The following is a 113,864-nucleotide window of genomic DNA, read 5'->3' as shown; positions in this document are numbered from 1 at the left end:
CCACTCGGGAACTCCTCCATAATTTTAATATAACTAGATTTTCACATTAGCTTACCTGAGCTAATTCCCAATCTTTTACATAAATAAAAATGTCACTAAACTGACAAGACTTAGTATACAATTATATTGATTTTTTTTCAACCCCTTTTTTCAATATTTTTATAAAAATTTTATTGTTTTTTTCTCAATTAATCATAATTTTTTCATTTTAGGCATTTCGTCACTTAAATTTAAATCATTATACTAATTAAAAGCATTAATAATAAACTATTATTTCAATATATTTAATTTATTTCTTACAGGATAATACCTGAAACTCGCATGAACAGAACAACTATTTTTATAGTTCTCTAGGAAACTAGATATCTATTTTCCTAGAGAACTATAAGTATAAGTTTATATTTAAATAGTTATTTATATAATTAATTTCCTTCTACTTTGTCCATATCTATATATTTAGAAAATATTTTCTTTAATTCTTCTATTTGCTCTTCATCTACCTTACGCTCTATTACATTGAGAGTTCTTAATACAGCTAATCGTTCATTATTATAAGTAAGGAATTCGTTTATCTCTGAATAGTCTTCTTCATTCAACGCTTTGCATATACCTATTATCTTTGCCTTCTCTGAAATTGTTAACTCATCTATTAATTCTTCTGGTGGTACCTTCATTACTTTGTTTTTTTCCTTAACTTGCTTATTATATTTGTCAAACTCGATTTCATCAGTTTTAACTATTTCATTATCACTCTTATAAATTTGATTTAGCTGATTTTGCCTTTCTCTATTAGCTTCAATTCTTCTTTTTTTTAATTCTTCATCTGATACACTAGTTTCATTAACCCCATTATTCTTAATTAAATCCTGTGAAGTATTTGCATCCATATTCTCCTTTTCTATACCAGTAGTAATTTCTTTATTATAATTTTCAGCTTTCTCACTGCTTTTAGCTATAACCTTATTTTCCTCTTTGTAATATAAGTTTTCATTACTTATATTAAAGCTCACTAACGCTATTATATTTACTATTGTATATAGAATTATGATTACAGAATATCCCTTTCTATTCATAACATATCCTCCTTAAATAAAAACTATCTAAATTATTCCATATTTTTTAGAATTTATACCGAAGTTGCTTCATATAAATTCATATGGAGGTGTTTCTGTGAGCAAAGTTAAGATTCATTACAAAGATTCATTAGGTTATTATACCTTATCCAACTTTTTAAAAGATGAATTAAATGCAAACACAATTATTGTTTGTATAGGAACTGATAGATGCATTGGAGACTGCTTAGGTCCTCTTATTGGTAGCATGTTAGAAGAAAAATTTTTCCCATTGCCAGTCTATGGAACTATAGCTAATCCTATACACGCATTAAATTTAGATAGTAAACTATCGGATATAAAATTAAAACATCCAGATTCTAAAATTATTGGTATCGATGCTTGTCTTGGTCCTCCTAATAAAATTGGCGAGATACAAGTTCGAGATTACCCCATTAATCCTGGAAAAGGTGTTGGTAAATCTCTTTCTCCCGTAGGTGATATATCAATAATAGGTATTGTCGATTCTAGCGATATTGATGAACCCTTTACAAGTAGAAATATACGATTAAATCTAATTTTGGAAATCTCTAAAGTAATAACTCAAGGACTTGTTCATGGGTATTATCTCAGCTCATTATGTGATTAATGATGAACGATTATTACCTAGATATTATATACAGTACATGGACTTATTTATACTATTAAAATCTTTTTAACAACCATTAATTTCGAAGATATAATTATAGTTTTTATTAACTCTCCCTTTCATAGAAAATGAGTTACTTACACCAACTAGAAATGATACAAAATAAAATATACCTACTATACAAATATTTTTTTGCATAGTAGGTATATTAAATCACATTTTTATATTTATATAACCTTTATTTTTAACTTCTATTGTTGGACATCATATAAATTTATTTACATAATTTAAAATATAGGTTTAATATTCTAACTTGTACATCTTAACTATTTATTGAAACATTATATCCTGTAAACGAATCGTCTAACTTATCTACATAGTCAAGCATTTTTCCTGTTCCAACAGCTACACAAGATACTGAATCTTCTGCTACATATACTGGTACATTAGTAACTTTTTCAATGAGTTTGTCTAATCCATCTAATAAAGCTCCTCCACCAGTCATTATTATACCTTTATCAGCTATATCTGCAGCCAGTTCAGGTGGTGTTTTTTCTAGTACAGAATGTGCACATTCAGCTATGGAAGTAACAGCTTCTTTTAATGCCTCTTCCATCTCACTAGAACAAACTGTGATATTTTTAGGTAGTCCAGTTATAAGATCTCTTCCTCTTATCTCTGCCTTAATGTCCTCATCTTTAGGATATGCGCATCCAATGTTTATTTTAAGTTCTTCTGCTGTTCTTTCTCCAATCATTAATTTATGCTTTTTCCTTATGTAACGAATTATAGCATCATCAAAATCGTCTCCAGCAACTTTAATAGACTCTCTTACAACCATTCCTCCTAGAGAAATTACTGCTATATCGGTGGTACCTCCACCTATGTCAATAACCATATTCCCACTAGCTTTAGTTATGTCTAACCCCGCTCCTATAGCTGCTGCCAAAGGTTCTTCAATTAATAAAACCTTTTTAGCTCCTGCATTTCTTGCCGCATCCTCAACAGCTCTTCTTTCTACTTCAGTAGCCTCACATGGTACGCACATTACAACTCTTGGTGTTGACATCTTTCTCTTACCGCAAGCTTTTTTAATAAAGTGCTCTAACATTTTTTCTGTAACATCATAATCTGATATTACCCCATCTCTAAGTGGACGAATTGCAACAATATTTCCTGGCGTCCTACCTATCATTTTTCTAGCTTCTTCACCTACTGCTAAGACCTTATTGGCACTTTTATCTATTGCTACAACTGAAGGTTCTTTTAGTATTATACCCTTACCCTTTGTGTAAACCAGTACTGTAGCCGTACCTAGGTCTATTCCCATATCTGTTCCTACACCGAAAAAAAACATCTTAAAATTCACTCCTGCTCTCTAGTATTTTCTTCTTATTGAAATACTATACAATATTTACTAAAACAATATACACCTATTATATTACTATTCTACCTAACCTTCAATTGTTTTATATTTCATTTTAGTAGCTTTTCCACCTCTAATGTGTCTTTCAGCTTTATTTAGATCTAAGATGTTTTTTGCTTCCTCTGCTATTTGAGCATTTATTTTAGGTAATCTCTCAGTCATATCCTTATGGATTGTACTTTTACTTACACCAAATACCGATGCTGTTTTTCTTATTGTAGCCTCGGATTCTATTATATATTTTGCTACTTCTAGTACTCTATCTTCAATATAGTCTTTCAAAGCGTTACCTCCTTAACCCTTCTATAATTATAAATATGCTAACTTCCTTATTTAAATTACATTCTTGCTAGCCTTTTACTTTAAAGTTTTAAAGCTAGCAAGAATATTAATTCTATTTTAGTTATTTCTTATAACTAACATATTTAGCTGGGTCTACTTCTTTTCCATCTTGTAATACTTGGAAGTGAAGATAATCTCCATATTCCTCATATGCAAGGTTTGTAGTTTTACCTACAGCTCCTATTTCTTTACCAGCTGTAACTTTATCTCCAGCTTTAACTAGAACCTGTTCTTTAAGGTTTCCATATATTGTAGTTAGTCCATTTTGATGGTCTATTTCTACATAGGTACCTTCTGTATTTGCATCTACTTTTTTAACCACTCCAGCACTTACTGCTACAACTGCTGAACCTTCTGCAGCTTTAACATCCATAGCTAAGTGATTTTTATAACTCTTAGTTGTTGCCCAATATACTGGATCTTCAGAATATGCTCTACCTAAAGTACCCTCTACTGGATTTTTAAAACTAACTTTAGTTTGAGATGAAACTGCTGCAGTATCATTATTCTTAACTGTTGGTACTGGCTCAAGCTCCTCTTTAACTTGTAGTGCATTCTCAGGTTTTTCTGGTTGAGTTACAACTTCTTTTTCTGTTTGTTCTAATGCTACTTTATCTTCTTCAGAATTTTTATTGTTATTTCTTCCAGCTGTTATAGCTGCAACTGTAGCAACAGCACATAGACAAACAAATAAAATTACATAGAAGCCTTCTTTTTTGAAAAATTGCTTCACTTTGTTAAGTTTATTGTTCATAAAAACACCTCCATCAGTATTGTGGACGTTTATTGGGAAATTAATACACTATAAGAAAATTTTTTTCTTATTTATCTCATTTTTTTCATATTTTTTTGCTAAAAACTAAAAAAATAGGGCAAAAGCCCTATTTCTTTCTAATTTTCATTGATTTTTTTTATTTCAATACCTGTATAATAATGTTTTAAAATCTCTTCACAACTCTTGCCTTGACTAGCCATTACATTAGCTCCCCATTGACTCATACCTACTCCATGACCAAAGCCATTACAATTTATAACAACTTGATTATTTAAAAACTCTAAAGAGAAGTTAGCGGAATTCAATCCAAACAACTGTCTAAATTTAACCCCTGTTATAGTAACATTACCAAGGGTTATTTCTTTCACTGACCCACCATCTGTATAATTATTTACTTTAATATGATCTTCTAGATTAGCTGGTGATAAATTTGCATTACTATAACTGCTATTAACCACTTGCGCAAATCTGTTTATGTCTATAGTTTCCGTACTTTTATATCTTGGTGCAATATCTTCACCTAAACTTTCAACACTTCTAAGATAAGGTAGTGCTGTAGAAAATACATCTTCAACATTTTCAGTTTTTCCACTACTTGTAGAGAAATAATACGCCCCCAATACTAATTCATTATTATATGTTAACACTTGTCCTCTAGTCTCATTCACCACATCTTCAACTAGTTTCCATTTATTTTCTCCACCTATACCTAACTGAGCTATTTTTACTTCTTTGGGTGTATATACCTGACAATGAACAGTATCACACAAATCTGCTCCTCTTCCATTGGCACATCCACTTGATACAGCTTTTGTATGAGCTAAGGTATATGTCCTTGCTGCTATAGCTTGTGCCTTCAAAGCCTCTTTATTAAAGTTTAATGGCATCTCACTACATACTACTCCCTTAATATATTCTTCTAAAGGCACCTCTATAATCCTATTTTCCTTTGTCAAATAAACCTTTATTGTATCTACATCTAGCTTAAAGGAAATGCCCTTATTTGATTTCTCACCTTTATTTTTAGATTGCATCACTTCTATAGCCTGTGATGAGTCATTTCCTTTTTTACCTATATTACCTCCTTCACCTAATATCAATTTATAGGATAATATTAGAAATCCTAGTAATACTGCTGAATAAATAGCCACCATCAATATTGGTTTAATAACAACTATAGCTTTATCATAATTAATATTTATTTTAATCCTCCCATAGTACTTCACTTTTCTTCCTCCTAATAAATAAACTTCTCTCCTATACTAGATAGACTTAGTTATATTTATTATTATATTTATGGTAATATGCTTATAATTTTGTAAATATAAAAATGCCCAGCCTTAAATTAAAAGCTGAGCTATATAAAGTATAATTATATTCTAGTTATTTCTGCGCCTAGGGCATTGAGTTTATCCTCTATTGTTACATATCCTCTATCTATATGGTATATGTGATCTACTATAGTCTCACCCTTAGCACATAAACCTGCCAAAACCAGTCCTGCTCCTGCTCGAAGATCTGGTGCTACTACTTCAGCTCCTGTAAGCTCTTTAACACCTTCTATTGTCGCAATTCTTCCGTTAACATTAATATTAGCTCCCATCCTTCTTAACTCTGCCACCTGCATAAACCTATTTTCAAATATAGTTTCTGTCACACTACTTCTTCCATGGGTAATACTTAATAATGTCATCATTTGTGATTGCATATCTGTTGGAAATCCTGGATGAGGCATAGTCATAATATCTGTGGGTTTTAATTCTACATCTCCATCTACAACAATTTTATTTCCGAATACATCAATCTTAACACCCATTTCACGTAATTTAACTATCACTGACTTGAGATGTTCTTCATCCACACCTTCTATTGTAATTTTACTTTTTGTAATGGGTGCTGCTATTATAAATGTTCCTGCTTCAATCCTATCAAATATAGGCGTATACGAAACTCCTTCTAATCTTTTTACTCCTGTTATGCATATCTTACCACTTCCTGCACCTTGAATCTTAGCCCCCATTTTATTTAAAAAATTTGCTAAGTCTACTATCTCAGGTTCCTTAGCTGCATTCTCTATAAAAGTATCTCCTTTAGCAAGAGTTGCAGCCATCATCAAGTTCTCTGTGGCTCCCACAGATGGGAAGTCTAAATAAACTGTATTACCCTCTAATTGTTCTGCAACTACTTCAACATATCCGTGTTCCTCTTTAATTGTTGCTCCTAAAGCTTTTAGTCCCTTCAAATGCAAATCTATAGGTCTAGATCCTATTTTACATCCTCCAGGCAGAGAAATTTTTGCCTTTCCAAATCTAGCTACCATAGCTCCTATAACTAGGAAAGATGCTCTCATTTTTCTTACTAAGTCATTATCTATACCTTCATATTTTAAGTTTTTTGTATTAATATCAATTTTATTATTATCTCTATCTATATTAACCTCTGCTGAAAGAGATCTTAATACCTCACATAGTACAAATACATCTTCTAGCATAGGTGATCCATTGATGGTTGATACACTATCTGTTAGTATAGTGGACACTAGTATTGGTAATACAGCATTCTTGGCTGAACTTATGTTTACACTCCCTTTTAATCTACGGTTTCCATTTATATAAAATTTACTCATGTTAATCCTCCATTTAAAATGCTATTTCTTAGTATGTTATCCTGATTACAGGTGTCCCCATTATTAAATAGCATCCTGAGGAATATCTAACTATAGCACAGTTAAAATCTATCTCCTCACCTAGTATTATTTCTTTATCGTATAAATTTGTATTGCTTATAATACTATATCCATTACTTATTTCTACTTCATCAATATTTTGTGCTTTATTTAAATATAATCGCTTTAAAATCACATCTCTTGTTTCATCTATTGTGCCGTTTAAGATTTTACTTTTTACATATAGCGAGTATTCCACCTTACTACTAATTGGGGATAAAATTTCTTTAATTTTCTTTTCTACAGTTTTTTCTTCATCAATATCTAAATTAGGTTTACAAATAGAAATTCTTAGTACAACATCATATCCTTTACCATAATCAGCTATTGAAATCCTTCCATCATATTCTTCATGGTTATAATCTATTTTAAAACTTAAGTCCTTATTAACTTCTTGGTAAACTTGTCCCATAGCCTTTTCTATATTAGTTATTATAGTTTCATATATATTTTCTTTACTTTCTTGACTATAAAACCTGCCCTCCACTACATATTCCTCAGTAGAAGCATTTACACTATTTAATATTCCACTAAACATATCCTCTTCACTCTTCCCATAAAAGGTTTTATCCCGTATAATTAATATGCTTAATGTGAACATCACCACAATTAATAACTTAATATATAACTTCATACATATCCCACCTTAATATAAGAATAAATCCACTTATATTAAATCATTAACCTTTTTACTTTTTTTATTCATATTTACATATAATGTAATAAGTTATATTTTTATTTATACTAATAATATATAGCAACTTTTAAAATGTGTTCATAAATAAATTACTTTTCAACGTAATGTAGAAAATAAAAAGATAATTTATGAAATCACATAAATTATCTTTCTATTTTCTCCCTCTATGGTACATATTTAAGATAAGGTTGGATTAATCTATATAAAAATATTAACTATACCATATTAAAGTTAAAGTCACCATATAATATCTCTAACTTGTTATACTGGTTTATAAGCCAACTACCATGTTCTTCTGAAAGATATATATCTTTATCTACCTTATGCTCCTTAACTATCTCATCTTTATCATTTTTTATAATCCAATTGAACTTAACATTAAATCTTCTCATATCATCTGACTTTTCTTTTTCCACTATCTCTACATCTTTTATTTCTGATGTGCAATTTTTTTCATAAAGTAGTTTAAATCTATAAAAAAGAGTTCTATTAATTCTATATCCATCAAATCCTTCTTCAGTCATATACTCTGCCATCTCTTTATCTTTTTTGTTTAAATTGTCCCCTATACCAATTCCATTTTTAACATAATCACCACAGGCTTCTAAATCATCTTTATCTGCTACATAGTGCCTTTCTATAAATCCTCTTATGTTTTCTTCTGCATCATCTTTCTTCGGTGTGCAGGCTACTAAAAACATGCCTACCATCATGAATGACATTATTGCTGATATAATCTTTTTTATCATAATTCACACATCCTAATTTTATTTAAATTTAAAAACCTTTTTACTATATACAGTAAAATATAAAATCATATCTAAAAATAACGCTATATAAAAACTTTTTTCTACTCTAAAAACATTGACTACCCCTTTAGAAGCCATAACCCATAACATACTAATAAAAATATTTAAGATATTTATAACAATAGCTTGAATCTTAAACTTAAAGGTTCGACTTGTAAAAATAAAATTCATAAATGTCCATATAAAAAATATGATAGTTCCTATTATGAATACTATAAAACTAAATTTAGACATGATTCTAAGGTTATAATGTGATATATCTATAATGCCTATAATCTTTAGTCGCACAAGCAATTGAATAATTATATATATAATCATACATACATAACTAGATTTAAGGATAAATAAATATTTAGTATTATTAAATATACCTGATATTCCTTCCTCAAAGTCAGAATTATTCCCTATATTATTTTTAGCTATTTCAAAAGCCTTCTCCTCAGATTTACCTGATTCTACTAAATCACTAACTTCAGTTATAATGTAACTTTTTAATTCTTCCTTTAATTCTTTAACTTCTAATGTATCTTCAAAAGCTGAACTAAAGAGCTTTCTTAAGTATCTATTTATTTTCCTCTTTAACTTAATACTTAGATTATTCACCATTAACTGCCCCCTCTCTAAACTTTAAAATAAGCTCTGTTATCTTATTAAAATCTCCATTCAATTTATTAAGTTGAACTTCACCTTCTTTTGTAATTAAATAATGCCTTCTTTTAATTCCATTATCTCCTTCTATTACTTTAGATGTGATAAAATTTTGTTTTTCTAATCTTTTTAAAGCTATATATAAAGTTCCTGTTTGAAGTTCAAAGTTATCTTCAGCAGCTATATTAACTAGTTTCATTATGTTATATCCATAAATATAATCATTACCTTTAATAATAGATAAAATTAAAATGTCTATAAACCCTTTTAATAACTCTTTATCTATTTCCAATAACACCTCTCCTTTTACTTAATATGTATAATATTATTATATGTAGTAATACTATATATAGCATTACTATTCTCAAAATATTTTTATTACTTTGAATTATTGTTGAATTTTATTCCAAGGTAATTTAAAGGAGCACATTAAATGATTTTCATATCATTTAATGTGCTCCTTTTAGTTTGTCCGATGACTACCAGCTCTAATACTCCCATCTTCTTCAAAGTGGCAGTAAAGAGCTGCTACGTCCCTGGATAACGAGTTCTAAGCTTCGAAGAGCTAAGAACTCTGTTTATATAAATATTTGAAATATATGGTACCGAAATTTATTCTACCCATTGTGCTATAGTACAGAGAATACTAACATTATTTTTCCTTACCTTTAGGACTCCGTCAGAAGTATTAACTTTGTACTTCTTTCCATCTACATCTTCAAAGGTTGTTATTGTTGGTACAAGTCCTGCAATTATAGCAGAATGATCTGGAAGAATTCCTAGTCTGCCTTCTGTAGTTTCACAGTTTAAAGAGACTGCATCTCCTTTAAAAAACTCACTCTCTGGAGTAATTATTATAAGCTTAAAGACCTTTTTCATATTTTATCACATCCAAAATAATATTAACCCAAAGTCTTAGCTTTCTCTATAACATCATCTATTGTTCCTGCAAATAAGAATGCTGACTCTGGTAAATGATCATGTTTACCTTCTAATATTTCCTTGAATCCTCTTATTGTTTCTTTTATAGGAACATATCTACCTTTTAAACCAGTGAATTGCTCTCCTACTGTAAAAGGTTGAGATAAAAATCTTTGAACTCTTCTTGCTCTATTAACAAGAATTTTATCTTCATCTGATAATTCATCTACACCTAATATAGCTATAATATCTTGAAGTTCTTTATACCTTTCAAGAATGTACTTTACTTGAGTAGATATTTCATAATGTTCCTCACCAACAATTCTAGGATCTAGTACTCTTGAGCTTGATTCTAATGGATCAACCGCAGGATATATTCCAAGCTCTACTATAGCTCTAGATAGAACTGTAGTTGCATCAAGATGGCTAAATGTTGTTGCTGGTGCTGGGTCAGTAAGGTCATCAGCAGGAACATATACTGCTTGAACAGAAGTAATTGATCCACTGTTAGTAGATGTTATACGTTCTTGTAATGCCCCCATCTCTGTTGCTAGGGTTGGTTGGTATCCTACAGCACTTGGTATTCTACCTAATAATGCAGAAACCTCTGAACCTGCCTGAGTAAATCTAAATATATTATCTATAAATAATAATACATCTTGACCTTTATCTCTGAAGTATTCAGACATAGTAAGTCCTGTAAGTGCAACTCTCATTCTAGCTCCTGGTGACTCATTCATTTGTCCAAATACTAAAGCTGTCTTATTTATAACCCCTGAATCTAGCATCTCATTGTATAAGTCATTTCCTTCTCTTGTACGCTCTCCTACACCAGTGAATACTGATAATCCACCATGTTCTCTAGCTATATTGTTGATTAATTCTTGTATAAGTACAGTTTTACCAACTCCTGCACCACCAAAAAGTCCTATCTTTCCACCCTTTTGATATGGTGCTATTAAATCTATAACCTTTATGCCAGTTTCAAACATTTCTGGTTCCACAGATTGCTCAGCAAAGCTTGGAGCTGGTCTATGAATTGTATAATAATTATTAGTATCAAGAGGACCTTTTCCATCTTTAGTTTGACCTAATACATTGAACAATCTTCCAAGTACCTGTTCTCCTACAGGCACTTCAATAGGTCTTCCTGTATCTATAGCCTTAACTCCACGTTTAAGTCCTTCTGTTGATTCCATAGATATAGTTCTAACTATATCATCACCTATATGTTGTTCAACCTCAGCAACAATAACTCTACCATCCATCTTAATTTGGATTGCATTATAAATGTTAGGCAATGAGTCTGTGTCAAATTTTATATCTATTACTGGTCCAATAATTTGAACTACTTTACCAATACGTTGTGCCATATTAATTCGCTACATCTAACTATATTAATATATAAGTTAAATATAACTCCTCCTATCTATACTTTTTATATAGGTTACTATATAATGGCTTATTAACTTTGTGCTTGAGCTCCACCAATAATTTCTGAAATCTCTTGAGTGATAGCCCCTTGTCTAACCCTATTATATTTTAACCTTAAAGAAGCTATTAATTCATCTGCATTTTGAGTCGCACTATTCATTGTCTCCATTCTATTTCCCTGTTCTGAAGCCTTAGAATTTATCATTGCATTAAGTATCATTGCATTACAATAGGATGGTACTATTGACTCTATAAGCTCTTCTTTGTTTCCTTCTATATCAAATTCATCTTCACCAATATGGTCTTCTTCGCTTTCTTCAAAAGTAAGAGGCAATAATCTACACTCTTTTGGTTCTTTTACTATTGGATTTTTAAACCAAGTATAAAGTATACTTACTTCTCCTACTTTTTCTTCACTAAACATATTGAAGCTATACTCAAAGATACTCTTAGCTTCAGTAGCTGTAGGCACATCAGAGATAGTTTGATTATATTTATCTAATGTCTTAATCCTATGTCTCTTAGCTAAGCTTTTACCTTTTTCACCAATAACTGCTATTAAATAATCCTCTTCATGGCCTTTAGTTATCCCTTTAAGCTTATCTATAACATTATTATTATAGGCACCACACATTCCCATATCTGAAGTTATAACAATGATTAATTTCTTTTTACTTCCATTGGATTGCATATATCTATTTTCTTTTGGCAGTGATGGAATTACTTCATTCATAACTTCTCTATAGCTTTTAAAATACGTGTCATTTGTATATAAGGATACCCTTACCTTTTTTAGTTTAGATGTTGCTACTAAGGCCATAGCCTTAGTAAGCTTTTTTGTATTCTCTATAGATTTTATTCTCTTTTTTAAAATAACTAATCCTGCAACGCCCATATTTTCACCTCCTAAAAATTTAGGTGATATCTCTAAATTTCAGTTAAAAATACTTTTTTAAATTCAGTTATGGCCATATTAAGTCTTTCTTTTATTTCTGAATCTAATTCTTGTTTTTCTTTTATAGAACTTGGGATGTCTCTATAATGAGTACCTATATATTCTAAAAATTCCTTTTCAAAGGCTTTAACCTTATGAACTGGAATATCGCTTAAGAAATCATTCACTCCGCAATATATTATTATTACTTGCTTTTCTACATCCATAGGAGCATATTGTCCTTGCTTTAATATTTCTATAAGTCTTTTACCCTTTTCAAGTCTCTTAACAGTTTCCTTATCTAAATCTGATCCAAATTGAGTAAAGTTCACAAGTTCTCTATATTGAGCAAGTTCTATTCTAAGGGTTGATGATACTTGTTTCATAGCTTTAATTTGCGCATTTCCTCCAACCCTAGATACTGATATACCTGCATTTACCGCTGGTCTTTGACCTGCATGGAACAAGTCAGATTCTAAGAAAATTTGACCATCTGTTATAGATATTACATTTGTAGGAATATATGCTGTAACATCTCCTGCTAAAGTTTCTATTATTGGAAGAGCAGTTAATGATCCTCCTCCTAAGTCATCAGAAAGTTTTGAAGCTCTTTCTAAAAGTCTTGAGTGAAGATAGAATACATCTCCTGGATAAGCTTCTCTTCCTGGTGGTCTACGAAGTAATAATGACATAGTTCTATAAGCAACAGCGTGCTTAGACAAATCATCATATACTATAAGTGCATCTCCACCTTTATACATAAAATATTCAGCCATTGAACATCCTGAGAAAGGTGCTAAATATTGAAGAGATGCAGATTGTGATGCCGTTGCAGCTACAACTATTGTATAGTCCATAGCCCCCTCAGCCTTTAGTGTATTAACTATATTAGCAACAGTTGACTGCTTTTGACCTATAGCTACATAAACACAAGTTACATTTTTACCCCTTTGATTTATGATAGCATCTATTGCTAATGCACTTTTTCCAGTCTGTCTGTCTCCTACAATTAACTCTCTTTGACCTTTTCCAATTGGAATCATAGAGTCTATAGCCTTTATACCTGTTTGCATAGGACTTTTTACTGATTGTCTCTCTATAACTCCCGGAGCTTCTACTTCTACAGCTCTATATTCTGAAGTTACTATCATTCCGTTACCATCGATAGGATTTCCTAGAGAATCTACAACTCTTCCTACAAGAGCTTCACCAACAGGTACTTCTACTACTCTACCCGTTCTTTTTACTATATCGCCTTCTCTGATACCTTCTTCAGAACCTAATAATACGCATCCAACATTGTCTTGCTCTAAGTTAAGGGCAATTCCGTATACGTTATTAGGAAATTCTAATAGCTCTCCTTCTAAACAATTATCTAATCCATATATTCTAGCTATACCATCTCCAATTTGGATTATGGTTCCAGAATCTATAGTGTTAATGTGACTTTCATATCTATCTAATTCTCTTTTTATAATAGATGTTATCTCACCTGGTTTAATATGCATGATTCCACCTCTATTCTCACCACGATTTAAAGCCTGTATTACATGTCATCTCTAACATATCTAAGCTTACTTTTTACTGTTCCATCAGTAATATCATTTCCTATTTTAACTAATACTCCACCAACTATACTCTCATCTATTTCTTCATGGATTACTATTTTTCTACTATAGAACTTCTCAAGTCCTTTAGTTAACTTAATTCTCTCTTCATCAGTTAGTGGAATTACAGTCCTAACTGTGGCATTAAGAATTTTACCTTTTTCATCTAAATCTATAATACACTCTTGAGATTTAGCCTTACCAATCTTACATTTTTCACTATTAACTATCTCATCAATTGTAGCTTTAGTAGTTATATCTTCACCTATAATAACTTTGATATCATCTTTGTAAGACTCATCTACTATATTATTTATGACAATTTCTCTACTATAGAAATCCATTAACCAACCTCTTAATTTTTTTGTTTCTTCTTCATTTAGAGGTTTATTTGTTATAATATCTGCTAATAATTCTTTATTAAGCTCACTAAAGTTATATCTACCTACGTTACCTTCTGATATATTCTTAAGATCCATAAGTTTAGTCTTAATAGTTCCATCTATGGTTTCATCTCCTACAGAGATTAACATTCCACCTAATAGAGATTTATCTATTTCTTCCTCTATTATTACTGTCTTTTCATAACGTTTTTCTAACTTACTTTTAATAGTTTCTCGTTCATTATGATTTAATGGAATTACAGACTTAATTTTAGCTACAACGGTATTATTATTTTTAAGGTATACTAATCTAAACTGATTATACTTTTCCCTCAGATAAAGTATCCTTCCTTTGTCAATAAGTAATAGTAAAAAACTTAAAAGTTCATCCTCTATCTTACCCTTAAATAATTCCTCAAATATTCTCTTTTTATTGTGCTTATTAATTTGAGGATTTCTGATAATCTTTATAAGTCCTTCATTATTATCCATTTCCTCAACTACTTCACCTAGTTCTTCCAAAACAGTTTCTATATTACCTGCTTCTTTACACATTTCATAAAGAGCTAGAGCATACCGCCTATCTAAAAATTCATACATTTTTAAATACCTACCTTAGCTATAAATTTATCAATTAACTCTCTGTGACTTTCTTCATTGATTTCTTTCTCTAAAGTTTTCTCAGCAAGTTTCATGGATAAATCAATAATTTCTTGCTTAATTTCTTTACTAGCTTTTTCTCTTTCTCTTTTTATTTCTTTAGTAGCTCGTTCTTTTATGTTAGCTACTTCTCTTTGTGAGTCTTCAACTATCTCAGCATATACTTTATCAGCTTTTTGCTTATAACTCTCTACTAATTTCAAGCCATCATTTCTATATCTTTTAACATCTTCATCATACTTTTGTTTTAATAACTTCGCTCTTTCTTCTTCATCCCTAGCCTTTTTGAAAGCACTTTCCACTTCTTCTTTTCTAGTATTGATAACTGCTAAAGTCTTATTAAACACAAATTTTCTTAGTATTAAATAAAATATAAAGAAATTGATGGTTGATGGTACTATAATACTCCAATCAATATTCATAAGCTACGTTCCACATCATCCTCTTAATTTAATCACAAATATATACTACACTACCTACTATATCTTCTTCAAAATGTAACTAATTAAGATATGGAACTACACCCTCCTTCTCAATATTTTTACTAAGATATTAACCTTTTACTCCGAATAATATTAATAATAATCCAAGTAAAAATCCATATATAGCTGTTGCCTCTGATAAAGCTCCCCCTACTATTAAAGCACTCATAATTTTACTACTAGCCTCTGGTTGTTTTGCTATACTCTCTACTGCTTTACCAGTAGCATTTCCTGTTCCTAATCCTCCACCAATAACTGCAAGTGCTGCTATACCTGCTCCTAATGCTGACATTCCTGCTATAAAAGCTGCTGAATCCATTTATAATTCCTCCTCAAAAATAAATATTTTTTATATTTATAGTAATTTACTATTAATAATTTTTATTTAGTTAAATTTAGTTTTTAATGTTCTGCTGTAATCTTAATATTAATCATTGTTAACATTACAAAAATAATCATTTGTATGGTTCCATCAAATATATCAAAATAGAAATGGAACGGTATAGGTAATCCTATTGCTGCAATAAAATTTAATCCTGTAAGAGCTCCGTATAGAAGTTCCATAATCATTGTTGCTGCAAAGATATTTCCAAAAAGTCTTAGACTTAATGATATTGGAAGCATAATCCTCTCCATTATATTTATTGGTAACAATAATGGAACAGGAGATGCATATCCTTTAAAGTAACCCCAAAGACCTAACTTTTTAATAGTATGCCCTTGAATTACAAAAAAAGTAGTAAGTGCAATTCCTAAGCTTACACTAAAATCTGATGTAGGAGGCTTTATTCCAAATAACCCTACCATATTTAATAAAAATAAATAAATTCCTAAGGATCCTATGTAAGGAATAAAAGGACTTGAACCTGGTCCCATGTTATCTTTAACTACATTAGATAAAAATTCTATTCCAACTTCTACAATACTTTGTACCTTACCTGGAACTTTTTTAACCTTTCTACTATATAGAATGGATAAAACCAATGCTAATGCAATAAATACCCATTGTATAAAAACACTTGACATAACTTCATATTTATATCCAAAGATATTAATTGCAAACAAAGGTGCCATTTCTTCCATAACATCATACTCCTTTCTGGCTCTTCAAGCTAAAACCATAACATAATATAGCTAATAGCTGAGCCGTATATCCTGCAATAAAAATAAAAAAGCTCACCTCACTTTTCTTAATTATAGCGAGAGATATTCCACAAACAAGCCCTATTCTAACTATATAGGATAAAAGTATTAATAAACCTTTAAATCTCTTATCCTTCATAATAATCATTTCAGTTGTCAGTGAGTTAATAATAAAATTCACAAAACTACAAATTATCCCCAATAAAAAAAACCAGGATATCCAGTTAAAGAATAACATTAAAATTAATGAAACTATAATTCCTATAATAGAATCAAATAAGCCAACAAGCTTAATAACCTCTGAGCACTCTTTATTCATTGGATTGGACCACCTCGCTTTTGCATATATGATATTATACATCTAGGTTCAAATCTTCTAAAACCTAAATTTTCACCAAATTAGGTCAAATTAGTTCTAAAGAAGTAAATAATCAATAATAGTACAAGTTCTCTCTGCTTTGCTACATTTTTTGAGGTTTTACAATAAAAGGATTATTCCAAAAAACTTTTATTCATTTGTCTGTTAAAACTGAAAATTTACAATAAGTAGTCAAAAGAATTTAAAATATCAATTATTTTCTGAATTAAAAGATTTCTTACCAAAATGTTCCCTAATAAACTCTAATAAATCAATTTAAACCTCTACATTACACTTTATATATAAAAAAGTATATAATTGTATATTCATTGTATGCAATTTTTTATGCATTGCATTTATTAGAAAAACGGATGCTCCGTTTAATTTTACTTAATATTGATTAAATATTTACTAACTTATTCAAAATTCTAACTAATGAGGGCTACTCTCCTCTATAGAAACATTGTTTTTTGGCTTATTGCTTTATTTTTATCCCTTTAAGGTTATTTTTATTGTATCATATCGGTGCTATTTCTATACTAAACTAAATTATAAATATTTGAACTTTATATTAAAATACAGAATATTATATAATCTTAACCTTATTAAGTAATATAATAAAGTTATATTATTTTTTTATTACCTAAAAAAATAATAAAAAATAATAATTTTCTCTTGATAATTATTATTTAATAGTATATAATAAGTTCATAAGATAAATACATCGAGAAAATCTAAAAACAAAAATTATTATAATATGAAGATTTAAGGAGGAAATATTTATGAAAAAATTTGTATGTACAGTATGTGGTTATATTCACGAGGGAGATTCAGCTCCAGAGTTTTGTCCAGTATGTAAGGCAGGTGCTGATAAATTTGTAGAAAAATCAGAAGGCAACCTAGCTTGGGCTGATGAGCACAGAATAGGAATTGCAGCAGAAGTTGATCAAGAAGTAATCGAAGGATTAAGAGCTAACTTTACTGGAGAATGTACAGAAGTTGGAATGTACTTAGCAATGAGTCGTCAAGCAGATAGAGAAGGATATCCTGAAGTAGCTGAAGCTTATAAGAGAATAGCATTTGAAGAAGCTGAACACGCAGCTAAATTTGCTGAATTATTAGGAGAAGTAGTTGTAGCAGATACAAAAACTAATTTACAAATGAGAGTTGATGCTGAGCATGGTGCTTGCCAAGGTAAAAAAGACCTTGCTACATTAGCTAAAAAATTAAACCTAGATGCAATTCACGATACAGTTCATGAAATGTGCAAAGATGAAGCTAGACACGGTGCTGCTTTCAACGGTTTATTACAAAGATATTTTGGTAAATAACTCCCATTCCCCCAATTTGATAAAATTTACCTAAATAATATATGGAGCTCTAGTATTAACTAGGGCTCCTTTTTGTATGCAATCTAATATGTTAATATTATTTTTATTAGAAAAATACCCTGATTAGAAATCTAAATCTAATCAGGGCAATATTACAATTGTAATAATATACTACTTAGTTCCGAATAAACGATCTCCAGCATCACCTAATCCTGGAACAATATATCCATGTTCATTTAATTTCTCATCTATTGAAGCTAAATATATATCTACATCTGGATGTGCTTCCATAACAGCTTTTATTCCTTCAGGAGCTCCAACAAGACACATAAGTCTTATATTTTTAGCCCCTCTTTTCTTAAGAGCATTTATTGCATCTATAGCTGAACCTCCAGTTGCAAGCATTGGGTCAGTTACTATAATATCTCTATCTTCTATATCTTGAGGTAACTTACAGAAGTATTCTACTGGCATTAAAGTTTCTTCATCTCTATACATACCTATATGTCCAACTTTAGCTGCAGGTATAAGCTTAAGCATTCCATCAACCATTCCAAGTCCAGCTCTTAATATAGGTACTATTGCCATTTTCTTTCCTGCAAGAACTTTACACTTTGTAATTCCTATAGGAGTTTCAATTTCTACTTCTTCTAGTTGCATATCTCTAGTAACCTCATAAGCCATAAGCATAGCAACCTCTTCTACTAATTCTCTAAAGTCCTTAGACCCCGTATTTATATCTCTCATGAATGCTAATTTATGTAGTATTAATGGATGGTCTATTTGTGTAACTTTACTCATATGTTCTTATCCTCCTAAAATTATTTATTATATTTTTTTTCTATCTCCATTATCTTGTTAACCCTATTCTCGTGTCTTCCACCTTCAAAGGTTGATCCAAGAAATGCATCAACTATATCTAAAGCAAGTCCGGTTCCTACAACTCTTTCTCCCATTGCTAATATATTGGCATTATTATGTTCTCTAGTAGCATGTGCACTAAAAGTATCACTGCATAGCGCCGCTCTTATTCCTGGTATTTTATTAGCTGATATACTTATTCCAATTCCTGTACCGCATATTAAAATTCCATAATCATATTCTTTAGCAACTACTGCTTCAGCCACTTTTTCAGCAAAATCTGGATAGTCACAAGAATCTTCTGTATATGTACCATAATCCCTAACTTCTATGTTCTTTTTTTCTAAATGTTTAATTACTTCTTTTTTTAATCTTAAACCACCATGATCACTACCTATTGCTATTTTCATATTTATCCCTCCAATTATACTTTTAATATGTTAAAGCCAGCACTTTTTTTTAGTCTATTCATTACTGCAGTACCTACTCCACTCTCTTCAAATGCTTCACAAAGAATTATATCAATGTCTATACTATCAAAACTTCTTAAAACTCTAAATAAATTTTTACCTATATCTTCTATATCACATCTTGCTCCAATAGAAATAACAGTTCCTTTATTATATAAAGATTTTGTTTCATCAGTTGCAATAATTCCAACTTTTTTACCTTGTTTAATATAATTTAATACTATTTCATTAATTTTTGCAACAACTTTATCTATATCACCGTCTACTATCTTCACAGGAGCCTTCGGTGCATAATGTCTATATTTCATTCCTGGTGCCTTAGGCTTAAAATCTTCTGTAGGCTTTGATAATACAGATGGATCTATATAAACCTTATTATCTATTTCCCTTAACATCTCTAAGGTTATAGCGCCTGGTCTTAAAATACATATAGGTGAAACTGTACAATCTACTATAGTTGATTCTACACCTACAATACTATTTTCTCCTCCTAATATATAGTCTATCTTTCCCTCTAAATCTTCAACACAACTTTCCATGTCTGTAGGACTAGGTCTACCGGATATATTAGCTGAAGGTGCTGCTATAGGTACTCCAGCGGCTTTTATTAAACCTATAGCGATATTATTTTGTGGCATTCTAATTCCCACAGTAGGCAACTTTGCACTAGTAACCTGTGGAACTAGTTCAGTCTTCTCAAGTATTATGGTTATTGGTCCTGGCCAAAACTTTTTTATTATTTCTCTTGCTACAATTGGTACATTTTTAACATAGGGCTCTATATTATAATCCCCTACATGAATAATCAGAGGATTATCTTGTGGCCTACCCTTTGCCATAAAAATTTTAGATACTGCTTCACTATCTAACGCATTAGCACCTAATCCATATACGGTTTCCGTAGGGAAGGCTACAAGGCCACCATCTTTTATAACTTTTCCTGCTTCTTTTATCACACTTTTATCTGGAGTCTTCTCACTTAACATCACAACTTTTGTTTTCATACCTATTAACACCCACTTCAATAATCCATTAAAATAAATTTATCATTACAAACCCAAATATAATTCCAAATATAATCCACATTGCATTTGTATAACTACTATGCAATTCATTGCTTTCCGGAAGCATTTGCCCAAAAGCTACATAAAGCATAATTCCACTGGCAAAGGCAATACTATAGCCTAAAAATGCAGATGATATAGAATTAATTAACATACCTATCCAGGCTCCTATAACAGTTGGAAATGCTACTAAAAAACTATACCATAAAATTTTAAATGGTTTCTTTCCAGCAGCTATTAACGGTGTTGCCATGGCAATTCCTTCTGGGATATCATGAATTGATATTAATATACTCATCTTTATACCTAATCCCGAACCTTTAACAAATCCAAAACCCATTATAATGCCTTCTGGAAAGTTGTGCATCATTAACCCTAAAGCCATTAATATTGCAACTTTTGTATGATTTATCATATTTGGATTTCTATCATTACTGTGGCTACTTACTTTAATTAAACAATCTATAAAATATATAACTATTACTCCAATAATTATAACTATGAGAGTTCTAATAAAGCCAATCTTATCAATTGATTCTGGTATAAGTTCTAAGAAAATTATTGATATAATTATTCCTGTAGCAACTGCCAATAAAACTCCTAATAACTTGTCAGTAGGATTTTTTAAGGATACTCCAATTAATGCACCAACCATAGTTCCTATTAGAGATACTATAGCAGAAAAAACTCCTATTATAAATATAGTACTATTCATAATTTCTCCTTGAAAATTATTATTAGTAAAATATATTTATAAACTCTATATTTTATTCTGTTTTCTATATTCTTTTATATTAGCTATAGCATCCTCAGTAAATACAGCAGTTACACAATACTTAAAAAGTAAATCTAATAGCATATATTTCTTTACTCCACCTCGTTTTACTACAAAGTAATAATAGTCATCATCCTTAGGCATCTTTACTTTAACATAATATTTCCCTATACCACTGAATCTCTCTAGCACTTTATTCGTAACCAATCTCAATCTTTTATTTCTAAACTTAGACTTTGTTATTATCAATATATCAAAGTACTTTTCTTGAGGTATTGTATGAATAATTGCTACTTTACTATAGTGAATTTTATATTTTATTCTACCACCTAAAATAGATATCAGTATTTTATCTTCATATAATTGAAACTTTAAATATTCTTCATTGTATCTCATTAGTACAGAAAATAATATTAAACTTTCAATAACACAAAGATATATAATAAAAAATATATTTATTTGTTTAGCTATAAGCAACACTATAGGCAATATTATAAAAATAAAGCCCATAGATAGCATAAACCTTTTGTAAGATTTTCTTTGCTTCTTTAGGACTTTATCTATATCCATTAAGTAATCCTCCACCTTACAAAATTTAATACCTAAATACCATTTCCCATTGCCTTCATTTTTTCGGCTTGGTCAGCAGTTATTAACCCATCTAACATCTCATCTATATCTCCATCTAGGAAAGCTTCAAGTTTATAAAGAGTTAATCCTATTCTGTGATCTGAAACCCTTCCTTGAGGATAGTTATAGGTTCTAATTCTTTCACTTCTATCTCCAGTTCCAACTTGACTCTTTCTATCATCTGCAATTCCTTTAGCTCTTTCTGCTTCTGCTGCTTCATATAGTCTAGCTCTTAATATTTTCATAGCCTTTTCCTTGTTTTTAAGCTGGGATTTTTCATCTTGGCATGAAACTACAAGTCCTGTTGGTAAGTGAGTCATTCTTACTGCTGAATCTGTTGTATTAACGCACTGTCCACCATTTCCTGAAGCTCTAAATACGTCTATTTTTATATCATTCATATTTATGTCGATATCTACGTCTTCAACTTCTGGAAGTACTGCAACAGTGGCTGTAGATGTATGGATTCTACCACTTGATTCCGTGTCAGGTACCCTTTGAACTCTATGCACTCCACTTTCATATTTCAGTTTACTATAAGCCTTATCACCTTTAACCATGAATACTACTTCTTTAAATCCACCGATATCAGTTTCATTAGCACTCATTATTTCTACTTTCCATCTGTTACGCTCTGCATATCTTGTATACATTCTAAATAAATTGGCTGCAAATAAAGCTGCTTCATCTCCGCCAGCTCCACCTCTAATTTCTATAAATACGTTTTTATCATCATTAGGGTCTTTAGGTAATAATAATATTCTTATTTCTTCCTTAGACTTCTCGCATTGTTCCGTTAATGCCTTTATATCTTCTTGAATCATCTCTCTCATTTCTCTATCTGATTCTTCATTTAGCATTTCTTTATTTTCAGCTAATGCATTTTCAGCATCTCTGTATTCTCTATACCTTCCTACTATTATCTCTAATTCTGCATGCTCTTTACAAAGTTTTTGCCACTCCTTTTGATTAGCCATAATACTAGGATCACTAATCATATTTGATAATTCATCATATTTGTTTTCTAAAAAACCTAATCTCTCTAACATATATTAACACTCTCCGTAATTTAATCATAAATCTTAATTTTTTACATCATTACATTATATCATAAAAATATTATTTATGGTAACTTTCCTATGACAACTCGATGATTTCCACCCAAATCCCTTAAACTATATATATCACTAAATCCTTCAGTTTTCATGATAGATTTTACTTCCATTTCCTGATCATGTCCTATTTCAAAACATAAATATCCATCAGAGGAAAGTACCTCTTTTCCTTCTTTGCATATCCTTCTATAGAAATCAAGTCCATCTTGACCTCCTGAAAGAGCTAGGTGAGGTTCAAAGTCTTTAACATCTTCCATAAGGGTAGGAATTACTTCCTCCTTAATATATGGTGGATTTGACACTATCATATTAATTTTTAAACCTTCTTTTATAGGTAATTGAAATAAGTCACTTTTATTTACATTGGTCTTTTCTCCTAAATTTAAGTTTGAAATATTTTTTTTAGTTACATTTAATGCTATATCACTTACGTCATATAACCACACTTTGCTATTTTTTACATAATGGCCTATGGAAATTCCAATAGCTCCACTTCCACAGCACATATCACATATTAAACTTATATTATTTTTCTTTATTATAGAAATACACTCTTCTACTAAAATCTCTGTATCTGGTCTTGGTATCAACACTCCCTCTTCTACGAAAAAGTTAATACCCATAAACTCAACTTGCCCTAGAATATATGCCATAGGTTTCTTACAACTTCTTAAATTTATAAGTTTAAAAAACTCTTGCTCTTTATCTAAAGTTAATATTTCTGACCTGTTCATAATTATATACAACTTTTCTACATTTAAAACCCTACATAATAGAAGCTGTGCATCTATTATGTATGATTCAATATCACTGCTTTTTAATATATCATATGCCTTTATTAACGCTTCATTTATATTCATATTGTTCCTCATTCACTATAATTCATTCTAACCCCTCTGCAGCTTTTAATGAAGTTATTGCAACTTCAAGCATAGATTCATCGGGTTCTTGTGTTGTTATCTTTTGCAAAAGTAACCCTGGCCATGCAATAATTTTTGATATTTTACTATCACTCTTTCCTAGCCATTTTATAACCTCATAAGTTACTCCAGATACTACTGGTAGTAATAAAACTCTAGAAATCACTCTCTGACCTATAGATTGCCATCCCGTGAAGGAAAATATAATTATACTAATAACCATAACTAAGAATAAAAAATTAGTTCCACACCTTGGATGGAGTCTTCCAAACTTCTTAGCATTTTCTGGTGTTAAATCTATACCACTTTCATAGCAAAATATAGTTTTATGCTCAGCTCCATGATATTGATATACTCTTTTTATGTCTTCTAGTTTTCCAACAATAAATATATAGCTTATAAATATTATAACTCTTATTATCCCTTCTATAATATTTAAAACTACCACATTAGATGTTATTGTTTTTTTCACCAAACTAGTCAATGCCGTTGGTAAAATAAAAAAGAGTAATATAGAAAAAGCTAGGGAAAGAACTAATGATATACCCATTAGTACACTATTTCCTTTCTCCTTAAAAACTTTATCAAACCATTTATCAAATTTAGATTCTGACTCTTTCTCATCATCCTCAAAGAAAGAAGCTGAATACTCTAAGCTTTTTATGCCTATAATTAAAGATTCTATAAGAGATATAAATCCTCTTATTATAGGAAATCCAAAAAATTTATTTTTCTTAGTCAAGCTTTCACTTGATTCTTTTTTAACTTCAATACTACCATTAGGAAGCCTTACAGCAGTTGCAAGCCCCTTAGTTCCCCTCATCATTACACCCTCTATAACTGCCTGTCCCCCGACTGTTGTCTTCTTTTCCATTTTAACACCTGCCTTCTATTTCTTATTTCTAACTTCATAATATTATCTTAATATAAGCATCCTATTATTTTAGCTATTATCTACTATTTGCCGCTTCCTCTTCATACTTAATATAACATTCTGCACAAAGAGACTCGTACTCTACATTATCTTCATTATCAATGGCAACTTGATTACCTTCAAAAACAAATTTACCATTAATCTTTCTTCCATTTAATATAGCTTTCTTACCACATTTACAAATTGTTTTTAGCTCCTCTAAACTATGAGCTACTAGTAAAAGTCTTTCACTACCTTCAAAGCCCTCCATCTGAAAATCTGTTCTTAAACCATAGCATATTACTGGAATATTTAATTTAACAGCTATCATAAACATTTCATCAACTTGAGCTTTTGTAAAAAACTGAACTTCATCTGCTAGTATGCAGTGAATTTGTCCATTTTTCTTTATATAATCTTCTACAGTAGTAAAAATATTCTCTCCTTTAGAAAAACTTAAATCTACTTCTTTTGTAACTCCAAGCCTAGATACAATTTTATTTCCTCCCTTTGTATCAGTCTTGGGTTTAATTATTATTACTTTCATTCCTCTTTCTTCATAATTATAAGCTACTTGAAGAAGATTTGTAGACTTTCCACAATTCATTGCTCCATATCTAAAATATAGTTTACTCATAGTAATATTCCTCCAAAGTCCATCAATTAATCACATAATATTATTTTAGTAGAAAAAACTCCATTAATCAAATTAATATTATAAGTACATTTTCAAAAATAAATATTTTTATATACACTAATACTATATAATACAATTAATAATCATATTGACCTTATTTTATCTCTATGTTATAATCTAATAGTTGATAATACGGGTATGTATGTTATATCGAAAGAGGTGAAATGAAATGCAAGAAGGAATACATCCAAACTATAACGACGAAGCTGTTGTTAAGTGTGCTTGTGGTAATACTTTTGTAACAGGTTCTGTTAAATCAGAATTAAAAGTTGATATTTGTTCAAAATGTCATCCATTCTTTACTGGTAAGCAAAAGAATGTAGACGTTGGTGGAAGAGTTGACAAGTTTATGAAAAAATTCAACCTTAAAAGCGAATAATCATATATATTTTTATGTAGGAGAAGAATACTTCTCCTATTTTTTTATGTCCAAAAGCCATAGGTATAAACTCTACCTATGGCTTTTCATATAATCTATTTTAATATGTCTTGGTTTTTAGATACAATTTCAAAAAATTCTTCATTATTGTTAGTTTTTGATAAAATTCCTATAAGTTTTTCAGTAACAGCTTGAGGGTTCCCTGTCTTATACATAATCTTTCTTATGTTATAACTAACTTCAAGCTGTGATTTTGTAAGAAGCAAATCCTCTCTACGAGTTCCTGACTTATAAATATCTATAGCTGGGAAGATTCTACGTTCTTGTAGCTGTCTATCAAGGTGTACTTCCATGTTACCAGTACCCTTAAACTCTTCAAAAATCATATCATCCATCCTACTTCCAGTCTCAACCAAAGCTGTAGCAAGAATAGTTAAACTTCCGCCTTCCTCAACATTTCTAGCTGCACCAAAAAACTTTTTAGGCATAAGTAAAGCTCCTGTATCTAATCCACCTGATAGAGTTCTACCCGTTCTAGTTATTGTTAAGTTGTAAGCTCTAGCTAATCTTGTTAAACTATCTAAAAGAATTATTACATCTTGTCCTTGTTCTACCATCCTTTTTGCTCTTTCAAGTACCATATAAGCTACCTTCGCATGATGTTCTGGCTCTTCATCAAAGGTTGAGTAAATTACATCTCCCTTAATAGATCTTTGCATGTCTGTAACCTCTTCTGGTCTTTCGTCGATAAGAAGTACTATAACTTTAACTTCTGGATGATTAACTGCTATACTATGAGCAATTTTCTTTAAGATAGAAGTCTTTCCCGCTTTAGGTGGAGCAACTATTACACCTCTTTGACCTTTCCCTATAGGTGATAATATGTCCATTAATCTAGTTGATAAATCTTTAGAATCCTCAGTTTCTAATTTCAATCTCTCTGTAGGATATATAGGAGTTAGTCTCTCAAAAGATGTCCTCCCAACAGCTCTCTCTGGATTTTCACCATTTATTTTTGTTACTTGTAGAAGAGCTTGATACTTTTCTCCTTCTTTAGAGCTTCTTACTTTACCTTCTACTTCATCACCATTCTTAAGATTAAATCTTCTAACTTGGGATATTGAAACATATATATCGTTATTTCCACTTAAATAGTTATTCATTCTAAGTAATCCAAAATTAGCATTGTCACTTAATTCGAATATTCCTTTTGATGTTTCTGATTCACTTATTAAACTCTTTAATCTTTCACGCTTTTCTTCTATACTATCAACCTTTTCTTCCACTACAGTTTCCTTTGATTCTTCAATGTCCAAACCTTTACTAATAACTTCATCTTTACTATTATCTTCTTCTACATCTTTCTTAGTAAGTTTCTCCTTAAGAATTATACCTTCTTTTTTTATTTGAGCAGGTTGTATTTTTTCATCATCCTTATGGGAATCTTCTTCATTTTTAATCTCAACAGATTTTAAAGATACTCTTTCAATTTCTTCAATTAATTCATTCTTTTTAAACTTAGTAATATTTTTTATTCCTAATTCCTTTGCAATACTCTTTAATTCTATAACACTCATGCTATGTAAATTTTCACTATTCAAAGGATCACCTCCTAATTGTATATTTCATTTAAATGTAACTTTGGAAAATAATATTTATATGATTAATATAATTCGATATTATTTATAAATGATAGAAGTTTGAAGCTTTCTTTTAAAATGTATTAAAATTTTGTATTGTTTATTTTATTTGTTTAATCTATTCATATAATTATATATAACTAAACTTGCTGTAGTATAGATTTTACTATATAAGTATACACTATATTTTCAAAAAATCTATTACCAACTAAAATATTTATTGTTATATCAATAAATATTTTACTTTAAATTGAAAAATCTAAGAACTCTGTTTATTATTTTAACCAAATATTTCTATACATATACAGAACTAAGCTATTTAAATAATCTATAATAATTTAAAACTACTTATCCTTATCTATCAAATCCATTATATTATACTTAGTTATTTTATATTGAAGTGTTTGCCTTGGTATATTAAGAAATTTACTTGCTTTACTTACATTATTACTATGAATAATTAAAGCTTCCTTTATATATTTAATTTCCATATTCACAAGTTTATCTTTAAGGGACAAACTTTCAATAATATTTCCTAATTGCAAATCAGATATTTCAATAATTCCATGCCTTTTATAATTTAAAGCACCTTCGACTATATGTTCTAATTCTCTCACATTTCCATCATAGTCTTTTTTCATTAAAATTTCTAATGCATAACTATCTATTCCATTAACATTAGTACCTAATCTTTTATTATGCTTTTCTATAAACATTGATACAAGTATAGGTATGTCTTCTTTTCTAGAATTTAATTCAGGCATGTTAATTCTTATAACATTAAGTCTATAGTATAAATCTTTTCTTAATTTATTGCTCTTAACTAAAAAATCAGGATTCTCATTTACTGATGCTATTATTCTTATATCTGTTTTTCTAGTGTTAGTCTCACCGATTCTTCTAAATTCTCCTTCTTGAAGAACCCTTAAGAACTTTCCTTGAAACATTATATCCATAGAATTTAACTCATCTAAATACAAAGTACCACCATTGGCTATATCAAATAACCCTTCTGACTCTATAGCTCCAGTAAAACCACCTTTTCCTACTCCAAAAAAAATACTCTCTAATAAATTGTCTGGAATTGCAGCACAGTTCTGTGCTATAAAGGGCTTTTTTCTTCTTATTGAACTATTATGTATAGCTTGTACTATCAATTCTTTGCCTGTGCCAGTATCACCATAAACGAAAATTGGAGATTTTGAATTACATACCTTCATAGCTAATTCTTTAACATTTCTTATTTCTTTACTATTCCCAATTATATCTTCAAAACTATACAAAATTCACAACTCCTTTAATAATAGAAGCTATGCATTATATAATTATGCATAGCTTCTAAGTAAAACATTTTTGTACTATTTAACATTTATGGTAGCTACAAGCTTAGTATTAATAATTTGGTCTTTGGCTATTATTACATCATAGTCAACTTTTACTTTTCCACCAGCTTCATTAATATCTATGTTTACATCATTAGTTTTAATTTTAATAGATAATCCACCATGAGGAGTATTATAAAGAATAGACGAACTACTCCCATTTTTAAACTCCATATTAGTATTTACATCCCCTTCTCTTATAAGATTAAAATAATTTTCACCTATTCTAAAAGTAGTTAACGTATCCCCTAACCCCGAAAGTTCTGTTTCTTCATACGTAGCAACATACTCATCATCTTCTTTGAAAAATGATCCTGGACTAACAATTTCAATGCATTCATCCTCATCATTATTCTGTATACTACTTACTCTAATTATAGCATCCTTATCCATAATATTTACCTCTATTCTTCCTAAGAATCTTATTTAAAATATATTTAAACTCTAAGGCTATTTTATTTACTCTTCTAAAAACTTTTCTATATAAGATAAGAATTTATTTCCTCATCAGTTGCACAAGTCTCTTCTACAATCCTGTGATCCTTACTTCCAAACTCTGAATATCTAACAGTGACCTTTGGTTCATCTTTACCTTTACTATATCTTATAGCAATCTTAGCTGCAATAGATATTACTTCTTCTGTAGCTTCACCTATAATTACTATCATAGAACCATTAAAGTCCTGAACTAATAGTATTGTATCACCTTCCTTAAGAAGACTTTTTATCATTTCTCCTTCTTCTTGAGTTCTTGTAGATATAACCTTAGCCTTAGGTGTAACTCTAAAATGACGACCTATTCTAAGTAATTCAAGCTCTCTTTCCTCTGGATTTTGGTTATGAGATAAAAGTTCTTTTAACCTAACAGAATAATTTGGCTCTGTTAATTTGCATCCTCCTGCTGGTGATGGATATTCCTTTATACCCCACTTATCAGCAAGCTCCATTTGAATCTTTCTTCCTCTACCTTGAATATTTAAAAGTCTTTCCCTATCTACAAGGCCATTCTCTTCCATCTCTGTAGGTTTAAGATTTTTAGCACAAAGAGGACGAAGAATTTTGCTTCCTATTCCACTTTCATTCTTAACTTTATCTAATGCACTTCTATTTTGAGACATAGGTCTTTGATTTAAAACCTCTCCAGTTATAATAAAATCTGCATCTAATTTTTCTAAGAGTTGTCCACAGTACTTCATCATCATAGCATGACAATCAATACAAGGATTCATATTTTTCCCATATCCGTTTTTAGGATTTTTAACCATCTTAAAATGTTCTTCCTTAAAATCTACTACTTCTAAAGGAATATCTATCTGTTTTACCATTCTTCTTGCATTTTCTTCGTTAAAAAAATAAGATTTAAAGCATATTCCAATAACCTCAATTCCTTGATCTTTAATTAACTTTGCTGCAAGAATACTATCTAAACCGCCTGAAACCATAGCTAATGCTCTTGTCATTTTTTTCTTCACCTAACTCTCTTAGTTTCTTTATCTTGTATCTTTTACTCTAATCTATAGTATATTAATCTCTTTATATCATATTAACTTATAGAAATATTAAAAATAACACATATAATAATATTACTATTTTCTTTTATTACTAGCAACTTGAAAGTAATGGTTAGTAAATTTTACTTACTAACCTCTTTCAACTGCCAATTCAATTAATCTATCTATAAGATTACTATAGGATAACCCTGTAGCTTCCCACATTTTAGGGTACATGCTTATACTTGTGAAGCCTGGTATAGTGTTTACTTCATTTAAATATATTTCTCCACTTTCCTTATCTACTAAAAAGTCCACTCTAGCCATGCCTGCACAATCTAATTTCTTATAAATTTTAAGGGATAAACTTCTTATAGTAGCCATCTCTTCATCATTTAAATTAGCTGGAATTAAAAGTTTAGATTCTGCATTAGAATACTTAGCTTCATAATCATAAAATTCCTTAGCTGGAATTATCTCTCCTGGAACTGAAGCTTTAGGGTCATCATTTCCAAGTACAGAAACTTCTATTTCCCTAGCATTTAATCCTTCCTCCACAAGAATCTTTCTATCATGTTTTAAAGCTTCTATTAATCCATTTTCAAGACTTTCTCTATCATGAGCTTTGGTTATTCCTACCGAAGAACCACTGTTAGCTGGTTTTACAAAACAAGGATATCCTAGCTTATGTTCAATTTTATTTATAAATTTCTCACTATCATTTCCATAATCAAAGGCATTTACCACTACATAGTCTGCTTGTTTTATACCTTCATGTTCTAAAAGATATTTCGTATAAACCTTATCCATACATACAGCTGAACTCATAACTGAAGGACCTACACATGGTAATTTCATAAGTTTACATAGCCCTTGAATAGTACCATCCTCACCATACATACCATGAAGTACAGGAAAAACTACGTCTACCTCTTTATTTAGTAATAATTTAATTCCATCTTCAACTTGATTTTTATAGTCTTCTTCCCATTTTCCATTTCCTATATTCTCTATATCACCTTTATAAAGAAACCATTTTCCCTCTTTGGTTATACCTACTGGAAATATACTATATTTTTCTTTATCTATATGATTTAGAACAGATGTTGCCGATACCCTAGACACCTCATGTTCTGTTGATTGTCCTCCAAATAGTATCGCTACCTTCTTCATATTTATCACTCCTAACAATAATTTTATCCTTGGTACAATCTATTCACTGTAAAATTAAATAGTGAACATAAATAAATTATACTCCTTATATTTTATATATGTTCACTACCATATTCAATATTATTTAAACAGATTTTTCAATATATCTTCTATTTTAAATTTTATTACTATATTATCATCTTCCGTATTATCCGCTAAAGCATCACTTACTTCTTTAATCTCTTCTATTTTTTCACTACTAACATTTTCTGAATTAGTGTTATCCACCATATTGAATTCTTCATCATCTAAAACTTTTTTCATTTCCTCTTCAGTCTCTTCATAGGCAACTTCACCTTTTGTTATATCTACAAAACATATAGGAGGAAACATAACACACCACCAATTTTGGCCTTCACCAGTTCCAATTATTATTCTATATGCTTCATATTCTCCTTGAGGCAAAGTAATATTACCATAGGTTTTAACAGGAAAGTTCTCTTTATCTAGGGTAGATTCTACAGAATAGTCATAACCATTTTCTTTTATAACTTCTCTAGCTATCTCAAGAACTTTTTCGTTTTCCCTATTTAAAATCTCTCTTGATTCTTCTATATTCTTACTGTCTTTTAAAAGTGGTTGTACATATTCTAAAACTTTATCTCTAACTTTAAGCTTTAGATTTTGATCTTTCTCACTATCACTATTAGCAATAACGTGAAACCTAATTAACTTTCCTGATATATCATCTATTGAAACATTATTAGACATCTTATTTTCAGAAATAAAATTAGCTGCTTCAACTCCCTGTACCTTAACTAAAAGTATAACTATAAAAAATATGGTAACAACTATAGATATAATTTTTTTCATTGTTTCTTCCTCCTAAAACTTAAAATCATATCTTAATTGTTACCACATGGACAAGTTATATTCACTTTTAATAATATTTTTATTAATATTTTAGAACATCATACTTTTAATATTTAATTTGATAACCCTATATTTCTTATATTATTGTTTACTTCAATAGATATTTCTGCATTTTCAAGAGCCTGTGGCCAGTTATCTTTTACTTCATTCCAAATTCCTTTATGAAACCTTCTTATATCACTTCCAATATCTAATACATCTACCTTTAAATTATTTCTAGTAAAATCTATAAGCTCTTGGAAGTCCTTTTTCATAGACTCATTAAATTGTTGTTCAATCTCCTTTATAACCTCACTATCTAAAGATTCAGCTTTAGAATAATACCCCTTTAAAGTACCTTCTGTATCAATGGTGTACTTAAGCTTTAATTTATTATCTTTATAATCTATATGTAAATCTCTATCTACATTTTTTATATAGTAGTCTATATTATGCCCTTCTTTATTTATAGCCTTTCTACAAGAACCAATATCTCCTCTAAGTATTTGAATATCTGTCATCTGATTATTATCTAAATAATCCTTTATGGTAAAATCTTTTATAACAGCCATACCTGTAAGCTGTATATCTTTTTCATTTTCAAGGGAAAAGACTGGTAACGCACTGGAATTGTAGGATTTAACCATGTCTATATATTTTGTTAAATTTACAGGTGCTACTGTCCCATTTTTACTACTGTTACCCATAAGACTAGTAATATAATTATCAATATTTTCTTCAGTTACAGGCTTAACTTCTACATAATCCTTGGCCTTTCCTTTAACTATAGTCATCATAATTGTTCTATTTAAACTTGGTTCTCTTTCAATATAATCCATTACTTCTTGTAAAACTTCAGGATACTTAAATAAGTCTTCACTTAAAAGTAATAGTTTACTATGTCCAAAGTGAAGAGTTCTACTACTCTTTGCAAGAGCTTTAAAGTATGTATCCGTCATTGAATACCCTTCTACCGTTATAGAAAGTTCTGAAGCAGTACCCTTTTTAGAATCCATATTTCTAATGTCTGGAAATCCATAAGTAACTCTTAATGTATTATTTTTTTCAATACTCTCTTCTGATGTATTCTCCTTAGAATTTATTATTTCACTCCTAGCTTTAATATCTTCACCTACATCTATTGCTATGGTAGATACAAAGGCTTTTCTATCAATCTCTACACTATCCCAACATCCAGTAAGAAGTAAAGATATCATCATTATAGGAATAAGTTTTATTATCTTATTCTTCACTTTGCATCCTCCTTTTCTTTATATAGCTTAATAATAGAGTTATTCCTATCACAACTATAATTGTTGTAATAAAACCAATTCTTAAATAGCCAAACTTAAAATTTCTTACTTCTATAATACTTTTAGGTATCATAGCTGCTAAATATACTATAGGAACATATATCATAGATGACGTTCTAATATCATCTAAATTAAGACTCTCTTTTAATATGGAAGAAGCAAAGTAATATATATTAGCAAAGGATGTAAAATAGAATATTACCCACAAGGACATAACTAAACCATCCCATTTTTCCAAAAATCCACTTCTTGAACTTATAGATTGTAGCATTGTTATGGTTGGGAATATACTTTCAGCAGTTTGTACTGATGATAAAGTAGCAGACACTAAGATAAATATTATCACATAGAACAGACCTACAAAAAGACTACTTCTTCTCAAAATAGGACCAATCTTTCCTTTTTCTCTTACATAGGGTATCAAAATAAAAGCAATAGAAAAGCCATTAAATAGAAATAGCATTTCAAAACTAGATATAAAGTAGTTTTGAATAGGCGAAGCACCTATTGGTAAAAGATTTTTAAAGTTTGCTTCAGGTAAAGTTAACAATAAAATTATTGCTAAAGGTAAAAACATAACCCAGAAGGCTATTTCATTAAAATGTACCACATTAACAAGGCCTCCACGACTTAAATACATTCCTATAAATATAAATGTTATTATTATTACTTCAGTAGGTGTGTTAACTAAAAGATACATGGTTATAACCTCAGAAAATACCCTAAGAGAAAATGCTAAAACAATTATTATCACCAATGAATATATTAAAGATATTATTGTTCCTAAAACCCCTCCATAGGTATCTTTTAATATAGGTGTAATATCCTTATATTTATTTATTTTAACTATTTCATATATACAAAAAAGAATTAAACAAATTGCAATTCCTGCTATTATTGCAGATATCCAACTATCCGCTCCTACATATTTAGCTACAATAGCGGGAGCATAAAAAACACCTACCCCTATCATGGATACTGATAGGCTAGCAAAGAGTGCAAATTCTTCAATAAATCCTTTATTTTTCATATTTCAACCTCCCAGCTATGGTAACACCTTATTTAGTACCACCTTGTCTTTTAGTTTTCTGTCTCACTTCATCTCGTGGCTTTAAGAAATGTGGCCTATCCTTAAAGACTTTAAGCGGCATTCTTACATATAGATCCTTTAAATCACTCCAAATTAAATCTACTGCTGGAGCAAGGTAAGGTATTCCAAAACTTTTTATTCTCGTTAAATGAATTATTAAGAATATAATACCTAGCATTATTCCATACAAACCAAAAACTGCTGCTAGAATAATAATCATTATTCTAAAATAAGTAAAGGCCGAAGTTACTGTATAGTTAGGTATTAAAAATGTTGTTATTGCTGTAAGTCCTAAAACTATAACCATTATAGGACTAACGAGTCCTGCCTCTACAGCTGATTGACCTATTATAAGTCCTCCAACTATACCAATAGTAGAACCAACTGGTTTCGGTAATTTTATAATAGCTTCAACTAAAAAGGCTAAACTAGCTTCCATGAGTAATACCTCTACATAGGCAGCAAAGGGTACTCCCTCTCTAGATGAAGCTATAGTATATGCTAGTTTTGTAGGAATTAAGTCTGTGTGAAATGTGGTTACAGCTACATACAAAGCGGGTAAAACTAAAGATACCAGTATTCCTACAATTCTGATGAACCTTACCATACTTCCACTTATCCAACTTGTATAGTAATCATCTGGTGATTGAAAGAAATCCACTAACACCGCTGGAACAATTAATGCAAAAGGTGAGCCATCTACAATTATTCCTATTCTTCCTTCATATAAAGCAGCAGCTACCACATCTGGTCTTTCAGTACTTTGCACTTGAGGAAATGGAGTTCTATCATTATCTTCAATAAATTGCTCAACATAACCACTATCTAAAATTGCATCAATATCAATTCTATCTAATCTTTCCTTCAATTCTTCTAATACATCAGTATTTACTATGTCATCTATGTATACTATAGCCATATCGGTTTTAGATCTAACACCACATTGTCTTCCCTCAATTTTAAGGCCTACATCCCTAATTCTTCTTCTAAGAAGTGCTGTATTAAACCTAATAGTTTCTGTAAAACCTTCTCTAGATCCACGTATTACAGTTTCTCCTGAGGGTTCACCAACTCCACGATTAGGCCAAGCTCTATTAGCTACCACTAATGCTCCTTGTAGGTTATCTATTAAAACTAAACTTTCACCTGACAATATTGCAGTAATTCCATCACTTAACTTATTAACTTCTCTCATATCAGATATAGCTATAATTCGATCTTTTATCTCCTTAGAATCAGTTACATTTCCACTCATCTTCATCATAGGTTCAAGTAAAAAATCATTTAATAATTCCTTATCTGCCATACCATCTATATATATGACTCCACAAAGAATGTCTCCAAACTTAAATTCCCTAAATACCATGTCGGATGTATCTTTAAATAATTTCTTAAGATAATCCATATTCTCTCTTGTGCTATTAGAAATATGTTCACGAATTTGATCCTTCATATAGATATCTCCTTCCCTTCAGTGCCACAAAATTAAAAATCTAATTTCTTCTGTATCTATTATTTTAGATAACGATTCCTCTCAGAATAAACATTCCAACCACAACTAACATCATAGCTATCCCAATTACTAAACTTTGTTTTTTAGCTTTTTGCTTATCCTCTCTTGAAAAATACCTTACATCGCTACCTACCATCATATACCCAGATACTAATATTAGTATTACTAGGTATATATCAAATCTTTCAATTAAAAGTCTCATCATAAATTATCATCCTTCAAATTTATATTTTAATTTATCAGCTATCTGGAACCTTAACAATTTCCTGCAAACCTAGTTTTACCTTAATATAAAGTTTATATTCATAAACAGAATTCTTTGCATAAACCTTTAACCTTCTTAAAATCTAATTTAACAAAAAAAATAAGAGTGCAATTCTCCTTGAATCACGCTCTTATCTCTAATTATATTATGGCTATTATTTTCTAAAGAAATTCTAGATGGTTCTTGTAACAAAAACCTCTTTATACTGTTCCAGTAACCTATCCGCACACTGATTTGCTTTATTAATGTCATTAAAAAAGCCAAAAACAGTAGGTCCACTTCCACTCATCATTGCTCCTAGTGCGCCTTCTTTGCACATAAAGTCCTTTATATCCTCAATTTCCTTATGATCCTTTATTGTTACAAGCTCTAGTAAATTCATCATATTATCAGCTACATATTTAACATCATCCCTAGCCATAGCTTTTATAACACCTTCCACATTAGGATGAACCTTTACCTCATTAAGCTTAAAACCCTTATAAGTATCCACTGTAGATACCCCAAAGTTGGGCTTAACAACTACCATTAGTTTATCTTTAAAATCCTTAAGGGGAGTTATAACTTCTCCAATCCCTTCACAAAGAGCCGTTCCCCCTTCTATACAATATGGTACATCTGCTCCTAGTTTAACTCCAAGTAATCTAAGCTCTTCATTACTAACATTAGGTTTATATATATCCCTCATAGCTCTTAAAGCTGCTGCTGCATCAGTACTTCCTCCTGCCATGCCAGCTTCTACAGGAATATTCTTTTCAATATGAACTTCCATCTCTCTTTTTATGCCATAGGTATCACAAAATAACTCTATTGCTTTATACACAAGGTTTTTATTATCTGTAGGGACAAACTCCTTATTACTTGTAATATGTATTCCTTCTGCTCCTTTATTAAAAGTTAATTCATCATATATATTAACAGTTTGCATAATCATCCTTAAAAGATGATATCCATCTTCTCTTTTCCCAATAATATCAAGGACTATATTTACTTTACCATAAGCTTTTACCTTCATCTATTCATACACCTCACTACAAATGAGAATAATCCTTTTTACTCTTTACGTCAAGAACTCTGTTTATAAGTGTGATACTCAGCTTATCAAAATAAAATGCCATGAAGTATAGAGCTAATACTACCCTTCATGGCATTTCTACTTAATAAATATTAAATATATCTAATTTAAAATCTTTAAACTGTAGCTCTTCCTGGTATAATTAATTTCTGAGATGGCTTAACTTCTTCCCCTTCAGCTAATTCATTAATATTCATAATTTCATCAACTGTAGTCAAGTATTTCTTAGCTATGCTCCAAAGAGTATCCTCTGGCTGAACTACATATATTATTATACTTGCTTTTTTCTCTGGAACTTCACCATCATTAATTGCCATGTTAACAACAAATTTATTTTTAATATTGTAATATGCCTTACAATGAACTTTAACAATGGCTCTAATAGATACATTTCCAGCTTCTAAACTTCCCTCTATCATCTCTAGAGATATATTAGCATTTGCTTGCATATTTGGATTTGTTCCAGCTATATCAACCTTGCAACTAAAAGGAATCTCATCCTCTACAGTAACTAAATACTGCTCTTCATCCTCAGTTGAATATAGCACATCAACCTTTAATAATCCTTCAATTTCTATCTTATCATTTTTAATATTTTTGTCAGTAATAGATACATTTCCTGTAGTCATTATAACTTTAATTGGTTTTAAATCATCATTCTTTACGTCAATATCTCCTTTAACCAAACTTTCAGTATATCCATGACCTTGTATCACATTAATATTATTTTCTTTAATATCCATGTTTAATAGTTTTGTAGGGCAATATACATCTTGTATAACTTCTACTTCTTCTTTATACATTACATGAGTAATAGCTTTAACTACAAATTCTACATCAATTACTCTGTTTTCACCCATATCATCTTGTCTAACATCATATTCAAAGGATTGAACTTCAAATTCAGTGAAGTATTCCATATTTGGTTTTAACTCATCAACGGTAACTTCTTTATATAAAGGTACACTTTCTGAAACACAGAACAAATCTCTTCCATTCTTGCCTTTATATAATATAGCTACATTAGCCATAGCCTCTATCTTGAGTCCACCATCATATATTCTTACATCCTTCTTACCAATAGTAACGTCATATTTTATAACCTTTAGACACTCATTTTTATCCATATCGATTTTAACTTCTGCTTTTCCAACTAATTCAATTTCTATAGGTTCCATAACCTTATCTACAGTCATAGGATTCTTTAAAAACTGAATATCCTTTCCTTCATGTACATCTTTAACTATCTCAAAGGAATTTATATTATATCCATTGCACTTGCATATAATAAATCCTTGAATAGCTATCTTTCTTTCATTAATAATAACACAATCCATATGTTCAATGTTTAGCTCTATATCGCAATACATATTTGATTGGGCACCAATCATGTCAATAGACTCAAAAATGTTACCATTATATACTACTGAATGAGCTTCAGTAGCTCCTCCATCTTTAGCCATATAAAGGATAGTATACTGAAGTTGCCCCTCTAAATTTACCTTATCAGTTCCAACCTCTTTATTTGTTATCATAGGCTTTACATCTAACATTAGTATATTATCCACATCTGGTAGCGTATCAGGTATAACATATTCTTCCTTTATGAACATCTTTGTGTCATTTTCAGCTATTGATTGCTCATATTCTATATAGTCTTTTATCAAATCCAAATCCATAACTTTCCCTCCTAAAATACCTACTAATAATGTATATATGAGAATGTTATGAAATATAACTACTTATATTAAATTTTCTTAAAAGAATAATTATTTATCCGATGACTACCAGCTCTAATACTCCCATCTTTTTCAAAGCTGGAGTAAAGAGCTGCTATGTCCCTGGATAACGATTTCCCCTAAAGGACAACGAATTCCAAGTATCAAAAATACTGATACTAAGAATTCTGTTAGTAAAGCTTCGAAGAAGCTAAGAACTCTGTTTATACGCAAAATAAAAGAGGCATTCTTAAAAGAACACCTCTTCATTTTACCCTGCAAACACTAGCTGAACAGTTTTTGTTAGTACATCACTATAGCTATAACTAACAGTACGTTGCACATTATTATCAAGTCTAATTGTAAATATACTGTCATATGTTTTTTCCAAAACACCATCATTTACTACTACTTTACGTCTTCCTCCATTTGCCTTCAATGTCACTTTTTCGCCAACATGACTTTCGATATCTTTTTTTATCGTAGTCAATACATTTCCCATCTTCACAGTAGACACCCTCTTTCTAATATTTCCATAAAGGCTTCCAACTTTATTATAGCAGTTACCTCTCCTTATGTCAAGCAAACTAAATATTTTACAACATTTTAATAATACTTGTCAATGTTAAATATTCGTTAAATTTTTATGTATTATTTTGTTTTTTTAATCCTATGTCATTTATTTAGCTATAATGGCCAGAAACCAACTTGACATTATTATGTGTAGAATTTTTTAGAATATTCACATATAACTATATAAATCTATATTTTTAGATAAAAATGTATGGGAGTTTTAAAAAAATCTGTGGTATAAATTAAAACTATGCACTTTGCACTATTAAACCATACTGGATGTACCACAAAGAGCACCTAGAAACTTGATGTGACCCTTATAATTAAGTGTTTTATATTTTATAAATTTGTCCTGTTTTTATCAGCATTTTCTTAAATGTATTTTCATATATACCTATTTAACTTCATAACTATTTGCCTATATAACTAGTTAACTATTTGTTCTATTCATGCGGGTTTGAGAGTTTTCACTCTATACATACTATAGTTAAAATTGTATAAATCACAACTCATTTTCTCATTTCACTTTACATACTGAGACTTAGGATATCCTTCTCTGTATTTACCTCTTGTTTGTAATCCTCCTACCCCTTTAATCCCTGTGATTGTATTTTTAATTACATCTTCAATATTTATACTATATCATCGATATTAGTGTAAGCCACCTTCTCACAAATTAATACTGGATCTAAACAATGGATGAGGACCCTACTGGGGGAAGATGCAAAATTAGCACCTGCACATTATATGAACTGTCTATTATCTATCCTAAAAGTAACTTGAACATCTATAAATATGATATAATTTAAGCAGTGTTATATTTATCTAAAATTTACGTTATATTCTATATTTGAATGGAGGCACCTATGGATACACTATTAAGTTACAAATTACTAACTATGTTATTACTACTTGCAAATTCTGCGATTATTAAAAAAATGACTGATTTAGATAAATCTAAATACAAATCTATTTTTAATAATGTTATTGTTTTAGCTTTTGCATATTTGTGTATTATTTCTTTGATATATAATGATACATTAAATATAGCTATTAGCCCTAAACATATAATTTCAGTATTTATAATAAGTTTAATACTTCCTATTTTTATCTATAAATTATTAGCTATAGATAATTTTTCAAAGTTTACTTATAAACTCTCAATTATTCTAATTAACCATTTTGGAATTACATTTATCATTCCATTAATATGTTTTATAATTGGATTATTTTTAAATTTAAATTTTTTAAAAAATTACTTTCTTACAATTGCAATTTCATTTTTTATTTTAAACTATATTATTGTTGTAATTAGAGAAAAAAGTAGTATTGATTAATACTACTTTTTTCTTTTAATAGTAGTTTTATTTTAATAACTTTTTATTGAAAAATGAGTTAATTTATACTTTTCAAAAGTATATCTAGTCCCTTGTTTAATTCTCATTTATAAACCTAACTTGAAAAGTAGTAATTTTCTTACCCTTATAATTAAGTGTTTTATATTTTATAAATTTGTCCTGTTTTTATCAGCATTTTCATATATAAATATTTATATATGAAAATAGGTATATATAAACCTATATAACTTTATACCTATATACCTATTTAACTTCATAACTATTTGCCTATATGACTATATAAATAGTTAACTATTTGTTCTGTTCATGCGGGTTTCAGAGTTTTCACCCTATACATACTATAGTTAAAATTGTATAAATCACAGCTCATTTTTCATTTCACTTTACATACTGAGATTTAGGATATCCTTCTCTGTATTTACCTCTTGTTTGTAATCCTCCTACCCCTTTAATACCTGTAATTGTATTTTTAATTACATCTTCAATATTTACTATATCTTCGATATTTGTGTAAGCTACCTTCTCACAAATTAATACTGGATCTAAACAATGGATGAGGACCCTACTGGGGGAAGATGCAAAATTAGCACCTGCATCAAGCAATGCTTCGTAGTTTGATTGACAGGCACCTGCAAAAATAACCAAATCATCATAATTTGAATTATAGCTTCTTAATAAAGAAACACATTCTACAAAGTATTTTGAGTTTCTATAGTTTCCAAGATCCATATAATCTGATATATTCTTACTCATTCCATCATGACCCGTAATTACAACTATATCTGGGTTTATTTCCTTTACTAAATCTAGTATCTGGGAGGGCTGATCCTTTTCTGCTATGATTTTACCTACAGCCTCAATGGATAATTGCTTATATGTTTTTAAACAAATATCTAGGTATTGAGGATCACCATCAATATGAAGAATTTTACCTGGTCTTCCAAAGAATAATTCACTATTTTTAAAAGATGTACCTTTCTTTTCTTTTCTGTTTATCTCAGTGTCTATAACTCTTAATGCAGCGGAACTCCCTCTTGTATATGACCTTGATAGTAAAACTTTCTTTAGAGCAGTATTTACTTTTTTATTAAATACTTTATCCTTCTCCCCAACTCCCTCACTGTCAATAACCTCTAAATCATCTTCTATGCTATCTGCCTCAATTCTTATATTTAACCCCTTTAATAAATATTTTTTAACACCCTCATCATCAATTTCTATATCTATTATTTTAAATACTATATCTTTATTATAAGATTTTCTTACTACTCTATCACCTATATTCACCTATATCTCTCCTCATGATTTCCTCTTTATATCATATGAACTTTACTTAATAATTGTGAGATATTAAACCTATGGAACTCGGTAAACAAATATAAAAATACAGTAAAAGATTGATAAAAATTTAACTAAATATGTTGAAATATTATTTTCATGGGTTATAATATAATTAGTTAAATAAATAACAAAGTTTAGGGGGTATATACTAAATGTCTACTGAAAAAATTGATACAAAATCTGTTAAGGAGTCTAAGAATGATTTCATTTCAAACTCTAGCAATTCAGCTGATAAAGCTATATCATCTGTGGATTCTGAAATTAATAACCTTGTTAAAAATGCTCGTGATGCCTACGAGGAATTTTTAACCTTTGATCAAAATTCCATAGATAATATAGTTAAAAAAATGACAATCTCTGCCCTAAGTAAACACCGTGAACTAGCTAAAATGGCTATAGATGAGACAGAAATGGGTGTATATGAAGATAAAATAACTAAAAATATATTTGCCTCTGAGTATGTATACAACAGTATAAAAGATTTAAAAACTGTGGGTATTGTGAATGAAGAAGAAGATTATATGGAAGTTGCAGAACCTATAGGCGTAGTAGCAGGAGTTACTCCAACTACTAATCCTACTTCCACTACAATCTTTAAATCCTTAATAGCTATAAAAACTAAAAATCCTATAATATTTAGCTTTCATCCTAGGGCTCAAAAATGCAGTATATCTACTGCTAAGTTGCTTTTGGATGCAGCTATTAAAGCAGGTGCTCCTAAGAATTGTATTCAATGGATTAGTAGTACTTCCATTGAAGGTTCACAAAAACTTATGCTTCATCCTGGAGTAGATATTATTCTTGCAACCGGTGGTCCTGGTATGGTTAAATCAGCTTACTCTACCGGAAAGCCAGCTCTTGGTGTTGGTGCAGGAAATGTTCCTTGCTATATAGAAAAAACAGCCAATATTAAAAGATCTGTTAATGACTTAGTACTATCAAAATCCTTTGATAATGGTACCATTTGTGCCTCAGAACAGGCAGTTATTATAGATAGAGAAATTAGTGATGAAGTAATTTCTCTCTTAAAAGAACGTAACTGTTACTTTCTTAATAAAGAAGAAATGTTAAAACTTCAAAAGGTTGCTATAGATGAAAAAAGGCAATCTATGAATCCAAACATAGTAGGTCAAGGAGCTACAAAAATCGCAGAAATGGCTGATATTAAAGTTCCAAAGGACACAAAGGTTCTAGTATGTGAACCTGGCGGAATCGGTGCAGATTATCCTCTTTCAAGAGAAAAGCTTAGTCCTATCCTTTCAATGTTTATAGTTGATAGTACTGAAGATGGAATAAAAGCCTCTGAAGATATGATTGCTTTTGGTGGTCTAGGTCACTCTGCTGTTCTTCATTCTACCAATGACCAGGTTATTGAGGAATTCTCTAGAAGAGTTAAGGTTGGTAGAATAATAATAAACTCTCCTTCCTCTCAAGGTGCTATAGGAGATATTTATAATGTAAATATTCCTTCATTAACTTTGGGTTGCGGAACCATGGGTAGAAATTCAACAACTCAAAATGTTAGTGCAAACAACTTAATAAATATTAAACGCGTAGCTAAAAGGAGAGTTAATATGCAATGGTTTAGAGTTCCGGAAAGAATTTTCTTTGAACCTGGGTCTCTTTCATACCTTGAAAAACTTAAGGGTAAAAGAGCCTTCATCGTAGCAGATAAATTCATGGATAGACTTGGATATGTATCTAAAGTAATGGGACATCTTAAGAAAGCTAACTTTGATGTAAATGTGTTTTTAGACGTAGAGCCAGACCCATCTACAGAAACTGTCATGAGGGGAACTGCTCAAATGAATAGCTTTGAACCTGATGTTATAATAGCCCTTGGTGGAGGGTCAGCAATGGATGCTGCTAAAGGTATGTGGCTCTTCTACGAAAATCCTGATATAGACTTTAATGGTCTTAAACTTAGATTTATGGATATAAGAAAAAGAGCTTTTAAGTTTCCTTCTCTAGGTAAAAAGTCTAGATTAGTTGCTATTCCTACAACTTCTGGAACTGGGTCTGAGGTTACAGCCTTTGCTGTTATAACTGATAAAGAGAATAATATAAAATATCCATTAGCAGATTATGAGCTAACCCCTGATATTGCTATAATAGATCCGGAGTTAGTTATGACTGTACCACCATCAGTTACAGCAGATACTGGGTTAGATGTTTTAACTCACGCTATAGAAGCTTATGTATCTGTCATGGCTTCCGATTATACGGATGCCTTAGCTCTTAAAGCTATAGAGATTGTTTTTAAATATCTACCTATTGCATATAAAGATGGAAGTAATGCTCTTGCTAGAGAAAAGATGCACAATGCTTCTTGTATTGCAGGTATGGCATTTACCAATGCATTTTTAGGAGTTAATCATAGTATAGCTCATAAATTAGGTTCAGAATTCCATATACCTCACGGAAGAGCAAATGCTATCATGCTTCCACACGTTATAAACTATAATGGAAGTAATCCAAGTAAGTTAGTAGCCTTCCCTAAATATGAATATTATAAAGCTCCTGAAAAGTTCATGGAAATAGCAAAGTTTTTAGGTTTAGCTCACTCTACCTGTGAAGAAGCTGTAAATAATTTGGTGGAAGCTATCAGAAACCTAATGCTAGAGTTAAATGTTCCAATTACCCTTAGTCAATGTGGTGTTACTAAGGAGCATCTAGATTCTGTACTATATTCATTAGCTGATGAAGCTTTTGAAGATCAATGTACTATCTCAAACCCTAGACTACCTCTAGTTTCTGAAATTGCAGAACTAATTAAGGATGCCTTTTAATAAGGATTTAAATTAAAAATGAAAAGTTGTGGTATATCACATATTCCACAACTTTTTTATCTTCTCAAGGATAATCTCCTTAAATATTATAGAATTCTTTAAATTGTCTCATAAAACTTTCAAATTTTTCTCTTTCTTGTATAAGCTCCTCCATTTTCTTATTAAAAGTGTTTTGTACCCAATTTACTTCATTATAATAATACCTATTACATATTCTCCAATATCTTTGAGGGAACATCAAGAATGCATATAGCACCATATATTCATCATCTTCTATTGGAGATATTTCATTATAATTATCAATTATAAGCTTTGCTAACTCAAAATCCCATTCTCGTCTCTTTAAAACTTTAATCATAAAATTAGATAAATCAAAAGCTCTGACCTCTCTTTTACAGTAATCGAAATCTATTATACTTACTTCATTTTTTTCGTCTACTATTATATTGTGATAAGTAAAGTCATGATGACAAAAACTTTTTTCTTCCTCAGATATCCTACAAATATTATAATAATTAGATTGATTTAGAACCTCTAGGGCCTTTTGCCCTAAAACTTTATAATAATCCATTGATTTTATATAATTTAAATCAAACTCCGTCTTATGATTCCTTTTCTTTCTAACCATTTCTTTCATCTTATCAAAGGATTTTATTCTTTTTTCCATTAAATGAGGCCATCTTCCTAAGTCAGATTTTAATTTACTATTCTCAGATGGTTCATATCCCTTTGACGCTAAATGAAAATTAGCTAGAGCTCTAGATGCCAATATTAAATCATCATCACTATGGAAATCACATTCTCTCCCTTCTATCCATTGAGATAAAGTATAAATATCTTCGTTTACTAGAGCATATGGTTTTTCCTCTGTATTAAGATAATATCTATCTATGTTCTTAAACCCATTATTGTATAGATGTTCTTTAGCTCCATATACAAAGAATAATTTTTGAGTACCATAGCTTATTTTCTTTAAGCACCTGACACCTTTATTAGTTTTTAATTGATATACACCCTTATTAGGTTTAATATTTTCAATTTTAATATCAAATTGACGTTCAATTTCAAACTCTCTCATCATAATTTCGCACCCCCTCTATAATTTATATGTATCAACAGCATAATTTAGAATAGCCATAACATATTTGAGTTTAAGTGAATAGTATGGATTATAATACCTATTGTAAAGGAGCATTTATATGAATATTGGTATAGACATTAGAGCTGCCAAGTGGTACAGGGGTACAGGTATAGGAACTTATTCCTATCAGCTCATAAACGCTATTAATAAAATTGATACCTTAAATGAATACACCCTCTTTAGTGATTGTAATTCTACACCCATAAACTTTAACTCTAATTTTAAAATTTGCTCTACTCCTAATATAAATACTAATAATTTTTGGGAAAGTGTAAGTCTTCCTATAAATTTAAACAATGAAGATTTAAACATATATCATGTACCTCAAAATGGTATTGGCTTACCTTTGGATCATAATCTTCCTTTTGTTATCACTCTCCATGATACAATTCCAGCACATATGCCAGAAACAGTTGGTGATAAATATCTTAGTCTTTTTAACAGTTCCATGGAGAATATAGTAAATAGATGTGATGGTATAATTACTGTTTCTAATTTTTCTAAGGAAGATATATCAAAGGATTTTAATTTCCCAAAAGAAAAAATATATGTTACCTATTTAGCTAGTGAAGATATCTATAAACCCCTTGATAAAATTCTATGCAGTACTATAATAAAAAAATACTATTCTTTACCTAAAAATTATATTTTGTATACAGGTGGTTTCAGTCCTCGAAAGAATATTTCTGGCCTTATAGAAGCTTTTAGTAAAATTCATGGTAAACTACCTAATGAAATGAAATTAGTCATAGCAGGAACTAAGGGTAAATCCTATAGTATTTATAAGAATCTTTGTGAAAAGTTAAAAATTACTGACAAAGTCATATTTCCTGGTTTTATAGCAATGGAACATATGCCTTATCTATACAATAATGCAGCCCTTCTAGTTTATCCTTCCTTTTATGAAGGCTTTGGACTTCCTCCTCTAGAGGCTATGGCATGCGGTATTCCTGTAGTTGCATCCAATGTAACTTCTATACCTGAAATTTTAGGTGATAGTGCACTACTATGCTCTCCCTATTCTATAGAGGAACTGGGAGAAAGTATTTTAAAGACACTACTAGATAATGTATTGAGAAATGATTTAATTAATAAGGGTTTTATGAAAGTAAACTCTCTATCCTGGGAGAGAACCGCAATACAAACTCTAGATAGCTATAAAAAAATAACTTCATCAGATAAAAAGGAAGATACATAGAGTATCTTCCTTTTATGCTACATCCTAGGGGGGGCTAGGGTGTAGCCAATTTGTAAATATTTTTGAATGTTTCTACCATATCTTGTCTTTCCTCTATATCTTGCACTTTTTTTTGTATTTTATACAGGTAACTATTGAATTTCCAAAGTTTTTTTCTATAAAAATAATCTCTAGATATAGAGTAAAATCCTTCTGGGAATAATAACATTCCATAAAGCACTTCGTACTCTTCCTTTGATATAGGTGATATGGAATTATATTCTTTTATAATTTGTTTCAACATATTGAAGTCATAGCAACTATTCTTTGTGGTCTTATTTATAAAATTACATATATCATGAACTCTTAAATCTATTATGGAATAGTCAAAATCTATAAAATATCCTTTATTATCCTTTATTAAAATATTGTGATAAGCTAAATCATGATGACAAAGAATAAAATTATTTTTCACCTTACATAGCTCCATGTAAGGTGACTTTTCTAATACTTCTATACTCTTTTTCATTCTTTCAAGGAAATAATCTACGTGAGTAAGAAATATTTCATGAAACTCATTTTTATTCTTATAACTTAAAGCCATAGTCTTCATATTTTCTAAATCCTGAAGCTTTTCCTTATAACTATTTATAAGTTTAAAACCTTTAAATCTGCTACAATCCTTAGAAAATCCTATATCTCTTGATGCTTCATGCATCTCTGCTAGACTCCTAACTGCTATATTAATATCTAAAGGATTATTGTATTCACACTCTCTGCCTTCTATCAAATCCATAACTACATAGGTACTGTCCTTCCACACTGTGGTGATATGTCCCATATTATTTCGATAAAAATTTATGACTCTATCAAATCCATTGTTTGTTAGATAATCTATACCGTATACTATAAAATATAAATCTTCCTTGGTATAATCTATTTTCTTTAATATTTTATTTCCCTTATCTGTTAACAGAATAAATACCTTTCTTAATGGAATTACATCCGTTACTAAAAAATCATAACTATTAAAAAGTTTTATATCTAAGTTGTATTTACTAAGCCATTCCTTATAAGAAAATCTATTTTCCATAATATTTCAGTCACCTCCTTATATTAAAGACATTTCATCCTCTTTAATACCATTTAATAACCTTCTTATATACTCCTCTTCATTCCAACTTTTTTTATTCTTCTTATATTTCTCATATATCTTAATAAATTCATAGGGATAAGATAACAGTGCTCTAATGAATACTTTACTACTTTCACCCAATCCTTCTAACTTACAAAATTCATCTATACACTTATTAAAATCCACCTTAAATCCCTTTCTCTTAAGCTTTACTAAAAAATAATAGCAATCCATCTCTACCATGTTATATGCTATGTCATCGAAATTTACAATTTCTATGGTTTCACTTTTTCCTAGATTATCAAAATCTACATTAGTTAAACATATCTCTACATTATCCATACTTCTTGCAACTAACTCCATATAGTCATTATTCATTATTGTATCAATAACCTTTTCACCCCTAGCTAAAACTCTGTCTCCTCTTTCTAAAACTATCTCTTCTACTCTATCTATTGGTCCATTTTCTTTAATTTTTTCTAGGCTACGCCTAAATTTTTTAAGCTGAATTTTATCATCTTCAATGAGCTTACAAGTGTGATTATTTATTCTTTTTCTTAAATATCCATTAAAGCCACAAGATAACTTATGGACTTCATTTATAATGTTAATTTGGTTTATTACTTTTTCCTCTAATATGCGTCTACTTAAGGTCTCATTGCTTTTCAGCATAAAATTTACTTTTTTAACACCCTTAGTACATAAATATTGCTGAAAGCTATCATAAAAAAATCTATTCATTTTAACACCTCTACTTACGTTTATTTTTTTCTACTTTATTTATCTTCTTCAGTATTTCTTCTTTCTCCATTTCAAGCTCCATCATCTTCTTTTTTCTTTTTTTTATTTTCTTTAATTCTTTAACGTAAGCTTCCATATCCTCTAATCTTTTATCATAATCCTCTATGGTTTTTAGTTCTTCCAGCTCTTCAATAAATTCATCATAATTTTTGTTTTCATTCTTACTCACATAACCCCCTCCTTAAAGATTATCTAACTTAAATTCTCTAAAGCTATTTATAAATTCCTGTCTTTCTTCTCTGTCATCGTCATAGGCTTTTAATTTTCTTAAAAAGAAATCCTCTCCCCACATTTTTTTCTCCCAATAATATTGAATACCTCGTTGCCAATAATCTTGAGGAAATTCCATAAATGCAGCCATGATTTTAATATCATCTTGTTCTAACCTATGGGTTGATTTATAAGCTTTTAATATAATTTTTACTCTTTCTTCATTCCATCTTCCATACTTCATAGCCCTAATTAAAAGGCTAGATAAGTCATGTAAATGTGTATCTAAAATACAATAGTCAAAATCAATGATATTAACCTTATTATCCTTGCCTATTAATACATTGTGGTTGGCATAATCGTGATGACAAAACCCCCCTAGCCTTATCTCATCAAGGATCTTAATTTCATAATTTGTATCACAAAGATTATTAATTGCTCTGTCACATCTCTGAAGCTCCTCTTTCATCATACTTAAATAGTACAAGTCAACATCTGTCTTTTTGTCTCTTCTATCTATAATATCTTTGAAGCTCAATATTTCTCCCTTTCTTGTCCTATACACTTCTATCCACTTAAACCAACCAACTCTAGGTTTCATATCTCTACTTACTATAAATCCTTCACTACATTTATGAAGCTGTCCTAATTTTTTAGCAGCTATAGAAAGTTCAATGGGATTTTCATAAGAACTCTCCCGCCCATTAAGCCATGGCGTTACATAGGCAAAGTTCTCATGGAATTTTATATAATCCATCCCTCTTGTTGTTCTTATTATGTTTGGTACATACTTAAATCCATTGCTATCTAGATGTTTCATAGCTCCTAATATGAATAAAAAATGTGGAAGTTCATATTTTACTACCTTTAGACAATATATCTGTTTACCTGCCTCTACTCTATAAACGCTTTTTATTTTTTCTATAGAAGTTAGTCCAATGTTATATTCTTTTTTCAATATTTCTGATATCTCTAAATCCTTCAAAAAAACCTCCTCCATAAACCTTCTATAGGTAATATATGATAACTCCAATAAATGTGTGTTTAGTTTTCAAGTATTTGTAACACTTATTTATTCCCTGATTAATATGTAATATATGGTTTTAAAAGGAGTGAAATTTATGAAGTTAGCCATAGATGGTAGAGGCATAAACTGGTATAACGGAAGTGGTATAGGAACATATACAGAAAACCTTTTGAAAAACTTACTTAACATAGATAGAAATAATTTTTATCAAATTTATTGGTCTGGTGAAAACTATGAAAGTTATCAAAAGGAAAATACTAATTTAGTTATGTGCTCAAAAAAATATCAAAGATTCTTTCAGGATAATTTTTTCCCTGAAGACTTAAAAAGAGAAAATATAGATTTATATCATATTCCACAAAATGGTATAGGGTTGACTCCTGAAGTTCATTGCAAAACAGTAGTTACAATTCACGATTTAATTCCCTATATAATGCCTGAAACTGTAGGCAGGGGCTACTTATTAAAATTTTTGAAAGAGATGCCTTATATCGCAGAAGCTAGTAACGGAATTATTACAGTATCAGAATACTCAAAACAAGATATATTAAGATTTTTCCCAATAGATGAGAGTAAAGTATTTGTTACTCCCTTAGCTGCCGATAAAAAATATATGCCCTTAGACAAAGAGCTGTGCAAAAATATAATAAAAGAAAAATATGATATAGATAAACCTTTCATTCTTTATGTTGGGGGTTTTAGTAAAAGAAAAAATGTATATTCCCTTATAAGTACCTTTAGTAAGTTAGTAAACCATATGGATAAAGAATATAATTTAGTAATTGTAGGCTCCTATAGAGATGAATCTCAGGAGCTAGTAAAATTAGTTGATAAACTTAATATGAAACGATATATAAAATTTACAGGTTTTGCACCTGATGAAGATTTGCCTATTTATTACAATGCCTGTGAATGCTTTGCATATCCCTCATTATATGAAGGTTTTGGATTACCACCACTTGAAGCAATGAGTTGCGGTACCCCAGTAATTTCTTCAAATACAACCTCTATCCCAGAAGTAGTTGGACATAGTGGTATTCTAATTGATCCACATAGTGATAAAGCTCTTTTAGATGCCCTGGAGCTTATGCTTGGTAGTGAAACCCTTCGAAATGAATTTAGCAAAATATCACTTTTAAGAGCAAAAGAATTTTCTTGGGAAAATACAGCTAAGAAAACTTTAGATATATATAATGAAATTTATAAGAGAGCCCTGGAAGAAAGGTGATACTCTTCTAGATGACTTTATTTTAAATATATATTTTCTGTTCTCATTGAAACATATAAAACCCTACAGTGTATATTGACTGTAGGGTTTTATATGTTTGAAAAAGTTTAATTATTAAGCTTAGTTTTAGTAAGATATTATTCTCCTCTAAAACTAAGCTTAAATTCATATTACAAGAACTCTTCTAACTCCTTTTCTTCCTTCATTTCATTAATCAGATGCTTTAACTCTTGATCCTTATTTTTATCCATTACTAAAATAACATCCCCTGCATCTACAATAACTAAGTCTTTAATTCCAAAACCTATAATTAGATTTTTCTGTCCAAATACTGCACAGTTCTCACTGGAATTTAAGTATGCAGAACCAACTATCCTATTACCATTGTGTTCATCTAAAAATCTAGTTAAGGATGCAAAACTTCCAATATCATCCCACTGAAATTCACTTTTTATTACATATCCTTTTCTAGTTTTCTGCATTATTCCAAAATCAACTGAGATACCATCGATTATCTTATATTCTCTCTCTATAACTTCTTCTTCATCCTCTTCTCCAACATGTTTATAAATTTCACTTACAGAGCTATACATCTTTGGTAAGTACTTTTGCATTTCTCTTAGAAATACATCCGCTCTCCATACAAACATTCCAGAGTTCCATAGATAGGTACCTTTTAAAATAAAATCCTTAGCCACATCTATATTGGGCTTTTCTGTAAATCTAGCTACCTTATAAGTTTTCATAGAGCTTACCACTGGGTCTCCCATTTCAATATATCCATAACCTGTTTCTGGCCTACTAGGCTCAATGCCTATAGTTATAAGCCCTCTTCTTTTTTCTGCAAGCTCTACTGCATTCCTCAAGGTATCTATAAATTCCTTTTCTCCCTCTATATAATGGTCAGATGGTAACACTACCATAACAGCATCCTTATCTCTCTTTAACAGCTTGGCTGCTGCAAGACCTATGCAAGTAGCAGTTTCTTTATTGCTAGGCTCTATAAATATATTTTCTTTATTTAGTTGAGATAATTCTCCATGAATTTTTTCAATATATTCTTTATTAGTAACTACAAATATATTTTCTTTATTTATTAAAGGTTCTATCCTTTTTACTGTATTAGTCAAAAAGCTATCTTCATTAAAAACTTTTAAAAACTGCTTGGGATTATTAGAGCGAGACAGTGGATACAACCTTGTACCTTTGCCTCCTGCCAAAATTAACGCGTATAACACAAGTATCACCTTTTATATTGCTTATTTTCATAATATGAACTTTAAAAGAAATTTGTGAAGAATAAAAAACTTCTTTTAATATACCATTATAAGAAATTTTATCGTATAATTATAGAATAGTTTATGGAATAAGTTTAATTTTGTAATACTTTTGTAATCTCTATATATACCATAGTTGTTAATATATAATTGACATCTAGTATAAAAAATACTTAGAAAGGGTGGTTTTACATTGGGTGATGATAAGACTTCTATTAATAGAAGAACCACTGTCAATAAAACAGCATCTATAGATGCTAAAAAAAATAGCTTAAAGAAAAAAAGAGCAAAGCAACGTAAACGACGAAGAATTATATCCATTACAATAATCTCATTAATTATATTACTTATTATATTCTTAGTAAGTATAAATTCTACTCTAGGTAGAATGAAGCGTACTACAATCAATGATGACAATTTAGAAATTAGTGATAAATTTAAAGAGGGCAATAATAATTATATTCCATTTGAAGGAATTATAAATATAGCACTATTTGGAATAGATAAAGAAGAAGATAATATTCAGCGTTCTGATGCCATAATGGTAGGTACACTAGATACCACAACTAATAAAATTAAAGTTACTTCATTTATGAGAGATACCTATGTTAATATTCCAGAGTATGGTTATGATAAACTTAATCATGCTTATGCCTATGGTGGACCTGAACTTGCTATATCTACTCTAAATAAAAACTTCGATCTTAATATAACAGATTATGTTACTGTAAACTTTGAAGAATTGCAACAAATTATTGATGCTATCGGTGGTATTGATATGAGTCTTGATGCAAGCGAAATTAAAGTTCTAAATGAATATCTAGATTACTTAAATGACTTCTACAAAAAACCTATCAAAAATGTTTATGTTAGTAAAAATGGGAAAGTTCATTTAACTGGATTTGAAGCACTTGCTTACACTCGCAACAGAAGTACAAATGGTGGTGACTTTGATAGAACTGCTAGACAGAGGCACGTTATGGAGGAAATGTTTAATAAAATCTCTAGTTCCGGTGTAGCAAAATTAACTTCTATGATAAATAAACTTCTACCACTTGTTGAAACTAGCTTATCTAACTCTGAAATTGTAAATCTCAGCACGCAAGTACTAACCCTCGGAAACTATAATATTGAACAAGAAAGATTCCCCAGAAATGGATATTGTGAAGATTCTTATATTAATGGTATTTTTTATCTATGTTATAATGAAAATATAACAAAAGAACAAGTTTACGAATATATTTTCCATGACAATAAAATGTGGGATTCACTTAATAATAATAAAGACGCTAATGATAATAACTAATAGTATTCTGTAAACTGTTTGACATTAAATCCCACCTACCAATATATACGTTTCATGTAATTTTATTTGAATTATTTCGAACTATCTACTTAATTGTTATTTTTTACAGCAATTGAGTGGATGCCAATTTATTTTATTATATATTTAATTTTAATGTTTATATAATTAAATATAAATTCAACTTAGGATGTGATAATTTTGGAAGATTTGAAAAATAAAGAAAGAATGAGAAAAAAAAGAAGAAAAAAGCATTTACTAATAAAGATATTTATCGCTTTGGTAATAGCACTTGTTTTATTATTAGTTACTGGGTGGTTATATGGAAATAATCTACTGTCTAAAATAAAAAGAACTGAAATTAATGAAAATGATCTTGGAATAAAAGATGAAGTTAATGAAAAAATTCAAACTAATAATATTAAAGATATAGTTAATATAGCAATTCTAGGAGTAGATGAATCTGAGAATGATGCAGGTCGTTCTGATGCAACTATGATAGCAACCTTTGACCCTATTCATAAGAAATTAAAGATTACATCCATAATGAGAGACACCTATGCAGATATACCTGGTTATGGAAAAGATAAACTCAATCATGCCTATGCTTACGGTGGTCCTCAGCTTTCAATAAAAACTCTAAATCAAGATTTTGGACTTAATATTAAAGATTATGTGAAAATTAATTTTGAAGAGCTCGAAGGACTTATAGATGCTATCGGCGGTATTGATATGAAAATGGAATATATGGAGATGTACGAAGTTAATAACTATATAGAACGTTACTCTGAAGCCAGAAATATTACAGAGGAAAAACTAGTTAAGGATGAGAAAACCGGGAAATATCATCTAACTGGATTCCAAACTCTGGGTTATTGCAGAATTAGAAGTATTGGTAATGGTGACTTTGATAGAACAGAAAGACATCGTAAGATTATGACTGAAATGTTTAATAAAATCTCTAAAGCCGGCACTGCAGAGCTTGCTTCCATGGCAGCCAAACTATTGCCTTATGTAGAAACCAGTCTATCTAACAAAGAAATAATTAATCTAGCTACAAATGTACTTAACCTAGGAACTAAAAATATAGAACAAGAAAGATTCCCAAGAGATGAATATACTCATAACTCAAAAATTAATGATATATTCTACTTATGCTATGATGAAGATTATACCGAGGAACAAATTCATGAATATATTTTTAATGATAGAAAAATGTGGCTAGAACCTAACCCAAAGGTATATAATCACGATGCTGAACACTCACATGGTAATGAAATATCAGATTATCAGAATACAAATACCGAAACTACAGCTCCTAATACCAATGTGGAAACAGAGGCTTCTACTCCGAGTAACAATGGCAATACTATTGAAAATAACACTAATGATACAGGTAACTCCTCAAATGGTGATGGTTCCAATAATGTTGATAACACTGAAGGTGAAGGGACATCTACAGATACCCCAGTGGACCCACCTACAGAAGGTACTGACCAAACAACTAATCCTTAATGGGAGGAAAATTTATGAATAAAGATAAAAAAATAAAGTCTAAAAAAAAATCTAAAGGATTAACCACTGGCAAAAAGGTACTTATTATAATAGCAACGATCTTAATATTTTCCTTATCAGCTTTAGGTAGCTATTTACTATCTATGGTTGGTAAATTAAACAATGTTGGTTTAGATGATTCAGACTTAGGAATAGAAAAATCTAAGAATACATCCTCTAAAATTAAAAATATAGTTTTATTTGGTATTGACCAAACTGAGGGAGATATTGGACGTTCAGATGCAATAATAATTGCTACTGTTGATTCTCTTCATAAAAAATTAAAGTTAACCTCTATATCAAGAGATAGTTATGTTAATATAGAAGGTCATGGATATGATAAATTAAACCACGCTTACGCTTATGGTCAAGAGGAACTTGCTATAAAAACTATTAATCAAACCTTTGGTTTAGATATTACAGACTATGCAAAAGTTAATTTTAACAACCTTAAAGATATTATAGATACTTTAGGTGGCATAGATATTACTGTAGAAGATTCTGAACTAGGGGATTTAAACGGAGTAATTTCAACTTCTGGTAGACAACATGTAAATGGAACTCAAGCCTTAGCATACTCTAGAATAAGAAAAAATAGTGGTGGCGATGATAGTAGAACTGAAAGACAAAGAATGTTACTTACAGAAATATTTAACAAAGTATCTACTGTAGGCATTCTTAAATTACCTTCGATGGTTAATGATATATTACCTCATGTTCAAACTAGTCTTTCAACTTCTGAAGTTTTAAGTCTGGGAACTAAGGTATTAACCTCTGGAATGACTGATATAGAACAACTAAGATTCCCACTTGCAGAACATAGTAAAGGTGATAAAATAAATAATATATACTATACTACCTTTGATGAAGAAATTACAAAAGAACAAATACAAAAATATATATATGAAGATATAAAGCCAGAAACATCTTCTAATTAATAAGAGCTACATGGATTAAATTCCATATAGCTCTTGCTTTTATTGTGGTAAAAACTCTTTTATACTATTTAAAACAGCATCTTCTAATTTTAATAAATTCCTATCTGAAACTTCATTGTTCTCCCCAGTTACACCTAAGTATATTTTCATCTTAGGTTCTGTTCCTGATGGTCTTACTACAAAATAGCATCCATTGTGGAAGATGAATTTAATAACATTTGACTTTGGTAAATTTATAACTTCTTTACTAGAATCTTCAACATTAATCCTATAACTTAGTTTATAGTCTTCCTTAACAGATATTTTATAATCTCCAAAACTTCTTATATTCTCACTTCTGAAATACTCAATTATATCTTTAATTTTTTCTTGACCATCCTTACCTTTTAGCTCTATGGATATTAACTTTTCTTTATAATATCCATAACTTTCATATAGTTCTATTAATCCTTCATATAAAGTCTTACCTATGGATTTATAATAAAGAGTCATTTCACATATTAAAGCTGCTGCTATAACTGCATCCTTATCTCTAACGAAATCCCCTGCTAAATATCCATAACTTTCTTCAAATCCTAATAAGAATTTATTATTACATGGAGCTTTTTCAAAGTTTCCAATAAGCTCTCCTATATACTTAAACCCTGTTAGAACTTCCTTAATCTGAACGTGAAATTTCTTGCATATAGGTTTTATCATATCTGTGGAAACTATAGTTTTAATTATAGTGCCTTTAGAATCTAAATTTCCTGTTTCTCTTAAGGATGATATTATATAATTAGTTAATAATACTCCTACTTGATTACCCGTAAGAACTCTATACTCTCCGTTATTATCCTTCACCACAGCCCCTATTCTATCACAATCAGGGTCTGTACCAAGAATTATATCAGGATCAAAATCCCTTGCCATTTCTAAAGCTAGCTTAAATACTTTACTATCCTCTGGATTTGGATATGGTGCTGTTGGAAAAGCTCCATCTGGTAGTTCTTGTTCCTTAACTACTGCTACATTCTTATAAGACAGTTCATCTAGTACTCTTCTTACAGGAATATTGCCAGTACCATGGATAGGAGTATATATTATTTTGAGATCCTTACCATGATTTTTTACTAGCTCTTTTCTTATGGTAAGCTCCTTAACTCTTTCTATATATGAAGTATATATTTCTTCCCCTATATAGTTAACTATTTTTTTTTCAACTGCTTCCTTAGTATCCATTACTGTAACCTGAGCAAAGGAATCAATATTATTTACAAAGGTTATAATTTCATTAGCTGATGCATCTGTAACTTGACATCCATCACCACCATAGACTTTATATCCATTATACTCTTTAGGATTATGTGAAGCTGTTAATACTATACCACCTTGACAGTTTAACTCTCTTACAGCATAAGAAAGCATAGGGGTAGGAGTAAGCCTATCATATAAGTATACTTTTATTCCATTACCAGCTAAAACCCTGGCAGCATACTCTGAAAACTCCTTAGACATATGACGAGAATCATACGCTATTGCAACCTTTGGAGAAGTATATTTATCGTTTAAATAATTAGCAAATCCTTGTGTTGCCTTTCCTACAGTATATATATTTAACCTATTACTCCCTGCTCCAATTATTCCTCTTAATCCTCCTGTTCCAAATTCTAGATCTTTATAAAATCTATCTTCTAGTTCAGTTTCATCAATAATGTTTTTTAATTCTGCTCTAGTTTCATCATCAATTTCAGGTGAATTAACCCATAAATTATATTTATCTCTATAATTCAATTATACCCCTCCCTATTATATATTTTACGTTCTTACACTTTTATTTTTTTGTCTTTAAATATCATATCTTTCATACTTTTAATAGTATTTCTATATAAGAATAAAACTATTAATATAACTATAACGCCAATAATTACTGTAATAATAGAAAATTCCATAAAACTTGAATGTAAAGCAAGAATTGATATAGCTAATATAGCTTTTGAGGTTCTCCCTATACTATAATCTACCTTATAAAGTCTTCTAGATATTAAAGTTCTTGCATAATAAAATACTATATATGCAATTCCTGTAGAAATACCAGCCCCCTTAACTCCTAACATTGGTACCAAAATACTATTTCCTATAACGTTAAATAGACAAGCTATTGAAGCTATTATTATGTGATATTTAGGTTTCTTTTTAAAATTTATACCTCCTACTGATACCTCTGACATTGTGTATAATACAGGCATAAATACTAAAAATGGCATTATGTAAGATGCAGATCTATACTTATATCCTAAAAGCAATACAATTACATCTTTAAACAATATTAGACCGATTCCCACTCCAAACATAAAAAAACTAACTATATCATTGATATTTGAAAAAAACTTTGTATCCTCTGGAGCTTTTTCGTACTTTTCAAAAGCCACTGGTATCCAAAAGGTTGCAAATGATGTCTGTAATATGTTTAATATGGCTATTATACTATTAGCTGAGCTATATATTCCAACTTCATAATCACCGTAAAAAGCTTTTATTGCCATCTTATCAGCAGATTGGAATAACCATGTAACCAATACTGTAAAAATTAATGGTATTCCGTATTTTAAGATATCTAATTGGGAATTTTTAAGTTTTTTATCTTTAATGTTCTTAAAGTTCCAACTATCTCTCTCAGTAAATATAGATATACCTGCTACTACAACATTAGAAATCAAGGTTGCATAAGCAAGAGTTAAGAAACTATTATTATATATCATAAAGAACAATGCTATAGACATAAGATAACTAAGTTTTTGCATTACCTGTAGCATAGAATATAGTCTTCCCTTTTGCTTCATTCTTACTGTCAAAAGTGAAAATCTGCTTATAGAAGCTAAAGTTATATTTAATATAAGTAATATTATAAAATTTGGATTATATTCAGATATTATATACTTTGATATAGGAATTTTAAATATAATTATTATAATTGATATTAATATATTTAATAAAAAAGGAATCTTTATACTTTCAAATAATAATTTATTTCTATTTACTTCATCCTCTTCATAAAAAAATCTTACATAAGATTGGTCTAATCCACAGGTTATAATTAACATAAGTATACTAGCATATAAATTGAACATTCCAAACTTACCATATTCCACAGGGTCTATTATCCTAGTTATAATTGGAGATGATATAAGTCCTATGATTAATACTAGCCAATTCCCTACAGAGAAAGATATAAACTTTCCAAGTAAAGAATTCTTTTTTATACCACTTAATTTTAAATTTAAATTACTCATAATTTTTAAACCTACTGATTCTCTAGAAGTTGATCCCCTGGTACATCTCTTAAAACTTTTGCTGGACTTCCAACTACTACTTTTCTAGCTGGTACATCCCTTGTAACTAAAGACCCCGCTGCTGCAAATCCTTCCTCTTCTACAATCTTACCTGGAAGTACTACTGCTCCAGCTCCAAGTCTACCACCATTTTTAATTGTAATACCTTTGAACTTTCCAAATCTCTCCTTTGAACGGGCTGCATAATTATCATTCGAAGTTACAACACAAGGTGCTATAAATACATAATCCTCCACAGTAGAATATGCAGTTAAATATACATTAGTTTGAATCTTACAATTTGATCCCACAACGCAGAAGTTTTCTACAGTTGAGCCTCTTCCTATAACTGTTTTTTCTCCTATAGTTACATTTTCTCTTATAGTTGCCATGTCTGCAATTAATGTTTTATCTCCTATGATTGCTCCTCTATAAATTATAGTAGTAGCACCGATTAAACACCCTTCTCCTATGGTGCAGTTTGGTAACTTCTCTTCATCTTTAAATATACTGTTTATTCCCCTCATCGGAGTTTTACCTATAACAGTATTATCATCTATCCTAACATTATCTTTTATTATAGTATCCTCATGAATAACTACATTATGACCAATAATGCAGTTATCTCCTATAGTAACGTTATCTTCAATAACTGTAAATTTTCCTACCTTAACATTGGTACCAATGGTGGCTTTTTCCGATATATAATTCATAAATTACACTTCCTTTTTTTCTTTTAATTGATTTATATTGTCTTATGAATCATAAGCTTTGATACAAATCCATATATAACCTATTATGCACTCTATTTCTTATTCCTATCTAACAGATATATTATATCCTATTTCACAATTATGTTCTATAAAAATAAAACTCATCTCTATTTATATAAATAGAGAATGCTAAGATATTTTAATATACATTAACATTCTCTACTTATAAAACCTTTATATTTATGTTGATATTTTATATTAAACTCTACTACTTAGAAATGCACTCAAATTATTAGTAGTAGCCATATCTTTTCTTTCTAAATCTGTTGGTTGAAGCTTAATACCAAATACCTCTTCTATTTTTAGTAACACTTCTATAATTCCTAATGAATCTAATAATCCAGCCTCAAATAAATCTAAGTCTAAATCCTCTCTTATTTCATCAGTTCCAGTTACTTCTTCAAATATATCTAATACCTTTTCTTTCATTTAATTTTCCTCCTAAAACTTAATTTATCTAATTTTATTATACATTCTATATATTATATATTTATCAATATTATTAAATTTTTATCTTTATTTATGAGTAAATAAGTACCCTGAGAATAACAATAATCCAAAAGAAGCTACATGGAAATTAATTAAAACCTGAACTCTTTGAAACCATTTCTCTTTTTTATGTTTTTTATAAAACTTAGATTTTCTTTGTAATATATCTGTAAGTACCAAAACACTACCTTGATATATTCCATATATTATATAGAATACTTCTAATCCATGCCAAACTCCCATTATAAGCATAGTTATCATTTGAGCAAAATGAGATGCCCTAAATCTATCTTTAAATCTTTTCTTTCTCATAGAGTTTAAAAGAATTCTAGAGTATAGATAATCTCCAAACCACCTTGAAAGAGATATATGCCATCTTGTCCAAAACTCCTTCATATCCTTACTAAGAAATGGTTTGTCAAAATTCTCTGGTGTTTTAATACCAATAATATAGCTTGTACCCACTGCGAAAGAGCTATATCCCGCAAAATCAAAGAATAAATATAAACTATAAGCATACATATAGTTCAAACTATTTAAGAATGTTATATCCGTTGGAATTTTACTCATCCATAGAGTATTTATAATATACGCTATTACAAACTTATATCCTACTCCCCTAATTATTCTTTTCAATCCTTCAAATAAGTAATTATTTATATAATCCTCTTTCTCTATTTTAGTATTTATATTTTCTTCAAACCTTCTATACCTATCAATGGGACCTGAACTTAATGTTGGGAAAAATATAATAAAATATACTAAAGTAGAAAACTTAATTCCTTTTATAGTCCCATCATATATCTCTATAATTATCTGTATAGCCTTAAAGTTCAAATAAGATAATCCAATAAATCCTATAGGCCCATAGATTGATTTAACTGATACCTTTGTTATTATTATTGGTAACATTGATAAAAATAGTACTAAGTAATATATAAATTTATTATCTGTTCTATCCCGTATCTCTAAGTATGAATTGATTAATATGATTTCTCCTAGTAAAAACATTATAAATAATACAATTCCTACTGACTTTACTCCTATAATCACTCCTACCATAAATATGGATAATAATATACCATAGGGTTTTATATTCTTGCCCTTTATACCCAAGACTATAGCTGGAATAAGTGATAATAATAGTATATACAGATAGAAATAATCTCCATACTGTGTTAACTTTATCATTTTATTTCCTCCATAAGTCTTTTTCTATCTATTTTCCCATTAGTATTTATAGGGAATTGTTTTATTATCTTAATATTTCTCGGAATCATATAAGATGGTATATACTGCTTTAATTCATCTTTTATTAATATAGAGTTTCTAAGATTACTTAATCCGTTATCTTCATTTAATGTAACTGCACCCATTATATGAGATATCTTGTCATCCTTATATATAGGAAATACTGCACAGTTATTAACAATATTTACTCTTCTTAAATTATTTTCTATGTCTTCAAGCTCTATTCTAAATCCATTTAGTTTTATTTGGAAATCCTTTCTTCCGCAATAATAAATCATATTACCATCATAGTAAGCTAAATCTCCAGTTCTATAACCTCTAAGTAGTTTACCTTCTATATCTTCGTTGAAAAATACCTTTTTAGTAATTTCCTCATTCTTAAAATATCCCTTACTTATGCTATTTCCAATAGCTAGTAATTCTCCTTTTTCTCCTTCTGTCACAGTATTACCATTTTCATCTACAATTTTAAGAATAGCACCCTCCATTGGATATCCTATTGGTATTTCTCTACTATCTTCAATCATTTCTTCATTTACATCAACTGCTGATAATAATACTGTTCCCTCAGTTGGACCATATCCATTTATTATCCTAGCTCCAGGAAATCTTAACATAAGTTCTTTTACTAGCTTCTTAGATAATACCTCTCCAGCAAATACGAATGTGTTTAGTTTAGGCATTAATTCCTTATTAAAATTACTGTCTTTAATACATATTTCAGCCAATGCAGGTGTAGAAACCCATATCTTTATGTTTGAAGTCTTTAAAGCATTAAATAATCGTTTAAAGTCCTCTAGTGTATCTTTTGATAAGCTAAATAATGTTTTACCACAAATCAGCCCTAAATAAATTGGTATTACTGATACATCAAATGAATAAGATACTTGATTCATAATCACATCATTCTCTTTATTTATTTTAAGAAATTTTTCAAACCAATTTGTAAAAGAGTCTATATTATTTTTAGTTATCTGCACTCCTTTTGGTAAGCCTGTACTACCTGATGTAAATAATATATAGGCATTCTCATTTTCTTTTAGCCAATTATCCGGAGATACTATAGCTCCCTTATATCTTTTTATTTCTGTTAACATTTCTTCTTTACTAAAAACATTATCATTATCTATAAGACTATTTGTAAAATTTACTATAACTTTAGGATTCACCTCGTTTATTACCTGATTAACTCTTTCTATAGGAAACGTTACATCCAAAGGAACATATGCTCTACCAGATTTCAATGCTCCTACAATTAATACTAGTATAAGATTATCCTTATTACCGTAAATAACAATAGGTGACTTATCATCTCTATACTTTTCTATCATGTATGCTGCAAATTCATCAGAAAGCTTGTCTAGCTCTTCATATGTAAGTTTTTCTTCATCGCAAATAACTGCCATTTTTTTATCTATTGAATACTCCCTTATTTTAAGTAATAAATTCACTTTTGTTACCACCTTTATATTAATCTTTAAAATGATTACTCATTTCTTCTGATACATTTAGCCAGCCTTTCCATCCTAAATGCATTACATCAGTTAAATAATACTTTTCATATTCATGCTTTTGTAAGTTTAATACATCAAAATTATTATCTTTAGCTATACTTTCTAATTTATTATAAAACTGTGTTCTTTCCTCCTCTAAAATTCCTGTATAATCATAATACCAACCATTTACATTCATTAAAATTATATATGGTTTAATGCCTAAATCCTTACATACACTTAGTAGAAACTTAAAATCTTCAAATTCTGCTGAATCTAAAATATCTATATCTTTATATGCATTTTTAAGACTAGACTCTTTATCTTTTAAATATTTATTGTAATATTCATCAGATGCATTAAACATATTATTAGAAACCTTCTCCATACCCTGGCTCTCAGCAATTTTATACTGCTCCTTAAAGTCTATTGATTTTACAGTATTAACATTAGATTTGTCTGGTAGTGATTTCATCTCTTTTAAAAGAGCAATCTTATCTCTAGTTTCAAGTAACTTCTGTTTTGTTTTAAAATAAGGTAGAAGACAATTATATTTTACTTTATCAATGAAAGTTTCTCCTATAAATAATTCTGCATAGACTCTCTCCTCTTGATATATATCAGAGTCTTTTAACAAAGTAGCAACTCTCTTTGCTAAATATGTTTTATTTTCCTTTGATATTTTAGGATTATTTAGAAACTGATAGAATTGCAAATCAGAAAATAATGGAATAAATTTTTCACTACCTATGCCATCCTTATTCCAAAACCATTGTAGCGAAGCTACCAATGCTACCTTAGAATTATTATAATTGTCACCTCCACCTAGCATAATTGCATGTTGAAGATCTTGAACATGTGCACTTCCAAATATACTTATGTCATATTTACTATCATTAAACGGAAATAAGTTAACAGGATTTTGTGGAACAGGATTGTTTAATTCTGATGATCCCAATAGCATTAAATCATTGTTTTCTAAAGATATATCTCTAAATTCAACTCCATTTTTCTTAATATCTCCACCATAAGCATGCTTAATGGTTGCTAAATCTTTACTACTTTTTAATTGTTCAATTTCTCTGTTTACTATTAAATTAAATATAGAAATAAATATTATTGCTACTATTATTGGTATAACTATAATAAATGATTTTTTCATAACTTCCTCCTACTAGAACTGATTATAAATAAATGGTATTTCCTTAGCTTCTTGAAGTACATAAAGTAAATACGCGCTAATTAAGAATAAAGTTAACATAATCATTGCTAAGATCTCACCTTTATTTAATTTATACTTCTTAAAAAATTTCTTCATATTATCTACCACCTAATTTCCTATTTTATATGAATATATAAAATTATATTTTAATCAAGAATTATAAGTAATGTGTTTATCTAATTCCTTAAAACAATTTTACATACTTAGTATTTTACTACAATATATATAATATAATCAATATAATGTATTATTTTATAACTTTTAATAAATAAGATTTATTAACTTTATTAACAATATAAAAATTGACCTAAGACTAACTATCTTAAGCCAATTCTTAACTATATCCCAGATTCATGAATATATGACGGTACTTTTGGATTAGATGTTAATCTTATAAATAATTTACTTACCGATTTATAACCTATCCCTTCTCTTATCATATCTTTATTATCTAATTTATACTCACTACATGCATTAAGAACTTTTTTCTTTTCTTCATTATTATCTGCAACACTTTCTATTAATTGATGTCTTGAAATTCCTGAGATTTTATCCTCTCTAGCTAAAAATCTACAATCTTTTATAAGTCCATTTACATACAAACTGTTAACTGTATTTCCTGTAGCTATGTGTTGCAGATGGGTTTCATATTTATAACTATGGGTAATGTGTGTTACATTTTTAAAGGTATTTTCAAAATACAATACAGTATCTTTTAAAAGTTCGTTATTTATTTTATCTTCTGGTTGATTTAGAAATACTACATTTTCTAATTTTACCCCTAATCTACCTATTGCTGCTTTAAATTCATTGTATCTTAAATTTACCTTCTGCTCATGTGTAAGACCCTTGTATCTTTCGTAATTAAATACGTTAGATCCACTTCCATCTGTAACTAGAACCATATAAACATTGTTACTTCCTACAGACTTTATAGCATCTATTACAGTGCTTCCCCCAAAAATAGTTTCATCATCTTGATGTTGCACATAGAATACCACTTTATCTCCGTATAAATAACTCTTAGCACGACTTATAGCAATATCACTTATATTTCCTAAAACAGTAGCACTGTTAGCACCTGCAATTATACTCTTATCCGAATCATCCGAAACTAAAACTACAGGTTCCTTTAATACTGAAGCTGTTAATGCATCAACTAATACATGGGACTTGCTTAAATTAACATGACTTTTATCGTGGAAAAATTGATTAATAACATTCCTATTAGTATCAAATCTATCTATTCCATCAACTCTAGTAGAAAAACTATTAAAATTAGCGCTCATAACTCCAGTACCACCTATAGAGTAAGCTTGTACATTTTTTCTATACTTAGTTGAATTACCATCTGTTAAGATTACAGGATTCCCTTTCCTTGCTGCTACTGGTGCTATACTCATAGCATCAGCTTCTCCATTAATTCCATTTACATAATATATTTCTTCTATATCATTTATTTCTTCAATTTTATTTGCTATTAAAATAGATGTATCATATCTATCTTTTCCACCAATCCTTATAGCCTTTTTACCCATCTCGGTTATCTTTGACTCTATATTGGAGGAAATTACGCCCTTTCCACCTACAATGTATACAGTACTTGCTTTTTTCAGCCTGTTAAGCGTTACTTCTGGTAGGCTATTGGATTGAGTCAGTAAGATTGGAGAGTTTACTGCACCACTTAACCCACTAGCAGAAAGTCCATCTGCTAATGAATTTCCATTAACTAAAATAACAGAAGAATATTGCATTTTAGATGCAATAATAGATGCTGTTTCATACCTATCTATACCACAAATATAGTCCATATCTATTCCATATGCACTCATTATATTGAATGTTAACAATATAAATAAACAACCTAATATCTTTGTCCAACATCTTATCATATCAACTTCCTCCAAATATCGATAAATTATCAGTATAATACTATTATTATATCATATATTTACAAGTTACATTATAATTTTCCTATATTGACTTGTTTCATTTAAACAAAGAGCAAAACATAATAAATATATTTTGCTCTTTCCTTTATGCTATTTCTTCATTACTATCTTTATTATTCTCTTCAAATCTGAATTGCCCATAAGCAAATCCTTTAAACATATCAAAAGTTAAATCATTAACTTTCTGATCTTCTTCAATCCAATTAGTAAATAATTTAAATGGTTCTTCACTAAAATATTTTGAATTTACTCTTGGGAATCCTTCTAATAGATTAAATCCTTCTTCCATAGCCCTTTTCACTTCTTCTAGATTATATCTAAAGTAGTATCTATGGTCACTATTTAAAATCTCCCCTATTACAAAACTATTGTTCTCTTCACTTTTCCATATAAGATTAATTTTATTACTCATTATAATCTCCTCCTTCTCTCAGTCTTCTTATAGTTAAAATATTTTCTTCATCATAAAATTTTATTATAATCCTTTTAATACCACGTTAAAATATCTTCTTTATTAATTCTATGTTTTTATTATTATATTTATTTCTATTTTAAATATAATAAATTTCATGGGTATAAATACTTAATTTTTTAACCAATAATTAAACCTTTATTAGTATATAACTATGTGACCCTAATTTCAAATATATTTATCATCACTATTATATTTTTACCAAATTTTATTTTTCAATGCTTAACCTATTGCATAAAAATTAAATGATGCTATAATTAGTTTTGGTTAAAAAATTAACAATGTTATGAAATTAGGAGGGATTTTATTGTTTACTTTTGATACATCGTTAAAAAAGATTAAGCATGAGGTTCTAAAACAAATTGTCCTTTTATCTATTAATGATAATCTAAATACCAAAGAAATATTCAATATTCATAAATTTATAGTTGATAAAGATACTCCTGCATATAGATGCTGTATTTTCAAAGAGCGTGCCATAGTAAATCAAAGAGCTAAACTGGCTGCTGGATATATGCCTATAGGGGATGAATATAGTGATCTTATTGATATTAAAAATAACGAACAAATTATGTACGTCATAGAGGCTGCTTGTGATAGATGCCCCATAGACAAATATACAGTTACAGAGGCTTGTAGAGGTTGTATTACTCATAAATGTAAGGAAGTATGTCCTGCTAATGCCATGATGACTGTAGGTGGTAAATCATATATAAATCAAGAGTTATGTAAAGAATGTGGACTTTGTAAGAAAATTTGCCCTTACAATGCTATATCCGAAGTTCGTCGTCCTTGTAAAACTTCATGTCCAACTGGAGCTCTCAAGGTAGATGAAATCACTAGACGTGCTATTATTAATGAAGATGACTGTATTCAATGTGGAGCTTGTATGACAGCTTGTCCTTTTGGTGCTATATCTGATAAAAGTCTTGTAGCTCCTGTATCTAAAAAATTATATCAGAAAAAGCACAACATGATTGCAATCGTTGCCCCATCAATTTCAGGTCAAATGGGCAATAATGTTTCAATAGGTCAAATTAAATCTTCATTGAAAGCTATTGGATTTTCTGATGTGTTTGAAGCATCTTGTGGTGCAGATATGGTAACAATGCACGAAGCTAATGAATTTGTAGAGAGAATGGAAAATGGACAAAATTATATGACTAATTCTTGTTGTCCAGGCTTCTTTAGCTACATTGAGAAAAAGTTTCCTACTGAGGTTTCTCACATCTCCAATACGGTATCTCCAATGATTGCAATGGGACGTGCTATAAAAAATGAAACTCCTGATGCTAAAATAGTATTTATCGGTCCATGTACAGCTAAGAAAGCTGAAGCTAAAAGACCGGATGTAGCTGGAGTTATTGACTACGTGCTAACCTTTGAAGAGCTTTGTGCTATATTAGATGCTTTCAATACCAATCCTGAAAACTGCAGTGAAGAGACCCTTGAAGATGGCTCAACTTTAGGTAGGGGCTTTGGTATGGCTGGTGGACTTACTGCTGCTATAGAAAATTATGTTAGCACAGAAAATATTAATATAGAATTTAAACCAGTAAAAGTTTCAGGTTCTACAGAAATAAAAAAAGCTTTAAACATGGCAAAAATAAATAAACTACAAGGTAATTTTATTGAAGGAATGATGTGTAATGGTGGATGTATAAATGGTGCTGGAGTCTTTTCAGATCCTATGACCACTAAGGGAACCTTTATTAAAGAAGGTAAAAGTTCATCTATAAAAAATGTATCTGATAATAAGGCTAATAAACTTATGGGGAAAGTATCCTTAGATAGATAAACAATAAAAAAGTGGATTTTAAAATCCACTTTTTTATTGTTTAAATTATTTTATATTTAATTCTATTTATTTCTTACAAGAATCTCTTTCAACTATGTTATATGGTAATCTATAATAAGTCTCTTCAACTGGAATTTTATTTACAAGCTTTATAAGAAGTCTCATTCCCACAGAGCCCATATCGTATAGGGGACGAGAAACTGTAGTAAGCTTAGGATAAAATACTCCTGATAATGCTATATTATCAAAGCCTATAACATTTATATCTTCTGGTACCCTAATTCCTTTTTCTCTTAAAGCATTTATAACTCCAAGAGCTGATTGATCACTTCCACATAAAACTGCATCAACCTTATTATCTTTTATAATATGAGTGATTCCTTCAAAGCCGTCCTCATATTTTAAACTTCCAAGATAAACTAGTTTTTCATTGAAACAATTCTCTTCATCCATGGCGTCTTTATAGCCATGATACATCTTTTTATATTCAGTAGCATTTTCTTTAATGTATCCTATATATGCTATGTTTTTATTATTTTTTGAGAATAAATAATTTACAGCATCATAGGCAGCAGTATAACTATCTATACCTACACTAGGAACATCCCCTTCATCATCCATAGCACCTATTGATACTACAGGAGTGCCAACAGATTTTATAGCTGCCTTTATCTCTTTATCTAGACGGTCTCCCATATATATTATACCGTCTACCATCTTCTCTCTTAATATATTAAAACTTTCTTTTTCTCTACTCTTGTCTAGATCAGTATTACATAACATTATATTATAATTATAAATACTTGCTAAGTCCTCTGCCCCTCTTACAATCTCAGGGTAAAGGGAATTTGATATATCTGGTATTATTATACCAATTGTGCTTGACCTTTGAGTCTTTAAGCTTCTTGCTAAAATATTTGGTCTATAATCTAACTTGTCTATTGCATCTAGAACTCTTTGCTTTGTCTCTTGATTAACTACATCTATATCATTTAGTACTCTTGAAACTGTTGCAATAGAAACATTTGCTTCTTTTGCTACATCTTTAATTGACGCTGCCACTATATATCACCTCTCTTATTATTCTGCATATTTTTTAATACATATATACCTTATTTATACTATAAAGTAAAGTATAATTATAAAGTTTAGATGGAGCAATCTATTATCATATTAACTCCATCTAAACTACTTAATATTTTAATTTAACATATTATTACTAAACTCTTTCTACATGTAACAATAACTTTTCACCATTAATTTTAACTTCATTTATAGCCTTATCACTATTATAGGCTACGGTTAATGCTAATGTATCTTTCTTTATTTGATTTTCAAACTTTCTTATTACATTCTCTAAGACTTCATTTCCAGCAAAGTATAAGTTTATCTTGTCTGAAACTTCAAATCCTGTTTCTTTTCTCATGTTTTGTATTTTGCTTAGAACTTCTCTTATGTGACCTTCTTCTCTAAGTTCTTCTGAAATATTTGTATCTAATACTACACCTATTTCACCTTCTCCAGCAAAAGCAAATCCTTCTAAGCCCTGCATTGTTACAAGTAGATTTTCTTTATTTAACTCTATTTCAGTTCCATCTACATTTATTGTAACCACATTACCATTATTTACTCTTTGTGCAAGATCCATTTGATTCATTGAGGCTATACCTTTTCTGATTCCTGGAATCATTTTTCCGTAAGCCTTTCCTAGTACTGGAAGATTAGGTTTTATTTCAAAGTTAACATATTTAGAAAGGTCTGATCCTAGTTCTACTTGTTTAATATTAAGCTCATCCTTAACTATGTCTCCATAATATTCTGGAAGTGAGTCTACAGATACAAGCATTTTTCCAAGTGGCTGTCTATTCTTAATATTAGCCCCATTTCTTGCACTTCTTCCAAGCTTAACTATCTTATACGCCTTATCCATTTCATCTTCTAATACCGCATCTACATCAGCTTTAACGTATTCTGGCCATTTACATAGGTGAACACTCTCTTCTGCATCCTTATCAAAAGCAACAACAAGATTTTGATATAACTCTTCAGTTATAAATGGTATAAACGGTGCAGCTATTTTAGAGAATGATACAAGTACTCTATATAAAGTCATGTAAGCACCTATCTTATCCTCTGTAAGCTCTTCACCCCAGAATCTTGCTCTGTTTCTTCTAACATACCAGTTAGATAATTCATCTACAAAATCTTCTAGTTCTTTAGCTCCTTGAGTTATTCTGTAGTTTTCTAAATGCTCATCTATATTTTTAACTAATGTATTCAGTTTAGACATCATCCATTTATCCATTACATTTTCTGATTTAAAATCTTTATAATCTATTGGATTAAAATTGTCTAATTCTGCATATAGAACATAGAATGAATACACATTCCATAGAGTTCCTATAAATTTTCTTTGAGCTTCTATAACAGCCTCTTCATAGAATCTTGATGGAAGCCATGGTGCACTACCAGTATAGAAATACCATCTTAAAGCATCTGCGCCTTCATTTTCAAGTACTGTAAATGGACTAAGTACATTTCCTTTATGTTTAGACATCTTAAGTCCATCTTTGTCTAAAACGTGTCCTAGTACTATACAATTTTCAAAAGGATTATTCTCAAACACAGTTGTAGAAATAGCAAGAAGTGTATAGAACCATCCTCTTGTTTGGTCTACAGCTTCAGAAATAAACTGTGCTGGGAAGTTTGCTTCAAATAGTTCTTTATTTTCAAAAGGATAGTGATATTGAGCAAATGGCATTGAACCTGAGTCAAACCAACAGTCTATAACTTCTTCAACCCTTGTCATTTCTTTTTGACAGTGTGGACAAGTAACCTTAACCCTATCAATATATGGCTTATGGAGCTCTATACCATCTGGTACACTTACACCTTTTTCCTTAAGTTCTTCAACACTTCCTATTAACTCCCTGTGTCCACATTCACATTCCCAAATTGGAAGTGGAGTACCCCAATATCTATTTCTAGAAATTCCCCAGTCAATTACATTCTCAAGGAATTTACCCATTCTACCTGTTTTTACATTGTCAGGCATCCAATTTATTTTATTATTATTTTGAATAAGTTGATCCCTTACTGAAGACATTCTTACAAACCAACTTTCTCTTGGATAATAAAGAAGTGGCGTATCGCATCTCCAGCAATGTGGATATGAGTGTGTAAACTTCTCACTTTTATAAAGAATATTATTTTCTTTTAAATAAGCTAAAATCTTCTCATCTGCTTTTTTTACAAATATTCCAGCCCAAGGAGTTACTGCTGGAACAAAGTTACCTTCCCCATCTACTAGATTAATCATAGGAAGACCATATTTCTTTCCTAATTGATTATCGTCATCTCCATAAGCAGGTGCTATATGAACTATTCCAGTACCATCTGTTAATGTTACAAAGTCTCCATGAACTATATAAAATGCTTTTTCTTCAGGCACTTCGAACTTAAACATTTGCTCATATTCTTTTCCAAGCAATGTTTCTCCTTTAAATTCAGATACTACTTCATATTCGCCTCGAAGTTTGTTTAAAAGAGTTCTTGAAAGAATTAGATATTCACCTTCATGTAAAACTTCTACATAATCATAAGATTTATTAACAGCAAGAGCAACGTTACTTGGTAATGTCCAAGGAGTTGTTGTCCATACTAATACATATTTGTCCTCATCTTTTAGTTTAAATTTTACATAAGCTGAGCTATCCTTTACATCTTTATATCCCTGTGCTACTTCGTGAGATGATAAGGTAGTTCCACATCTTGGGCAATAAGGCATTACTTTGTGTCCTTTATATAATAAATCCTTATTCCACATTTGCTTTAAAGCCCACCATACTGATTCTATATAATCATTGTGATAAGTTACATATGGATTTTCCATGTCAACCCAGTAACCAAGCCTTTCAGACATTTCTCTCCACATTTCAACGTAAGAGAATACACTATCTTTACATTGAGTAACAAATTCTTCTACTCCATACTTTTCAATCTCAGGTTTTCCTGAAATTCCAAGTTTCTTTTCAATTTCAAGTTCTACTGGAAGACCATGAGTATCCCATCCAGCTTTTCTTAAAACCTTATAACCTTTCATAACTTTATATCTTGGGATTATATCTTTCATAACTCTAGTTATAACGTGACCTATGTGTGGTTTACCATTAGCTGTTGGTGGACCATCATAGAACGTAAAATATTCACCTTCATCATTTAAGTCGAAGTTCTTTTGTATTACGTCTTTTTCTTCCCAAAGCTTTAACATATCTTTCTCAATGTCCATAAAAGACTTTGAGTTATCAATTTTCTTATACATATATTTTTCCTCCTTACATAGTTTATCTGTACCATTTCTGGTTAATCTCATGGAATCATTTAAATATTGTTAAGTAATTATAAGGTAAAATTAATTTAATAGTATCTAGCCTTAATTTTATCCATAGCATTAATTAATTAATCTCATATATCATGGATAAAAATTAAAACTCCGCCCTACTAAGGACGAAGTTACTTCGCTATACCACCTACAGTGTTAATAATTTCGGATACTAACATATCCTATTCCTTAACGCAGAAATACGGAAAAACTTACTAAATTTCAGTTCTCAGCTCCTAGGTGATCTTCCTCTAATTATTCACTATGGGTTTTCACCTACCCCCACTCTCTTTAAGCTACCTTTTAGAGTACTGTCCTATTCTCAGCTTTTATATGTACTATGTTGTAAATTAATTTTACATCTATTATATTATATAAAAATTTTAATGTAAAGGGCTTTATTTCTAATAACATACTAAAATATTATTTAATCTATTACAATTGCATCTACTCTTATTATTGTAGTCATCTTATTATTGTAGTCTTCTTATTAAATTAAAATGTTCTTTTTACATACTAAAGCATAAATTAAGCAAAGCTGTTAATAATTAAAATAGACTAAATAGTTAACTTTACTTAATTAGGAGGTACTAACTATGGTAATTACTTGGTTTGGACATTCTTGCTTTCTACTTGAAAATTCTCATGGAGAAAAGATACTTATGGATCCTTTTAATAAATGTTTAGGTGGAACGCCCTATAAAGGTTCTGTAGATATAGTTACCATCAGTCATGACCATTTTGATCATAACTATACGGATTTAATAAACCCTGGTGCAATTATTATAAACACACCTTGCTCATATGAAAGCTCTTCTATTAAAATTCAAGGCTTTCCATCTTATCATGACAATATAAAGGGAGCTAAACGCGGTGATAATATAATTTATTTAATAGAAACGGATAACTTAAAACTATGTCATTTAGGCGATCTTGGACATATGCTAACAGCTGAAGAATTAGATTTATTAGGTACTGTAGATATACTCTTCATCCCAGTAGGGAGTAATTTTACCATTGCTCCTGAAATTGCTGCCACTCTTTGCAATAAAATCCAAAGTAAATTAGTAATTCCAATGCATTATAAAGTTCCACATATAGATTTTCCTGTTCATGGAATAGAAAATTTCATATCTTTTATGAAAAATGCTGTGAATATAAAATCTCATACATTAACTATAAACCCACCTTTAGAAGGTGTAAATTTAGTTAAAATTTTTGAACTCTAATCTTAAAACTAGATTAGAGTTCTATTCAATTAAAAAAATATAAATGTATTTGATGTTATTTGTTGTTATATATCATTTTTTACCTTATAATTTAAGTAATAATATGAAATATATTCTATGGGGAAATATTATTGAGAAAGGACTGTTAATTAATGAATGATAAAGCATTGAAAGTTTTATGTACACTTGCAACGGGTACAGCCATTGCTACTTCTATGCAAGTTATAGCTATAGCTGATCCAGCTCAAACTTCGAATTCTTCATACAACTCTACAGTTACAGGAACTATAACTGCAGATGTATTAAATATAAGATCAAATCATAATACTAGTAGTAACATTATTGGTAAAATAAATTATAATACTAAAGTATCAATTCTAGAGATAGCAAATGGATGGTATAAAATTAAATATAATAACACTACTGGTTGGATTTCTGGAGAATATGTAAAGCTAGATAGTAATTCTAATACAGTACAAGCATCTAAAACTGGAATTGTTACTGCTACTGCCTTAAATGTTCGTTCTGCAGGTAATACTAGCAGTAGAATTATTGGATCTCTTTCTAAAAATGCCAAAGTGCAAATAATATCTACTAGCAATGGTTGGCATAAAATTAAATATAATAATACTACTGGTTTCGTTAGTGCTGAGTACATTAATACTTCTTCAAGTAATTCAAACTCAGGTAATGGTAATACTAATAATAACAATAGTAACTCTTCTGATAGTACCGTTAAATCTAATGGTATCGTTAATGCAGATGCTCTAAATGTTCGTTCTGGAGCAAGCACTAGTAATAAAATTATTGGTTCCCTTCGTAAAAATGCTACAGTACAAATAATATCTACTAGTAATGGTTGGCACAAAATTAAGTATAATAATGCTATTGGCTTTGTCAGCGCTGAATATATTACCATTTCTTCAAATAATTCTGGTAATAATAACTCAAGTAGCGGAAACAATAATTCCTCTAACAACAATACCGTTATATCTACAGGCATTGTTAAAGCAGATGCTTTAAATGTTCGTTCTGGTGCAAATACTAGCTCTAAGATAGTTGGTACTCTATATAAAAATTCTAAAGTTGAAATATTATCTACTAGTAACGGTTGGCACAAAATTAAATTTAAAAGTGGTACGGCCTTTGTAAGTTCAGAATTTATATCAAACAATAATAATACTGAAACTACTCCTGGTACCGTTACCCCACCTGAGACGACTCCACCTTCTCACACTGTGGAAGGTAAAGTTGCAATTGTTAATGCTGATGCTTTAAATGTTCGTTCTGGTGCTAGTACTAGTTATAGTATAGTTACTACAGTAAGATATGGTAGTAAGCTACCTATAATTTCTTATACTAATGGTTGGTATAATGTTAAGGTAGGTAATACTAATGGATATATTAGCGGTGACTATGTAACCATAGCTGATGAAAATCAATCATCAAATCCCATAGTAAAGGAAACTCCTCTTATACAAAGTAGTTATACTGGAGAAGATATAGTTGCTAAAGCTGAAGAATATCTTGGAGTTCCATACCTTTGGGGTGGATTTACCCCTGTAGGCTTTGATTGTTCTGGTCTTGTTCAATATGTGTACAAGCAACTAGGAATATGCCTAGAAAGATCTACATACTATCAAGTACATCAAGGTATCGTCGTTGATCGTAAGGATTTAAAACCTGGAGATTTAATTTTCTTTACTACTAACGATGATGATCCTAATGATATATCTCACGTAGGAATCTATAAAGGTAATGATTTATTTATCCAAGCTCCTCAACCTGGTGATTGCGTAAGAGTTTCTAATTTAAATTCTGCTTATTATAGTAATAGATATTATGTTGCTAAACGTATAATAAAATAGTATAAAAAGTTTCAAATTGAGAACACTATAGTTAATATCTAAGAAGTTAGATATGGTCAAATATTTTGAAAGGAGATTCCGTGCTTATCTTAATAATATTAAGATTTGATGCCCTCGAGTACACGACCAACAGGAGTAGCACCGCAAAACTGAGTATGTTGAAAAGGGTGCAACTATTTAAGTTGCTTAACGGAGATTATATGGAAGTAGGAACAGTAAAATGGTTTAATAGTGAAAAAGGGTTTGGATTTATATCTATGGAAGGTCATGAAGATGTATTTGTACATTTCTCTGCTGTAACGGGAGATGGCTATAAGGTCCTTGATGAAGGACAAAAAGTTCAATTTGAAATAGTTAGTGGGGATAGAGGCCCTCAAGCAGCAAATGTTACAAAATTATAGATATATATTTTAAAGAAATATGTATTATTCATCATTTTAGAGACACGATTTAAATTCGTGGTCTCTATTTTTATTCGGTTTATATAGGGCTCTATTGAACTATAAAACTATGTATGCTATTATGAAAATATAAAATAATATATTGTGCTAGGGGTGCTCCGGCTGAGAAATGATTTTTCATTACCCTTTACCTGACCTAGATAATGCTAGCGTAGGGAAGCGATTAATAAGCTTAAGTTAATGCTTAGTTATTTAGCCGTGTTCTTACGAACATGGCTTTTTTTCAGAGTATAACTTCTGCTTTAACATTAGTCCTTAGCACTACTTAATTTAAGGAGGACTCTTTATGAATATCTTAGAAAATATGAAAAATATTCTAGCTAGTTGGACAACTCTTGCCACCTTACTTGGTGTCCTAATTCTATTATGTGTGTTTATAAAAGTTAAACACATCAAGTTTACTTCTAGGTTAACAACTCATATAGCTTTAGCAGTTGCCATGTCGGTAATTCTTCAATTTTTCAAATTTTTTGAATTTCCTTTAGGTGGAAGTGCAACTCTTGCTAGTATGCTACCTATAATTATAATATCTTTAATTTATGGACCTACTATAGGAATGTTCACTGGCTTTGTGTATGGTATATTAAACTTCGTTATAGGACCTACATATATTCTTCACCCCATTCAAGTTCTTTTTGACTATACTCTGCCTTTTATGGCAATTGGACTTTCAGGATTTTTTAAGAAAAATAAATATTTAGCTATAATAGTTGCTTTCTTTGCACGATTTACATTCCATTACATAGCTGGAATAATTTTTTGGGGAAGTTATGCTGCTAAATATAACTTAACTCCAGCAGTATATTCACTAGTATATAATGGTACTTATATTCTTATAGATTGTATAATTTGCATAGCTGTATGCTCAGTTATAAATTTAAATAGTCTTACAAAAAGATTAGCTCCTTATACTAATAATTCTATATAAAATAATTTAAAAAGGATATAGCATGACGATCATTCAATCATCATGCTATATCCTTTTAATTACTATATTTATTTTACTTTTAGAAATCTTCCGGTTTTTCATCACTTATGCTAAACTTCCATTCTCCACGATCATAAACGTTACTTATATAATAGCTAGTAGAGGAAGCATTTTTAGTCTTTTCAAATGTAACAATACCTTTATATTTCTTAGATGTATATCCTTCTGTTTTTATATTCATAACTACATTAAAATCATCTCTGGTAACAGAGGTATCCATGAATGTTACTGATTTAAGTTTATTTACTTTCTTCTTAAATTCCTCAATCTCTGTGGATATTTGAAAACGTGCAGCCATATTATCACTAGATACATTAACTCCAACATTACCTGCATCTTTATTAGCGGATACGTACTTATCTATACAACTTAAAATAGAAGTATAATATACATACTCAAAGTCGATAGGTTTTCTTATATTTGCAAAGTTTTTTATGATATCATTATCAAGCCTCTTAGAAACAATATACTTATTATTATCATTATACAGATTTGCCCCATCCTTTTTGTCAAGTCCAGCTACATAATTAAAGGTCTTAAATTCTGTTGGGCTCTCATATATCTCCAGAGTATAGTCTGGGTCTAAAGTTGACTTTTCTTCAACAACACTTGCACTAGAAAGTATACTATATATATCATTTATTACATCTTTGTCAGTAACAGTAAACTTATAACTTTTATCTCTAGTACTCTGAATTGTAACCTTCATAATGTTCCTTTCTTGCATATAGTTAAAATCACTATTTCCCCTTATACCACAAGCGGAAATTAGTAATGATGATATTATTAATAATATAACTATGAAATTACTTTTTACTCTTCTCACCTTTGCCCTCCACTTGAAAAATTCTTAGAATTTTTCATTCTTTATCATATGTTTTATTATAATAGTTGTTATACATTAAATCAAATAACTCTTTTACTTTTCAAAGGAAAAAGTTTTAACTATATTTTCAAATACCACTTGTGTATTCTCTCTAGCTTTTTTATCACTAATTATAAATGTTATTCTAGCCACATAATCATCGTATGGAACATAATATTCATAGGTTCTTTTTACATTTTCTTTACTACTTTTTAAATCATACTTAATATAATCTAATTCTATATTATCTATCTTCACTTTTTCTTTTTTATAGTCTTTTATTCCCATACCCTCTACATCTGCTATGCACTTATCTATTGTTGCTTTAACACCTTCGCTGTTACTTATAAGCTCTATAGAACCATAAGTATTAGCATCATCTGAAACAAATTCATTTAAGTATACAATTTTATCATCTTTATTCTCTTTTATTGTAGTTAACCAGCTACTAGGCAACTTATATTTTATTTTACCATCTAGAATATCATATTGCTTAAATTCAACCATACTATTCTGAGTTAATGTAGCTGTTCTTAGACTTTCTTCAAAATATTTTCCAACTCCTAATATAACTATCATAAGCCCTGCTAGTATTATTGCTAATCCTAATTTTCTCATATTATCATCTACTAATTTCATATGTTACCCTCCCTTTATTAATATACTATGTCCCTTTTTCAAAAAATAGAATAAACTCCGAATAAAATTCGGAGTTTTAAATTCACATATTATCTTACCTCTTAACTGGTACAACCACAGTATTGCCTTTTATATCATAATACATTAACCAATGACCTGTTTTATCATTATCTTCATCTGGCATGAAAGTTACGAAACCAGTCTTTCCTTCATATGGTTGGTCTGCCAAATCTCTTGTGCCTGGTATTGCATATATAATATATTTTAAATTACCTTCATCATCACATTTATATCCAACCATGAAATTTCCATGTCGTGATATATAAGGATAATAGCAAATCATAGGGTAGAACACCACAGAATATTTATTGTAATCATAAACACAATACATATCCTCTAATTTTTTTACATGAGCTTTGTACCAAAAACAATTTTTAATATTCTCATTACTACCAATCTTTTCTAAGCCATAGATAACTTCTTTAAAAAATTTACCCATAGTTCCCATTGGATAATCCTTATCATTCCATTCACTTTTTTTATGTTTCTCAGGTTTGCAATCTTCACATTTTTTATCTATATCGTCATAATCATATGATTTTTTCACCTTACAATCATCATATTTATTCTTCTTTTTAGAGTGTTTTTTTCTATAATCTTTTAACCTTTCTATTTCTTTTTCATATTCTTCAAATATTCTATTCTCATCATCAATATAGTCTTCATCATTACTTTCTAATTGTTCATTTATTAGATCATTCTTTACTAAAGGTTCAATTTCTTCAACATCAATAATATCTACTTCATCACTTATATAATTTTCATCGCTCCTTGTATTAGACATTGGAGTAGGGGTGATTCCAGGTATATTGATATTAGGAATAGGAGTAGAAGTACTTCCAGGTATATTAGGAATAATTCCACCATATGGAGTATTAGTAATGTTTGTATTATCAGTTCCTATATTTTGTGGCATTCCTGTTTGTTGTTGAGTATTATCAGTTCCTGTATTTTGTGGTATTCCTGTTTGTTGCTGTATATTATTGGTGTTGTTTTGTATAATTCCAGCATTACTTTCTTGCTGCCCTAAATTTGTATTTTGAATTTGAGGCACTACTTTATTCATATTTCCATTATCTGATTTTGGAGTTTCTTTTACTGGTGTAGTTGTACTATTATTTTCTTTTACAGTATTACTATCACTCTTAGCTAGAGGATAGTTCTGCCAGTTTTTAAGCTCTTCCCCTCCAATAAACCCTACCATTACAGGCATAACTTTATCTGCACTTATCTTACCAATAGCTGCTCCTTGCACCTTGTTCATACCTATGTTTGTATTTACTAAATTATTGGCATCAAACTCATTGCTAACATCAGCTTTTCCGCCATCATCTATATTGATTCGACCAAGATTTATTAGTTCATTACCATTGTTTCCTTGAACTATTAAAATCATAAAGTATGGGCCCTTTTGCTTTTTAAGATTTTGAGCATAAAATGAGGCTTTTGCTTTATCATTTCTTACCTCTAACTTAGCGTAGCCTGAAGGTGTTTTATTGGAATCTAGTCCATATCCTTTTTGATCTTCTTGTAATATTATAAAAAATCTATTATAGCTTTTTCTAGACGGCATACTCTCTACCTCCATTTTTATTTATACATTATAATATATGACTATTATGTATAAAAAATGAAGGATATTCTTTATTTATTTTTATAAGAAAAAAGATTCGTCTATTTAAGGCGAATCTCGTATATCTTATTTGCTAAAGTAGCAAACTCTTCTATTGTTAGAGTTTCACCTCTTCTAGTTGGATTAATACCCGCATCTTCAAAAGCCTTTTCTTGCAGTTCCTTAGATAATCCTATAGCCTTCATACTATTCCATAGAGTTTTTCTTCTCATATTAAAAGACTGCCTTATTATATTAAAGAAAAGTTTTTCATCCTTCACTTCAACTCTAGGTTTATCTAATTTATCTAATCTAATAACTATAGAATCTACTTTAGGAGATGGTATAAAACAACTTGGAGGTACATTCCTTATAATTTTTGTATCACAATAATACTTTGCAAGTAGAGTAAATGCTCCATATTCTTTAGTACTTGGTTCTCCATTAATTCGTTCTGCAACTTCCTTTTGAATCATAATAGTTATAGATTTTATATCTAATTTATCATTTAAAAGATTTGCTATTATAGGCGTAGTTACATAATATGGTAAATTAGCTACTACCTTTACACTTTTTTCTTCACCTATTAGTTCTCTATAATTTACCTTTAAAGCATCTTTATTTATTAAACTAAAATTCTCATAACTAGATAACTCTGATTCCAAAATAGGTATTAATCTAGAATCTAACTCTATACTAGTAACTCTTTTAGCCCTTTTAAGTAACTCCCTAGTTAAAGTTCCAACACCTGGACCTATCTCTATTACGTAGTCATTCTCAGTTATATTTGCACCTTCTACAATATCCTCAAGCACTGTGTAATCAGTTAAAAAATTTTGTCCTAAACTTTTAGTAAACTTAAAATTATATTTTTCAACTAGTTCTTTTGTATTTAATTTATCCATACTAAATCTCCTTATCTACCTTCTTCATAGCTTCTACAAACTCATCCTTAGATATACCATAATTATTTAATCTAGTTAATAGCTGATTTGTATTACTATACCCTATTCCTAATTCTCTTCCAATAGCATCTCTTCTTTTTTTAGCATCTTTATCTGCTGTTAATCTAAAATAGTGCATATCTTGTATAGTAAACTCATGTCTAGGCTCTTTTAATTCACACTTTGCTCCATTTAAAGCCTTGATAATAGTTTCTGGTGAAGCATTTTCAACTCCTATATTATCACCTTTTCTTCCTTCACTTTGAGTTATATAAGCATGCTTAATATTAGGGACTCTTTTAGCTATAATTCTTCTTATTTTTTCTCCAGCAAAATCAGGGTCTGTTAAAACTATTACCCCTTGTCTCTTATTAGCCTCTTTTATTCTTTCAATAACTTTACTATTTATACCAAATCCACTAACTGATATTACTTCAGCATCAACAGCTCTTTTTACAGCTGTCACATCATCTCGTCCCTCTACCACTATTACTTCCTTAATCATAAAAGCCTCCGTCCTGCATTATGCTATATAAAATATTATGTAACCTTTATATAAAAATTATCCTATGACTACCTGCTCTAACCCCCCCATCTTCTTCAAAGTGGGAGTAAAGAGCAGCTACGTCCCTGGATAACGATTTCTAAAGCTTCGAAGAAGCTAAGAACTCTGTTTATATATTTCTTTGTATTTTAAAATTTCTCAATGTAATTATATCATAGCATATTTAATTTTAGGCATCTGAAATAAAAAAATAGGAGCCTATGCTCCTATTTTAAAATATAAACGTTAACCTGTCTTCTTCCCCAGTTAACAGCTTCATCATAGCTATTAACATACACATCAACCTTATTACCTACTATGGCTCCCCCTGTATCTTCTGCAATGGCAAGTCCATATCCTTCGATATAAAGTTTTGTTCCTAATGGAATTACTCTTGGATCTACAGCTACAGTGCTGTATCCATTTGGATTACGTCTAACAGTTGTACCTGTTGCTGTTATAGTACCTGAATCTCCCCTATCGGAAGTATATGCAGTTGATACACAAGATATCATACTTGAATATGCAAAGTCTTTTGCATTGCCACCACGTGATGGTCTTACAACAGCTAAGGTTCCTATATCTATTATCTTATTTATAGGATTTTTACTAACAACCTCTTTTACAACTCTTCTATTAACCTCTTTACCATTTTCATACACAACCTCTGTTGTGATAGTTCTCTCACCCATAGAGCCTTTTTGAACTTCTTTTTCTACTCCTTGGTTAAGTTCAGAGTTTTTTCTTGTTTCAGTTTCAAAAGCTATTGGTTGAACTTCTTTTAAAAGCTCCTTCTTTACTCTTGTAACCTCAACAGTCATACCTGCTTGTAGATTTTCATCCATAGACGGAACTATCTTGTCCTCTTGACTTATTTTAATATTCTCAGCTTCTAACATATCTTCTACTGTTTTCTCTGCTGATGCTATTGATAAGTTTTTTCCGTCTACCACTACTTCTACATCTACTGCCTTATTAATATAAATTATGTCACCATCATTAACTTCGCTGTCTAGTTCCACAGAAATTTTATCCTTCTGAGCAACTGTTATGCCGTTGTTCTCTAGTATAGTATTTAAATTTTTTGATAATGTAGTTATTTCTACTTTTTGACCATCAACTACTACTTCAACGGTATTCCTTAACCCCCAAATAGTAACTGCGGCACTTAATAGAATTAATACAACAACGAACACCGTCTTTGGCCAAATTGAAAAATTGCTTTTCAATTTATCTTTGAATTTAATCATCATAAAGATTACCTCCCTCAGACAAGAGTACTTTGCTATTATATATTAGATACCATAGTTATGTCAAATTTAGCACTCTAATCATTGAATTGACTGAACTTAATGCATACTATGCATAATAAAATAATAATTAAAATAATAGCTTTTCTGTGTTTTAGTTTCAGTCTTTCCGGGGTGATAAGTACAGGTTTATACTATACATATGCAAAAATAAGTTCATTTATTCTTTATATACATTTGACTTAAAAACTAATGAAATTTATATCTATAATTTAATATATCTAAAACTACACTTTCAAATTTATATTTCAAATTATACCTCACTAATTTAAATTAAACAAGCTTTTTGTGTTAAATATTGTAATTTCTTCAATTTGTTTTCTGCTTGTACCTTTAATGTTAGCTATTTCTTCTATGATAAACTTTATATAATTTGATTGATTTCTCTTTCCTCTATTTGGTGTTGGTGCCATATATGGACAATCAGTTTCTACCAATAACCTATCTAGGGGTAATTCCTTTACCACTTCTTTTATAACCTTAGAATTTTTAAAAGTAACTACTCCAGTAACCCCTATATAATATCCTAATTTTAAACATTCTTTAGAGAATTCTACACTTCCTGAAAAGCAGTGAACTACACCTATTACATCAGGAAATTCCTTTAATATTTCTAGGGTATCTCCATGGGCATCTCTATCATGAATTATAACAGGCAAATTAAATTCTTTAGCTACAGCCATTTGCTCTCTAAAAACTTTCTTTTGTACTTCTCTTGAAGGGTTTTCTTCCCAATAGTAGTCTAATCCTATTTCTCCTATTGCAACTATCTTCTTGTCCTTAGCCAAGCTACGTATTCTCTCTTTAACTTCATTCCTAAATTCATCAGCATTCTCTGGGTGGATTCCTGCAGCGGCATAAATGAAATCATAATCTTCAGCTAACTTTACAGACATTTCAAGACCCTTCAAGCTAGAACCACAATTTATTACGCCTATAACCTCTTTATCTTTTATCTCTTTTAAAATAACATCTCTGTCATCATCAAATTGTTCATCATCATAATGAGCATGTGAATCAAATATCATATTATCCCCGCTTTCATAAGTTAAATTTTTATCAATTCCATCTTTATCATTTAATTTATCATATATGGTAAATTAATCTTTGTCCATAGCTAAAATTCACTAATAAACAGAGTTCTTTACTTCAGAGGGAGTTTTTTACTCCCTTTGAAGGTTACTAACAGAATTCTAAGTATCAATTTATTTGATACTTAGAATTCATTGTCCTTTAGGGGAAATCGTTATCCAGGGACGTAGCAGCTCTTTATTCTCTCTTCAAAAAAGATGAGAGTATTAGAACTGGTAGTCATCGGATAAATATAAAAGCTAGTAAGGTATTTAGATTTTATCCAACATATGTAAACTTATTCATGATACCAAAGGAGTAAATTTCATACTGTGTTATAATTATATAGTAATATTTAAGGGGGTAATCTTATGATTTTTGATAGCCACATACATACTTGTTTTTCTACTGATTCTAACATGACGCTAACTGATGCTATTAATACAGCAGGTAAACACAACATAGGTTTAGTTATTACAGACCATATGGATTTAAATTATCCTAAGGAAGCTGGATTTCGTTTTAATGTAGATGATTATTTTAAAAAATACGGAGAATACAGAAGTAATAATCTATTATTAGGTATAGAAGTTGGAATGTCTCTAGATTATAAAGAAGATAATGAAAAGCTTATAAATTCCTATGGCTTTGATCAGGTTATAGGTTCTCAGCATACAATAAGCAATATTGATATTGGATACTGGGATATTTATGAAGGCTTATCCTATAGAGAAGTTCTAATTAAGTACTTTCAAGAAATTTGTGACTGTATAAAAACTCATCCTTACATAGATACTTTAGGTCATATAGATTATATATCCAGATACGCACCTGTAAGTGATAGTGAGATTTACTATGATAAATATAATGATTTAATAGATAGTGTTATAAAAACTTGTATTGATACTAATACTGCTATGGAAATAAATACTCGTAGAATAAAAAGCAATGTAACCTTTGATAATCTAAAAAAAATCTATAGTAGATATAAAGAATTAGGAGGAAAGTATATAACTATTGGTTCTGATTCCCACAACCCTTCTGCTATTAATAACAATTTTAAAGAAGCTCTTTTATTATGCCATCTATGTAATGTTAAACCAATATATTTCAAAAATAGAAAGCCTGAATTTTTCTAAATACTCAGGCCTTCTATTTTTTTATTCTATAACTTCTCCCTTAACTTTCACCCTTCCTCCATCTGGACATAAAAGCTGAAACATCTTTCTACGTTCATCTCCAAAATCTAAATCTCCTCCATTAAGTAAAGTATATACACTTGGATAAATATTTTGCCACAATTCATGACAAATAGGAGGACAAATATCTTCCACTTCATATATGTCTCCTTTTTTATGATATCCACACCTACACTTACTTTCTAAAACAGTTATTCTTACCTTTCCCATATAATTCCCCCAATGATTTATTTCCCTTTAATTATATAATAAAAAAAGCTACATCCAAAGGATGTAACTTTTTTTATTATCGTACTATTGAACCTGATTCAATGTCACCTGGATCTACTACACATAATTTTGAATCATCATCTGTAGCTGCAGAAAGAATCATACCTTGAGATATTTCACCTCTTAAAGTTACAGGTTTAAGGTTAGCAACTAAGACTACGTTCTTTCCAATTAACTCTTCTGGCTTGCAGTGCATTGCAATACCTGATATAACTTGACGAATCTCTCCACCCATATCTACCTTAAATTTCAAAAGTTTTTTAGCTTTCTTAACTGGCTCACATTCTAAAACTTTAACTACTCTAAGGTCAATTTTTTCAAAATCATCTATAGTTATTTCTTCCTTTATTGGAGTTATTTCTCTTTTTTGTGCAGCTTTTTTAGCTGCTTCAGCGATTTCTTCAAGTTCTTTTATTTTAGCTTCCACATCTATTCTTGGGAATATTACAGCGCCCTTATTAACATTAGTTCCTGCAACAGTACCATCAAAAGAAGTCAAACTTTCCCATGTAAAATTAGAAATATTTAATTGCTCATTTATTTTGGCACTTGTTGTTGGTAAAAATGCTGAAGTTAAAGAAGATATTATTCTTAAACTTTCACATAAGTTATAAAGAACTGTAGCAAGTCTTCCTTTTAAGTTTTCATCCTTACCTAATATCCAAGGAGTTGTCTCATCGATGTACTTATTGGTTCTTCTAATTAATGTCCATATATGATCTAGTGCATCAGAAACTCTTAAATGCTCTATTTCAGCTTCAACCTTCTTAGGTACTTCTAATGCAACGGAAATTAACGCTTCATCGATAGCCTCCTTAACATCTGGAGCTGGAATTACTCCTCCAAAGTATTTCTCTACCATAGTTACAGTTCTTGAAACTAAATTTCCAAGGTCATTAGCTAAATCTGAATTAGTTTTCTTTATGAATATTTCATTATTGAAAAGTCCGTCAGAACCAAAAGGTATTTCATGTAGTAGGTAATATCTTACAGCATCTACTCCAAAGTGATCTACAAGTATCACTGGATCTACTACATTTCCTTTAGATTTAGACATTTTACCACCATCAACTAAAAGCCATCCATGACCAAATATTTGTTTTGGCAACTCTAATCCTAATGCCATTAACATAATTGGCCAATATATAGTATGGAATCTTAATATATCTTTTCCTATTAAGTGTACATCTGCTGGCCAGAACTTCTTATAAAGCTCCGTGTTTTCTTGGTTATAACCTAATGCAGTTATATAGTTTGAAAGAGCATCTATCCAAACATAAATTACATGACCATTATCAAACTCAACCGGTATTCCCCAATCAAAAGATGTTCTTGATACACATAAATCTTGTAATCCTGGTTTTAAGAAGTTATTTACCATTTCATTTTTTCTTGATTCTGGTTGTATAAAGTCTGGATGAGATTCTATATACTCTAAAAGTCTATCTGCATATTTAGACATTTTGAAGAAATATGCTTCTTCTTTTGCCTTTTCTACTGGTCTACCACAATCTGGGCATTTTCCATCTACTGCTTGAGTCTCTGTCCAGAAAGCTTCACAAGGTGTACAATACCAACCTTCATAAGAGCCTTTATATATATCTCCTTGTTCATATAGCTGATTGAATATTTTTTGTACAGAGCTTTTATGATAATCATCAGTAGTTCTAATAAATTTATCATAACTAATGTCCATAAGCTTCCAAAGATCTTTAATTCCAGATACTATTTCATCTATGTATTCTATTGGTTTAACGCCCTTGTCTTCAGCTATTCTTTGAAGCTTTTGACCATGTTCATCTGTTCCTGTTAAAAACATTACTTCATGACCTGTAAATCTTTTAAATCTCGCTATAGCATCAGCTGCCACAGTTGTATAAGTATTTCCTATATGAAGATTAGCTGATGGATAGTATATTGGTGTAGTAATATAAAATGGTTTCTTTGTCATATTTCTTCCTCCTAAAATTATTGTATTTTTATTATATCTTTTGGCTTTAAGTCTAAAAAAAATCTCTATGCAGAAATATTTCTACATAGAGACGTTATATACGTGTTACCACTCTAATTCATATCTACTTCACAGTAGACACCTCAATAAGTAACTTAGCCTTAGCCTTTATTACTTTGTCCTATAAGGGGGACTTCCCTATTTTCCTTGGTGACTACACTTCAGAAAATCTGCTCCAAGACCATGTTCCTAAACTTCTTTTTCGCTAGTTTTCACCTATTCTAGCTCTCTTTAGAAAATTTCATTTAGTACTCTTCTTTTCTTCGCATTAAATATCAATATTAATTAATATGATAATACTATAATTATTTTATGTCAACGGTATAATTAATATATTATGTTTATTAATATATTATTAAATAGTAGCAATATAATTATTCATAACTTCCCTTTAGATATATGTTTAATCACACCTTCAAAGGGTAGAATAGCCCTGAAACACGCATGAGCACAACAAATAGTTAACTATTTAACTAGCCTTATAGTTTTATATACAGTTATTTATATAGGTATATATTTATATAGTAATTTATTCACTTTTATGAATTTTTATACTTTATTTATTTTTATTTGTATTACATCTATTTTTTTTTGGAAATATGAATTATCATTATATATGTGCCATAATTTTCTTACATTATTATTAGGCAATTAAAAGGGTATTTTTTAAAAGGAGGTAGTTATATGGAATTATTAAAAAAGAACCTTTATTTAAATAAATCTACAGTAAAGGATGTACTTAAACTATCCTTACCAGCTGTAATAGAAATGTTATTATATACAATGATATGGACTGTTGATACTATGCTTATAGGTCAATATGGAGGGGATATTGCTGTTAGTACTGTAGGAATGTCTAGTGAAGTTATTTATACCTTTACTAATATTCTAGTTGCTCAAAGCTTATCTGTTGGAATCACTTCAATTGTAGCAAGAAGATACGGTGCTAAAGAATTAGATAAGGCTAATGAATATGCAACCTTAGGATTTTCTTTAGGATTCCTAGTAAGTATGGCTACTACACTATTTATATTCTTATTTAGTAAAAAATTGTTAGTTCTAGCTGGTGCTGAGCCAAGCATAATAGGATTAGGTACAACTTATATAAACATTGTATGTATTGGCTTGCCCTTTAATATGTTATCTAGTATGTTAAATGCTGTTAATAGATCCTATGGAAATACTAAAACTCCAATGATTGTTTCTATTGTTATGCTTGTAGTTAACCTTTCATTAGATACTATATTAATATTTGGTTTACTTGGTTTTCCAGAACTTGGAGTTAAGGGTGCCGCTATTGCTACAACTATAGCTAATATATCAGGATTTATTTATTCAGCTATATATACCTATAAAAAATCCCTAATAAAAATTGAATTTAAGTACTTAAAGAAATTCAGCGGTGCTAGAATAAAAAATATTACTTCTTTATCTGTACCTGCTGGAATGCAAGAAGCTGCCTATAGTTTAGCTAGACTTTTTACAAGTATGATGATTATGCATCTTGGTACCATCGCCTTTGCTGCTAACCAAATCACTTTAACCTTAGAATCTATTTCTTTTATGCCTGGGTGGGGATTTGCCGTTGCTGCTACAACTCTAGTTGGAAATAAAGTTGGTGAAGGCGACTATAAAAAAGCTAGAGAGTATGGTCGTACTGCTATGATTTTAGGAATAGGTGTAATGTGCATATTTACATTACTATTCTTAATATTCCCAGCACAACTTATTAAAATGTTTATAGATAGTAGTAATACAGAAGTTATTTCTCTTGGAGCAGCTTGTTTAATGATAGCTGCTGCAGAACAGCCTGCCATGGCACTATCGATGATTGTAGGTGGAATTTTCAAAGGTTATGGTGATACTAAAACTCCATTTGTTATAGCCTTCGTAACCTCTTGGTTTATAAGACTTCCACTAGTATTTATATTCATTTATTTACTAGGCACATCAATAACTGTGTTCTGGATTATATGTTTTGTTCAATGGTCTGTAGATGGACTTCTTCTTTATATATTCTATGTGAAGAAACTGAAGCCTATCAATAGTCATATAACAAAGCTAGACTAAAATATTGATAGCTATATATTAAAAACTGCCTAATAAAGTATGCTAATGCTCTTTATTAGGCAGTTTCATTTACTATTACTTTCTTAAGTAATCTCTTATATAATTTAATTCCTCTCTAGTGTAAAATTCTTTTTATTGTTGCAACTACAGCTCCTATTATAAAAAACAAGATAAGAAGATAAAAAAAATTCTCCATAAAAACATCCATAACTTTTTCTCCCATCTAGAATCTACTTATATATCATACTTTACAAAATATGTTATATATAGGCAAATTCTATACTTTTAATTAAACTCCTCCCCTGTATTAACAAATTTCTTTATCTCATTAACATTACTGCTAAATTAACTGCTAAGAGTACAGCACATAAATCAACTATTAGAGCTACCCATAAACTGTGTCTTACCTTCTTTATACCAACAGCTCCAAAATACACAGTAATAGTATAAAATATAGTTTCTGTACCACCCATTATTATAGATGATAGAAATCCTAAGAAAGAATCTGGTCCATAGCTTTTTACTATATCTGTGAAAACCCCAATTGCTCCACTACCTGATAGTGGTTTTATAAATATTAACGGAACGATTTCTGGAGGTATACCTACCACGTTAACAGCTGGCTTTATTAAGTTTATAACATAATCCATAGCCCCTGAAGCCCTAAAGCAATTTACTGCTATAAGCATAGCTAAAAGATAAGGGAAAATCCTTACACATACATTTATACCTTCCTTAGATCCTTCTACAAAACATTCATATACTTTTACCTTAGCAATAATGCCATATAGTACTACAGCACCTATAATTATTGGAATTATTCCCTTTAAAAAATAATCAAATATATTTCCCACGGCATTTTCCTCCTTTAAAAGTATCTTTGTAAAAACTTACATAAAATAATTCCAAGTATAGATGCAAAGGTTGTAGTACATAGTGCTGGTAGAATTATTGAACCTGGATTTCCAGAATTAAATGCAGCTCTAATAGAAACAACTGTAGTTGGCACAAATTGAATACAGGCTGCATTTAAAACTAGAAATAGTACCATATCGTTGCTTGCCACATCTTTATGCCCATTTATTCTATCCATTTCCTCCATAGCTCTTATACCAAAAGGAGTTGCTGCATTAGATAATCCAAACATATTAGCTGTAAGATTCATAACTATAGCTCCTAAAGCCTTATCATCTTTTCCTGCTTCTTTAAAGATTATTCTAAGTATAGGTTTTAACAATCTGGCTAATTTGTCTGTAAGGCCACTTCTCTCCGCAATTTTCATCACCCCACACCAAAGACACATCATTCCTAATAGCTCTATAATAAGCTTAACTGTATCTGATGTAGTTGATACTATGGTTTTAGATAAGAGCTCTCCATCTCCTGTAAGTACGCCAAAAGCTATACCTATAAATAAAATTCCGAACCATATTACATTTATCATACAAACTCTCCTATATCTTTAATAAATTAATATATATTTATATGTAATGTATATGTTCTTCCTTTAAACAATATTTAGCTTTTTTATTATATAGAAAATTCTATCCTCTATTTTATCATGCATAAAAACTGTCAATTTAGGAAAAACTATTAAAAATCATACTAGGAGGTATATTATGTTATGGATTTAAACGAAATAATAGAAATGAAAAATCAAAACCCTGGAGCTACTGGTTATTATAACAATAGAGAGTTATTCATTAGAAAAGTTTATGATAATTCTGGTCTTGTAGAAGTTGTTGATTTAGTTAATGGAGAAGTATACTCCCTTCATAGTAGCAAAATTGATAAGTCTTATACTAACTCCTATAATTCATTTCAATAAATTTATAGTTGAATTTAAATCTTCTCAATGATAACATTTAATGTATAGATTAAATAAAACAACTAAAGGAGATTTTTTATGAATGAAACTAATTTAAAGCAAGCGCAAAAAGAGATTGATGAAGCACTTTCTACTATTGAAAAACTAGAAGAAAATATTAAATTTAATTCTGTATCTGAGGATATGATAAAAGAAAACTTTATTTCTCTTGCTAAGAAAGTTCAAGAAATTGAATCTGTTCTTAAAAATGAAGGTATCTTATAATTAAATATTTACATAATGAAAGAGTATAACTTTATAAATTCAAAGTTATACTCTTTTATCATTAAAAAACCTGTGTTTCCACAGGTTTTTTATGTTTATTAATATTTTTTAGCAATTTCATATAATAATCTTGACCCTACTCCTGTTGCACCCTTTGAGAAATATTCTCTATTTGGTATCTGTGATGTGAAAGCTGTAGCTGCAATATCAAGGTGTAACCATGGCTTATCTTCTACAAATTCACCAATAAATAATCCTGCTGTAATTGCTCCTGCACCTACAGGGCCAGTTGAGTTAACTAAGTCTGCATTACCAGTTTTTATTTTTTCTTTATATTCATCAAAGGTTGGGAATCTCCAAACTCTTTCATCACAATGTAAAGAAGCTTCCTCTAAAAGTGAGTAGAATTCATCATCATTAGTTACAACTCCTGTAGCGGCACTTCCTATAGCACCACCTACAGCACCAGTAAGAGTAGCAATATCAACTACCTTAGTTACATTTTCTTTTCTTATTATATAAGTAACTGCATCTACTAAAGTTAATCTGCCTTCAGCATCTGTATTTATAATTTCTATGGTTTTACCATTCATAGTATTAATTATATCTCCAGGTCTATATGCATCTCCTGAAATTAAATTCTCACAAGCAGCCACTACAGCTACAATATTTTTCTTTAATCCCTTTCTTGCTATGGTAGACATGGCACCGATAACAGCACCTGCTCCCCCCATATCACTCTTCATAGTCCACATACTTCCTGCAGTTTTTAGGCAATATCCACCTGCATCAAAGGTTAATCCTTTACCTACAAGACCTAATATATTTTCTTTATTATCAGTATCACCCATGTATCTCATTACAATTAGCTTTGGTTCATTTGAAGAACCTTTGCCAACGGATAAAAATGATTCCATACCAAAGTTTTTAATTTCTTCTTTATTATATACTTCAACTTGGAATCCATGATCAAGACCTAATTGCTGAACTTTTTTAGATAATGCCTCTGGAGTTAAAATATTAGCAGGCTCATTTACAAGCTCTCTTGAAATTAAATTTCCTTCTGCAAGTAGTCTTCCTTCTTCTACAGCTTCATTTAATTTAGCTAAATCTTGGTCCTCATGAAATATAATTCTTACTTCTTCTAATAGCACTTCTTTTTTATCACTTTTATATTTATCAAAATTATAAGTAGTCATTATAATGGATTCAGTAATAGCTTTAACTTTTTCATAATTACAACAACAATCCATAGATTTCACATGTAAATCTAGAGTTTTTATTTTTTGTTTGATTACTTCCTTGATTAACTTAGAAGTATTATTTCTAACATTATCTACTTTACACTTAGCTTTTTCACCAAGACCTACAAGTATAGTTTTTTGTATAGACCCATCTTCTATATTAGTTAGTGTATATAAATCTCCTTTTTTGCCAGTGAACTCTTTACTTTCACTTAAGCAACTAAGGATATTATTTAATTTATCACATGGAAACCCTTGTTGTAGTTCCATATAACTTTCAAATAAAAATATACCTTTGGAATTATTATGTGATTGAACATTTTTTAAGTTCTCCACTTTTATATTCATTTTAATCACCTATCCTTTCAAAACTGAATATACATTCTATACTTAAATAGTTTCTATACTTATTTTCTAAATCCTTCTATAATGTTCTATTTTTCTTCTTTGTATCCATCATACTGTGGCTGAGTAAATCCCCTTCCTACTACTTCTCTTACATCATTTATTATTATAAAAGCTTCAGTGTCTACTTCTTTTACAATTCTTTGAAGCTCAATTAATTCTTCTGTAGAGCATACAATATACAATATATCTTTACTTTTTCCAGTATATACACCCTTACCATTTATGCTTGTTATTCCTCTATTTAAGTGCTTCATTAATTCTTGTGCTATTTCACCAGACTTTTCTGAGATTATATGTACTTCTTTAGAGTAATTTACACCCTCTACTAAGGTATTTACTACTTTAGAAACTATAAATATAGATATCAATGCATACATGGCTTTTTCTACGCCAAAAACAAATAAACCTACTACTATTATCATTCCATCTATGCACATCATTATTTGATTTATAGGTATTTTCTTCAAATAATGCTTTATAATTATTGCAAGTAAATCTGTACCTCCTGTTGATGCAGATGATCTTAATACTAATCCAACTCCAGCTCCTACAAAAAGGCCTCCAAATACACTTGATATTAATAAGTCAGATTGAACCGGCGGGATAAAACTAGTATACCAAAGGGCAACAGATACAAAAGCTGCTCCAAATATAGATTTTTTTGCAAAATCCATCCCTTTTATTTTTATTCCTACTATAAATAATGGTATATTTACAATTACATTAGTTAACCATAGTGGAATGCTAAATACATAATCTAATATAATAGCTAAACCTGATACTCCTCCGGTAACTAAATGTTGTGGTGAATAGTATACGTTTATTCCTATAGCCAGTATTGTTATACCAACCATTATCATTAGATAATTTTTAAGTTCACTTTTGTTAAAAAACTCCTTCATTTTGCCCTCCCGTTTATTTTATGTTATACTATATTATTTATGTTACACTAGTTTTATAGCATAGAATTATACATGTTGCAAACACTAATTTCAATTATACTTTTATTATTATAATAATTATATAGTTTTTATAGTTTTTTATATGTATTTTTTATATGTTATGCTAAAATTTAATTATTATATTATAATAAGGAGTTTTTATGGATAATTATACTGTTTTTTTAAATATTATAAACCTTATATTTGTTGTAAATATTGCTTTTGCTATAATTGTAATTATATTTGAAAAGAGAAATACTAGTAATACTTGGACATGGCTTATGATAATGTTGTTTATACCATTTATTGGTTTTATAATGTATTTATTCTTTGGTCAAAATCTTCGTCGCAAAAAATTCTTTGTTCTAAAAAAGGAAGAAGAATCTGTTCTTATGCAATTCTCTGAAGAGCAAAAGCGCCTTCTCAGCGACAAAGCTATAGTTAATAATAACTCTCTATTAAAAGAATATCATGATGTAATAAATTTAAATCTATATAGTGATAATTTTATTGTTACTAATAACAATAAAGTAGATATTCTTAATAATGGAAATGAAAAATTTCCTATCATGATAGATTGTATAAAGAATGCCAAAAATTTTATTCATATTCAGTACTATATCTTTAATGATGATAATCTAGGCACTGAAATACTTAATCTTTTAGTGAAGAAAGCAAAGGAAGGTATTGAAGTTAAACTTCTTTACGATGGTATGGGTTGCATTCATAATAAAAAGCATTTTTTTGATCCACTGGTAAAAGCCGGTGGAGAAGTGTATTGCTTTTTTCCACCTTTTATACCTTATATAAATGTGAGAATAAACTATAGAAATCATAGGAAAATCTGTGTTGTAGATGGAGAACATGGTTTTGTTGGAGGTTTAAACGTAGGAGATGAATATTTAGGCCTATCTAAGAAATTTGGCTTTTGGAGAGATACTCATCTTCATCTTCAAGGTGACTCTGTAAATTATCTAGAAGTCAGATTTTTGATGGATTGGCGTTTTGCGAGCAAAAAAGACTTTTTCATGGAAGAAAGGTATTTTCCTAGAAAACCATACATAGATAATACAGCTGTTCAAATAATTTCTAGCGGACCTGATTCTGAGTGGTGTAGTATAAGAAATACTTACCTTAAATTAATAAGCAAAGCTGAAAATTCCATTTATATTGAGACTCCATATTTTATTCCAGATGAAAGTATCTTAACAGCTCTTAAAATAGCATGCCTATCTGGTGTAGATGTTAAAATTATAATACCTTGTAAGCCAGATCATCCATTTATTTATTGGGCATCTAAGTCCTATATTTGGGAACTTGTAGAATGTGGTGCTAAATGCTACACCTATGACAATGGATTTATTCATAGCAAAATGGTATCAATAGATGGTAAAATGTGTACTATAGGAACTGCTAATATGGATATACGTAGTTTTAATCTAAATTTTGAAGTTAATGCCATAATATATGGTACAATAACTACTTCTGAGGTTGATAAAGCCTTTGAATCAGATATATTGCAAAGTACTTTACTCACTCCTGAACATTATTCTAATAGATCTCTAATAATTAAATTCAAGGAAGCTATATCTAGACTACTATCTCCTATTCTATAAACAGGATTTTAGCTATTCTATAGATCATTTTATTGAGTATAACAAAAGTACTGTGATTATTAAATAAACCGTCATATCTATAACTATTAGAAGCTTAAAATAGATATGACGGTTTAAATTTTTATATTATTAATGGAGCATATATCATCAAAGTTAATAATGCATCAATTAATAAACTTAAAACAAATTTTGATATAAATATTCCCTCAAATTCACTTGTATAAGTACAGTATCCATAACTATATGTTATAACTGCTATTAATATACATAAGACAATACCAACATAAATAGGGGCTATAGCCGGTGGTAACATATATACATATTTAACATAGAACATTTTTATTATAAAAAAGATCTTTGCACAAGTTGTTAATATAGCTACTATTATATATGCAATCTTCTTTTGCTTATTAGATAGCTTATAGTCTAGGAATGTAACTGCTCCACTTAAAACTAAACCTATTGCTATCCATGGGAATCCAACAATTATTATAGATACAAAGCTATTCATAAGTCCCTCAATAGTATAAGTAAGTGCACTTTTCTTCTCTGACTCTCTTGGTAAATTATTTACAGCCTTAAATCCTTCATCTGTTGATGCTATGACAACATCATATAAATCTTCATCTCTAAAACTTAAGTAACTAATATAATCCTCGTTTACATAAGGATTAATGCATACTCCTCTTGTTCTTGTAACTGGCTCAACTTTATTTATCTTACCATCATTTACAACAAAGGATGCTATTCCTCTTCTTTCCTCTTTCTTCCCATAAGAGTTATCTATTGTAGAAAAGAACTTTCCACCTTCTTCGTCAGAGTAAGTTCCTATAGCATTTATTAGTTCATTTGATTCATTAATTCTTGGTTTACTTTCCTTAACCTCACCTCCAGCTATAGGAAACTCGAATAACCTACAAGAGTGAAGTTCACCTTTAACATATTGCTCAAACATTGTATATCCATTTTCTCTATCTGAAGAACAGGACATATTCTTATAAGTAACTCTATTATTCTTAGCTATTTCTTCCACTAATATAGGTTCTGAAACCCTATCTTCATTAAATGTAATTGCTTTAATATATGAGTTGTCTTCCATGTAACATATTAGAAAACCGTCTTTATTCTTACTGGCTGAAAGCATGTCTGTATTTTTTGCTGGAATAGATATCATTTTATCTTCTACTGTATTTATTATCTCAAGTTTATCTTTGTAAGCAACTACTATATTGTTATTATCTAATTGATAAGTACTATTTATTCCTTTAATATTCTCTCTACTAACCTCATTTAAATCTTTATCTATATATACCTTTAATAAGTATCCCTCACAATCTTCTATAGAGTTAAGCATTAGTATATACCCATCTACACTTTTAGCGAGTAATACATTGTTTATTAATTCTTCATTAACTTCATATTGTTTATTATTCAAAACTTCTCCTACAGTATTGGTTTCAACAATATTAAGATTTTTATTATTATCATATGCTACAAGTATTCTATTCTCTTCTTTCAAAATTACTGGAGCATTTTTCGTTGTTGCAGTTGCTATACTTACTTCCTTACTCCATGTTTTAGATGGTGGTTGTATTTCTAAATTATAGTTATTCTTATAGTTTCCAATAAGTATTAATATACACGTCACAATAATAAGAAAAATTAAAAGCATTTTTTTCTTTTTCATTTATATATCTCCTTAAACTATTTATTATTATGCATATGTTTTATATAACTTTAAGAGATTATTTCAATTAATTATAAGAAATAATCTCTTTTTAAATTCTAATTAAACTTTATTATTATATTATAAGAGGTACAAATATCATTAATGTAAACAATGCATCAATTAACATGAATATACTAAACTTACCTAGAAATATGCTCTCAAAATCATCTGTATAGACCATATATCCATATCCATATACAACTAGTCCAATTAAGGAGTTTATCAATATTCCTACAAAGGATGGAGCTAAAATAGTAGGTAACATATGTGAATATTGCACATAAAAAGCTTTATTTATAGTACATATTTTCATTACTACAACAATAGTAGCTAGTATGATATACATATACCTTTTCTTTTTATCATCAAATTTGTAATCCATAAAAGATACTGCTCCTGCTATAACTAAACCAGGAACTATCCATCTAAATCCTATTATTATAATATAAGATACACTATACATAAAACCTTCTACTACATACCCAAGAGATCTCAATCTCTCATCTCTACGAGGTCCATTATTTGCATCCTTAAACCTCTCATTACTAGATGCTATATTAACACTATATAATCCATCCTTCTCAAAACTAAGAAATGCTATATATTCTTCATCATTATATGGATGAATACATAATTCTCTTAGTCTAGTTATCTTCTCTGAACTTGAAACTTCACCATTTTTTATTTCAAAAGAAACTATAGCTTTTTGAAATTCCTTTTTACCAAAAGGCACTCCCATGGTGGCATAAAATCTTGCACCATTTTCTGAATAGGCTCCTTTAGTATTTATAACGTAACTGGATTTATCAACCGCAAGCTTACTAACCTGGCCCTCTCCTCCACTTATAGGAAACTCCATTACTTCTGTAGCAAAGTATTCATTTCTATCATATTTCTCTACAAGCAAATATCCATTTTCTGCATCTGAAGACAATGACATTGCTCCATAAGTAATTTTGTCAGTTTTAATCATCTCCTTGATAAGAAATGGCTTTGATACCTTTCCACCTTTAACTGTAAATCCTTTAAATAATTTCTCCTTTTCTAAGTAACATATTAAAAGTTCATCTTTACTTTTATTAGCAGTAAGCATACTTAAGTTTTCTACTGGCACTTCTATATTTTCATTTGATACTGTGTTTACTAACTTAATTTTATCTTTATAGGCTAAAACTATATTTTTACTATCAATTTGTTCAGTAAATGTAATTCCTTCTTCTATTTCTCTTTTCACCAAATTTAACTCTTCATCTAAAACTAACTTTTCTAAATAATCTATGCTTAATTTATTAGAATTATAAATCAAAGTATATCCTTTATCAGTTTTGGTAAATATTAAATTCTTAAGTAATTCTTCTTCTACAGCATATTCTTTAGTTTTAATTTCTTTTCCATTTAAATCTGTTTCACATACTTTAATCTTTTTAGTGTCCTCATATGCTACTAATAAACGATTTTCTTCTTTTATGATTACTGGTGTATTCTTTCCTAACCCACTTCCAATTTTTACTTCCTTACTCCATTTTTCCGACGGTGGCTGTTTCAATAAATTGTAGTTGTTTAAATAATTACCAATTGCAATTATTAAAAATCCCATTATTATACTTAATAATAATATCCTTTTTTTATTCATATTAACTCTCCCCCAAGGTCTTAATAATTCTCCTTTTTTATCTATTAGTATAAATTATACTCCCGGTATACTGAATATTCAAACACTTTTTTGCAAATATTAGCTAATATAATATTTTTTTGTAATAAAATATTTTCTTATGATGATGATTACTTTTGCTTTTATATTTTAAAATTGTATTGTAAAATATACTTATGTTGTAAATAAATTTAATTAGTGAAAGGTATTTATATGCGAAAATCTGGTAAAGTAATTAATTTTGATGATGATAAAGTTTATATAGTAACAAATAATAAAGAATTTGTTACATTAGAGAGAAATGATAAAGCTCCTATTAAAGGTAATATTTATGATGGTACTGTATATGTAGATAGGTCAAATCTTATAAAAGTATTTATAATACTAATATCTATTTGTGCATTAGTATTAAGTTGTATTTATTTTATCTTCTTTTCACCTAGAGCTAATATAATCCTCTCTTTAGATTCCAATATCAAAATAGGTATAAATAGAAACAAGATAGTTAAAATTACAGATTCTAGTGGGTCTACTTTAGGATTGGAAAGTTTAAGTTCACTAAAAGGAAACGAACTAAATTTAGGCTTAAATCTTTTATTTGACTCAGCATTAAAAGAGGAATTAATCCCGAAGTGTGATGAATATTCACCTGGCAGTATATATATATATATAACTAAGGATAACAAAAGAGAGCCTCTTAATTTTGATAATTTTAAAAAATATGCTGGAAAATATAATTATAAAGTTATAATTAATAGAAATGATAATGATCTTAATATTGACTAATATATTGATTTTATAATTTTAAAACCCTAGTCAATTTATGACTAGGGTTTTATACTATACTTATTATTTATACACCGGTATTTCAAATTGTGGTTTAACATTAGAATGCTTGTCCATTATTAATTTAATATTAGTTACTTGTTTATATGACCATACAATATCTGTAGCGTATTGATGCCATGGACTACTGTAATTGTGAACATTCCATCTCATTTCATATATAGTATCTTGAGCTGGTCTAGGGTTCTTTGCATTTTTATCTGAATGTATATAATTTTCAGCAATCCATTTAATACCACCTTTAATAGCTGCTTCTGGTGAAGTCCACCCATTTTTATAGGCTGATTCTGCTCCAGAGCTTACTGGTGAATTATCAAAGGCACAAATTCCAAAGAAATTATAAACCTTAACGGTAGTTCCATCTTCTTTTTTATAGTCTACTCCTTTTGCCAAGGTAGATGTACCATTTCCAGTCTCTAATAGTGCATGTGCCACTGCATAGGCTTGATTTACATTATTGGTTTTACAAGCATCGTAAAATGCTTGTCCCATACTAGATAATGTACCTTTACCCACTAATACATTATTTAGCGTACTTACACTTATATCTTGTATGAAGTTTAGTTTCATAAACATATATATACCATTTTTATCATTTTTATATCTGCTTGGTTCTAAATACTGTGCTATATCTGTTTTTCTTGCATCTCCAGAATATAAAGCTCTAAATATTGGTGGTTTCTTATTATATTGGATATTTGCAAAATTATCTACTGTAGTTCCTACTGAATAAGTAGACATTGTACCTAATGTGGATACATTATGGTTTGATGGCACTGTAGAAAATTCCTTTACTGCAGGTAATTCAATATATTTTCCTTCACTATCATATAAGCCAGATTTTACAATTATACTATAGGTAGTGCTTGTACTATATCCTCCAGAAGGCGGTGTTATTTTTATAGCCTTGTTAGTTGCATTGTAGCTTAAACCTACCTTTAATTCACCACCATTAGGTGAAAAAACTTTTACATAAGTACTAAGGTTATTTATTAAGTTTGTATGTAGTCTATTACTAAGCTTTATTGTCCAAGTTTTATTTGTTGGTATATTTATTTGATGGTTTAAATCCTGTATATTTACTGCTGCAAAGGCACTACCAGTTAATGCCAATGGTGTCATACACATTATAATTACTATTAAAATACTAGAAATCTTCTTTACTACTTTATTATTCATATTTCCCCCCATATCCTCTAAAATTTTATTTATATAATATCTATTATATTGTATAATACTAATAACATTGATATTATGCTATAATTATACAATAAATTTAAAGTGAATGTAAGTAATTATATAATAACTAACATTCATTAAGTCTTATGCTAGGTGGTGATATAACTATATGGATAATAAAAACTTACTTAGACTTAATAAGTACATAAGCGAAAGTGGAATTTGTTCCAGAAGAGAAGCAGATAAGATTATTGAATCTGGTAAAGTATATGTAAATGGTATCTTAGCTACCCTTGGAACAAGAGTTAGTCCTACTGATACTGTAGTAGTTGATGGAAAAACTATTAAACCTAAGTCAAATAAAGTATATATAGCCCTTAATAAACCTGTAGGGATTACTTGCACAACAGAAACTCATGTTAAGGGAAATATAATTGACTTTGTTGACTATCACGAGAGAATATTCCCTATAGGACGTCTCGATAAACCCTCTGAGGGATTAATATTTTTAACTAATGATGGAGATATGGTAAATAAAATATTACGTGCAGGAAATAATCATGAAAAAGAATATGTAGTTTCCGTTGATAAACCTATTACAAAAGAATTTATTAATTCAATGGAAAATGGAATTCCTATACTTGGTACTGTGACAAAGCAATGCAAAGTTAGAAAAATTGGCAAATGTACTTTTAATATAATTTTAACCCAAGGTCTAAATAGACAAATTAGAAGAATGTGCGAATACTTAGGATTCAAAGTAACTAGTCTTAAACGTATTAGAATTATGAATGTGTCCTTAAGTAATCTTCCTACGGGGAAATGGCGTTATCTAAGCTCTGAAGAAATGTCCACAATCATTAATCTTACTAAAGATTCAATAGGTACTATTTAAATTGAAACTCAAATATAAGTAAAAAAATAAAAAAGAAGAAGATATTTATTCTATCTCCTTCTTTTTTATTTTTTATTTTAATTAAAATTCACCTTTAAATAATTCTGCAAACTGTTTATGCGCAATTATATCACTATTTTCTTTCACTTCTTTAAAAGTTATTTCAAAATCATCAGATACATCTGAATAAACTTCATATATTTTCTCTGCAGTATTATTATCTCCATAAGTAATTACATATGCAACTTGATCTTTTTTACCGTTTACATTTCTGTAATATTGATATATTTTTGCCTTTGATTTGTCTATTTTTTCATCAGTTAATACTTTATCAAGAGCAGTTTCTGCCTTTTTTACATATGCAGTTTCATCTTCATCAGTAAGTAATTTTAAAGTGTTTGCTTCATTATAATAATATTCTTTGTTAGCAAAACTATTTAATAGTGATTCAAAGCTTTCATAAGTAACCTCTGGTACTTCTGTGCTTTCTTTTTCTTTACTATCTTCAGTAGAAGCTTGCTCAGTAGTTTTAGCTGATGAATCCTCTGAAGTATTAGTTTTTGTTCCACATCCTACTAATGCTAAACCTATTGTTGCTGTTAATACTAATGCAATTATTCTTTTCATTTTAAATCCTCCATATTTCCAAATAAATTTAATACTTAGTAAATGATATACCAAATAGTATATAACCTTTTGTATACATTTACATGGTTGATACAAAATATTAAGAGTATTTCTACTCTTTATAAATCCATATAAAATTATATCATATTTTGTAATATTTTCAATACTAAATTTCTACATATTATTTTATTAACATACATTGTTAATAAAACTTTGTCGATGCTTCATAATATAATTTTATATACTGTTAAATTATCAACTTGTCCATATTATTAACATTATCCACAGGTATCCTGTTTATAACTTAGTGAATTCAATGTTAATACATAGATTTTCATCTTATAATTCTATAATTTCTCTTCTAGACTCCATATACACCTTATAAACACGTGAAATTTTATCAACATTATCCACACTAATGTGAATAACATGTTTATAACTTTTTAATTATACATCTTTACTTGGGAAATTAGATGTTACACACTTAAACTTTTTTATCTTTCTAATAGATACTAATGATTAAACTGTGTTAAACTTAAGTTGATATATTATTTATTATTTATTGGAGGTTTATATATGCGAATTGGTTTAGGATATGATGTACATAAGTTAATTCCTAATAGAGATTTAATTATTGGTGGAGTTAAAATACCACATACACTTGGGCTTTTAGGTCATTCAGATGCTGATGTTCTTATTCATGCAATTATGGATAGTTTATTAGGTGCTGCAGCACTTGGTGATATAGGAAAGCACTTTCCTGATACAGATGCTGAATTTAAAGGCATTTCTAGTATTAAACTTCTTAATGAAGTTAGAGAGTTATTAAGTAAAAATAATTATAAAATAGAAAACATAGATGCAACAATAATTGCACAGCGTCCTAAAATGTCTCCTTATATTACATCCATGAGAGAAAATATTAGTGAAGCATTAAGAATTTCTATAGATCAAATTAATGTAAAGGCTACTACTGAAGAAGGTCTTGGTTTTACTGGTATTGAAGAAGGAATTTCCTCTCAATCTATATGTTTAATAAGTAAAATATAAGATATATAAAAATACAAGTCCAAGGTTATTAAAATTCAACCTTGGACTTTTTAAAATGTTTATTACATATTCTCTATTATCTCTTCTAAATCTTTCTTAAATTCTTCTAATGGCTTATTCTCCTTAAAAGACTTCAACAATTTGGCTATTGACTCATATACATATTCGTCATCACTTATAGCTATGGTTTTGGCATTAGAATAGATGTCCTTAACTTTTTTTTCAACTTCCATTCGTAGTTCCGGAGATATATTATTGTAGTTATCCTTTAACTTTAATGCAACTAATACAGATTCATGGTTTATATAGGTTACTGATGATTGTATTTCTGGAATTTCTTCAATGTCTGCCATAATTCTCTCACAGGTGGATATAGCATTTCTAATTTCTACTTCTTTATCTATAGGCTCATCACTCATATCTTCAACAGTAGGACCGGCTCCCACAGTATCACTTTTTTTACTATTACTATTACATCCCATTAATACCACCGTTACTATAATTAATAATACTACAATAAATAATAATATATCATTTATTTTTCCTTTCATTTTATATCCTCCTATATATAATTATATTAATTTAGTTTCTATAATCTATAGAATTAATAATAAATAACTATATATAGTTTGGCTTATAAGCATAAGTATATTCCTATTCTAAATTATATCTCCACCTTTTACATCATATCTGAATTCTCAAATATATCTTTCGTAACAACAAAATTCCCATTGTTTTCAACTAAGTCAAATTCACTTATACTTGTTATTCTTTCCTCCCTTTCAACATGAAATACATACCCAACTCTTCCATGTTTCTTAAAGAATACTCTTGATGATTTTATAACTCTAAGAGGATTTTTATTTTTATCATATATAATACTAGGAACATCATTAATCATATTTACATTCTCCTTACACCAGTTGTTAATTAATGATATATAATATTATCCTATTATATAATTTATGACTATAATCATTAGTTATAACATAAAATTTATTTGCACCATCTCTTATAAAAAAATTCACCTCCCTATATAAAATCTATAAGTAAGGTGAACTTTATTACAACTTGGTTAATTATTCGATTATTTAATGTTTCTGCTACCCGGTTTTATATAAGGTATATCCTTTTTACATAGTGGGCATTCTTCCTTATCAAAGCTTTCTATTTCCAATTTACATGCACTATAAACCGGAAGAGTTAAAGCACAATTTTCAACTCTCCTATCGACTATACAACATACACCTACAACTTCTGCACCTAAACCTCTTAGCACTTCTACAACTTCCATAGTAGATTTTCCTGTTGTAACTACGTCTTCTGTAATTAAAACTCTTTGTCCTTGCTTAATTTCAAAGCCTCTTGTTAATGTCATTACACCGTCTTTTCTTTCAGTAAATATCCCTGGCTTTCCTAGTTGTCTTGCTAGCTCATAAGCAACTATTATTCCTCCCATAGCAGGACCTACTAACATATCAACATCTAAATCTTTAACCTTGTTTGCAACTACTTCCAATACTTGAGCTGCCTTATCTGGATACTGTAGTAATTTTGCACATTGACAGTATCTATTACTATGTTTACCTGATGATAGCAAGAAATGCCCTTCTAATAATGCCTCACACTGAACTAATATATCTACAATTTTATTTTCCATAATATTTTCCTCCTATACTATTCCTCTAATTTCACTAATATCTTTAATATTTTCTTTTATTAAAAAGTCTTCTATTCCTTTTATAATTTCTAATGGTGCAAAAGGATTTATAAAATTAGCTGTACCTATTTGGATCCCTGTAGCTCCTGACATTATAAACTCTATAGCATCTTCCCAATTTGTAATACCGCCAAGGCCAACTACTGGAACCTTACATGCCTTACACACTTGATGAACCATTCTTAAAGCCATAGGCTTTACTGCTGGTCCCGAGAATCCTGCATAGATATTATCAAATACAGCCTTTCGTTTTTTGTAGTCTATAGACATTCCTTGAAAAGTATTTATTAATGATAGTGCATCAGCTCCCGCTTCTTCACAACTAAGCGCCATCTCTACTATATTTTCTGCATTAGGAGATAACTTCACCATCAATGGTTTTTTACATACCTTCTTCACTTCTTTTACTGCCTCATAGGCAACCTTTGATTTTATTCCTAGAGCCATACCACCATGTTTTACATTGGGGCATGAAATGTTAAGTTCTATGATGTCTACATCAACCTGGTTTAACTTCTCGATTATACTTATATATTCTTCTACTGTAGCTCCACCAACATTAGCTATTATATTAGTGTTATATTCTTTCATCTTTGGAAGTTCATCTTTTATAAAGTTTTCTACTCCTGGGTTTTGAAGCCCTACACTATTAAGCATTCCACCTGTTGTTTCTTTGATTCTTACACCATCATTACCTTGTCTTGGATTTAAGGTTAAGCCCTTACTACAAAATCCTCCAAGTTTTGCTATATCATAAAACTTACTATACTCTTCACCAAAGCCAAAAGTACCTGATGCTGTCATTATTGGATTCTTGAATTCCTTATTACAAATATTTACCTTAAGCATAATTTCTCCTTTAAAACTCTAAATCTAATCCATTAAATACAGGACCATCTTTACATGTTCTTTTATTTCCACTAACTGTTTTACATGTACAACCAAGACAAGCTCCTACTCCACAAGCCATCTTCTTTTCTTCTGATACATATATCTTTGTACCCACTTCCTTGCACATATCAATTACTCTATACATCATAATCTCTGGTCCACAGCATAAAACTAAGTCATAATCTTTAGGATTAAATAGTTCCGTTACATATCCTTTATGTCCAACACTACCATCTTCTGTAGACACCTTTACTGATAAATCTAACTCACTTATTTCTTCTAACCCATAAACTTCATCTCTAAAGCCAGCAAATATATGAACTTCTGAATCCTTTATGTTATCTACCAGGTATCTCATTGGAGCAACCCCAATTCCTCCTGATACTACTGCAACCTTGCCTTTTATCTCTTCTACGTCAAAGCCATTTCCTAATGGACCCATAACCTTAACCTCTTGTCCTTGTATAAGATTACTTAATAATTTTGTTCCTTCTCCAACTAGTTGATATAGGAATTCTATAGAATTTGATGTTATATTATGAATACTAATAGGTCTCCATAATATAGGTTCCTTTTCCCAGGATCTTAGCATATAAAACTGTCCCGGTTCTCCTTGAAACTTACCCTCTATAGATAATTTAAATATTCCTTTAGCAACTTCTTTGTTCTCTATTACTTTACAAACTTTGTATTCATAATTATCTTTTTTCATTCTAATCTCCTAATAATTTATTCTAATATAATGCCATACAATAAAGTTGTATGGCATGAACTGTAGTTATAATTTATTTTTTTAGATTTCCTATAGCTGTTAGAATTTCATTTTTCATTCTAATTGCCTCTTCTTTTGCATACTTAGCAAAGTTTTCTTCACCATCTAGTTTTCCTTTATATGCAAGCATTATACCCCTTGAAGAGTTAACAACTCCTCCATTTCCATCCTTAAGATAAAGGGCTACATCTTCTGCTTTTCCACCTTGAGCACCATATCCTGGTATTAAAAAGAATGTACTGCCTAAGGAATTTCTTATTTCTATACCTTCATCTACATGGGTACATCCTATAACCCCACCTATAGAACTATACCCACACTTACCTATATAATTTTTACCTAAATTATTTATAGTTTCCCCTACTACATTAAATACTTTTCTGCCACCCTTAGTTTCTATATATTGAATATCCTTGCTGCCCTTGTTTGAAGTTCTTATCAGTACAAAAACTCCTTTTTCACTATTTTCAATATAAGGTAAGTATGGCTCTATACTATCTAATCCCATATATGGACTTAGAGTTATAAAATCAGCTTCAAACTCTCCTGCAAAATGTGCTTTAGCATACATTTCAGCCGTTTTAGCAATATCGCCTCTTTTTATATCTCCTATAGATATTGCTCCCTTTTCCCTTATATACTTTAATGTATTAGAATAAGCTCTTAATCCTTCCAATCCATATGCTTCATAATATGCTATTTGTGGCTTATAGCAAGCTACATGGTCTATAGTTTCATCTATTATAGCTTTATTAAATTCGAAAATTGCATCACCTATGTTTTCAAATTTCTTCATAAAGCTTTCTGGTATATATGATATATCTGTATCTAGTCCCACACATACATGTCCTTTTTTTGCAATTATATCGAATAGTCTATCTATAATCATATGATACTCCCTCACTTTTCTATTTTTTATAAACAACTTTACCACCTTTTATGGTAGTTATAACTTCTCCATATACTTTCATACCATTAAATGGAGTATTTTTACCTTTTGATAAAAATTCTTCCTTATGTATCTCATATTCTTTTTCTAAATCTAGTATTACTAAATCTCCATCATAACCTATATCTATTTGACCCTTATTAACTCCTAGTATTTCACTAGGTCTCTTACTCATGATTTCGCTTAGCTTACTTAAATCTATATGACCTGACCTTACAAGCTTTGTATAAGAAACTCCAAAGGCTGTTTCTATTCCTGATATTCCTGGAGCTCCTTTTTTCTTATCCTCTTCAGTATGAGGTGCATGATCTGTAGCAATGCTATCCACATATCCACCTTTTATAGCTTGGATTAAATATTCCATATCTTCCTTTTCTCTAAGAGGTGGATTTACTCTATACTCTACATCATTTGTTAAAGCTATATGATGGGGAGATACTTCACAAGTAACTTTATGACCTTTTTCCTTTGCTTTAATGATATATTCCATAGATTCTTTGGTACTTACATGGGAAAAGTGAACTTTACACCCTGCATGTTTTGCTAAAGTTATATTTCTCCAAGTCATAGTATTTTCTGCCAGTCTCATATCTATATCAGATAAATTATGATTCTCACAATGGCACATAACAGTTATATCCTTCTCTTTAGCCTTAATCATAGCATTTAACATAACTTCGCTGTGCATAACATCTTTTCCATCTTCTGATATTACTTTTATATCACCTTTTTTTAGCTTATCTAAATGGCTTATGTCATCTCCACTAAACTCATTAGTTATAGATATAACTTGATTAATATCTATAAGTCCTACTTCCTTACCCCTATTTATAACATAATTAACTGTATCCATAGTGCTACATACTGGATTTGTATTTGCCATAAGGTTTACCATTACATATCCACCTTTAACTGCAGCACGAGAACCTGATTGTATATCTTCCTTATGTGTAAGTCCCGGATCTCTAAAATGCACATGTAAATCTACAAAACCAGGCATTACTATCTTTCCTGCCGCATCTATAGTTTTACAATCCTTTATGAGATTTCTTCCTAGCTCACAAATTACTCCGTCCTTTATATAGACATCTCCAACAAAGGTTCCACTCCAGTCAACTACTGTACCATTCTTTATGCAAATTTCCATAAGTATTCTCCAATCCTATCTATTAATATAATGAAGTTACCTTTTGTAAATCATCACAGTAATGACATCTATATTCTTTTGTTTCTTCATCTACTAAGTAATGTATATGCATTATGTTAGGTTCTATAGATGTAACGCATCTAGGGTTCTTACATTTAATAACATTTTCAACCTTTTCAGGAAGTGTAAGCTTAATTTTTTCCTTAATTTCTTCATTTTCTATTATATCTATAGTTATATTTGGATCTATTACTCCTAATATTTCAAAATCAATATCTATTCTAGTTTCTATTTTTATTATATCTTTTTTCCCACACTTATCACTATTAGCATTCATTATAAGAGCTACAGTGAAATCAGCTTTATCTAAGTTTAAGAAGTTAAATATTTTTATTCCTTCTCCAGCTTTTATATGATCTATTACTAATCCGTTTTTTATACTATTTATAGTTAACATATTACTTCCTCCTTATATACCTTAGTAAATTCCTAATAGTTTTAGTATTAATGCCATTCTCACATACATTCCATACTTAGCTTGCTTAAAGTACACAGCTCTATTATCACTATCTACTTCATATGCTATCTCATTTACTCTTGGTAATGGGTGAAGTACTATCATATCTTCTTTCGCAAGATTCATTTTTTCATTATCTAATATATAAGTATCTTTAAGTTTTATATAGTCTTCTTCATTAAAAAATCTTTCTCTTTGTACCCTTGTCATATATAAAATATCTATTTCCTTCATAGCTTCTTCCATAGTTCTAACTTGCTTGAACTCTATGTTTTTCTTTTTAAGGACTTCTTTCTTTATATACTCTGGTATTTCTAATTCTTCAGGTGAAATTAGTACGAACTTGTTGTTTTCATATCTACTTAAAGCTTTTATTAACGAATGTACTGTTCTTCCAAATTTTAAATCTCCACAACAACCTATTGTTAAATTATTTAGTCTTCCCTTCAGGGTTCTTATGGTTAGTAAATCAGTTAAGGTTTGAGTTGGATGTTGGTGTCCGCCATCCCCTGCATTTACTACGGGAATATCACTATATTGTGCTGCAACCTGTGGTGCTCCTTCTTTAGGATGTCTCATTACAGCAATGTCTGCATAGCATGCAACAGTTCTTATGGTATCTGCAATACTTTCTCCCTTAGCTACTGAACTAGCATTTGGTTCTGAAAATCCGATTACACTTCCGCCTAATCTATTCATAGCAGCTTCAAAACTAAATCTGGTTCTAGTACTTGGCTCATAAAATAATGTAGTAAGCAAGTAACCATCACAAGCATGTATAAATTTCCTTGGATCTTTTATTATTTCATCTGCTAGGTCAAATATTTCGTCTAATTCTTCTAAAGTAAGGTCCATTGGTTCGATTAAATTTCTTCCTTTTAACATATAAAACACTCCTTTTTAGCCTCTCTGGGATAATTTAAAGGTATTAAGATTTACTTATAAAATTCAATAAAAAAAGCTTTCCTCAACAAGGAAAGCTATAAATATCTGTAAATACAACTTTGTATATGAATATATTATTGTAAATTTTATCATATTACAAATGTATTCATACCAAAATATTATCTTCCCTTGCCGGCATCTCTGTACCGTTTTTAAAAGGATTCTTTATTAAATTTTTACTATTTTCATTTTACTTTAAATAAACTGTAATGTCAATATAGTTTATCATAATACTAAATTTTTTAATTTGGCTTATTTATGTGATTAAATCACATATCTTTCTATATAAATATTGTATTATAAATTATATAAACAGTATAATTTTTACCCTAGTTTATCTTAAGAAGTAAATACCAAGCTTATCAAATATTTATCAGCATAAATGTAAAACCACATGGTATACTAAATAAAAGCAAATTATAAGGAGGATATTAAAATGAAAATAACTTTTGATAATGAAACTAAAGATGCACTTTTAGAAAATTTAAGCAAACAAGGCAAATCTGTTGTTAGACTAGCTATTGCAGGTTTTGGTTGAGGTGGCCCTAACCTAAGCGTTGTTCTGGATGAACAAAAATCAAATGATACTGTAGAAACTGTAAATGGAATAACTTTTGCAGTTGATAAAGATGAAGAATATATTTTTGAAGATTGTATTGTTTCTTACAAAAAAACATTCTTTGGAAAAACCTTTAGAGTAATATCTAAAGCTATAGGTGAAAGCTCTTGTAGCTAAAATATAAAAAAATAATGCACTCTT

The 113,864-nt window shown here is 29.7% G+C and carries 109 protein-coding genes, 1 pseudogene, 1 riboswitch and 2 other annotated features; of the genes and pseudogenes, 23 read left to right on the top strand and 87 right to left on the bottom strand.

Annotated elements, in window-relative coordinates; translation table 11 throughout:
- Positions 1 to 422: 422 nt before the first annotated feature.
- Positions 423 to 1,073 carry a hypothetical protein gene (locus B3Z56_RS00645; protein ID WP_346847011.1) on the bottom strand — a complete coding sequence of 217 codons (651 nt, stop codon included), beginning with the start codon at positions 1,071 to 1,073 and terminating at the stop codon, positions 423 to 425.
- Positions 1,074 to 1,170: 97 nt separating this feature from the next.
- Between B3Z56_RS00645 and yyaC the strand changes: the two genes are divergently transcribed.
- Positions 1,171 to 1,701 carry a spore protease YyaC gene (yyaC, locus tag B3Z56_RS00640; RefSeq protein WP_035135412.1) on the top strand — a complete coding sequence of 177 codons (531 nt, stop codon included), beginning with the start codon at positions 1,171 to 1,173 and terminating at the stop codon, positions 1,699 to 1,701.
- Between the two features lie 322 nt (positions 1,702 to 2,023).
- Here the strand turns inward: yyaC and B3Z56_RS00635 are convergent, their stop codons facing one another.
- From B3Z56_RS00635 to B3Z56_RS00550, 18 genes are all read right to left on the bottom strand, one after another.
- A complete protein-coding gene (locus tag B3Z56_RS00635; protein ID WP_346847010.1) occupies positions 2,024 to 3,058 on the bottom strand; it encodes a rod shape-determining protein in 1,035 nt (344 codons plus the stop codon).
- 96 nt (positions 3,059 to 3,154) lie between these two features.
- A complete protein-coding gene (gene spoIIID, locus B3Z56_RS00630) occupies positions 3,155 to 3,409 on the bottom strand; it encodes a sporulation transcriptional regulator SpoIIID (protein WP_035135408.1) in 255 nt (84 codons plus the stop codon).
- A 121-nt stretch (positions 3,410 to 3,530) separates the two neighbouring features.
- Entirely contained in the window at positions 3,531 to 4,223 is a 693-nt protein-coding gene (locus B3Z56_RS00625) for a M23 family metallopeptidase (protein ID WP_346847009.1), read from the bottom strand.
- Between the two features lie 137 nt (positions 4,224 to 4,360).
- A complete protein-coding gene (spoIID, locus tag B3Z56_RS00620; protein WP_346847008.1) occupies positions 4,361 to 5,470 on the bottom strand; it encodes a stage II sporulation protein D in 1,110 nt (369 codons plus the stop codon).
- A gap of 146 nt (positions 5,471 to 5,616) precedes the next feature.
- Positions 5,617 to 6,870 (bottom strand): UDP-N-acetylglucosamine 1-carboxyvinyltransferase, encoded by a 1,254-nt coding sequence (gene murA, locus B3Z56_RS00615; protein ID WP_346847007.1) that lies wholly within the window; start codon positions 6,868 to 6,870, stop codon positions 5,617 to 5,619.
- Positions 6,871 to 6,898: 28 nt separating this feature from the next.
- Positions 6,899 to 7,603: a hypothetical protein gene (locus tag B3Z56_RS00610; protein ID WP_346878044.1), complete on the bottom strand. Its 705-nt coding sequence runs from the start codon at positions 7,601 to 7,603 to the stop codon at positions 6,899 to 6,901.
- Positions 7,604 to 7,881: 278 nt separating this feature from the next.
- Complete coding sequence (locus B3Z56_RS00605) at positions 7,882 to 8,415, bottom strand: hypothetical protein (protein ID WP_346847005.1); 534 nt, start codon at positions 8,413 to 8,415, stop codon at positions 7,882 to 7,884.
- A gap of 18 nt (positions 8,416 to 8,433) precedes the next feature.
- Positions 8,434 to 9,081: a permease prefix domain 1-containing protein gene (locus B3Z56_RS00600; RefSeq protein WP_346847004.1), complete on the bottom strand. Its 648-nt coding sequence runs from the start codon at positions 9,079 to 9,081 to the stop codon at positions 8,434 to 8,436.
- Positions 9,071 to 9,415, bottom strand: a complete 345-nt coding sequence (locus tag B3Z56_RS00595) for a PadR family transcriptional regulator (RefSeq protein ID WP_346847003.1) — start codon at positions 9,413 to 9,415, stop codon at positions 9,071 to 9,073. Before B3Z56_RS00595 ends, B3Z56_RS00600 begins: the two co-directional genes overlap by 11 nt.
- Positions 9,416 to 9,735: 320 nt before the next feature.
- Complete coding sequence (locus B3Z56_RS00590; RefSeq protein WP_346847002.1) at positions 9,736 to 10,002, bottom strand: hypothetical protein; 267 nt, start codon at positions 10,000 to 10,002, stop codon at positions 9,736 to 9,738.
- Between the two features lie 23 nt (positions 10,003 to 10,025).
- Positions 10,026 to 11,417: a F0F1 ATP synthase subunit beta gene (gene atpD / locus B3Z56_RS00585; RefSeq protein WP_346847001.1), complete on the bottom strand. Its 1,392-nt coding sequence runs from the start codon at positions 11,415 to 11,417 to the stop codon at positions 10,026 to 10,028.
- A 92-nt stretch (positions 11,418 to 11,509) separates the two neighbouring features.
- Positions 11,510 to 12,373: an ATP synthase F1 subunit gamma gene (gene atpG / locus B3Z56_RS00580; protein WP_346847000.1), complete on the bottom strand. Its 864-nt coding sequence runs from the start codon at positions 12,371 to 12,373 to the stop codon at positions 11,510 to 11,512.
- Between the two features lie 32 nt (positions 12,374 to 12,405).
- A complete protein-coding gene (atpA, locus tag B3Z56_RS00575; protein ID WP_346846999.1) occupies positions 12,406 to 13,920 on the bottom strand; it encodes a F0F1 ATP synthase subunit alpha in 1,515 nt (504 codons plus the stop codon).
- Between the two features lie 38 nt (positions 13,921 to 13,958).
- Positions 13,959 to 15,002: a F0F1 ATP synthase subunit delta gene (locus tag B3Z56_RS00570; RefSeq protein WP_346846998.1), complete on the bottom strand. Its 1,044-nt coding sequence runs from the start codon at positions 15,000 to 15,002 to the stop codon at positions 13,959 to 13,961.
- A 2-nt stretch (positions 15,003 to 15,004) separates the two neighbouring features.
- Complete coding sequence (locus tag B3Z56_RS00565) at positions 15,005 to 15,484, bottom strand: F0F1 ATP synthase subunit B (protein WP_035135392.1); 480 nt, start codon at positions 15,482 to 15,484, stop codon at positions 15,005 to 15,007.
- Between the two features lie 130 nt (positions 15,485 to 15,614).
- Positions 15,615 to 15,863 carry an ATP synthase F0 subunit C gene (gene atpE / locus B3Z56_RS00560; RefSeq protein WP_035135390.1) on the bottom strand — a complete coding sequence of 83 codons (249 nt, stop codon included), beginning with the start codon at positions 15,861 to 15,863 and terminating at the stop codon, positions 15,615 to 15,617.
- A gap of 83 nt (positions 15,864 to 15,946) precedes the next feature.
- Entirely contained in the window at positions 15,947 to 16,627 is a 681-nt protein-coding gene (locus B3Z56_RS00555; protein ID WP_035135388.1) for a F0F1 ATP synthase subunit A, read from the bottom strand.
- Positions 16,628 to 16,631: 4 nt separating this feature from the next.
- Positions 16,632 to 17,006: an ATP synthase subunit I gene (locus tag B3Z56_RS00550; protein WP_035135386.1), complete on the bottom strand. Its 375-nt coding sequence runs from the start codon at positions 17,004 to 17,006 to the stop codon at positions 16,632 to 16,634.
- Positions 17,007 to 17,827: 821 nt separating this feature from the next.
- Here B3Z56_RS00550 and B3Z56_RS00545 point away from each other — a divergent pair.
- On the top strand, positions 17,828 to 18,376 hold the full coding sequence (locus B3Z56_RS00545; protein WP_035135384.1) for an NADH peroxidase: 549 nt from the start codon (positions 17,828 to 17,830) through the stop codon (positions 18,374 to 18,376).
- 171 nt (positions 18,377 to 18,547) lie between these two features.
- Here the strand turns inward: B3Z56_RS00545 and upp are convergent, their stop codons facing one another.
- From upp to B3Z56_RS00500, 9 genes are all read right to left on the bottom strand, one after another.
- Entirely contained in the window at positions 18,548 to 19,177 is a 630-nt protein-coding gene (upp, locus tag B3Z56_RS00540; RefSeq protein ID WP_035135383.1) for a uracil phosphoribosyltransferase, read from the bottom strand.
- 20 nt (positions 19,178 to 19,197) lie between these two features.
- Positions 19,198 to 19,647 (bottom strand): ribose 5-phosphate isomerase B, encoded by a 450-nt coding sequence (gene rpiB / locus B3Z56_RS00535; protein WP_150846299.1) that lies wholly within the window; start codon positions 19,645 to 19,647, stop codon positions 19,198 to 19,200.
- A gap of 14 nt (positions 19,648 to 19,661) precedes the next feature.
- The gene (locus B3Z56_RS00530; RefSeq protein ID WP_346878043.1) at positions 19,662 to 20,711 is read right to left on the bottom strand and encodes an L-threonylcarbamoyladenylate synthase; all 1,050 of its coding nucleotides are present in this window, start codon (positions 20,709 to 20,711) and stop codon (positions 19,662 to 19,664) included.
- Positions 20,712 to 20,739: 28 nt separating this feature from the next.
- Positions 20,740 to 21,486, bottom strand: coding sequence for a ZIP family metal transporter (locus B3Z56_RS00525; RefSeq protein ID WP_346846996.1), 747 nt, complete (start codon positions 21,484 to 21,486; stop codon positions 20,740 to 20,742).
- A 45-nt stretch (positions 21,487 to 21,531) separates the two neighbouring features.
- Positions 21,532 to 22,116, bottom strand: a complete 585-nt coding sequence (locus B3Z56_RS00520; RefSeq protein WP_150846296.1) for a hypothetical protein — start codon at positions 22,114 to 22,116, stop codon at positions 21,532 to 21,534.
- A gap of 32 nt (positions 22,117 to 22,148) precedes the next feature.
- Positions 22,149 to 23,225 (bottom strand): peptide chain release factor 1, encoded by a 1,077-nt coding sequence (prfA, locus tag B3Z56_RS00515; protein ID WP_035135375.1) that lies wholly within the window; start codon positions 23,223 to 23,225, stop codon positions 22,149 to 22,151.
- Positions 23,226 to 23,299: 74 nt separating this feature from the next.
- Positions 23,300 to 24,151: a peptide chain release factor N(5)-glutamine methyltransferase gene (prmC, locus tag B3Z56_RS00510; RefSeq protein WP_346878042.1), complete on the bottom strand. Its 852-nt coding sequence runs from the start codon at positions 24,149 to 24,151 to the stop codon at positions 23,300 to 23,302.
- A 22-nt stretch (positions 24,152 to 24,173) separates the two neighbouring features.
- On the bottom strand, positions 24,174 to 25,085 hold the full coding sequence (locus tag B3Z56_RS00505; RefSeq protein ID WP_346878041.1) for a DUF1385 domain-containing protein: 912 nt from the start codon (positions 25,083 to 25,085) through the stop codon (positions 24,174 to 24,176).
- 76 nt (positions 25,086 to 25,161) lie between these two features.
- Positions 25,162 to 25,761 carry a thymidine kinase gene (locus B3Z56_RS00500; protein ID WP_035135373.1) on the bottom strand — a complete coding sequence of 200 codons (600 nt, stop codon included), beginning with the start codon at positions 25,759 to 25,761 and terminating at the stop codon, positions 25,162 to 25,164.
- Between the two features lie 229 nt (positions 25,762 to 25,990).
- On the opposite strand from B3Z56_RS00500, the gene rpmE reads away from it, so the two are divergent.
- A complete protein-coding gene (rpmE, locus tag B3Z56_RS00495; protein WP_035135372.1) occupies positions 25,991 to 26,200 on the top strand; it encodes a 50S ribosomal protein L31 in 210 nt (69 codons plus the stop codon).
- 95 nt (positions 26,201 to 26,295) lie between these two features.
- Here the strand turns inward: rpmE and rho are convergent, their stop codons facing one another.
- The 14 genes and pseudogenes from rho to B3Z56_RS00425 form a co-directional block, all read right to left on the bottom strand.
- A complete protein-coding gene (gene rho, locus B3Z56_RS00490; protein WP_346846993.1) occupies positions 26,296 to 27,801 on the bottom strand; it encodes a transcription termination factor Rho in 1,506 nt (501 codons plus the stop codon).
- 383 nt (positions 27,802 to 28,184) lie between these two features.
- A complete protein-coding gene (locus B3Z56_RS00485) occupies positions 28,185 to 29,123 on the bottom strand; it encodes a sigma-54 interaction domain-containing protein (RefSeq protein WP_346878040.1) in 939 nt (312 codons plus the stop codon).
- Between the two features lie 75 nt (positions 29,124 to 29,198).
- Complete coding sequence (locus B3Z56_RS00480) at positions 29,199 to 29,615, bottom strand: DUF1934 domain-containing protein (protein WP_346846991.1); 417 nt, start codon at positions 29,613 to 29,615, stop codon at positions 29,199 to 29,201.
- Positions 29,616 to 29,701: 86 nt separating this feature from the next.
- On the bottom strand, positions 29,702 to 30,682 hold the full coding sequence (locus B3Z56_RS00475) for a tRNA 4-thiouridine(8) synthase ThiI (RefSeq protein WP_346846990.1): 981 nt from the start codon (positions 30,680 to 30,682) through the stop codon (positions 29,702 to 29,704).
- Positions 30,683 to 30,862: 180 nt separating this feature from the next.
- The gene (locus tag B3Z56_RS00470; protein ID WP_346846989.1) at positions 30,863 to 31,885 is read right to left on the bottom strand and encodes a D-alanine--D-alanine ligase family protein; all 1,023 of its coding nucleotides are present in this window, start codon (positions 31,883 to 31,885) and stop codon (positions 30,863 to 30,865) included.
- A 120-nt stretch (positions 31,886 to 32,005) separates the two neighbouring features.
- Complete coding sequence (gene spoIIR, locus B3Z56_RS00465) at positions 32,006 to 32,737, bottom strand: stage II sporulation protein R (RefSeq protein ID WP_346846988.1); 732 nt, start codon at positions 32,735 to 32,737, stop codon at positions 32,006 to 32,008.
- A gap of 113 nt (positions 32,738 to 32,850) precedes the next feature.
- Entirely contained in the window at positions 32,851 to 34,029 is a 1,179-nt protein-coding gene (locus tag B3Z56_RS00460; protein ID WP_346878039.1) for a Ger(x)C family spore germination protein, read from the bottom strand.
- On the bottom strand, positions 34,019 to 35,119 hold the full coding sequence (locus B3Z56_RS00455) for a GerAB/ArcD/ProY family transporter (protein ID WP_346877566.1): 1,101 nt from the start codon (positions 35,117 to 35,119) through the stop codon (positions 34,019 to 34,021). Before B3Z56_RS00455 ends, B3Z56_RS00460 begins: the two co-directional genes overlap by 11 nt.
- A 28-nt stretch (positions 35,120 to 35,147) precedes the next feature.
- Positions 35,148 to 36,632 carry a spore germination protein gene (locus tag B3Z56_RS00450; RefSeq protein WP_346877565.1) on the bottom strand — a complete coding sequence of 495 codons (1,485 nt, stop codon included), beginning with the start codon at positions 36,630 to 36,632 and terminating at the stop codon, positions 35,148 to 35,150.
- Positions 36,633 to 36,696: 64 nt separating this feature from the next.
- The gene (locus tag B3Z56_RS00445) at positions 36,697 to 36,897 is read right to left on the bottom strand and encodes a CLC_0170 family protein (protein WP_346846984.1); all 201 of its coding nucleotides are present in this window, start codon (positions 36,895 to 36,897) and stop codon (positions 36,697 to 36,699) included.
- A 232-nt stretch (positions 36,898 to 37,129) separates the two neighbouring features.
- The gene (gene ispE, locus B3Z56_RS00440) at positions 37,130 to 37,972 is read right to left on the bottom strand and encodes a 4-(cytidine 5'-diphospho)-2-C-methyl-D-erythritol kinase (RefSeq protein ID WP_346846983.1); all 843 of its coding nucleotides are present in this window, start codon (positions 37,970 to 37,972) and stop codon (positions 37,130 to 37,132) included.
- 176 nt (positions 37,973 to 38,148) lie between these two features.
- Positions 38,149 to 39,711 carry a DUF3794 and LysM peptidoglycan-binding domain-containing protein gene (locus B3Z56_RS00435; protein ID WP_346878038.1) on the bottom strand — a complete coding sequence of 521 codons (1,563 nt, stop codon included), beginning with the start codon at positions 39,709 to 39,711 and terminating at the stop codon, positions 38,149 to 38,151.
- A gap of 310 nt (positions 39,712 to 40,021) precedes the next feature.
- Positions 40,022 to 40,258 (bottom strand): Veg family protein, encoded by a 237-nt coding sequence (locus tag B3Z56_RS00430; RefSeq protein WP_035134339.1) that lies wholly within the window; start codon positions 40,256 to 40,258, stop codon positions 40,022 to 40,024.
- Positions 40,259 to 40,845: 587 nt separating this feature from the next.
- Positions 40,846 to 41,063: pseudogene (locus tag B3Z56_RS00425) on the bottom strand (sporulation peptidase YabG); the annotation flags it as partial.
- Positions 41,064 to 41,189: 126 nt separating this feature from the next.
- Between B3Z56_RS00425 and B3Z56_RS00420 the strand changes: the two are divergent.
- Positions 41,190 to 41,660, top strand: a complete 471-nt coding sequence (locus B3Z56_RS00420; protein WP_346878037.1) for a hypothetical protein — start codon at positions 41,190 to 41,192, stop codon at positions 41,658 to 41,660.
- Between the two features lie 399 nt (positions 41,661 to 42,059).
- Here the strand turns inward: B3Z56_RS00420 and yabG are convergent, their stop codons facing one another.
- Complete coding sequence (gene yabG / locus B3Z56_RS00415) at positions 42,060 to 42,968, bottom strand: sporulation peptidase YabG (protein ID WP_346878036.1); 909 nt, start codon at positions 42,966 to 42,968, stop codon at positions 42,060 to 42,062.
- Positions 42,969 to 43,174: 206 nt separating this feature from the next.
- Between yabG and adhE the strand changes: the two genes are divergently transcribed.
- The gene (gene adhE, locus B3Z56_RS00410) at positions 43,175 to 45,811 is read left to right on the top strand and encodes a bifunctional acetaldehyde-CoA/alcohol dehydrogenase (protein ID WP_346878035.1); all 2,637 of its coding nucleotides are present in this window, start codon (positions 43,175 to 43,177) and stop codon (positions 45,809 to 45,811) included.
- Between the two features lie 79 nt (positions 45,812 to 45,890).
- Here adhE and B3Z56_RS00405 read toward each other — a convergent pair whose 3' ends face one another.
- On the bottom strand, positions 45,891 to 46,892 hold the full coding sequence (locus tag B3Z56_RS00405) for a CotS family spore coat protein (protein ID WP_346846977.1): 1,002 nt from the start codon (positions 46,890 to 46,892) through the stop codon (positions 45,891 to 45,893).
- Positions 46,893 to 47,010: 118 nt separating this feature from the next.
- On the opposite strand from B3Z56_RS00405, the gene B3Z56_RS00400 reads away from it, so the two are divergent.
- Positions 47,011 to 48,150, top strand: a complete 1,140-nt coding sequence (locus B3Z56_RS00400; RefSeq protein ID WP_346846976.1) for a glycosyltransferase family 4 protein — start codon at positions 47,011 to 47,013, stop codon at positions 48,148 to 48,150.
- Positions 48,151 to 48,184: 34 nt separating this feature from the next.
- Here B3Z56_RS00400 and B3Z56_RS00395 read toward each other — a convergent pair whose 3' ends face one another.
- Genes B3Z56_RS00395 through B3Z56_RS00380 form a run of 4 tightly spaced genes read right to left on the bottom strand, consistent with a single transcriptional unit; the run spans position 48,185 to position 51,260 of the window.
- Positions 48,185 to 49,222, bottom strand: coding sequence for a CotS family spore coat protein (locus tag B3Z56_RS00395; RefSeq protein WP_346846975.1), 1,038 nt, complete (start codon positions 49,220 to 49,222; stop codon positions 48,185 to 48,187).
- Between the two features lie 18 nt (positions 49,223 to 49,240).
- Positions 49,241 to 50,005, bottom strand: coding sequence for a hypothetical protein (locus tag B3Z56_RS00390; RefSeq protein WP_346846974.1), 765 nt, complete (start codon positions 50,003 to 50,005; stop codon positions 49,241 to 49,243).
- Positions 50,006 to 50,015: 10 nt separating this feature from the next.
- Positions 50,016 to 50,234, bottom strand: a complete 219-nt coding sequence (locus B3Z56_RS00385; protein ID WP_346846973.1) for a hypothetical protein — start codon at positions 50,232 to 50,234, stop codon at positions 50,016 to 50,018.
- 12 nt (positions 50,235 to 50,246) lie between these two features.
- Positions 50,247 to 51,260 (bottom strand): CotS family spore coat protein, encoded by a 1,014-nt coding sequence (locus B3Z56_RS00380; RefSeq protein ID WP_346878034.1) that lies wholly within the window; start codon positions 51,258 to 51,260, stop codon positions 50,247 to 50,249.
- 136 nt (positions 51,261 to 51,396) lie between these two features.
- Here B3Z56_RS00380 and B3Z56_RS00375 point away from each other — a divergent pair, with 136 nt between their 5' ends.
- On the top strand, positions 51,397 to 52,530 hold the full coding sequence (locus tag B3Z56_RS00375) for a glycosyltransferase family 1 protein (RefSeq protein WP_346878033.1): 1,134 nt from the start codon (positions 51,397 to 51,399) through the stop codon (positions 52,528 to 52,530).
- Between the two features lie 170 nt (positions 52,531 to 52,700).
- On the opposite strand, the gene B3Z56_RS00370 is transcribed toward B3Z56_RS00375, so the two are convergent.
- Positions 52,701 to 53,768 (bottom strand): mannose-1-phosphate guanylyltransferase, encoded by a 1,068-nt coding sequence (locus tag B3Z56_RS00370; RefSeq protein ID WP_346846970.1) that lies wholly within the window; start codon positions 53,766 to 53,768, stop codon positions 52,701 to 52,703.
- Positions 53,769 to 54,000: 232 nt separating this feature from the next.
- Between B3Z56_RS00370 and B3Z56_RS00365 the strand changes: the two genes are divergently transcribed.
- The 3 genes from B3Z56_RS00365 (at position 54,001) to B3Z56_RS00355 (ending at position 57,602) form a co-directional block, all read left to right on the top strand.
- The gene (locus tag B3Z56_RS00365) at positions 54,001 to 55,113 is read left to right on the top strand and encodes an LCP family protein (protein ID WP_346846969.1); all 1,113 of its coding nucleotides are present in this window, start codon (positions 54,001 to 54,003) and stop codon (positions 55,111 to 55,113) included.
- A gap of 198 nt (positions 55,114 to 55,311) precedes the next feature.
- On the top strand, positions 55,312 to 56,625 hold the full coding sequence (locus tag B3Z56_RS00360) for an LCP family protein (RefSeq protein ID WP_346878032.1): 1,314 nt from the start codon (positions 55,312 to 55,314) through the stop codon (positions 56,623 to 56,625).
- A gap of 14 nt (positions 56,626 to 56,639) precedes the next feature.
- Positions 56,640 to 57,602: an LCP family protein gene (locus B3Z56_RS00355; protein WP_346846967.1), complete on the top strand. Its 963-nt coding sequence runs from the start codon at positions 56,640 to 56,642 to the stop codon at positions 57,600 to 57,602.
- A 39-nt stretch (positions 57,603 to 57,641) separates the two neighbouring features.
- Here the strand turns inward: B3Z56_RS00355 and B3Z56_RS00350 are convergent, their stop codons facing one another.
- The 10 genes from B3Z56_RS00350 to B3Z56_RS00305 all read right to left on the bottom strand — a co-directional run bounded on the left by B3Z56_RS00350 (position 57,642) and on the right by B3Z56_RS00305 (position 68,505).
- A complete protein-coding gene (locus B3Z56_RS00350) occupies positions 57,642 to 59,375 on the bottom strand; it encodes a phospho-sugar mutase (protein ID WP_346878031.1) in 1,734 nt (577 codons plus the stop codon).
- A 32-nt stretch (positions 59,376 to 59,407) separates the two neighbouring features.
- Complete coding sequence (locus B3Z56_RS00345; protein WP_346846965.1) at positions 59,408 to 60,874, bottom strand: lipopolysaccharide biosynthesis protein; 1,467 nt, start codon at positions 60,872 to 60,874, stop codon at positions 59,408 to 59,410.
- Positions 60,875 to 60,885: 11 nt separating this feature from the next.
- Positions 60,886 to 61,626 (bottom strand): N-acetyltransferase, encoded by a 741-nt coding sequence (locus B3Z56_RS00340; protein WP_346878030.1) that lies wholly within the window; start codon positions 61,624 to 61,626, stop codon positions 60,886 to 60,888.
- A gap of 258 nt (positions 61,627 to 61,884) precedes the next feature.
- Entirely contained in the window at positions 61,885 to 62,115 is a 231-nt protein-coding gene (gene dltC, locus B3Z56_RS00335) for a D-alanine--poly(phosphoribitol) ligase subunit DltC (RefSeq protein ID WP_346846963.1), read from the bottom strand.
- A gap of 87 nt (positions 62,116 to 62,202) precedes the next feature.
- Complete coding sequence (dltB, locus tag B3Z56_RS00330; protein WP_346878117.1) at positions 62,203 to 63,363, bottom strand: D-alanyl-lipoteichoic acid biosynthesis protein DltB; 1,161 nt, start codon at positions 63,361 to 63,363, stop codon at positions 62,203 to 62,205.
- Entirely contained in the window at positions 63,363 to 64,877 is a 1,515-nt protein-coding gene (gene dltA / locus B3Z56_RS00325) for a D-alanine--poly(phosphoribitol) ligase subunit DltA (protein ID WP_346878029.1), read from the bottom strand. The genes dltB and dltA overlap by 1 nt, the downstream gene beginning before the upstream one ends.
- Before the next feature lie 19 nt (positions 64,878 to 64,896).
- Positions 64,897 to 66,081 (bottom strand): D-alanyl-lipoteichoic acid biosynthesis protein DltD, encoded by a 1,185-nt coding sequence (gene dltD, locus B3Z56_RS00320; protein WP_346846961.1) that lies wholly within the window; start codon positions 66,079 to 66,081, stop codon positions 64,897 to 64,899.
- Between the two features lie 12 nt (positions 66,082 to 66,093).
- A complete protein-coding gene (locus B3Z56_RS00315; RefSeq protein WP_346846960.1) occupies positions 66,094 to 66,237 on the bottom strand; it encodes a hypothetical protein in 144 nt (47 codons plus the stop codon).
- A 242-nt stretch (positions 66,238 to 66,479) separates the two neighbouring features.
- Positions 66,480 to 68,033 carry a cell wall-binding repeat-containing protein gene (locus B3Z56_RS00310; protein ID WP_346846959.1) on the bottom strand — a complete coding sequence of 518 codons (1,554 nt, stop codon included), beginning with the start codon at positions 68,031 to 68,033 and terminating at the stop codon, positions 66,480 to 66,482.
- Positions 68,034 to 68,178: 145 nt separating this feature from the next.
- Positions 68,179 to 68,505 (bottom strand): hypothetical protein, encoded by a 327-nt coding sequence (locus B3Z56_RS00305; protein ID WP_346878028.1) that lies wholly within the window; start codon positions 68,503 to 68,505, stop codon positions 68,179 to 68,181.
- A gap of 367 nt (positions 68,506 to 68,872) precedes the next feature.
- Between B3Z56_RS00305 and B3Z56_RS00300 the strand changes: the two genes are divergently transcribed.
- Entirely contained in the window at positions 68,873 to 70,363 is a 1,491-nt protein-coding gene (locus B3Z56_RS00300) for a 4Fe-4S dicluster domain-containing protein (protein WP_346878027.1), read from the top strand.
- A 66-nt stretch (positions 70,364 to 70,429) separates the two neighbouring features.
- Here B3Z56_RS00300 and B3Z56_RS00295 read toward each other — a convergent pair whose 3' ends face one another.
- Both B3Z56_RS00295 and ileS read right to left on the bottom strand, forming a co-directional pair.
- Positions 70,430 to 71,425 carry a LacI family DNA-binding transcriptional regulator gene (locus tag B3Z56_RS00295; RefSeq protein ID WP_035130868.1) on the bottom strand — a complete coding sequence of 332 codons (996 nt, stop codon included), beginning with the start codon at positions 71,423 to 71,425 and terminating at the stop codon, positions 70,430 to 70,432.
- Positions 71,426 to 71,582: 157 nt separating this feature from the next.
- Complete coding sequence (ileS, locus tag B3Z56_RS00290; RefSeq protein ID WP_346878026.1) at positions 71,583 to 74,684, bottom strand: isoleucine--tRNA ligase; 3,102 nt, start codon at positions 74,682 to 74,684, stop codon at positions 71,583 to 71,585.
- Between the two features lie 178 nt (positions 74,685 to 74,862).
- Positions 74,863 to 75,077: a binding site (T-box leader), on the bottom strand.
- A 263-nt stretch (positions 75,078 to 75,340) separates the two neighbouring features.
- On the opposite strand from ileS, the gene B3Z56_RS00285 reads away from it, so the two are divergent.
- The 4 genes from B3Z56_RS00285 (at position 75,341) to thiT (ending at position 79,230) form a co-directional block, all read left to right on the top strand.
- On the top strand, positions 75,341 to 75,973 hold the full coding sequence (locus B3Z56_RS00285) for an MBL fold metallo-hydrolase (protein ID WP_346877502.1): 633 nt from the start codon (positions 75,341 to 75,343) through the stop codon (positions 75,971 to 75,973).
- A gap of 152 nt (positions 75,974 to 76,125) precedes the next feature.
- Positions 76,126 to 77,841: an SH3 domain-containing protein gene (locus tag B3Z56_RS00280; RefSeq protein ID WP_346846954.1), complete on the top strand. Its 1,716-nt coding sequence runs from the start codon at positions 76,126 to 76,128 to the stop codon at positions 77,839 to 77,841.
- Between the two features lie 200 nt (positions 77,842 to 78,041).
- Positions 78,042 to 78,242 carry a cold-shock protein gene (locus B3Z56_RS00275; RefSeq protein WP_346847425.1) on the top strand — a complete coding sequence of 67 codons (201 nt, stop codon included), beginning with the start codon at positions 78,042 to 78,044 and terminating at the stop codon, positions 78,240 to 78,242.
- 139 nt (positions 78,243 to 78,381) lie between these two features.
- A riboswitch (TPP riboswitch) is annotated at positions 78,382 to 78,477 on the top strand.
- 111 nt (positions 78,478 to 78,588) lie between these two features.
- The gene (thiT, locus tag B3Z56_RS00270) at positions 78,589 to 79,230 is read left to right on the top strand and encodes an energy-coupled thiamine transporter ThiT (protein ID WP_346846953.1); all 642 of its coding nucleotides are present in this window, start codon (positions 78,589 to 78,591) and stop codon (positions 79,228 to 79,230) included.
- A 79-nt stretch (positions 79,231 to 79,309) separates the two neighbouring features.
- Here thiT and B3Z56_RS00265 read toward each other — a convergent pair whose 3' ends face one another.
- The 7 genes from B3Z56_RS00265 to B3Z56_RS00235 form a co-directional block, all read right to left on the bottom strand.
- Entirely contained in the window at positions 79,310 to 80,116 is an 807-nt protein-coding gene (locus tag B3Z56_RS00265; protein WP_346878025.1) for a hypothetical protein, read from the bottom strand.
- Positions 80,117 to 80,209: 93 nt separating this feature from the next.
- Positions 80,210 to 80,794 carry a hypothetical protein gene (locus tag B3Z56_RS00260; protein WP_346846951.1) on the bottom strand — a complete coding sequence of 195 codons (585 nt, stop codon included), beginning with the start codon at positions 80,792 to 80,794 and terminating at the stop codon, positions 80,210 to 80,212.
- A 94-nt stretch (positions 80,795 to 80,888) separates the two neighbouring features.
- The gene (locus B3Z56_RS00255; RefSeq protein WP_346846950.1) at positions 80,889 to 82,427 is read right to left on the bottom strand and encodes a hypothetical protein; all 1,539 of its coding nucleotides are present in this window, start codon (positions 82,425 to 82,427) and stop codon (positions 80,889 to 80,891) included.
- Between the two features lie 101 nt (positions 82,428 to 82,528).
- Entirely contained in the window at positions 82,529 to 83,371 is an 843-nt protein-coding gene (rsmA, locus tag B3Z56_RS00250; protein ID WP_346846949.1) for a 16S rRNA (adenine(1518)-N(6)/adenine(1519)-N(6))-dimethyltransferase RsmA, read from the bottom strand.
- A 1-nt stretch (position 83,372) separates the two neighbouring features.
- The gene (gene rnmV / locus B3Z56_RS00245) at positions 83,373 to 83,915 is read right to left on the bottom strand and encodes a ribonuclease M5 (RefSeq protein WP_035130849.1); all 543 of its coding nucleotides are present in this window, start codon (positions 83,913 to 83,915) and stop codon (positions 83,373 to 83,375) included.
- Positions 83,916 to 84,181: 266 nt separating this feature from the next.
- The gene (locus tag B3Z56_RS00240; protein ID WP_346846948.1) at positions 84,182 to 85,207 is read right to left on the bottom strand and encodes a 3D domain-containing protein; all 1,026 of its coding nucleotides are present in this window, start codon (positions 85,205 to 85,207) and stop codon (positions 84,182 to 84,184) included.
- A 320-nt stretch (positions 85,208 to 85,527) separates the two neighbouring features.
- Positions 85,528 to 86,292, bottom strand: a complete 765-nt coding sequence (locus B3Z56_RS00235) for a TatD family hydrolase (protein WP_346878024.1) — start codon at positions 86,290 to 86,292, stop codon at positions 85,528 to 85,530.
- A gap of 414 nt (positions 86,293 to 86,706) precedes the next feature.
- Between B3Z56_RS00235 and B3Z56_RS00230 the strand changes: the two genes are divergently transcribed.
- The gene (locus B3Z56_RS00230; protein WP_346878023.1) at positions 86,707 to 87,474 is read left to right on the top strand and encodes a histidinol phosphate phosphatase; all 768 of its coding nucleotides are present in this window, start codon (positions 86,707 to 86,709) and stop codon (positions 87,472 to 87,474) included.
- Between the two features lie 21 nt (positions 87,475 to 87,495).
- On the opposite strand, the gene B3Z56_RS00225 is transcribed toward B3Z56_RS00230, so the two are convergent.
- Together B3Z56_RS00225 and metG are read right to left on the bottom strand one after the other, a co-directional pair.
- Positions 87,496 to 87,744, bottom strand: coding sequence for a TIGR04076 family protein (locus B3Z56_RS00225; RefSeq protein ID WP_346878022.1), 249 nt, complete (start codon positions 87,742 to 87,744; stop codon positions 87,496 to 87,498).
- 76 nt (positions 87,745 to 87,820) lie between these two features.
- Positions 87,821 to 89,755 carry a methionine--tRNA ligase gene (gene metG / locus B3Z56_RS00220; protein WP_346878021.1) on the bottom strand — a complete coding sequence of 645 codons (1,935 nt, stop codon included), beginning with the start codon at positions 89,753 to 89,755 and terminating at the stop codon, positions 87,821 to 87,823.
- Positions 89,756 to 89,839: 84 nt separating this feature from the next.
- Positions 89,840 to 90,088 (bottom strand) — a binding site (T-box leader).
- 411 nt (positions 90,089 to 90,499) lie between these two features.
- On the opposite strand from metG, the gene B3Z56_RS00215 reads away from it, so the two are divergent.
- Complete coding sequence (locus B3Z56_RS00215) at positions 90,500 to 91,885, top strand: MATE family efflux transporter (protein WP_346878020.1); 1,386 nt, start codon at positions 90,500 to 90,502, stop codon at positions 91,883 to 91,885.
- A 320-nt stretch (positions 91,886 to 92,205) separates the two neighbouring features.
- Here the strand turns inward: B3Z56_RS00215 and B3Z56_RS00210 are convergent, their stop codons facing one another.
- Both B3Z56_RS00210 and B3Z56_RS00205 read right to left on the bottom strand, forming a co-directional pair.
- Positions 92,206 to 92,739, bottom strand: coding sequence for a spore maturation protein (locus B3Z56_RS00210; protein WP_346846942.1), 534 nt, complete (start codon positions 92,737 to 92,739; stop codon positions 92,206 to 92,208).
- A 14-nt stretch (positions 92,740 to 92,753) separates the two neighbouring features.
- Positions 92,754 to 93,329: a nucleoside recognition domain-containing protein gene (locus tag B3Z56_RS00205; protein WP_346846941.1), complete on the bottom strand. Its 576-nt coding sequence runs from the start codon at positions 93,327 to 93,329 to the stop codon at positions 92,754 to 92,756.
- A gap of 180 nt (positions 93,330 to 93,509) precedes the next feature.
- On the opposite strand from B3Z56_RS00205, the gene B3Z56_RS00200 reads away from it, so the two are divergent.
- Positions 93,510 to 93,713 carry a hypothetical protein gene (locus tag B3Z56_RS00200; protein WP_035130841.1) on the top strand — a complete coding sequence of 68 codons (204 nt, stop codon included), beginning with the start codon at positions 93,510 to 93,512 and terminating at the stop codon, positions 93,711 to 93,713.
- Between the two features lie 78 nt (positions 93,714 to 93,791).
- Positions 93,792 to 93,977: a hypothetical protein gene (locus B3Z56_RS00195; protein ID WP_035130839.1), complete on the top strand. Its 186-nt coding sequence runs from the start codon at positions 93,792 to 93,794 to the stop codon at positions 93,975 to 93,977.
- Between the two features lie 98 nt (positions 93,978 to 94,075).
- Here B3Z56_RS00195 and B3Z56_RS00190 read toward each other — a convergent pair whose 3' ends face one another.
- A complete protein-coding gene (locus B3Z56_RS00190; protein ID WP_346878019.1) occupies positions 94,076 to 95,569 on the bottom strand; it encodes a leucyl aminopeptidase in 1,494 nt (497 codons plus the stop codon).
- Between the two features lie 86 nt (positions 95,570 to 95,655).
- On the bottom strand, positions 95,656 to 96,531 hold the full coding sequence (locus B3Z56_RS00185; RefSeq protein WP_346846939.1) for a YitT family protein: 876 nt from the start codon (positions 96,529 to 96,531) through the stop codon (positions 95,656 to 95,658).
- Between the two features lie 200 nt (positions 96,532 to 96,731).
- Here B3Z56_RS00185 and cls point away from each other — a divergent pair, with 200 nt between their 5' ends.
- Positions 96,732 to 98,186 carry a cardiolipin synthase gene (gene cls, locus B3Z56_RS00180; RefSeq protein WP_346846938.1) on the top strand — a complete coding sequence of 485 codons (1,455 nt, stop codon included), beginning with the start codon at positions 96,732 to 96,734 and terminating at the stop codon, positions 98,184 to 98,186.
- Between the two features lie 121 nt (positions 98,187 to 98,307).
- On the opposite strand, the gene B3Z56_RS00175 is transcribed toward cls, so the two are convergent.
- Together B3Z56_RS00175 and B3Z56_RS00170 are read right to left on the bottom strand one after the other, a co-directional pair.
- Entirely contained in the window at positions 98,308 to 99,873 is a 1,566-nt protein-coding gene (locus B3Z56_RS00175) for a hypothetical protein (RefSeq protein WP_346878018.1), read from the bottom strand.
- Between the two features lie 115 nt (positions 99,874 to 99,988).
- A complete protein-coding gene (locus B3Z56_RS00170; RefSeq protein ID WP_346877494.1) occupies positions 99,989 to 101,548 on the bottom strand; it encodes a hypothetical protein in 1,560 nt (519 codons plus the stop codon).
- A 231-nt stretch (positions 101,549 to 101,779) separates the two neighbouring features.
- Between B3Z56_RS00170 and B3Z56_RS00165 the strand changes: the two genes are divergently transcribed.
- Positions 101,780 to 102,352: a hypothetical protein gene (locus B3Z56_RS00165; RefSeq protein WP_346846935.1), complete on the top strand. Its 573-nt coding sequence runs from the start codon at positions 101,780 to 101,782 to the stop codon at positions 102,350 to 102,352.
- A 63-nt stretch (positions 102,353 to 102,415) separates the two neighbouring features.
- Here the strand turns inward: B3Z56_RS00165 and B3Z56_RS00160 are convergent, their stop codons facing one another.
- Positions 102,416 to 103,591, bottom strand: a complete 1,176-nt coding sequence (locus B3Z56_RS00160; RefSeq protein ID WP_346846934.1) for an N-acetylglucosaminidase — start codon at positions 103,589 to 103,591, stop codon at positions 102,416 to 102,418.
- Between the two features lie 169 nt (positions 103,592 to 103,760).
- Between B3Z56_RS00160 and rluF the strand changes: the two genes are divergently transcribed.
- Complete coding sequence (gene rluF / locus B3Z56_RS00155) at positions 103,761 to 104,486, top strand: 23S rRNA pseudouridine(2604) synthase RluF (protein ID WP_346878017.1); 726 nt, start codon at positions 103,761 to 103,763, stop codon at positions 104,484 to 104,486.
- Between the two features lie 81 nt (positions 104,487 to 104,567).
- Here the strand turns inward: rluF and B3Z56_RS00150 are convergent, their stop codons facing one another.
- Positions 104,568 to 105,113, bottom strand: a complete 546-nt coding sequence (locus B3Z56_RS00150; protein ID WP_346878016.1) for a hypothetical protein — start codon at positions 105,111 to 105,113, stop codon at positions 104,568 to 104,570.
- 576 nt (positions 105,114 to 105,689) lie between these two features.
- Between B3Z56_RS00150 and ispF the strand changes: the two genes are divergently transcribed.
- Positions 105,690 to 106,163 carry a 2-C-methyl-D-erythritol 2,4-cyclodiphosphate synthase gene (gene ispF, locus B3Z56_RS00145; protein WP_346846931.1) on the top strand — a complete coding sequence of 158 codons (474 nt, stop codon included), beginning with the start codon at positions 105,690 to 105,692 and terminating at the stop codon, positions 106,161 to 106,163.
- A 62-nt stretch (positions 106,164 to 106,225) separates the two neighbouring features.
- Here ispF and B3Z56_RS00140 read toward each other — a convergent pair whose 3' ends face one another.
- From B3Z56_RS00140 to pyrB, 9 genes are all read right to left on the bottom strand, one after another.
- Positions 106,226 to 106,714 carry a YhcN/YlaJ family sporulation lipoprotein gene (locus B3Z56_RS00140; protein ID WP_346846930.1) on the bottom strand — a complete coding sequence of 163 codons (489 nt, stop codon included), beginning with the start codon at positions 106,712 to 106,714 and terminating at the stop codon, positions 106,226 to 106,228.
- Positions 106,715 to 106,842: 128 nt separating this feature from the next.
- Positions 106,843 to 107,064 carry a hypothetical protein gene (locus B3Z56_RS00135; protein WP_346846929.1) on the bottom strand — a complete coding sequence of 74 codons (222 nt, stop codon included), beginning with the start codon at positions 107,062 to 107,064 and terminating at the stop codon, positions 106,843 to 106,845.
- Between the two features lie 186 nt (positions 107,065 to 107,250).
- A complete protein-coding gene (pyrE, locus tag B3Z56_RS00130; protein WP_035130817.1) occupies positions 107,251 to 107,823 on the bottom strand; it encodes an orotate phosphoribosyltransferase in 573 nt (190 codons plus the stop codon).
- A 12-nt stretch (positions 107,824 to 107,835) separates the two neighbouring features.
- Positions 107,836 to 108,732, bottom strand: coding sequence for a dihydroorotate dehydrogenase (locus B3Z56_RS00125; RefSeq protein WP_346846928.1), 897 nt, complete (start codon positions 108,730 to 108,732; stop codon positions 107,836 to 107,838).
- Between the two features lie 10 nt (positions 108,733 to 108,742).
- Positions 108,743 to 109,486, bottom strand: coding sequence for a dihydroorotate dehydrogenase electron transfer subunit (locus B3Z56_RS00120; RefSeq protein ID WP_346846927.1), 744 nt, complete (start codon positions 109,484 to 109,486; stop codon positions 108,743 to 108,745).
- A gap of 73 nt (positions 109,487 to 109,559) precedes the next feature.
- Complete coding sequence (gene pyrF / locus B3Z56_RS00115; RefSeq protein WP_346878015.1) at positions 109,560 to 110,435, bottom strand: orotidine-5'-phosphate decarboxylase; 876 nt, start codon at positions 110,433 to 110,435, stop codon at positions 109,560 to 109,562.
- A 19-nt stretch (positions 110,436 to 110,454) separates the two neighbouring features.
- Complete coding sequence (locus B3Z56_RS00110; protein ID WP_346878014.1) at positions 110,455 to 111,642, bottom strand: dihydroorotase; 1,188 nt, start codon at positions 111,640 to 111,642, stop codon at positions 110,455 to 110,457.
- A 22-nt stretch (positions 111,643 to 111,664) separates the two neighbouring features.
- Entirely contained in the window at positions 111,665 to 112,099 is a 435-nt protein-coding gene (locus tag B3Z56_RS00105) for an aspartate carbamoyltransferase regulatory subunit (protein WP_035130809.1), read from the bottom strand.
- A 21-nt stretch (positions 112,100 to 112,120) separates the two neighbouring features.
- On the bottom strand, positions 112,121 to 113,044 hold the full coding sequence (gene pyrB, locus B3Z56_RS00100; RefSeq protein ID WP_035130807.1) for an aspartate carbamoyltransferase: 924 nt from the start codon (positions 113,042 to 113,044) through the stop codon (positions 112,121 to 112,123).
- Positions 113,045 to 113,864: the final 820 nt, after the last annotated feature.

This window comes from Clostridium sp. UBA7791 (genome assembly GCF_002480755.1).
In the GTDB taxonomy this organism is placed as follows: domain Bacteria; phylum Bacillota; class Clostridia; order Clostridiales; family Clostridiaceae; genus Clostridium_J; species Clostridium_J sulfidigenes.
Note: the sequence above shows the minus strand (reverse complement) of the source record. Positions and strands in the feature narration are given on the sequence as shown.

What these genes read in the sequence shown, in the direction of transcription:
- B3Z56_RS00645 (WP_346847011.1), bottom strand. Translation starts at nt 1,073, where the DNA reads ATGAATAGAAAGGGATATTCTGTAATCATAATTCTATATACAATAGTA.
- B3Z56_RS00635 (WP_346847010.1), bottom strand. Translation starts at nt 3,058, where the DNA reads ATGTTTTTTTTCGGTGTAGGAACAGATATGGGAATAGACCTAGGTACG.
- B3Z56_RS00625 (WP_346847009.1), bottom strand. Translation starts at nt 4,223, where the DNA reads ATGAACAATAAACTTAACAAAGTGAAGCAATTTTTCAAAAAAGAAGGC.
- murA (WP_346847007.1), bottom strand. Translation starts at nt 6,870, where the DNA reads ATGAGTAAATTTTATATAAATGGAAACCGTAGATTAAAAGGGAGTGTA.
- B3Z56_RS00610 (WP_346878044.1), bottom strand. Translation starts at nt 7,603, where the DNA reads ATGAAGTTATATATTAAGTTATTAATTGTGGTGATGTTCACATTAAGC.
- B3Z56_RS00605 (WP_346847005.1), bottom strand. Translation starts at nt 8,415, where the DNA reads ATGATAAAAAAGATTATATCAGCAATAATGTCATTCATGATGGTAGGC.
- B3Z56_RS00600 (WP_346847004.1), bottom strand. Translation starts at nt 9,081, where the DNA reads ATGGTGAATAATCTAAGTATTAAGTTAAAGAGGAAAATAAATAGATAC.
- B3Z56_RS00590 (WP_346847002.1), bottom strand. Translation starts at nt 10,002, where the DNA reads ATGAAAAAGGTCTTTAAGCTTATAATAATTACTCCAGAGAGTGAGTTT.
- atpD (WP_346847001.1), bottom strand. Translation starts at nt 11,417, where the DNA reads ATGGCACAACGTATTGGTAAAGTAGTTCAAATTATTGGACCAGTAATA.
- atpG (WP_346847000.1), bottom strand. Translation starts at nt 12,373, where the DNA reads ATGGGCGTTGCAGGATTAGTTATTTTAAAAAAGAGAATAAAATCTATA.
- atpA (WP_346846999.1), bottom strand. Translation starts at nt 13,920, where the DNA reads ATGCATATTAAACCAGGTGAGATAACATCTATTATAAAAAGAGAATTA.
- B3Z56_RS00570 (WP_346846998.1), bottom strand. Translation starts at nt 15,002, where the DNA reads ATGTATGAATTTTTAGATAGGCGGTATGCTCTAGCTCTTTATGAAATG.
- B3Z56_RS00565 (WP_035135392.1), bottom strand. Translation starts at nt 15,484, where the DNA reads ATGAATATTGATTGGAGTATTATAGTACCATCAACCATCAATTTCTTT.
- atpE (WP_035135390.1), bottom strand. Translation starts at nt 15,863, where the DNA reads ATGGATTCAGCAGCTTTTATAGCAGGAATGTCAGCATTAGGAGCAGGT.
- B3Z56_RS00555 (WP_035135388.1), bottom strand. Translation starts at nt 16,627, where the DNA reads ATGGAAGAAATGGCACCTTTGTTTGCAATTAATATCTTTGGATATAAA.
- B3Z56_RS00550 (WP_035135386.1), bottom strand. Translation starts at nt 17,006, where the DNA reads ATGAATAAAGAGTGCTCAGAGGTTATTAAGCTTGTTGGCTTATTTGAT.
- B3Z56_RS00545 (WP_035135384.1), top strand. Translation starts at nt 17,828, where the DNA reads ATGAAAAAATTTGTATGTACAGTATGTGGTTATATTCACGAGGGAGAT.
- upp (WP_035135383.1), bottom strand. Translation starts at nt 19,177, where the DNA reads ATGAGTAAAGTTACACAAATAGACCATCCATTAATACTACATAAATTA.
- rpiB (WP_150846299.1), bottom strand. Translation starts at nt 19,647, where the DNA reads ATGAAAATAGCAATAGGTAGTGATCATGGTGGTTTAAGATTAAAAAAA.
- B3Z56_RS00530 (WP_346878043.1), bottom strand. Translation starts at nt 20,711, where the DNA reads ATGAAAACAAAAGTTGTGATGTTAAGTGAGAAGACTCCAGATAAAAGT.
- B3Z56_RS00525 (WP_346846996.1), bottom strand. Translation starts at nt 21,486, where the DNA reads ATGAATAGTACTATATTTATAATAGGAGTTTTTTCTGCTATAGTATCT.
- B3Z56_RS00520 (WP_150846296.1), bottom strand. Translation starts at nt 22,116, where the DNA reads ATGGATATAGATAAAGTCCTAAAGAAGCAAAGAAAATCTTACAAAAGG.
- prfA (WP_035135375.1), bottom strand. Translation starts at nt 23,225, where the DNA reads ATGTTAGAGAGATTAGGTTTTTTAGAAAACAAATATGATGAATTATCA.
- prmC (WP_346878042.1), bottom strand. Translation starts at nt 24,151, where the DNA reads ATGAATATAAATGAAGCGTTAATAAAGGCATATGATATATTAAAAAGC.
- B3Z56_RS00505 (WP_346878041.1), bottom strand. Translation starts at nt 25,085, where the DNA reads ATGGAAAAGAAGACAACAGTCGGGGGACAGGCAGTTATAGAGGGTGTA.
- B3Z56_RS00500 (WP_035135373.1), bottom strand. Translation starts at nt 25,761, where the DNA reads ATGAGTAAACTATATTTTAGATATGGAGCAATGAATTGTGGAAAGTCT.
- rpmE (WP_035135372.1), top strand. Translation starts at nt 25,991, where the DNA reads ATGCAAGAAGGAATACATCCAAACTATAACGACGAAGCTGTTGTTAAG.
- B3Z56_RS00480 (WP_346846991.1), bottom strand. Translation starts at nt 29,615, where the DNA reads ATGGATAAGGATGCTATAATTAGAGTAAGTAGTATACAGAATAATGAT.
- B3Z56_RS00475 (WP_346846990.1), bottom strand. Translation starts at nt 30,682, where the DNA reads ATGACAAGAGCATTAGCTATGGTTTCAGGCGGTTTAGATAGTATTCTT.
- B3Z56_RS00470 (WP_346846989.1), bottom strand. Translation starts at nt 31,885, where the DNA reads ATGAAGAAGGTAGCGATACTATTTGGAGGACAATCAACAGAACATGAG.
- spoIIR (WP_346846988.1), bottom strand. Translation starts at nt 32,737, where the DNA reads ATGAAAAAAATTATATCTATAGTTGTTACCATATTTTTTATAGTTATA.
- B3Z56_RS00455 (WP_346877566.1), bottom strand. Translation starts at nt 35,119, where the DNA reads ATGAAAAATAAAGGATTTATTGAAGAATTTGCACTCTTTGCTAGCCTA.
- B3Z56_RS00450 (WP_346877565.1), bottom strand. Translation starts at nt 36,632, where the DNA reads ATGAAGGATCAAATTCGTGAACATATTTCTAATAGCACAAGAGAGAAT.
- B3Z56_RS00445 (WP_346846984.1), bottom strand. Translation starts at nt 36,897, where the DNA reads ATGATGAGACTTTTAATTGAAAGATTTGATATATACCTAGTAATACTA.
- ispE (WP_346846983.1), bottom strand. Translation starts at nt 37,972, where the DNA reads ATGAAGGTAAAAGCTTATGGTAAAGTAAATATAGTCCTTGATATTATT.
- B3Z56_RS00435 (WP_346878038.1), bottom strand. Translation starts at nt 39,711, where the DNA reads ATGGATTTGGATTTGATAAAAGACTATATAGAATATGAGCAATCAATA.
- B3Z56_RS00420 (WP_346878037.1), top strand. Translation starts at nt 41,190, where the DNA reads ATGGATACACTATTAAGTTACAAATTACTAACTATGTTATTACTACTT.
- adhE (WP_346878035.1), top strand. Translation starts at nt 43,175, where the DNA reads ATGTCTACTGAAAAAATTGATACAAAATCTGTTAAGGAGTCTAAGAAT.
- B3Z56_RS00405 (WP_346846977.1), bottom strand. Translation starts at nt 46,892, where the DNA reads ATGATGAGAGAGTTTGAAATTGAACGTCAATTTGATATTAAAATTGAA.
- B3Z56_RS00400 (WP_346846976.1), top strand. Translation starts at nt 47,011, where the DNA reads ATGAATATTGGTATAGACATTAGAGCTGCCAAGTGGTACAGGGGTACA.
- B3Z56_RS00395 (WP_346846975.1), bottom strand. Translation starts at nt 49,222, where the DNA reads ATGGAAAATAGATTTTCTTATAAGGAATGGCTTAGTAAATACAACTTA.
- B3Z56_RS00390 (WP_346846974.1), bottom strand. Translation starts at nt 50,005, where the DNA reads ATGAATAGATTTTTTTATGATAGCTTTCAGCAATATTTATGTACTAAG.
- B3Z56_RS00375 (WP_346878033.1), top strand. Translation starts at nt 51,397, where the DNA reads ATGAAGTTAGCCATAGATGGTAGAGGCATAAACTGGTATAACGGAAGT.
- B3Z56_RS00355 (WP_346846967.1), top strand. Translation starts at nt 56,640, where the DNA reads ATGAATAAAGATAAAAAAATAAAGTCTAAAAAAAAATCTAAAGGATTA.
- B3Z56_RS00345 (WP_346846965.1), bottom strand. Translation starts at nt 60,874, where the DNA reads ATGAGTAATTTAAATTTAAAATTAAGTGGTATAAAAAAGAATTCTTTA.
- B3Z56_RS00340 (WP_346878030.1), bottom strand. Translation starts at nt 61,626, where the DNA reads ATGAATTATATATCGGAAAAAGCCACCATTGGTACCAATGTTAAGGTA.
- dltC (WP_346846963.1), bottom strand. Translation starts at nt 62,115, where the DNA reads ATGAAAGAAAAGGTATTAGATATATTTGAAGAAGTAACTGGAACTGAT.
- dltD (WP_346846961.1), bottom strand. Translation starts at nt 66,081, where the DNA reads ATGAAAAAATCATTTATTATAGTTATACCAATAATAGTAGCAATAATA.
- B3Z56_RS00315 (WP_346846960.1), bottom strand. Translation starts at nt 66,237, where the DNA reads ATGAAGAAATTTTTTAAGAAGTATAAATTAAATAAAGGTGAGATCTTA.
- B3Z56_RS00310 (WP_346846959.1), bottom strand. Translation starts at nt 68,033, where the DNA reads ATGATAAGATGTTGGACAAAGATATTAGGTTGTTTATTTATATTGTTA.
- B3Z56_RS00305 (WP_346878028.1), bottom strand. Translation starts at nt 68,505, where the DNA reads ATGAGTAATAAAATTAATCTTATATGGAAAAGTGAAGAGAACAATAGT.
- ileS (WP_346878026.1), bottom strand. Translation starts at nt 74,684, where the DNA reads ATGTATAAGAAAATTGATAACTCAAAGTCTTTTATGGACATTGAGAAA.
- B3Z56_RS00285 (WP_346877502.1), top strand. Translation starts at nt 75,341, where the DNA reads ATGGTAATTACTTGGTTTGGACATTCTTGCTTTCTACTTGAAAATTCT.
- B3Z56_RS00280 (WP_346846954.1), top strand. Translation starts at nt 76,126, where the DNA reads ATGAATGATAAAGCATTGAAAGTTTTATGTACACTTGCAACGGGTACA.
- B3Z56_RS00275 (WP_346847425.1), top strand. Translation starts at nt 78,042, where the DNA reads ATGGAAGTAGGAACAGTAAAATGGTTTAATAGTGAAAAAGGGTTTGGA.
- thiT (WP_346846953.1), top strand. Translation starts at nt 78,589, where the DNA reads ATGAATATCTTAGAAAATATGAAAAATATTCTAGCTAGTTGGACAACT.
- B3Z56_RS00260 (WP_346846951.1), bottom strand. Translation starts at nt 80,794, where the DNA reads ATGAAATTAGTAGATGATAATATGAGAAAATTAGGATTAGCAATAATA.
- B3Z56_RS00255 (WP_346846950.1), bottom strand. Translation starts at nt 82,427, where the DNA reads ATGCCGTCTAGAAAAAGCTATAATAGATTTTTTATAATATTACAAGAA.
- rsmA (WP_346846949.1), bottom strand. Translation starts at nt 83,371, where the DNA reads ATGGATAAATTAAATACAAAAGAACTAGTTGAAAAATATAATTTTAAG.
- rnmV (WP_035130849.1), bottom strand. Translation starts at nt 83,915, where the DNA reads ATGATTAAGGAAGTAATAGTGGTAGAGGGACGAGATGATGTGACAGCT.
- B3Z56_RS00240 (WP_346846948.1), bottom strand. Translation starts at nt 85,207, where the DNA reads ATGATGATTAAATTCAAAGATAAATTGAAAAGCAATTTTTCAATTTGG.
- B3Z56_RS00235 (WP_346878024.1), bottom strand. Translation starts at nt 86,292, where the DNA reads ATGATATTTGATTCACATGCTCATTATGATGATGAACAATTTGATGAT.
- B3Z56_RS00230 (WP_346878023.1), top strand. Translation starts at nt 86,707, where the DNA reads ATGATTTTTGATAGCCACATACATACTTGTTTTTCTACTGATTCTAAC.
- B3Z56_RS00225 (WP_346878022.1), bottom strand. Translation starts at nt 87,744, where the DNA reads ATGGGAAAGGTAAGAATAACTGTTTTAGAAAGTAAGTGTAGGTGTGGA.
- metG (WP_346878021.1), bottom strand. Translation starts at nt 89,755, where the DNA reads ATGACAAAGAAACCATTTTATATTACTACACCAATATACTATCCATCA.
- B3Z56_RS00215 (WP_346878020.1), top strand. Translation starts at nt 90,500, where the DNA reads ATGGAATTATTAAAAAAGAACCTTTATTTAAATAAATCTACAGTAAAG.
- B3Z56_RS00205 (WP_346846941.1), bottom strand. Translation starts at nt 93,329, where the DNA reads ATGATAAATGTAATATGGTTCGGAATTTTATTTATAGGTATAGCTTTT.
- B3Z56_RS00200 (WP_035130841.1), top strand. Translation starts at nt 93,510, where the DNA reads ATGGATTTAAACGAAATAATAGAAATGAAAAATCAAAACCCTGGAGCT.
- B3Z56_RS00195 (WP_035130839.1), top strand. Translation starts at nt 93,792, where the DNA reads ATGAATGAAACTAATTTAAAGCAAGCGCAAAAAGAGATTGATGAAGCA.
- B3Z56_RS00190 (WP_346878019.1), bottom strand. Translation starts at nt 95,569, where the DNA reads ATGAATATAAAAGTGGAGAACTTAAAAAATGTTCAATCACATAATAAT.
- B3Z56_RS00185 (WP_346846939.1), bottom strand. Translation starts at nt 96,531, where the DNA reads ATGAAGGAGTTTTTTAACAAAAGTGAACTTAAAAATTATCTAATGATA.
- cls (WP_346846938.1), top strand. Translation starts at nt 96,732, where the DNA reads ATGGATAATTATACTGTTTTTTTAAATATTATAAACCTTATATTTGTT.
- B3Z56_RS00175 (WP_346878018.1), bottom strand. Translation starts at nt 99,873, where the DNA reads ATGAAAAAGAAAAAAATGCTTTTAATTTTTCTTATTATTGTGACGTGT.
- B3Z56_RS00170 (WP_346877494.1), bottom strand. Translation starts at nt 101,548, where the DNA reads ATGAATAAAAAAAGGATATTATTATTAAGTATAATAATGGGATTTTTA.
- B3Z56_RS00165 (WP_346846935.1), top strand. Translation starts at nt 101,780, where the DNA reads ATGCGAAAATCTGGTAAAGTAATTAATTTTGATGATGATAAAGTTTAT.
- B3Z56_RS00160 (WP_346846934.1), bottom strand. Translation starts at nt 103,591, where the DNA reads ATGAATAATAAAGTAGTAAAGAAGATTTCTAGTATTTTAATAGTAATT.
- rluF (WP_346878017.1), top strand. Translation starts at nt 103,761, where the DNA reads ATGGATAATAAAAACTTACTTAGACTTAATAAGTACATAAGCGAAAGT.
- B3Z56_RS00150 (WP_346878016.1), bottom strand. Translation starts at nt 105,113, where the DNA reads ATGAAAAGAATAATTGCATTAGTATTAACAGCAACAATAGGTTTAGCA.
- ispF (WP_346846931.1), top strand. Translation starts at nt 105,690, where the DNA reads ATGCGAATTGGTTTAGGATATGATGTACATAAGTTAATTCCTAATAGA.
- B3Z56_RS00140 (WP_346846930.1), bottom strand. Translation starts at nt 106,714, where the DNA reads ATGAAAGGAAAAATAAATGATATATTATTATTTATTGTAGTATTATTA.
- B3Z56_RS00135 (WP_346846929.1), bottom strand. Translation starts at nt 107,064, where the DNA reads ATGATTAATGATGTTCCTAGTATTATATATGATAAAAATAAAAATCCT.
- pyrE (WP_035130817.1), bottom strand. Translation starts at nt 107,823, where the DNA reads ATGGAAAATAAAATTGTAGATATATTAGTTCAGTGTGAGGCATTATTA.
- B3Z56_RS00125 (WP_346846928.1), bottom strand. Translation starts at nt 108,732, where the DNA reads ATGCTTAAGGTAAATATTTGTAATAAGGAATTCAAGAATCCAATAATG.
- B3Z56_RS00120 (WP_346846927.1), bottom strand. Translation starts at nt 109,486, where the DNA reads ATGAAAAAAGATAATTATGAATACAAAGTTTGTAAAGTAATAGAGAAC.
- pyrF (WP_346878015.1), bottom strand. Translation starts at nt 110,435, where the DNA reads ATGATTATAGATAGACTATTCGATATAATTGCAAAAAAAGGACATGTA.
- B3Z56_RS00110 (WP_346878014.1), bottom strand. Translation starts at nt 111,642, where the DNA reads ATGGAAATTTGCATAAAGAATGGTACAGTAGTTGACTGGAGTGGAACC.
- B3Z56_RS00105 (WP_035130809.1), bottom strand. Translation starts at nt 112,099, where the DNA reads ATGTTAACTATAAATAGTATAAAAAACGGATTAGTAATAGATCATATA.
- pyrB (WP_035130807.1), bottom strand. Translation starts at nt 113,044, where the DNA reads ATGTTAAAAGGAAGAAATTTAATCGAACCAATGGACCTTACTTTAGAA.